The following is a 115,343-nucleotide window of genomic DNA, read 5'->3' as shown; positions in this document are numbered from 1 at the left end:
ACGGCGAGGCCGAGGCCTTCGCCGCCGTCAACTCCTCCAAGTACGGCCTCCAGGCGGGTGTGTTCACGCACGACCTCCAGGTCGCCTTCCGGGCGCATCGTGCGCTGGAGGTGGGCGGCGTGGTCATCGGTGACGTCCCCTCCTACCGCGCCGACCAGATGCCGTACGGCGGTGCCAAGCAGTCCGGTGTGGGCCGTGAGGGCGTGAAGTTCGCGATGGACGACTACACCTACGAGCGGGTGCTGGTCCTCACCGGGCTCGCCCTCTAGAGCCCCGCCAGGCGCCCTCTGGGCACCCTCTAGTAAATGGGAACCATTTTCATATAGGCTTCCCGAAAGGGCCCGGCGCCGATGCCTTCCGGTGCCGGGCCCTTTCTTCGCGTCGGCTTCGTCCGGACCCTCAACCGGAGAAGCCGACATGCGCGAGCCGCAGCGGGCCGCGCAGCCTGAGGCGGACGTCGTGGACACCCTCGGCGAGGATCCCGGCGGTGACCGTCGTGTAGTCGTACGGTCCCGGCGTCGGCGTCCCGGGCGTCAGGGACGCGAGCACCGGACCCCCGTCCAGTGACACATCGACCACACCCTCGCCCGCCACCGTCACGGACACCTCGCCGACGCCCTTTCCGAAGTCGCAGTCCCGGTAGACCAGTTCACCCGCCCTGCCCTCCACCGGGGTCACCGCGTCGCCCGCGGTCTTCGTGCGGTCGACGATCTCGATGCTGCTCTGCTCGTCGAAGTCGGACGCGTCGAGACCCCGGCTCAGGACGGGGCGCGGTGCGGACGCCTCGCCGTCGAGCGTCACCGTCGTACGCAGCCGCACATCCTCGCTGGAGGCGCCGGCCAGCAGTTCGTAGGGGCCCGGTTCACGGCGCCACCGGCCCTGGTGCACATCCCAGAAGCCGAAGGCGGACAAGGGGACTTCGAAGGAGAGCTCCCTGCGCTCGCCCGGCTCCAGGCGCACCCGGTCGAGTGCCGCCAGCTCGCGCCGCGGACGCGGGAGAGCCGGGTCCACGGCGCGGAGATAGAGCTGGGCGACCTCGTCCGCCGCCATGGCTCCGGTGTTCGTGACCGTGAAGGAGACGGACACCGCGGCGCCCTCCGCCTTCGCCGTCAGGTCCGCGTACGCGAACGACGCGTACGACAGGCCGTGGCCGAACGGGAACAGGGGCGTGCCCTCGAAGTACAGGTAGGTCTGGCGGCTGCCGATCACGTCGTAGTCGAGGAGGTCGGGCAGGTCGGCGTCGTCGGCGTACCAGGTCTGCGGGAGGCGGCCGGCGGGGGAGACGTCGCCGGCGAGGACCCTGGCCAGGGCGGTGCCGGCCGCCTGGCCGCCGTGCGCCGTCCACAGGACGGCCGGGAGGCGGGCGGAGTCGAACGCGTAGGGGTACGCCGACACCAGCGCCAGCACCGTGTGCGGGTTGGTGGCGCGCGCGGTGTGCAGCAGGCGCTCCTGGTGCCGGGGGAGGCGCAGGGTCGTACGGTCCTCGGTCTCACGGCCGTTGATGTGCGGATCGTTGCCCGCGACCACCAGGACCACGTCGGCCTCGGCGGCGGCCCTGCGCACCGCGTCCTCGCCGCGCTCGGTGATGATCACCTCGAAGATTTCCGGGTTCGCTTCGGCAACCCTGACGCCGTCGGCGGCGACACAGACGTGGCGACCCGTACCGAGGTGCTTCAGGAGGTGCCCGTTCTCGTGGGGTTCCAGGCGGAATGTTTCCTGGACGATCCAGCCTCCGGGCTGGTCGGCGGAGGCGCGCAGACAGCCGTCCTCGGCGACCGAGAGATAGCGGCCGTCGGGCGCGCGCAGCGTCAGCACGCCCTCGCCCCACTCCATGAGCGCGAACTCGGTACCGGTCGCATCGGTGGTCAGCGGGGGCAGATCGGTGCGGCCCGTGAGCGTGGCCGGGTCGAGAGCGCCCTCGGCGCCGCGCACCTGCTCCTCGGCGCCGTCGGCCGCCGGGGCGTGGAGAAACGTACCGGCAGCGGTCTTGAAGCGGACGCGGTCCACGCCCTCCGCGAACTCCACGCGCTCCGCGCCGAACCGCTCGTACAGGCCCTCCAGTGGTGTGGACCGGTGGATGAGCGTGCCGCTGTACCAGTCCAGCTTGCACTCGTCCGCGAGCAGGCCGACCACCGCGATCCGGGTGTCCTCGGCGAGCGGCAGCAGACCGCCGTCGTTCTTCAGCAGCACGACCGCCTGCTCGGCGACTTCCTGTGCGAGCGCGCGATGGGCCGGGGTGTCGAACTCTCCGGTGCCGGCGTGCGGGTCGTAGCGCGGGTCGAACTCGCCGAGGCGGAAACGCACCGAGAGCTGGCGGCGCACGGCCGTGTCGATGTCCGACTCGGTGAGCAGGCCCCGCTCCAGGGCCCCGCGCACCCGCGCGGTGATCTTCGAGCTGTCGGTGCCGTGGTCGGTGAAGCTGTCGACGCCGGCCAGCAGCGCCGCGGCCGTGGCCTCCTCGTGCGTGTCGAAGTAGTGCTCGGAGTCGACCAGGTTGGACGGCGCGCCCGCGTCCGAGCAGACGAGGAGATCCTCCTCGGTCCAGGTCCGCAGGTGCTCGCGCAGATATGGCGAGACATGGTTCGGACGGCCGTTGACCAGGTTGTACGCGGGCATGACGCCGGCCACCGCGCCCGCCTCGACCGTGTCGCGGAAGGCGCGCAGGTCGTACTCGTGCAGGACGCGCGGGCGGACGGAGGAGGACGTGGTGTCGCGGTTCGTCTCGTTGTTGTGCGCGAGCCAGTGCTTGAGGACCGGCGCCGTACGCCAGTACGTCGGGTGCTCGCCGCGCAGGCCGTGCGTGTAGGCGGTGGCGATGGCCGAGGTGAGCCGCGGATCCTCCGAGTAGCCCTCCTCGTTGCGGCCCCACAGCGGGTGGCGCAGGAGGTTGACGGTCGGGGACCAGACGTTGAGCCCCACGCGGTCGTCACGGGCGCGCATCGCGCGAATCTCCTTGGAGACGGCCTCGCCGACCCGTCGTACCAGGTCCGTGTTCCAGGTCGCGCCGAGACCGACCGCCTGCGGGAAGACCGTGGCCGGGCCCATCCAGGCCACGCCGTGCAGCGCCTCCTGGCCGGTGCGGAACGCGGGGATGTCCAGCCGCTCGACGGCGGGGACGAACTGGTGCAGGAATCCGATCTTCTCCTCGAGGGTGAGCCGCGACAGAAGGTCGTCGATGCGCTTCGCGAAGGGCAGGTGCGGATCGCGAAAAGGCGGCGTGTGCGGCGTGTGTGCGGTCACGTGGGATCCCCCTGCGATGGATCGACGGGATTGCTTTCGAAGCGCTTCGATGCTCATTCGACTCGGGGGCGAGTGTCAAGAGATCGACACCCTGACTTCAAGCGGCACATATGAAAGGAGGGCGCTCGCAAGCCTCGAAGGAATCTTGGAAGCGACCCTTGTGCGCCCCTGTGTGTTCACTTAACCTCACAGCAACATCGAAGCGCTTCGACTGCGCATTCCGTTTACTCGTCGAAGAAACGCTTCAGCTCAGGGCAGTTCCACTTACGACACCGCAGCCGACGGCCTCCGCCGGGTGTCCAGGTGCGCCACGAAGGGTTGACGCAATGACGCCGAACGCCGCCTTCGCCTCCTCCGGACCGAGCCGGAGAAGCTTCCTCGCCTCGACAGCGGTCGCCACCGCGGCAATGGCGGGAGGGATGCCACTGCTGTCCGCCTGCGGTGGTTCGGACAGCGGGAAGCGCGAAGGGGCCACATCGGGCAAGGCAGCCGACAAACTGATCCCGGCCTACGTCGCCAGCACGCTCGCCAAGCCGGACATCCCCTCGAAGAACGGTTCCGCGGCCGGCTACACCAGCAAGATCGACCTCGGGGCCCTCGTCGCCTCGGTCCCGAAAAAGCTCGGTACCGGCGCTCCCCTCAAGATCATGTCCCCGCTCTGGGGTACCCCGCCGAAGCCCGGGTGCGCGTACTACAAGGAACTCGACGCGGCGGCGGGCACCAAGATCACCTGGCAGAACCAGGACGGCAACACCTACGGGGAGAAGCTCGGTGCCGTCCTCGCCTCCAGCTCCATACCCGACATGGTGGTCGTGCCCAGCTGGGAGCTGGTCGGCAAGATATCGAGCGCGGTCACCGCGAAGTTCATGGACCTCGGCCCCTACCTGGCGGGCGACAAGGTCAAGAAGTACCCGAACCTGGCCGCGATCCCGTCCGACGCCTGGCGCATGTCCATCTTCGGCGGCGCGCTGCGCGGCATCCCGATGCCCGCCGCACCCGTGCCCAACATCGTGCCCTTCTACCGCAAGGACATCTTCGACAAGAAGGGCTACACCGTCCCCAAGTCGGCCGACGAGTTCCTCGGCTGGGCCAAGGAGGCCACCAGCGCCAAGGCCAAGGTGTGGGCCTGCGGCGACATGAGGTGGTCGGCGGCAGGCTTCTTCGGTGTCCGGCCTGCCGGGTCGCTCGGCTGGAACATCGGGGACGACGGCAAGCTGACGTACCGCATCGAGCATCCTGAGTACCTCGAACATCTGGAGTGGGTCCGCAAGCTGTTCGCCGCGGGTGTGGTACATCCCGACGACAAGGCAAACACGGGCGATCCCACCCAGCGGTTCACTTCCGGGCAGACCCTGGTCGGCAACAGCGACATGTCCGGCTGGTACGGCATGACCGCCGAACAGGCCCGGTCCAACCCTGACTTCGAGGTCGACGGCATGGACTACTTCGGCGCCGACGGCGGCAACCCGACGCTGTACGCCAACCCGCCCGCCAGCATCTGGTCCATGATCCGCAAGGGCGCCTCGAAGGAGACGGTCGAGAACGCGCTCGCCGCCGCCAACTTCGCGGCAGCGCCCTACGGCACCAAGGAGCGGATGTTCGTCGACTACGGCGTCGAGGGCACCCACTACACGGTCAAGAACGGCGTCCCGGTCAAGAACGACCGGGGTGTCCAGGAGGTGAACAACGCCTGGGTGATGCTGGCGGCCCCGGCTCCCTACCTGGCCCACCCCGACTTCCCCGAGATCGCCCGCAAGCAGGTCGAGTGGCAGCAGCGGCAGGGTGCCTTCGTCAAGAAGACGTCCACCTACGGCATGAACATCGTCGAACCGAGCCGCTACGCCACCCTTTCCAGCCAGTTCGAGCAACTGGAGATCGACTTCGTGCGCGGCAACAAGAAGCTGTCCGACGTCCAGCAGGCCATCTCCACCTGGAAGTCCTCCGGCGGTGACAAGCTGCGGGACTGGTACAAGAAGCTCCTCGAGAAGAACGGCAGTGGCAACTGATGTCCCTCACGGCCGGGAGCAGGCCGGACGGGACACGTCCCCCCGCGGCGGTCGAGGAACCGACGGCCGCGGTCACCGTGGCCACCGTGAAGGAGAGTGCGCCGCGCAGGGCCGCCAAGGCGGGCAAGATCCCCTTCCGGGTCCGGTGGCGCCGCGACCGCACGCTCATCCTGATGACGCTGCCCGTCATCGTCCTGCTCGTGATCTTCAACTACGTCCCACTGCTCGGCAACGTCGTCGCCTTCCAGGACTACGACCCGTACGCCGCCGACAACGGCATCACGGCGATCTTCCACAGCCCCTGGGTCGGCGTGGAGCAGTTCTCGCGGATGCTCGACGACCCGCTGTTCTGGAGCGCCACGAAGAACACCATCGTGCTCTTCGCGCTCCAACTGGTGCTGTTCTTCCCGATCCCCATCGCCCTCGCGCTGGTCATCAACAGCGTGATCCGGCCCCGGGTGCGGGCCGTGGCCCAGGCGATCATGTACCTGCCGCACTTCTTCTCCTGGGTCCTCGTGGTCACCGTCTTCCAGCAGATCCTCGGCGGCGCGGGCATCATCGCCCAGACCCTGGAGAAGCACGGGTGGAGCGGCTTCGACCTGATGACCAACGCGAGCCTGTTCAAGTACCTGGTCACCGCCCAGGCCGTGTGGAAGGACGCCGGCTGGGGGATCATCGTCTTCCTCGCCGCGCTGGCCGCCGTCAGCACCGATCTGTACGAGGCCGCCGCCATGGACGGCGCGGGCCGCTGGCGACGCATGTGGCATGTCACGCTGCCCGCGCTGCGCCCGGTGATCGCGTTGCTGCTGGTCCTGCGGGTGGGCGACGCGCTGAGCGTGGGATTCGAGCAGTTCCTGCTCCAGCGGTACGCGGTCGGTGCCGGGGCCAGCGAGGTCCTCGACACCTATGTGTGGAACATGGGTATCCAGAACGGCGACTTCAGCTACGCGGCCGCGGTCGGCCTCGTCAAGGGAGTCATCGGAGTCTGCCTCGTCCTGGGCGCGAACAAGGTCGCGCACCTGCTCGGCGAGCAGGGGGTGTACAAGAAATGAGCCTCAACACGACGCTCGTCCGCAGTCTGAAGGCTCCCGCCCGCCCGGTGTGGGAAGAGCAAGCCAGCAAGGTGGGACTGGCCGCCAAGAGCGGCTTCCTGGCCCTGTGCTGTCTCGGGGTGTTGGGGCCGCTGTGGATCGTGATCGTCACCAGCCTCTCCCCGAAACCGGTGATCGACCGGGTCGGCGGCCTGGTCGTGATCCCCGAGGGGATCACCTTCGTCAACTACACCGAACTGCTCAGCGGCGGCCAGGTCAGCCGGGCGATCATGGTCTCGGTCGGCGTCACGCTCTTCGGCACGCTGTTCTCGATGACGGTGTCGGTGCTCGCGGCCTACGGCCTGTCCAGGCCGGGCACTTTGGGCCACCGGTTGTTCCTGATGACCATGATGGCCACCATGTTCTTCGGGGCCGGCCTCATCCCGACGTACCTGCTGGTGCAGTCGCTGGGCCTCACCGACACCTATCTCTCCCTGATCCTGCCGAGCGCGGTCAGCGTCTTCAACATCCTGGTGCTGCGGGCCTTCTTCATGGGGATCTCCCCCGAACTCACCGAGTCCGCCCGTATCGACGGCGCCGGTGACCTGCGCATCCTGCTGACCATCATCATGCCGCTGTCACGGGCCGTGCTGGCCGTCATCTCCCTGTTCTACGCGGTCGGCTACTGGAGCGCCTGGTTCAACGCCTCCATCTACCTCAGCGACCAGCAGATGATGCCGTTGCAGAACGTGCTCATCCAGCTGGTCCAGAAGAACACCGAGGCCCCCACCGGTCTCCAGCAGGCGGTCCGCACCGGTCAACTCTCCGCGCTGGGGCTGCAGATGGCGGTCATGGTCCTCGCGCTGATCCCCGTCGCGGTCGCCTCCCCCTTCGTCCAGCGCCACTTCAAGAAGGGCATGCTCACCGGCGCCATCAAGGGCTGAGCCACACCTTTCGACTCCGCCGCGGCCGACCTGCCGCCATCAGCGGTCGGCCGCGGCGGTCCCAAACCTCCCGTTGCTCCCCACCGCACAGAACGAGGTCTGTCATGCCCGCGTTCACTCCGAGCCGACGTGCCGTTCTCGCCGGTACCGCGGCGACCGCCGCGCTCACCGCCGTTCCGCTTCTCCCCGGGCGGGCGCTGGCCGCGGCACCGGCCGCCACCGCGACGCCGGCGTACCGCTGGCGCAACGCCGTCATAGGCGGCACCGGTTTCGTCACCGGCGTCCTCTTCCACCCCTCGGTCCGCGGCCTCGCCTACGCCCGTACCGACATCGGCGGCGCCTACCGCTGGGACGACAAGGCCGCCCGCTGGACCCCGCTGACCGACCATCTCGGCGCGGACGACTGGAACCTCCTCGGCGTCGAGGCCATCGCCGTCGACCCCGCCCACCCCGACCGCGTCCACCTCGCCCTCGGCACCTACACCCAGTCCTGGGCCGGCAACGGGGCGATCCTGCGCTCCGAGGACCGCGGTGCCACCTGGACCCGCACCGACCTCGGCGTCAAGCTGGGCGCCAACGAGGACGGGCGGGGTACGGGTGAGCGGCTGCTCGTCGATCCGTGGGACAGCGACACCCTGTGGCTGGGCACCCGGCACGACGGGCTGCTCAAGTCGACCGACCGGGGGGCCACTTGGGCCGCTGCCGGCGGCTTCCCGGGCACCCCGAGCGCCTCCGGGCAGGGCGTCACCTTCCTTGTCGCCGCGGGGCGCACCCTCTACGCCGGCTGGGGCGACTCCGACGGCAGCACCGCCCACCTCTTCCGCACCACCGACGGCACCGTCTGGGAAGCCGTCCCCGGCGGGCCCACCGGCACGGCCGCCAAGGTGCCGATCCGCGCCGCGTACGACCCGTACACCCGCGAGCTCTACGTGACGTACACCGACGCGCCGGGACCGAACGGCCAGTCCGACGGCAGTGTGCACAAGCTGTGCACCACCAGCGGGAAGTGGACCGACGTGACCCCCGTGAGACCGGGCGGTACCACTTCCGACGGTTCCGCCGACACCTTCGGGTACGGCGGCGTCGCCGTCGACGCCCGCCGCCCCGGCACCGTCGTCGTCTCCACCAACAACCGGTGGGCCGAGATCGACACCCTCTACCGGACCACCGACGGCGGCCGCAGCTGGACGTCCCTCAAGGACTCCGCCGTCTTCGACGTGTCCGAGACCCCTTATCTCAAGTGGGGCGCCGACAAGCCCAAGTTCGGATGGTGGATCCAGGCGCTCGCCGTCGACCCGTACGACTCCCGGCACATCGTGTACGGTACCGGCGCCACCCTCTACGGCACCCGGGACCTGAGGAACTGGGCCCCGCAGATCCGCGGTCTGGAGGAGACGGCCGTGCGGCTGCTGATCTCGCCCCCGGCCGGCCAGGCGCACCTGATCAGCGGCTGCGGTGACATTGGCGTGCTGTACCACGAGCGGCTCACGGCGTCTCCCTCCCGCGGCATGGCGACCAACCCCGTGTTCGGGTCGGCGATGGGGCTCGCCCAGGCCGCGAACAAGCCGTCGTACGTCGTCCGTACCGGCTGGGGCGACCACGGCAACGGGGCCCGCTCGAACGACGGGGGGCAGACCTGGGTGCCTTTCGAGGCTCAGCCCGCCATCGCCAAGGACGGACCGGGGCCGATCGCCGTGAGTGCCGACGGCAGTGTGCTGCTGTGGGTCTTCGTGCACTCGGACGGCACCAAGTACCCCGCCCACCGCTCCACGGACCACGGCGCCACCTGGTCCGAGGTCGCCTCCTTCCCGAAGGGCGCCACGCCGGTCGCCGACCCGGCCGACCCGACGCTCTTCTACGCGTACGACACCGACACGGGAACGCTGTACGCCAGCACCGACAGTGGCCGGACCTTCACGGCCCGGGCGTTGGGACTGCCCTCCGGGGACAGCCAGTTCAAGCTGGTCGCCGCGCCGGGCAGGTCCGGCGATCTGTGGCTGAGTGCCAAGGGGCAGGGCCTGCACCGGTCCACCGACGGCGGCGCGAGCTTCTCGAAGACCGCCGGCGTCGACGCCTCGGAGTGCCTCGGTTTCGGCAGGGCCGCGAAGGGCGCCGACTACCCCGCCCTCTACCAGGTCGGCACGATCGAGGCCGTCACCGGCGTCCACCGCTCCGACGACGAGGCGAAGACGTGGGTGCGGATCAACGACGACCGGCACCAGTGGGGCTGGATCGGCACGGCCGTCATCGGTGACCCGCGCATCCACGGCCGCGTCTACCTCGCCACCAACGGGCGCGGGATCCAGTACGGGGAGCCCGTCTGATGCCGGCGCTCAGCGACGCCACCCGCGGCCGCATCCTCTTCGGCGGCGACTACAACCCCGAGCAGTGGCCCGAGGAGACCTGGACCGAGGACGTACGGCTCATGCGGGAGGCCGGCGTCAACTCCGTCACCCTCGGTGTCTTCTCCTGGGCGAAGCTCGAACCCCGGCCGGGGGAGCGGGAGTTCGGCTGGCTCGACCGGCTGATGGACCTCATGCACGCGGGCGGCATCGGTGTCGTGCTCGCCACCCCCACCTCCTCGCCGCCGCCCTGGCTCGGCCGGCTGCACCCCGAGACCCTGCCCCGCGACGAGGACGGCCGTATTGAATGGTGGGGCGGCCGCCAGCACTTCTCGCACTCCAGCGCCGCCTACCGCCGGTACGCGGCAGCCATCACCGAGGACCTCGCCGCCCGCTACGGCGGCCACCCCGCCCTCACCATGTGGCACATCAACAACGAGTACTGCACCTACGACTGGGGCGACGAGGCCGCCGCCCGCTTCCGCCGCTGGCTGCAGCAGAGGTACGGCACGCTCGACGCCCTCAACTCCGCCTGGGGCACGGCCTTCTGGAGCCAGGGCTACGGCGACTGGGCCGAGGTCCTGCCGCCCCGCCACGCCCACTACCTGAAGAACCCGGGCCAGGTCCTGGACTTCAAACGGTTCACCTCCGACATGCTCCTGGAGTGTTACATCGCCGAGCGCGACATCGTCCGCCGGCACACCCCCTCCCACATCCCGGTCACCACCAATTTCATGGCGCTGTGGGCCGGGCTGGACGCCTGGCGGTGGGCCGAGGAGGAGGACGTAGTCTCCGTCGACCTCTATCCCGATCCGCGCGATCCCTTCGGCGCGCAGCACGGCGCCCTCGTCCAGGACCTGACCCGCTCGCAGGCCCGCGGCCCCTGGATGCTGATGGAGCAGGCGGCGGGCCCGGTCAACTGGCGCGGCGTCAACCACCCCAAGCCGCGTGGTCTGGGCCGCCTCTGGTCCCTGCAGGCCGTGGCTCGGGGTGCCGACGCCATCTGCTACTTCCAGTGGCGCCAGTCCCGGCAGGGCGCGGAGAAGTTCCACTCCGGGATGGTCAGCCATGCGGGGCCGGAGGGCCGTACGTATCAGGAGGTCGGACAACTCGGCGCCGAACTCGCCCGGATCGGCGCGGAGGTGACGGGCAGTCACAGCAGGAACGACATCGCGATCCTGCACGACTGGCATTCCTGGTGGGCCGGAGCCCACGAGGGCCGGCTCTCGACGCGGGTCGACCACACGCAGATCCTCACCGCCTGGCACCGCGGCCTGTGGCAGGCCCACCTCACCACCGACTTCGCCCACCCGGAGCACGACCTCACCGCCTACAAGCTGGTCGTCGTCCCCCAGCTGTACGCCCTCACGGACGCGGCGGTCGACAACCTCCTCGCCTACGTCCGCGGCGGCGGCACCCTCGTCTGCGGATTCCTGACCGGTGTCACCGACGAGGACGACCGCGTGCGCCCCGGCGGCATGGACCCCCGACTGCGCGAGCTGTTCGGCATCCGCACCCTGCACGAGTGGTGGCCGCTGGACGCGGACGAGACCGCCGAGACCGACGAGTTCCACGGGACCCTCTGGTCGGAGGAGATCGAGGCCGCGGAGGACGCCTCGGTCGAGGCCAGGTACAAGGGCGGCGAGCTCGACGGCCTGCCCGCCGTGCTGCGCAGGGGCCGCGCCTGGTACGTCTCCACGCTTCCCGAGCCGCACGCACTGCGCGACCTGCTGGCCCGGATCGCGGCCGACGCGGGCGCCCGCCCCGTCCTCGACGGCCTGCCCGACCGGGTGGAGGCGGTGCGCCGCGGCGACCTGCTCTTCGTGCTCAACCACGGGCGGGAACCAGTGACCGTGCAGGTGCCGGGCACCCACCGCGACCTGCTCACCGGCGCGGCAGTGGAGGGCGAGGTCACCCTCGGCCGGTACGGCGTGATGGTGTTGCGCTCATGAACACACCCCTGAGCAAGCCGATGAACATCGTCCACGGAACCTGGGAGCCCGTCCCCGCCACCCGCTGGGAGGACGGCTTCCTGAGCGGCAACGGACACCACGGCGCACTTGTGTTCGGTGATCCGAACGACGAACAGGTCGTCGTCACCCACCACACCCTCGTCCGACCCAACGGCGCCGAGAACGCCCGTCCGCCCCGCCTCGCCGCCCGACTGCCGCTCCTCCAGGACAAGCTGCTCGCGGGCGAGCTGCACGCCGCCGAGACCTTCACCGACGGACGCGACCTCCAGTGGGTCCAGCCCTTCCACCCCGCCTTCCACGTACGACTGCGCAGACCGGCCGGCGAGGAGCCGCGCCGCTACCGCCGCTCGGTCGACTTCACCACCGGCGTGGTCACGTCGGTCTGCGAGGACTGGAGCAGCAGGGTCTTCGTCTCCCGCGCCGACGACGTGATCGTCCAGCACATCACGGCCACCGACCTCGACATCGCCCTGGACCACCGCCTCCCGGGGGCGCCCCCGGACCTCGCCGTCGGCGACGGCGCGGTCCTCACCCCCGAAGGGGCCCTGCTCACCCTGCGCGTCCGCTACCCCGGCAGCGACACGGCGTACACCGGGGTCACGCTCGTCGTGGTCACGGGCGGCCGTACGACGCTCACGCCTCCCGGCGCACACGTCGCGGACGCGGAGTCGGTCCTGCTGCTGACCAGGGTGCTGCACCACACCGGCGAGCTGGACACGACACCCCTCGCCCACGCCCTGCGCGAACTGCTGCCGCCCGGCGAGGACCCGTACACCCTCCTCCTGGACCGCCACACGAGCCTGCACCGCACGGCCTACGAACGCGTCCGTCTCGATCTGGACGCGGACCCGGCCGAGCGGGCCCTGCCCGGCTCGGAGCTGCTCGCCCGCCCCGACAGCCCCGCTCTCCTGGAGCGCCTCTTCGCCGCAGGGCGCTACCACCTGCTGTCCGCGAGCGGTCTGCTCCCGCCCCGCCTGGTCGGCCTGTGGACCGGCGAGTGGAACACCGCCTGGTCGGGGGCGTTCACCAACGACGCCAACCTCAACCTCCAGACCGCGTCCGCAGCGGCCGGCGCGCTCCCCGAAGTCACCGAAGCCCTCGCTTCTCTGATCCATCGTCAGCTGCCCGACTGGGCGGAGAACGCCCGCGCGGTCTTCGGCGCCCGTGGCGTCGTCGCCCCCGCCCACACCGACGGCGAGTCCGGGCTGTCGTACCACTTCAGCCGCGAATATCCCCTGCACCTGTGGACCGCGGGCGCCGACTGGCTGCTCAAGCCGCTCGTCGACCACGACGAGACGAACGGCACCCGGGACCCCCGTACCGCCCACGCCCTCGCCCAAGTCGCCCTGTTCTACGAGGACTTCCTCACCCGCACCGACAACGACGGCCGTCTGGTCGTCGTCCCGTCCTACTCGCCGGAGAACCGCCCCGGGAACGCCAGTTGGGGGGCGATCAACGCGGCCATGGACCTGTCCGCAGCCCGGCACGCGCTGCTGACGGCGGCCGACTACGACCCGGACACCCACCGGGCCGAGCGCCTGCGTGCCCTCGCCGACCGTCTCCCGCCCCACCGGATCAACGCCGACGGCGCCCTCGCCGAATGGGCCTGGCCCGGCCTCGACGACACCTACGACCACCGTCACCTCAGCCACCTGTACGGCGTCTGGCCGCTCGACGAGATCAACCCGTACGACACCCCCGACCTCGCGGCGGCCGCCCACCGCGCCCTCGAACTCCGCGGCGCCGAGAACGACTCCGCCCACGGCCATCTGCACCACGCCCTGGTCGCCGCCCGGCTGCGCGACGGCGAACGGGTCGCGCACGCCCTCGGCCAGGTCCTCGAGGGCGACTTCTTCCACGCCTCCCTGATGAGCGCGCACTACCCGGACCGCAACGTCTACAACGCCGACGCCGCGCACACCCTGCCCGCCGTGCTGATCGAGATGCTCGTGCAGTCGACCCCGAACCGCCTGGTCCTGCTGCCCGCGCTCCCGAAGGCGTACCCCAAGGGCCGGCTCCTCGGCATCCGCACCCGGTTCGGCGCGGAACTCGACCTCACCTGGAACCCGCAGGAAGCGACGGCGGTGCTGCGCCCCACCCGTACGCACCGCGTCGAACTCAGGACTTCTTCCGGCACACGGCCGCTCGACCTCGTCGCCGGAGAAGACCACGTCCTCGCGCTGGGGGCGTGGTAACCACCCCCGCAATTCCCCCCCACCCATGGAAGGGACACCATGGCAAAGAGCACTCTGCGCAAGGTCACCATGGCCGTACTGGCCCCGGCGATGGCCATCGGTGCCACCGTCGGCCTCGCGTCCGCCCCCGCCTCCGCCGCGGTCTGGAACTCCTGCGCCCAGTACGGCAGCACCAACCTGAACGGCTACACGCTCTACAACAACATCTGGGGTTCCGGCGCCGGCAGCCAGTGCATCTGGGCCAACTCCGGCACCAACTGGGGTGTCTGGGCCGACCACCCCAACACCGGCGGCATCAAGTCCTACCCCAACTCCACGAAGTGGATCAACAAGAGGATCGACTCGCTCTCCTCCCTCACCAGCAACTACAACGTCACCGTCCCGTCCTCCGGCGCGTACAACACGTCGTACGACATCTGGGACACCGACCACCAGTACGAGATCATGCTGTGGGTCAACTACGACGGACCCGTCGGCCCGATCGGCACGTACCAGGCCAACGTCACCGTCGGCGGCCACAACTGGAACGTCTACAAGGGCACCAACGGATCGAATCAGGTGTTCTCGTTCCTGCGGACCTCCGACTCCACCTCCGGCACCGTGGACATCAAGCCGGTCCTGAACTGGCTCGCCTACACCAAGGGCTGGATGTCCAGCAGCGAGACCATCGGCGACGTCCAGTTCGGCTACGAGATCACCAGCTCGTCCGGCGGTCTGAACTTCAACACGAACAACCTGACCGTAAGCAGCAGTTGACCTTCCCTTTGATCAGGAGGGTGCGTACGTCCGGTTGGATGTGCGTATGCGAACCACCACCCCCCTGCGCAGTCTCCTGACCGCCGTCACCGCGACCGCGGCCGTCGCCCTCACCGCGACGACCGCGGTCGCGGCTCCCGTCTCCCCGGCCCCCGGAGCGGCCGACATACGGACCACGGCTGCCGCCTTCGACCCGGAGGCCCTGCACCCCGTCGCCGAACTCGCCGCCGAACGGCTCGCCACCGCCGACCTGGTGGCAGCCGCGAAGTGGGGCACCGACAGCCCCATCGACGACCCGGCCCGCGAGCAGCAGGTCCTTGACGCCGTAGCCGCCCAGGCCCAGCAGCTGGGCGCCGACCCCGACGAGGTCCGCGTGATCTTCCGCGACCAGATCGAGGCGAACAAACTCGTCCAGCGCGCCCTGTTCCAGCGCTGGACCGACCACCCCGACCAGGCGCCCACCACCCGTCCCGACCTGAGCGTGATCCGCCAGGAGATCAACCGCATCAACACGGCCCTGGTCCAGTCCCTGGCCGACACCACCGCCGACCGCGACGCCTTCACCTGCCACCCGGAGCTGGCCCTCGCGGCCCTCCAGGTACACCACGAGGACCAGCTGGACGCCCTGCACACCCGGGCACTGTTCCGCGCCCTGCGCTCGATCTGCGGCTGACTGCATGCCGCCAGGAGCGCGGCCGGTTCCTCCCCTATGGGAACCGGCCGCACCTCCCTTTCCCGACGCGGCTACTCCGCTACGGGTAGCCGCGCCCCGTCCCGCAGGAACAGCGGGATCCGGTCCAGCGGGGCGTCGACGGTGACCGCCTCTCCGCCCTCGTAGGTCTCGCCGGTCCACGCGTCCGTCCACCGGGCACTCGCCGGCAGATACGTCATCCGGGTCGTCGCGCCCGCCTCCAGCACCGGTGCGACCAGCAGATCCGACCCGAACATGTAGGCGTCGGAGACCTGCCAGGCGAGCCTGTCCTCCGGAAACTCCAGGAACAGCGGCCGCATCACCGGCAGCCCCTCCTCGTGCGCCTCCCGCATCACGTCCAGGACATACGGCTTCAGCCGTTCCCGCAGCCGCAGGTACTTCTCCAGGATCGCCCCGGCCTCCTCGCCGTAGGACCACACCTCGTTCGGCCCGCCGGTCATCTCCGGCCCCAGCGGCATCCCCGGGTCACGGAACCCGTGCAGCCGCATCAGGGGAGACAGCGCCCCGAACTGGAACCACCGCACCATGACCTCGCGGTACGCCGGGTCCTCCGGGTCGCCGCCGTGGAAGCCGCCGATGTCGGTGTTCCACCAGGGGATGCCGGACAGGGCCGTGTTGAGACCGGCCGCGATCTGACGGCGCAGGGTCGGGAAGTCGGTGCCGATGTCGCCGGACCACAGGGCGGCGCCGTAGCGCTGACTGCCCGCCCAGGCCGAGCGGTTGAGGGTGATGACCTCCTCGCCCTCGGCGCGCAGGCCCTCGTAGAAGGTGCGGGAGTTCTCCGCGGGGTAGCTGTTGCCGACCTCCAGGCCGGGGCCCGCCCAGTAGCGCAGGTTCTCCTGGAAGCCCGGCTTGAGCTCGGGCTCGCAGGCGTCCAGCCAGAAGGCCGTGATGCCGTACGGCTCCAGGTAGTTCTCCTTCACCCGCGACCACACGAACTCACGGGCGTCCGGGTTCGTGGCGTCGTAGAAGGCGACCTGGACGGTGGAGGCGACCTGCTTGTCCGGCCAGTCGGCGTGCGCCATCGGGCCGTACTGGGTGCCGATGAAGTAGCCGCGCTGCTCCATCACGGGGTGGTTCTCGCTCAGCGGCGACACGGACGGCCACACGCTGACCACCAGCTTGATGCCGAGCTCCTCCAACTCGCGCACCATCGCCGCGGGATCCGGCCACTCGGCGGGGTCGAACTTCCACTCGCCCAGGTGCGTCCAGTGGAAGAAGTCGCACACGATGGCCGAGATGGGCAGCCCCCGGCGCTTGTACTCCCTCGCCACCGCGAGGAGTTCGTCCTGGGTGCGGTAGCGCAGCTTGCACTGCCAGAAGCCGGCCGCCCACTCCGGCAGCATCGGCGAACGGCCGGTGACCGCGCTGTAGCGGCGCTGGCCGTCCGCCGGGGTGCCCGCGGTGATCCAGTAGTCGATCTGCCGGGCCGAGTCGGCCACCCAGCGGGTGCCGTTGTGCGCCAGCTCCACGCGGCCGATCGCCGGGTTGTTCCACAGCAGGGTGTAGCCGCGGCTGGAGGAGAGCACCGGGATGCCGACCTCGGCGTTGCGCTGGACCAGGTCGAGGACCAGGCCCTTCTGGTCGAGGCGGCCGTGCTGGTGCTGCCCGAGGCCGTACAGCTTCTCGTCGTCGTAGGCGGCGAACCGCTGCTCCAGCCGGTGGTGGCCGTTCCCGACGGCTGTGTACAACCGTGACCCCGGCCACCAGAAGTGGGCGCGCTCCTCGGCCAGCACCTCCTGGCCGTCGTCGGTGCGCAGGAAGCGGATCAGGCCCTCGGCGCTCACCTCCACGGTGAGCGAGCCGACCGTCAACTGCCCTTCCCCCTCACCGATCTTGACGCTGCTCTCGGTGGCCGGCGCCTCGTCGAGCAGGGCGCCCGGCAGGCCCTCGAGGATCGGGCCACCGAGCCTGGCCCGTACCCGGACCGCGTCCGGACCCCACGGTTCGATGCGGAGGGTCTCCTGACGGCCGCTCCACTCCAGCGCGCCGTCCCGCTCCCGGAAGGTGCCGACGGTGGGTGACGACTGGGCGAGGCTGACCTGGGGCTGCGCCCCGGCCTGTGGCTGGTTTTCGGCAGACTGGTTCACGAAGGGTGCTCCCGAAAGACATGAGGGTGCCCGCAAAGGGCACGGAAGAGCGGGATCAGGAAGTACCGGAGGGTGCCGGACCCGTGCTCGCCCGGACCGTCAACTCCGGGGCGAGCAGCACGACTTCGTCCGTGCCCCGGCCGTCCAGCTTGGCGACCAGCCGCTCCACGGCGTGCCGCCCCATCTCCTGCGCGGGGATGGCGACGGACGTCAGCCGCACCGAGGCCTGTACGGCGACCTGGTCCGGGCAGACCGCGACCACCGACACGTCCTCGGGCACGGCACGGCCCTGCTGGCGCAGCAGCGCGAGCAACGGCTCGACCGCCGACTCGTTCTGCACGACGAAGCCGGTGGTGCCCGGCCGCTCGTCGAGAATGCGGGCGAGGGTGACGGCCATCGCGTCGTACCCGCCCTCGCACGGCCGGTGCAGCAGCCGTACGCCCAGCTCCTGGGCGCGCGAACGCAGTCCGTCGAGGGTGCGCTCGGCGAAGCCCGTGTGCCGCTCGTAGACGGCCGGGGCCTCCCCTATGACGGCGATGTCGCGGTGGCCGAGCATCGCCAGGTGCTCCACGCACAGCGCGCCGGTCGCCTTGAAGTCGAGGTCGACACAGGTCAGTCCGGAGGTGTCGGCGGGCAGGCCGATGAGGACCGAGGGCTGGTCGGTGCCGCGCAGCAACGGCAGCCGCTCGTCGTCGAGTTCGACGTCCATGAGGATCATCGCGTCGGCGAGCCCGCTGCCGGTGACCCGGCGCACCGCGTCGGGGCCCTCCTCGCCGGTCAGCAGCAGGACGTCGTACCCGTGGGTGCGGGCCGTGGTGGCGACCGCGATGGCGATCTCCATCATCACCGGTACGTACATGTCGGTGCGCAGTGGGACCATCAGCGCGATGATGTTCGACCTGCTGCTGGCCAGGGCCCGCGCACCCGCGTTCGGGTGGTAGCCGAGCTCGCGGATCGACTGCTCGACCCGCTGCCGGGTGGTCGTGGAGATGGACCGCTTGCCGCTGAGGACATAGCTCACCGTGCTCGCCGAGACTCCGGCATGCTGGGCGACCTCGGCGAGGGTGACCATCCAGCTCTCCAAGCGTGTGAAGCGCTTCGACAGTGCGCATTGCGAACAGGGGCGGGTGGGGGTGGTCCGACACTAGCTCTAGCGAGGGTGGGTGTCCATAGGGAGTCGAAGCGCTTCGACTGCTTTCTTCTCGGCTTTCTTCTCGAGCTGTCGTCCCATGGAAGAGGTCGTACCAGAAACATCCGCCGAACGGCTGCACAAAGGGTGGTGGCCTCGCCCCGAATCGGGTACATACGATCGGGTAGCACCCGTCGGTAACCAAATGGACCAAGATCCCGATTCGCGGCGAGGTGGCCCCCATGTCCGCAGCACCCGCACCCTCTTCCCGACGCCCCACCGTCACCGAACGCGAGGCCCGCCAGGTGGCGGAGGCGGCCCGTGAACAGGACTGGCGCAAGCCCAGCTTCGCCAAGGAACTCTTCCTCGGCCGCTTCCGCCTCGACCTCATCCACCCGCACCCCACCCCGTCCACCGAGGAGGCGCAGCGCGGCGAGCAGTTCCTCACCAAGCTGCGCGACTTCTGCGAGACGAAGGTCGACGGCGCGCTGATCGAACGGGAGGCCCGGATCCCCGACGAGGTGATCAACGGCCTCAAGGAACTCGGCGCCCTCGGCATGAAGATCGACACCAAGTACGGCGGCCTCGGCCTCACCCAGGTGTACTACAACAAGGCGCTCGCGCTGGCGGGCTCGGCCTCCCCGGCGATCGGCGTACTGCTGTCGGCGCATCAGTCGATCGGCGTACCGCAGCCGCTCAAGCTGTTCGGCACGCAGGAACAGAAGGAGCAGTTCCTGCCCCGCTGTGCGCGCACCGACATCAGCGCCTTCCTGCTCACCGAGCCGGACGTCGGCTCCGACCCGGCCCGCCTCGCGACCAGCGCGGTGCCGGACGGGGACGACTACATCCTCGACGGCGTGAAGCTGTGGACCACCAACGGCGTGGTCGCCGACCTGCTGGTCGTGATGGCCCGGGTGCCGAAGAGCGAGGGCCACAAGGGCGGCATCACCGCCTTCGTCGTCGAAACCAACTCGCCGGGCATCACCGTCGAGAACCGCAACGCCTTCATGGGTCTGCGCGGCATCGAGAACGGCGTCACCCGCTTCCACCAGGTCCGCGTCCCGGCGGCCAACCGGATCGGCCCGGAGGGCGCAGGGCTGAAGATCGCCCTCACCACCCTCAACACCGGCCGGCTCTCGCTCCCCGCGTCCTGCGTGGCCGCGGGCAAGTGGTGCCTGAAGATCGCCCGCGAGTGGTCGGCGGCCCGTGAGCAGTGGGGCAAGCCGATCGCCCACCACGAGGCCGTCGGGTCGAAGATCTCCTTCATCGCGGCGACCACCTTCGCCCTGGAGGCCGTACTCGACCTGTCCTCGCAGATGGCGGACGAGGACCGCAACGACATCCGCATCGAGGGCGCCCTGGCCAAGCTCTTCTCCTCGGAGATGGCCTGGCTCATCGCCGACGAGCTCGTCCAGATCCGCGGCGGCCGCGGCTTCGAGACGGCCGCCTCCCTCGCCGCCCGCGGCGAGAAGGCGGTCCCGGCCGAACAGGTCCTGCGCGATCTGCGCATCAACCGCATCTTCGAGGGCTCGACCGAGATCATGCACCTGCTGATCGCGCGCGAGGCCGTCGACGCCCACCTGACCGTGGCCGGCGACCTGATCGACCCGGAGAAATCCCTTCAGGACAAGGCGAAGGCGGGCGCCAACGCCGGAGTCTTCTACGCCAAGTGGCTCCCGAAACTGGTCGCGGGACCGGGACAACTCCCCGTCTCCTACGGCCAGTTCAAGCACGGTGTGGACCTCTCCCCGCACCTGCGCTACGTCGAACGGCACGCCCGCAAGCTGGCCCGCTCCACCTTCTACGCCATGTCCCGCTGGCAGGGAAGGATGGAGACCAAGCAGGGCTTCCTCGGCCGCATCGTCGACATCGGCGCCGAACTGTTCGCGATGAGCGCGGCCTGCGTACGGGCGGAGCTCCTGCGCAGCCAGGGCGACCACGGCCGCGAGGCCTACCAGCTCGCCGACGTCTTCTGCCGCCAGTCCCGCATCCGCGTCGAGGAACTCTTCGGCCGCCTGTGGACCAACACCGACGACCTCGACCGCAAGCTGGTCAAGGGCATCATGTCGGGCACCTACGAATGGCTGGAGGACGGCATCGTCGACCCGTCGGGCGAGGGACCGTGGATCGCCGCGGCGGACCCCGGAGCCTCGGCCAAGGAGAACGTGCACCGCCCCATCCGCTGACCGCACCAGCCCCTGAGGGGACCCCCCGGCGCGTGATCTTCACGGCGTTTCGCCGGGGGCTGTCCGGCCGACCCGAGCGGGGCCCGGCGCATGCCGAGGCCCGTGACGCCGGACTCAACCGCCGGGCGGCCCCAGGGGGATCCCCCTTCAACCCCCGCAGAGCCCGACAAGCCACCCGCCCGAGCGACGCACTGTCCACCCCGCGCCCCGGCTCGGCAACAATGGAGGGATGAGCGACAGTCCAGCCCCCCTCGCCGACCCGCATCTCGTCTACGACCCCGTGGCGGGAACCGGCCCGAAGGACGTGGTGATCCTCGGCTCCACCGGGTCGATCGGCACCCAGGCCATCGACCTCGTGCTGCGCAACCCCGACCGCTTCCGGGTCACCGGCCTGTCCGCCAACGGCGGGCGGATCGCCCTCCTCGCCGAGCAGGCGCACCGGCTGCGGGTGCGGACCGTCGCGGTGGCCCGCGAGGACGCCGCGGAGGCACTGCGCGAGGCGCTCACCGCGCAGTACGGCGCGGGGGAGCCGCTCCCGGAGATCCTCGCCGGGGCGGAGGCGGCCACCCAGCTCGCCGCGTCCGACTGCCACACCGTGCTCAACGGCATCACCGGCTCCATCGGCCTGGCCCCGACCCTCGCCGCCCTGGAGGCGGGCCGCACCCTCGCGCTCGCCAACAAGGAGTCGCTCATCGTCGGCGGCCCGCTGGTCAAGGCGCTCGCCAAGCCCGGGCAGATCATTCCGGTCGACTCCGAGCACGCGGCCCTGTTCCAGGCGCTGGCGGCGGGCACACGGGCCGACGTCCGGAAGCTGGTCGTGACCGCCTCCGGCGGGCCCTTCCGCGGCCGTACCAAGGCCGAGCTGGCGAACGTCACCGTCCAGGACGCCCTCGCCCACCCCACCTGGGCCATGGGCCCGGTGATCACGATCAACTCGGCGACCCTCGTCAACAAGGGCCTCGAGGTGATCGAGGCACACTTGCTGTACGACATTCCCTTCGACCGCATTGAGGTCGTCGTGCATCCCCAGTCGTATGTCCACTCGATGATTGAGTTCACGGACGGATCGACGATCGCCCAGGCGACTCCCCCCGACATGCGCGGGCCCATCGCCATCGGCCTCGGCTGGCCCGAGCGCGTCCCCGACGCGGCACCGGCCTTCGACTGGAGCACGGCGTCGACGTGGGAGTTCTTCCCGCTCGACAATGACGCGTTCCCGTCGGTGAACCTCGCCCGGCACGTGGGTGAGCTCGCGGGCACCGCCCCGGCGGTGTTCAATGCGGCCAACGAGGAGTGCGTGGAGGCGTTCCGCAGTGGCGCGCTGCCGTTCAACGGGATCATGGAGACCGTGACCAGGGTCGTCGAGGAGCACGGCACCCCGCCCACGGGAACCTCACTCACCGTGCCGGACGTCCTCGAAGCGGAGACCTGGGCACGGGCCCGGGCCCGGGAACTGACGGCGCAGACGACTTCTGCCGCGGAGGCGCGTGCATGACATCCCTGATGATGATCCTCGGCATAGTGATCTTCGTGGTCGGTCTGCTGGTCTCGATCGCGTGGCACGAGCTGGGGCATCTGTCCACCGCCAAGCTCTTCGGCATCCGCGTGCCGCAGTACATGGTGGGCTTCGGCCCCACCCTGTGGTCGCGGAAGAAGGGCGAGACGGAGTACGGCTTCAAGGCCGTCCCGCTCGGCGGCTACATCCGCATGATCGGCATGTTCCCGCCGGGCGACGACGGCCGGATCACCGCGCGCTCCACCTCGCCCTGGCGCGGCATGATCGAGGACGCCCGCTCGGCGGCCTTCGAGGAGCTGCGGCCCGGGGACGAGAACCGCCTCTTCTACACCCGCGCCCCCTGGAAGCGGGTCATCGTGATGTTCGCGGGCCCCTTCATGAACCTGATCCTGGCCGTGGCGCTGTTCCTCACGGTCCTGATGGGCTTCGGCATCACCCAGCAGACCACCACCGTCAGCTCCGTCTCGCAGTGCGTCATCGCCCAGAGCGAGAACCGCGACAAGTGCACGAAGTCCGACGCCGCCTCACCGGCCGCCGCCGCGGGCCTCAAGGCCGGCGACAAGATCGTGTCCTTCAACGGCGTGCGCACGGACGACTGGAACAAGCTCTCCGACCTCATCCGCGCCACCCCCGGCAAGGACGTGGCGATCGTCGTCGACCGCAAGGGCCAGGAGACGACCCTGCACGCGAAGATCGCCACCAACCAGGTCGCGAAGAAGGACTCCACCGGTCACGTCGTCCCGGGCAAGTACGTCACCGCCGGCTTCCTCGGCTTCAGCGCCGCCAACGGCGTCGTCCGCCAGGACTTCGGCGAGTCGGTGTCCTGGATGGGCGACCGGCTCGGCGAGGCCGTCAGCTCCATCGCGGACCTGCCCGGCAAGATCCCCGCCCTGTGGGACGCGGCCTTCGACGGCGCCCCCCGCCAGCCCGACTCCCCGATGGGCGTGGTCGGCGCGGCCCGGGTCGGCGGCGAGATCTTCACCATGGACATCCCGCCGACCCAGCAGCTGGCCACGGCCCTGATGCTGATCGCCGGCTTCAACCTCTCCCTGTTCCTCTTCAACATGCTCCCGCTGCTCCCGCTCGACGGCGGACACATCGCGGGCGCCCTGTGGGAGTCCCTGCGCCGCCACCTGGCGAGGGTGCTGCGGCGCCCGGACCCGGGCCCGTTCGACGTGGCGAAGCTGATGCCGGTGGCGTACGTGGTGGCGGGCGTCTTCGTCTGCTTCACCCTGCTGGTGCTGATCGCGGACGTGGTCAACCCCGTGAAAATCACCTAGGGAAAAGCAACTGGTCACGCGGAGTTCGTGGCGGCCCGGCACGCTCTGTGCCGGGCCGCCTTCCCATTAGCGGGTCTACCGGCGAGTGCGTCCCCCCGCCGGGTGTGTTCGAGGTGGGGGCGTGCTGGGGCCCGCGCCGGTGCCGTAATCTCGAAGCGAAGCCTGGAGCCCGATGATCCGGGACCGGACCTTGATCCACGACTTGGGGTTGCACAGCAGATGACTGCGATTTCTCTCGGCATGCCGTCCGTTCCGACCAGGGTTGCCGAGCGTCGGCAGAGCAGGCAGATCCAGGTCGGCTCCGTGGCGGTCGGCGGCGACGCGCCCGTGTCCGTGCAGTCGATGACCACCACCCGCACGTCCGACATCGGCGCGACCCTCCAGCAGATCGCCGAGCTCACCGCCTCCGGCTGCCAGATCGTGCGTGTCGCCTGCCCCACGCAGGACGACGCGGACGCGCTCGCCACCATCGCGAAGAAGTCGCAGATCCCGGTCATCGCCGACATCCACTTCCAGCCGAAGTACGTGTTCGCGGCCATCGAGGCGGGCTGCGCGGCCGTCCGCGTCAATCCGGGCAACATCAAGCAGTTCGACGACAAGGTCAAGGAGATCGCGCGGGCCGCCAAGGACCACGGCACCCCGATCCGCATCGGCGTCAACGCCGGCTCCCTCGACCGGCGCCTGCTCCAGAAGTACGGCAAGGCGACCCCCGAGGCCCTGGTCGAATCGGCCCTCTGGGAGGCGTCCCTCTTCGAGGAGCACGACTTCCGGGACATCAAGATCTCGGTCAAGCACAACGACCCGGTCGTCATGATCGAGGCGTACAAGCAGCTCGCCGCCCAGTGCGACTACCCCCTGCACCTGGGGGTGACGGAGGCCGGTCCCGCGTTCCAGGGCACGATCAAGTCGGCGGTCGCCTTCGGCGCGCTGCTCTCGCAGGGCATCGGCGACACGATCCGCGTCTCCCTCTCCGCGCCCCCCGTGGAGGAGGTCAAGGTCGGCAACCAGATCCTGGAGTCCCTGAACCTCAAGCAGCGCGGCCTGGAGATCGTCTCCTGCCCGTCCTGCGGCCGCGCCCAGGTCGACGTCTACAAGCTGGCCGAGGAGGTCACGGCGGGCCTGACCGGCATGGAGGTCCCCCTTCGCGTCGCCGTCATGGGCTGCGTCGTCAACGGCCCCGGCGAGGCCCGCGAGGCCGACCTCGGCGTCGCCTCCGGCAACGGCAAGGGCCAGATCTTCGTCAAGGGCGAGGTCATCAAGACGGTCCCCGAGTCCAAGATCGTGGAGACCCTCATCGAGGAGGCCATGAAGCTGGCCGAACAGATGGAGGCGGACGGCACCCCGTCCGGTGAGCCGTCGGTCTCGGTGGCGGGCTGAGGACACTTCGGCGCGGGGAAACTTCGGGCTGAGGAAACTTTCGGGCCGGGGATCTCGGGCTGAGGCAACTTTTCGAGCGCCGGTCGGGGCTGGGTCGTTCAGCCCGTCCGGCGTTCGAGGACGAGGCCGTTCAGGCCGATGAGCGGGGGCCCGGGGGCGGCAGCCCCCGGACGGCACACCAGCCAAGCGCCCACCGGGCAACGGCCAGTACGCCAACCGGGGGGCGGCACCGCCCAGCTTCCGCAGGTACAGTGCGGAGATCAGCAGAACCGCACGATGAGGCCCGCACGTGTTGACGCAGACCACCTCACGGGTGCTCGAACCGAGCGACCTGGACGCCGCGCTCGCCGTCCTCGACCGCGAGCCGGTCGCGAACGCCTTTGTGACCTCCCGGGTGCAGGTCGCGGGCCTCGACCCGTGGCGGCTCGGAGGCGAGATGTGGGGCTTCTACGAGGAGGGCATGCTGACCTCCCTCTGCTACGCGGGCGCCAACCTCGTCCCGATCTGCGCAGGCCCGCGCGCCGTACGCGCCTTCGCCGACCGCGCCCGCAGGGCCGGCCGCCGCTGCTCGTCGATAGTCGGCCCCGTCGAGGCCACCACCCAGCTGTGGCGCCTGCTCGAACCCAGCTGGGGCCCGGCCCGCGAGGTCCGCGCCCACCAGCCGCTCATGGTCACCGACCGGATGCCCGCCGGCATCGCCCCGGATCCCTACGTCCGCCGCATCCGCAAGGACGAGATGGAGACGATCATGCCGGCCTGCGTGGCGATGTTCACCGAGGAGGTCGGCGTCTCGCCCCTCGCGGGGGACGGCGGGCTGCTGTACCAGGCCCGCGTCGCCGAACTCGTCGGCTCCGGCCGCTCGTTCGCCCGCCTGGACGAGCACGGCAAGGTCGTCTTCAAGGCGGAGATCGGCGCGGCCACCCCCCAGGCCTGCCAGATCCAAGGGGTGTGGGTCGCCCCCGAGTACCGGGGGAGGGGGCTCGCAGCCCCGGGCATGGCCGCGGTCCTCGGCTACGCGCTGTCGGACGTGGCCCCGATCGTCAGCCTCTACGTCAACGACTTCAACACCCCCGCGCGAAGGGCGTACCAGCGGGTGGGGTTCCAGGAGGTCGGCGCTTTCATGAGCGTTCTCTTCTAGCCGCACTTCAAGCCGCACTTCCCGCCGCAGTTCACAGCACTGTTCTGAGCCTCGTACGAGACCTGTAGTCTCCCCGGCATGCTGCGCTTTCCCGGTCACGGACACCACCACCCCGAAGACGTCGTGATCGGCCCCCTCGACCTGTCCGCCCGGGTCGACGAGGCGCTCGCCGTGCAGGCCGTGGCCTTCGGACTCGGCTCCGACGAGGTCGCCGTACGACGGCAGATCGTCCTGCGGCACATGACGTACCCGGGAGCCCGCGCACTCGGCGCCACCGTCGAAGGCCGCCTCGTCGGCTTCGTCTACGGCATGCCGAACGACCGCACGCACTGGTGGTCCACCGTCGTCGAGCCGTACCTCCGCGCGCAGGGGCACGACGGCTGGCTCGACAACTCCTTCGTGATCACCGAGCTGCACGTCCACCCGCGCCACCAGAACCTCGGCATCGGCCGCTCCCTGATCACGACCATCACCGACGGTGCCACCGAGCCCCGCTCGATCCTGTCGGCGATCGACGTCGACAGCCCGGCCCGCGGCCTCTACCGCTCCCTCGGCTACCAGGACCTGGCCCGCCAGGTCCTCTTCCCGAGCGCCCCGAAGCCGTACGCCGTGATGGGCGCCCCCCTCCCCCTCCGGCGTCGTTAACGGATTTCCACCGGCGCAGCAGGCCCGGCTAACCTCCATGCCATCACCGTTTCCCGGCAGGAGTACGAGAACCATGGCGAACGCACCGGTCCAGCGCATGTCCCAGTTGATGGCGAAGACGCTGCGTGACGACCCGGCGGACGCCGAGGTCCTCAGCCACAAGCTCCTCGTCCGCGCCGGCTACGTGCGCCGCACCGCTGCCGGCATCTGGAGCTGGCTGCCCCTCGGCATGCGGGTCCTGCGCAACGTGGAGCGGGTCGTCCGTGAGGAGATGGACGCGATCGGCGCCCAGGAGGTGCTGCTCCCCGCCATCCTGCCGCGCGAGCCGTACGAGGCGACCGGCCGCTGGGACGAGTACGGCGCCGAGCTCTTCCGCCTCCAGGACCGCAAGGGCGGCGACTACCTCCTCGGCCCGACCCACGAGGAGATCTTCACCCTGCTGGTGAAGGACCAGGCGTCCTCCTACAAGGACCTGCCGGTCATCCTCTACCAGATCCAGAACAAGTACCGCGACGAGGCCCGCCCGCGGGCCGGCATCCTGCGCGGCCGTGAGTTCCTCATGAAGGACTCGTACTCCTTCGACACCGAGGACGAGGGCCTGGCCCAGTCCTACGCGCTGCACCGCCAGGCCTACCAGAAGATCTTCACGCGCCTCGGCCTCGACTACCGCATCTGCGCCGCCACCGCGGGCGCGATGGGCGGCTCCAAGTCGGAGGAGTTCCTCGCCCCCGCGGAGGCCGGCGAGGACACCTTCGCGGACTGTCCGAACTGCGACTTCGCGGCCAACACCGAGGCGATCACCTACGAGCTCAAGCCGGTGGACGCCGCAGGCGTGCCCGCGCTGGAGGAGATCCCCACCCCCGACACCCCGACCATCGAGACCCTCGCCGCCTTCCTGGAGGTCCCGGCCTCCGCCACCCTGAAGAACCTCCTCGTGAAGGTCGACGGCGAGATCGTCGCCGTCGGTGTCCCCGGCGACCGCGAGGTCGACATGGACAAGGTCGAGGCGCACTTCGCTCCGGGGATCGTCGAGATGGTCACCGAGGCGGACTTCGCGGGCCGCCCGGACCTGGTCCGCGGTTACGTCGGCCCGCAGGGGCGGGGCGAGAAGGTCAAGTACATCGCCGACCCGCGCGTGGCCCCCGGCACCTCCTGGATCACCGGCGCCAACAAGGCGGCCACGCACGCCAGGAACGTCGTGGCGGGCCGTGACTTCGAGGTCGACCAGTACGTCGACGTCGTGGTCGTCCAGGAGGGCGACCCGTGCCCCAAGTGCGGCACCGGCCTCAAGCTGGACCGCGCCATCGAGATCGGCCACATCTTCCAGCTCGGCCGCAAGTACGCGGACGCCCTGAAGCTCGACGTCCTCGGCCAGAACGGCAAGCCGGTCCGCGTCACCATGGGCTCCTACGGCATCGGCGTCTCCCGCGCGGTCGCGGCCATCGCCGAGCAGAACGCCGACGAGCAGGGCCTGTGCTGGCCCGCCGAGGTCGCCCCGGCCGATGTGCACGTCGTCGCCGCGGGCAAGGCCCTGCAGATCGAACTCGCCCTCGACGTCTCCGAGAAGCTGCGGGCGGCCGGTCTGCGCGTCCTGGTGGACGACCGGGCGGGCGTCTCCCCGGGCGTCAAGTTCACGGACGCCGAACTCATCGGCGTACCGAAGATCCTGGTCGCCGGCCGCCGCTCCGCCGAAGGCGTCCTGGAGCTGAAGGACCGCAGGACCGGCGAGCGCGAGGAGCTGACGGTGGACGAGGCGATCGCCCGCCTGAGCGCTTGAGAACGCTGAAGACGAAACTCCTCAGGAACGTCTCCGTCTCTGGAGCGTCCTGAGGAGCGCGGGGCTATTTCGCCAATTTCCGCACGACGCTGAGTCGTCCCCTCATCATTTCCGACCACATGGGCAATACATGTGGCAGACGGTGCACGGGTGAGGGGGAGAGGGATGACTCTGAGGGAAGACGCGCGTGAGCTCCAGGGCGAACTGGCCGTCCTGCGCCGGGCGTTGCACCGGGAGCCGGAGATAGGGCTGCACCTGCCGCGCACACAGGAGAAGGTGCTGGCCGCGCTGGACGGACTGCCGCTGGAGATCAGCACCGGCCGTTCGCTCTCCTCCGTCACGGCCGTGCTGCGCGGCGGCGGCGCGCCCGACGGCCCCGTCGTACTGCTGCGCGGCGACATGGACGCCCTGCCCGTGACCGAGCGCACCGGCGCGGAGTTCGCCTCCCGGATCGCGGGCGCCATGCACGCCTGCGGCCACGACCTGCACACCGCCGGTCTGGTCGGCGCCGCCCGGCTGCTCGCGGACCGGCGCGAGAGCCTCACCGGGGACGTGGTGTTCATGTTCCAGCCGGGGGAGGAGGGCTGGGACGGCGCCGGGCACATGGTCGAGGAGGGTGTGCTGGCGGCGGCGGGACGCCCGGTCGACGCCGCCTACGGACTGCACGTCAGCTCGTCGTCGTACCCCACCGGCGTCTTCGCCTCCCGCCCCGGCCCGCTGATGGCGGCCTCGGCGGGCCTGCATGTGCGCGTGGTCGGCGCCGGCGGCCACGGCTCCCGCCCGCACGACTCCCTGGACCCGATCCAGGCGGCCTGCGAGATGGTCACCGCGCTGCAGACCATGGTGACCCGGCGCTTCGACGTGTTCGACCCGGTCGTGGTCACCGTCGGCACCTTCCACGCCGGCACCCGGCGCAACATCATCCCCGACGACGCGGCCTTCGAGGCGACCGTCCGCACCTTCTCGCCGGCCGCCGCCGAACGCATCGCAGAGGTCTCCGTACGCCTCTGCCGGGACATCGCCACCGCCCACGGCCTCACCGCCGAGGTCGACTTCGTCCCCGAATACCCGGTCACGGTCAATGACGCCGGCGAACACGACTTCGTAGCCGACACCGTCCGCGAGGCCTTCGGGGAGGAGCGCTACGAGCAGCTCACCGACCCGATCACCGGCTCGGAGGACTTCTCCAGGGTCCTGGACCGGGTGCCGGGCGCCTTCGTCTTCCTGGGCGCCGACACCACCGGCGACCCGCAGACCGCCCCCACCAACCACTCGCCGCTCGCCGCCTTCGACGACGCGGTGCTGTCCGACGGGGCCGCCCTGCTCGCCGAACTCGCCGTCCGCCGACTCGACCGTCCCGCCGGGGAGACACAGCGCGCCCGTACCACCTGATCCGCGCGGTGCCCGCCCTCGGCCTGGTCCTCAGGGGCGAAGGGCGAGCGAACTGCCGTAAGGGGCGCGGGGCCGCATCGACCTGCGGCTCCGCCGCGACGGGGGAGCGACAAGCCCCCACGAACCCGCAGCCCCCAAACAACCTCAACTCCCCAGCGGAACCGCCCTAAAGCCACCCGGCGAACTCCAGCAACAGCTCCGCGTCCTTGGCCCGCCCGACCCGAAGCGCCCGCACCCCCGACTCCACAGCCCGGAACAGCGTCCACCCCCGCAACCGCTCCTGATCCACATCCAGCGACTCGGCAAGCCGCTTCACCCGCCGCCGGGTGGTCGCCGGCCCCGCCGGCGAGGCGATCAGATCCTCCACCCGGTCCCGCACCAGCCGAGCCAGGTCGAACGCACACTCACCCACCACCGGATCGGGCCCCACGGCCAGCCACGGCATCCGCTCGCCGGCGAGAACCTTGCTCTGCCGGAACGTCCCGTGCAGCAGCCGCTGCTCAGGCGGGTCCGCCAGCAGTTCCTCACGGGCGGCGAGCGCGTCGTCGACCAGCACGGCCACCCCGGCGAAGCCCGAGGCGGTCGCCCGCATGGCCTCCGCCTGCCGCGCGGTCCGCTCGGCCACGGTCTCGAAGACATGCGCGCCCTCGTCGGCAGGTGGCTCCACCCACAACCGCCGCAACGTCCCCGCCGCCTCCAGCAGCGCCTTCGCCTCCGGCAACGACCGCACCGACACATCCGGATGCAGCCGCTCCAGCAGCAACACACCCTCCGTCGTGAACGGTTCGACCAGCTGTACGGCGCCCACACCGCCCCAGTGCGCCAGCGCCGCCCGCTCGCTCTCCGGACGGGCCCGGGGCGGAGCCAGCTTCAGCACGGCGGGCGTCCCGTCGGGGCGCCGCACCAGCACGACCAGGCTGCTGCGCCCGCCGGGCACCTGCACCCGTTCCACGGTCAACTCGCGTAGCGCAACCGCCTGCCGGGCCGCCTCGGGCAGCTTCTCCAGCCAGTCGTCGCCGTCCGGTGCCGTCTCACCGAGCGCCCTGACCAGACGCTGCGGCGGTGCGAAAACCATGCGCGAGTCGTTCCCTTCCAGTACGCGTTACGCCGTGGGGGCCGGCGAGGCCGGGGCGGTGGCCGCCCGCTCGGCGAGCCCAGGGAAGGCTACGCTCTCACCGCTCCAGCGCACCGCCCGCACCGCCGCCTCCCGCAGCGCCCCGGCGGCCGCGCGCCGCCGCTCGCCCCCGGTTGCCCGCACCAGGTCGGAGTACACCCCGGCCACCCGGTCCTCCAGTTCGGCGGCGAGCCGCACGGCGGCGGCCGAGTCCGGCACCGGGAACGGCAGCGCGTACCCCGCCGCCGCGGCCACCGGCGTGCCGCCCAGGTCGCGTACCTCGCGGGTGAGCGCATCCCGCCGGGCCCGGTGCGCGTCGTAGGCCGCCCGGGCCTCCGCACGCCGTCCCGCGCGGATCCGCCCGCCGACCACCCCATAGCCGTACACGGCCGCATGCTCGGCGGCCAGCGCCGCCTGCAGGGCCTTCAGTTCCTTCTCCCGGCTCACCCGGCACCCTCCGTCAGCAGATACGCATGCGCCGCCCCGGCCGCCGCCACCGAGGCCAGCAGCCGCGCCAGCTCACCCGGCACGTCGAGCAGTGCCGCGATCCGTCGGTCGGCCAGAGCCCGCTCGGCGGCGGCAAGCCCGGCGAGGGCGTCCTTCTCGTTCGCGGGCACGGCGGCGGAAGGCGCAGCCGGATCCGGCGTCGCGGGGGCGGCCTTCGCCACCGTCCCCCCGAAAGCCTCCACATGCCGGCCGACCTCCGCCCGCAGCGCCCCCAACTGCTCCGCCACGGCGGGATGCGCGGCGATCACGGCGTCGTACCGCCCGAGCAGCCCCACACTGTCCCGCGCCGCACGCGCGCGTGCCTTCTCCGTGACCGACGGACTGCCGCCGGCACTCTGCTCGGACTCCCCGGCGGAGCACCCCACCAACAGGGCGGCCCCGGCGGCCGAAGCGAGCACGGATCTTCTACGCGGCCCCGAGAGGGCACGCAAGGGTGGGGGGTACGGCACGGCTGACGTCCTCGGGGGGCTCGTACGAACACACGGGCGGGAAGAGCGGCCCGCCGTGATCACGGTACCCGCGCCCGCCCCCCGGTGTTCATCGGCACCGCACGTCCGTACGTGTACGGCAACACACCCTGCGACCGGATACCCTTTGACCAGACACGCGACCCATCCCACAACAGCACACGCGGCCGAGGAGTCACCCGGATGAGCACCACCCAGAGCGAGAGGCTGCGAGAGCTCCTGGAACCGCTCGTCAGCTCCCAGGGCCTGGATCTGGAAGAGATCGCAGTGGACTCCGTCGGACGCAAGCGGGTGCTGCGCGTGGTCGTCGACTCCGACACCGGGGCCGATCTGGACCAGATCGCCGATGTGAGCCGCGCGCTCTCGGCGAAGCTGGACGAGACGGACGCGATGGGCGACGGCGAGTACACCCTCGAGGTCGGAACCCCGGGCGCGGAGCGCTCCCTCACCGAGCACCGGCACTACGTGCGCGCGGTCGACCGGCTGGTGAAGTTCCAGCTGACCGACAGCGGCGAACTGGTCGCCAGGATCCTGAAGGTCGACGACGAAGGCCTCGACCTCGAGGTGCCCGGGGTGAAGGGCCGCAGGCCCACGAGCCGCAGACTCGCCTTCTCGGACATCGACAAGGCGCGCGTGCAGGTCGAGTTCAACCGCAAGAACGAGAAGGAAGAGGAGGCGTAGCCGTGGACATCGACATGAGTGCCCTGCGGGGCTTGGTACGGGAGAAGGAGATCTCCTTCGACCTGCTGGTCGAGGCGATCGAGTCGGCCCTCCTCATCGCCTACCACCGAACCGAGGGAAGCCGCCGCCACGCGCGCGTGGAGCTCAACCGGGAGACCGGCCACGTGACGGTGTGGGCGAAGGAGGATCCCGAGGACCTCGAGGAGGGCCAGGAGCCCCGCGAGTTCGACGACACCCCGTCCGGCTTCGGCCGTATCGCCGCCACCACCGCCAAGCAGGTCATCCTGCAGCGCCTGCGCGATGCCGAGGACGACGCGACGCTCGGCGAGTACGCAGGCCGCGAGGGCGACATCGTCACCGGCGTGGTCCAGCAGGGCCGCGACCCGAAGAACGTGCTCGTGGACATCGGCAAGCTGGAGGCCATCCTGCCGGTGCAGGAGCAGGTGCCGGGCGAGACGTACCCGCACGGCATGCGGCTGCGGTCGTACGTCGTACGGGTGGCGAAGGGCGTCCGCGGCCCGTCCGTGACCCTCTCGCGCACCCACCCGAACCTGGTGAAGAAGCTCTTCGCCCTGGAGGTGCCGGAGATCGCCGACGGCTCCGTGGAGATCGCCGCGATCGCCCGTGAGGCCGGTCACCGCACCAAGATCGCCGTACGGTCCACCCGTTCGGGCCTGAACGCCAAGGGCGCCTGCATCGGCCCCATGGGCGGGCGGGTGCGCAACGTCATGGGCGAGCTGAACGGCGAGAAGATCGACATCGTCGACTGGTCGGACGACCCGGCGGAGATGGTCGCCAACGCGCTGTCGCCGGCGCGGGTCTCCAAGGTGGAGGTCGTGGACCTCGCCGCCCGCTCCGCGCGCGTGACGGTGCCGGACTACCAGCTGTCGCTGGCGATCGGCAAGGAAGGGCAGAACGCCCGCCTCGCGGCCCGGCTGACCGGCTGGCGGATCGACATCCGCCCGGACACCGAGCCGGCCGAGGACCAGCGCGCGGAGCAGCGCGGGGAATAGATCCAAGCCGCGGATGGCTTAGATCACGACAGTTGTATGCGCGGAACTGTTCGATTCTTGCCCCAAAGGGGTGAGGTCGCCACGGGGAGGTAGACTTAAGGGTGTCTGGCCGGACGCGCGCCCGCGCATGCCCTGAGCGCACCTGTGTGGGGTGCAGGCAGCGAGCGGCCAAGAAGGATCTGCTGCGCATCGTGGCGGTCGAGGGCGCATGCGTCCCCGATCATCGCGGTACGCTGCCCGGCCGGGGTGCTTATGTGCACCCCGCCCTGGTCTGTCTCGACCTGGCGGTACGCCGCCGGGCGTTCACGCGGGCGCTGCGCGCCCCGGGAGCGCTCGACACAAAGGCGTTGCGCCTCTATGTCGAGCAGGCAACACCGTAAGACGTGGTCGTACGGAACCTCCGTGCGGCCCTGGTACCCCGCGAGTTGGAAGTAGGTCGAGATTGCGATGAGCACTCGATGAGCACGCGATGAGTACGCCCATGAAGTAGCGACGGTCCGGACGCAACCCGGACCTAAAAGGAGCGAAGTGGCTAAGGTCCGGGTATACGAACTCGCCAAGGAGTTCGGGGTTGAGAGCAAGGTCGTCATGGCCAAGCTCCAGGAACTCGGTGAATTCGTCCGTTCGGCGTCTTCGACCATCGAAGCGCCCGTCGTCCGTAAACTGACGGACGCCCTCCAGCAGGGCAGCGGAGGCGGCAAGTCCGCCCCCGCACGCAAGGCTGCCCCGGCGAAGCCGGCAGCCCCCTCTCCGGCGCAGGCTGCCCGTCCGGCCGCCCCGCGCCCGCCGGCCCCCAAGCCGGCCGCCGCCGAGAAGCCCGCGGCTCCCGCCGCGCCGGCCGCTCCCGGCCCCCGTCCCACCCCGGGCCCGAAGCCCGCGCCGCGGCCCGCCCCGGCGTCCCCGGCTCCGACCACGCCCGAGTTCACGGCACCCCCGGCGGCTCCCGCCGCCCCGGCCGCCTCCCAGGGCCAGGGCTCCGGCCCGCGTCCGGGCGCCCCGCGTCCGGCAGGCCAGGCCCCGCGTCCGGGCGCCCGTCCCGGCGGCCCCGCTCAGGGCGGCCAGGGTCGCGGCGACCGCGGTGACCGTCCCGGCGCCCCGCGTCCGGGTGGCCAGGCGCCGCGTCCCGGTGCCCGTCCGGCCGGTCCCCGTCCGGGCAACAACCCCTTCACCTCCGGTGGCTCCACCGGCATGGCGCGCCCGCAGGCGCCCCGTCCGGGCGGTGCCCCGCGTCCCGGTGGCCCGGGTGCCCCGGGTGGTGCCCCGCGTCCGCAGGGTGCCGGCCAGGGCGGTCCGCGTCCCCAGGGTGCTGCGGGCGGTCCCCGTCCGCAGGCTCCGGGCGGCCCGCGTCCGACCCCGGGCGGCATGCCCCGTCCGCAGGGCGGTCCCCGTCCCGGCGGCGGTCCCGGCGGCCCGCGTCCGAACCCCGGCATGATGCCGCAGCGTCCGGCTGCCGGCCCGCGTCCCGGCGGCGGTGGCCCCGGCGGCCGCGGTCCCGGCGGCGGCGGTCGTCCCGGTGGCGGCGGCGGTCGTCCCGGCGGCGGTGGCGGCTTCGCCGGTCGTCCCGGTGGCGGTGGCGGCGGCTTCGCCGGTCGTCCGGCCGGTCCCGGTGGCGGTGGCGGCGGTTTCGCCGGTCGTCCGGGTGGTCCCGGCGGTGGCGGCGGTGGCCGTCCCGGCTTCGGCGGTCGTCCCGGTGGTCCGGGCGGTCGTGGTGGCACGCAGGGCGCCTTCGGTCGTCCCGGCGGTCCCGCGCGCCGCGGTCGCAAGTCGAAGCGGCAGAGGCGCCAGGAGTACGAGGCCATGCAGGCCCCGTCGGTCGGCGGCGTGATGCTGCCTCGCGGCAACGGCGAGACCATTCGCCTGTCGCGCGGTGCCTCCCTCACCGACTTCGCGGAGAAGATCAACGCCAACCCGGCGTCGCTCGTCGCGGTCATGATGAACCTGGGCGAGATGGTCACGGCCACGCAGTCCGTCTCCGACGAGACGCTGCAGCTCCTCGCGGGCGAGATGAACTACGAGGTTCAGATCGTCAGCCCCGAGGAGGAGGACCGCGAGCTGCTCGAGTCCTTCGACATCGAGTTCGGCGAGGACGAGGGCGGCGAAGAGGACCTGGTCGTCCGTCCGCCGGTCGTGACCGTCATGGGTCACGTCGACCACGGAAAGACCCGACTGCTCGACGCCATCCGCAAGACGAACGTCATCGCGGGCGAGGCCGGCGGCATCACCCAGCACATCGGTGCCTACCAGGTCGCGACCGAGGTCAACGACGAAGAGCGCAAGATCACCTTCATCGACACCCCGGGTCACGAGGCGTTCACCGCCATGCGTGCCCGTGGTGCGAAGTCGACCGACATCGCGATCCTGGTCGTCGCGGCCAACGACGGCGTCATGCCGCAGACGGTCGAGGCGCTCAACCACGCCAAGGCGGCCGACGTCCCGATCGTCGTCGCGGTCAACAAGATCGACGTCGAGGGCGCCGACCCGACCAAGGTGCGCGGTCAGCTCACCGAGTACGGGCTGGTGGCCGAGGAGTACGGCGGCGACACGATGTTCGTCGACATCTCCGCCAAGCAGGGTCTGCACATCGACTCCCTGCTGGAGGCCGTGGTCCTCACCGCGGACGCCTCGCTCGACCTGCGGGCCAACCCGAACCAGGACGCGCAGGGCATCTCCATCGAGTCCCGCCTCGACCGCGGCCGTGGTGCCGTGTCGACGGTCCTCGTCCAGCGAGGCACCCTGCGGGTCGGCGACACGATGGTCGTGGGCGACGCCTACGGCCGAGTCCGCGCCATGCTCGACGACAACGGCAACAACGTCGCCGAGGCCGGCCCGTCGACGCCGGTCCAGGTCCTGGGCCTGACCAACGTCCCGGGTGCGGGCGACAACTTCCTGGTGGTGGACGAGGACCGTACGGCCCGTCAGATCGCCGAGAAGCGCGCCGCCCGTGAGCGCAACGCCGCGTTCGCCAAGCGCACGCGCCGTGTCTCCCTCGAGGACCTGGACAAGGTGCTCAAGGCCGGCGAGGTCCAGCAGCTCAACCTCATCATCAAGGGTGACGCTTCTGGTTCCGTCGAGGCTCTCGAGTCCTCCCTGCTCCAGCTGGACGTCGGCGAAGAGGTCGACATCCGCGTCCTGCACCGCGGCGTCGGTGCGGTCACGGAGTCGGACATCGACCTGGCGATGGGCTCGGACGCCATCGTGATCGGCTTCAACGTCCGTGCGGCAGGCCGCGCGGCGCAGATGGCCGAGCGCGAGGGCGTGGACGTCCGCTACTACTCGGTCATCTACCAGGCGATCGAGGAGATCGAGGCGGCCCTCAAGGGCATGCTCAAGCCGGAGTTCGAGGAGGTCGAGCTCGGTACGGCGGAGATCCGCGAGGTCTTCAAGTCGTCCAAGCTGGGCAACATCGCGGGTGTTCTCATCCGCTCCGGCGAGGTCAAGCGCAACACCAAGGCGCGCCTCATCCGCGACGGCAAGGTGGTCGCGGAGAACCTCAACATCGAGGGTCTGCGTCGCTTCAAGGACGACGTCACCGAGATCCGCGAAGGGTTCGAGGGCGGTATCAACCTCGGCAACTTCAACGACATCAAGGTCGACGACGTCATCGCGACGTACGAGATGCGCGAGAAGCCGCGCGTCTGATCCAGCACGCGATCGGGGCCGATCGGCGGGGAAGTTCCTCCACGGAATTTCCGTCGATCGGCCCCGGCCGTTGCGTGTACGGTTCCCGTATCGGCGTCGAAGCGTGGCGCCCGTACCCCGAACCGGCGGGACATCCGGACACACATGTATGTGGGGACTCTGTCCTTCGACCTGCTCCTCGGCGACGTCCACTCGCTCAAGGAGAAACGCTCTCTCGTCCGTCCGATAGTGGCCGAGCTCCAGCGCAAGTACGCGGTGAGCGTGGCGGAGACGGGCAGTCAGAACCTCCATCGCAGGGCCGAGATCGGGCTCGCGATGGTTTCCGGGGACACGGGACACCTCTCCGACGTACTGGACCGCTGCGAGCGGCTGGTCGCCGGGCGGCCCGAGGTGGAACTGCTCTCGGTTCGACGCAGGCTCCACAGCGACGAAGACTGAAGCAAGAAGTAAGCACTTAAGGAGACGGACCAGTGGCCGACAACGCGCGTGCCAAGAGGCTGGCGGACCTCATCCGAGAGGTGGTGGCCCAGAAGCTGCAGCGCGGGATCAAGGACCCGCGGCTCGGCTCGCACGTCACCATCACGGACACCCGGGTCACCGGGGACCTGAGGGAGGCGACCGTCTTCTACACGGTGTACGGGGACGACGAGGAGCGGGCGGCCGCTGCCGCCGGTCTGGAGAGCGCCAAGGGCGTGCTCCGCTCCGCGGTCGGCGCGGCGGCGGGCGTGAAGTTCACTCCCACCCTGACCTTCGTCGCGGACGCCCTGCCGGACACCGCCCGGACCATCGAGGACCTCCTCGACAAGGCCCGCCAGTCCGACCAGAAGGTGCGCGAGGTCTCGGCCGGCGCCACCTACGCCGGCGAGGCGGACCCTTACAAGAAGCCGGGTGAAGACGAGGACGACACCGCCGAATGACCCAGAAGAACCGGACGCCCGACGGGCTTGTCATCGTGGACAAGCCGTCGGGCTTCACCTCGCACGACGTGGTCGCCAAGATGCGCGGCATCGCCCGCACCCGCCGCGTCGGGCACGCCGGCACCCTCGACCCCATGGCGACGGGCGTGCTCGTCCTCGGCATCGAGCGCGCCACCAAACTGCTCGGTCACCTCGCGCTGACCGAGAAGGAGTACCTGGGCACGATCCGCCTCGGGCAGACGACCCTGACCGACGACGCAGAGGGCGAGATCACGGGGTCGGCAGACGCCTCGAAGGTCACCCGCGAGGCCGTCGACGCCGGGATCGCCAAGCTCACCGGCGACATCATGCAGGTCCCGTCCAAGGTCAGCGCCATCAAGATCGACGGTGTGCGCTCCTACAAGCGGGCGCGGGAGGGCGAGGACTTCGAGATCCCCGCCCGGCCCGTCACCGTCTCGTCCTTCGCGGTGTACGACCTCCGGGACGCCGTCGCCGAGGACGGCACCCCGGTGCTGGACCTGGTGGTCTCCGTGGTCTGCTCCTCGGGCACCTACATCCGGGCCCTGGCCCGCGACCTGGGCGCCGACCTGGGCGTCGGCGGCCACCTCACCGCGCTGCGCCGTACCCGGGTGGGCCCGTACAAGCTGGACGCGGCGAAGACGCTCGACGAGCTCCAGAAGGAGCTGACGGTGATGCCGATCGCCGAAGCGGCTACGGCCGCGTTCGCGCGCTGGGACGTGGACGCCAAGCGGGCCCGGCTGCTCACCAACGGCGTACGGCTGGAGATGCCCGAGGTGTACGCGGGCGGCGGCCCGGTGGCCGTCTTCGACCCCGAGGGGCGCTTCCTCGCGCTCGTCGAGGAACAGAAGGGCAAGGCGAAGAGCCTGGCCGTCTTCGGCTGAACCCCCGTGAACACAGGCTCTGCCTGCCCGTGGAGCGGCGGTCACGGGGTTGTGCCCGCCGCTCCATGGTCCCCCCTCGGTTCCCCCACCCCTAGGGTGTATCCACCGACCCCCGTCTGTTCACCCGTCCGGGCAGGCGCTCGGAGTGAACCGAGGGAGCGGAAGGGGGCGCGTTCGCGAAGTGATCTGTCCCGCTGATCATCGCGGCCCTAACGTCGAACCGAGGGCACAGATGTACGGCGGGGAGGCTCGAACATGGCGGGACGGGGCCCGCGGACCGGGGGCGGACACCGGTCGGCGGAGGACACGCGCACCGGACACACCCCTGGCGGGGAACAGGTCGCCCGCGACGCCGCCCTGGTCCGCGTCCACGATCTCGCCGGCCGCCCCCGCGGCACCGGCTTCGTCGCCGACCACCACGGCACCGTCATCACCAGCCACGAGGCCGTCGACGGCCTGCCCAGGCTCGTCCTGCACACCGCCGACGACCGCACCTGCCTGGTGACCGCGGACGCGGTGACCCCGCTGCCCGGCCTGGACCTTGCCCTCGTACGCACCGAGGGCCTCGGCGTCGACCCGCTGCCGGTCACGGTCCGGGACCGGGTCGAGACCGGCAGATACGTCCGCCTCGCCGCCGGCTGCTGGCGCGAGGCGCGTGTGCTCGGCGCGACCTCCGTGACGTACGCGGCGACGGACCGCTTCCATCTCCTCGACGAGGCCCTGGAGTTGGCGATCGGCACGACAGGACGGGACGCCCTGCGGCTGGGCGGCGGAGCGGCCGGCGGGCCGGTCCTGGACGCCGAAACCGGCGCCGTGGTCGCCGTCCTGGGCACCGCACTGCAGTCCGGCAACCGCGACGTCGGCTTCGCGGTCCCGCTGCGACCGGCACCGGGCGGCCCGCTCGCCGACCTGCTCGCCCGGAACGCGGAGACAGTGCCGGCGTACGGGGCCGACCTCAACCTGGCCGGTGTACTGGAGCTGACGGCGACATCGGTGGGGCAGGACGGCCCTCCGGGGACGCTGGAGGGCCAGGTCGGCCGGAAGGACGTCGAGCCGGTCGAACGGGCCGAGACGGCAAGGGAGTTGGCCGCGTTCGCGCGGGGCCCGGCCACCGTCCTCGGTCTCGTCGGGCCACCGGGCAGCGGTCGTACGACGGAACTCGCGGCCCTCGCCGCCCGCCGCAACCGCGGCCCCGAACCGGCCCCCACGCTGTGGCTGCGCGGCGCCGACCTGAAGGAGGACGACACCTCGGTCGCGGACGCCGCCGCCCGGGCGCTGGCCCGCGCCGCCCGCATCGTCGCGGCGGCGAGGTCCACCTGCGCGGCAGCCCTGGGCGACACCGGCCCGAACCGCCTGGCCCAGGCCGCCCGCACGGCAGACCGCCCCCTGCTCCTCCTCCTGGACGGCCCCGAAGAAATGCCGCCCGCCCTGACCCACCGCCTGGGGGAGTGGACCGAGGGAACGGCGGAATGGCTGCGGGAGACGGGGACGCGGCTGATCGTGGCGTGCAGGGCGGAGTACTGGGAGGTCCTTTCGGCCGCCGCGGGCACGCTCTGTGGCGCCGGTCCGCATGTTCCAGCCCGTCCGGCGTTCGAGGACGAGGCCGATCAGGCCGAAAGCGGGGGTCCGGTGGCGGCAGCCCCCAGGTACGGGACGGGTGGGGGCGACCTCCCCTGCGTACGCCTGGGCGACCTCACGGAGGACGAGGCCCGCAGAGCCCGCGCGCGCTACCGCATCCCCGAGGGCACCCTCGAAGCCCCCGACGCCCGCCACCCCCTCACCCTCCGTCTCCTCTCAGAGGTCCACGCGGCCCTGCAGGACGCCCCCACCGCCCGCGTGGACCGCAACGACGTGCTCGCGGCCCACCTCGACCTGATGTGCCTGCGCATCGCCGTCAGGCTGGCCGCCGAGAACGGCCTGCGCGGCACCGCCGTACGCCGCCTCGCCGCAAAGGTCTCCGGCCAGGTCCACGAGGCCGCCCGCCGCAGCCTCGGCCCCGGGCACGGCGAGCTGGACCGGAAGACGTTCGAGGCGGTGTTCCCCTGGGGAGCGGCCCCCGCGAGGCTGGGCGGCGGCACCGGCTGGGCGTCCGCGGTCCTCACCGAGGGCCTGCTCGTCCCCGCCGGCAGCGGCTACCGCTTCGCCCACGAGGAACTCGCCGACTGGCTCCAGGGCATGCACCTCGACCTCGACGAGGCCCTGCGCACCCTCGTCCACCACAGCCGCACCCCCGACGGCGGCACCGGCGCCCTTCCCGTACCGCACCACCGCATCGGCCCCGTCGTAGAGGCCCTGCTGCTCCTCGCCCGCCAGGAGGGCGCCGCTCAACTCGCCGTAAGAATGGAGGAGTTGGCCAACGTCCTGGACGCGGACCCGCACTCCTGGTGGCCCGCCCGCCTCCTCACCGAAACCCTGCTGCGGGTACCGGACGCCACCCCGTACCTGGCGGTCCTGCGGCGGCTCGCCGACCGGCTCGTGACAGCACGCCGACAGAGCTGTCCGAACTCCCGGGAAACCAAGGACGATTCCCGTCCCGCCCCCACCGCCACGGGCCCCTTCGCTCCCGGCTTCTGGACCGCCCTGCCGCTTCCGCGGACCGAACGCCTCGATCTGCTGCGCCATCTGCTCCTCGCCGACGGTCCGCCGCAGGACACCGGCCCTCGCTTCCTGGACGCCGTCTCCCGGCTGCTCGCCGCCGACCCCACCGCCGTGCAACCCCTCCTCACCCACTGGTTCGACGACGAACGCCCGCTCCCCGCCACCCCGCACGCGACCGTCGCCAAGGCGGCGCAGGCACTGCTGCACACCCACCGGCACCTCGCTCTGGACGACCTGACCGAGGTGCTGGTCGAGAGTGCGCACCCGAGGGCGGACGAGTTGCTCGCCGTGCTGGCCGAGGACGAGCCGTCCACCATCTGCCGGGCCGTCGACCGGTGGGCGCACGACGAGCGGCCCGCGCGGCGGGTGGCGGCGGTGGCATACGGCCTGCGCGCCGCCCCCCACGTCCGTACCGACGCCGACCGCGAACTCCTCCGGTACGCCGCCCTCGCCCTCCTCGCCCGCCCCGCCGACTGCACGTTGCACGGCGGCGCGCTCGCGCTCCTCGTCCGCGATCCACGCACGCGTGCCCGCCATCTCCCGCAGGCGCTGCGGCAGTTCGCGGCCGGCGACCCGCACTTGCCGCCGAGCGCCCTGGTCGCCGCCCTGACCACGCACCCGGAACCGGTCCTCGACGCCTTCCGCGAGCGGCTGCGCGGACCGGACACCGGTCAGGCACTGCGCACGCTCGCCGACGTCACGACGCCCCCACTGGCCCGCAGGGTCGCCACGCTGGTGCGGGAGGCGGTGGAGCGGCGCCCGGAGACCGCCGTCGACGTGGCCGCGTACGTCGACCGGCGGCTCGACCAGGGACCGGAGGCACGCGCCGTGCTCTTCCCCCTGGTCACCGGTCTGCTCGACGGCGGCCCCGAGGAGGTACGGGCCGCGCTCGCCGCCGTACTCGCCGCTCCCGGCACCCCCGCCTCCCGCCTCCTGCGCCGCGAACTCCTCGACTTCCTCCTGACCCACGAACAGCACCCCGCCGTCCTGGACGCCCTGCTGCACGCCGCGGCCCCGCGCGAGGGCGACGACGTGCGCGAGCTCGTGCACCGCACCGGCCTGCTGCTCGTCCGCACCCCGGACGGCGCGACCCGTTTCGACCGCGCCCTGGTCGACCTCGGCCGGCAGGTCCCCGGCTTCGCCGCCCGCATGGCCGGCTGGCTCACCGAGGCCCCACAGGCCTGGTCGGCGGTGGTGGGCCCCGGCGCCCGCCGCATGATCGAAAACCTGGCGGGCGCCCGCGTGCCGGTCTGAGCACGGCCGCGCCCGTAAGGGGCGCACACGCAGCCGCATATCGGCACCACCCGCGGAGCGTGCGGCGTGCGTCGGGTCACAGCACCCATGCCGATGCGGGCCGTTCGCGCCCGGCATGGCACCCTTAGACCTGCGTAAGAGGTCGGTATACACGGACACGGGTTCGAGGAGCGGTCACAGTGCAGCGCTGGCGTGGCTTGGAGGACATCCCCGAGGACTGGGGGCGCAGCGTCGTCACCATCGGCTCCTACGACGGAGTCCACCGCGGTCACCAGCTGATCATCCGGCATGCCGTGGACCGCGCACGTGAACTGGGCATCCCGTCCGTCGTCGTCACCTTCGACCCGCACCCCAGCGAGGTCGTCCGCCCCGGCAGCCACCCGCCGCTGCTGGCCCCGCACCACCGCCGCGCCGAGCTGATGGCGGACCTCGGCGTGGACGCGGTGCTGATCCTCCCCTTCACCACCGAGTTCTCGAAGCTGTCGCCGGCCGACTTCGTCGTGAAGGTCCTGGTCGACAAGCTGCACGCCAAGGCGGTCGTCGAGGGCCCGAACTTCCGCTTCGGGCACAAGGCCGCGGGGAACGTCGAGTTCCTCGCCGAGCAGGGCAAGGTCTACGACTTCGAGGTCGAGGTCGTCGATCTGTATGTGCGCGGCGAGGCGGGCGGCGGCGAGCCGTTCTCGTCCACTCTCACCCGGCGCCTGGTCGCCGAGGGGGACGTCGAGGGCGCAGCCGAGATCCTGGGCCGCCCGCACCGCGTCGAGGGCGTCGTCGTCCGAGGCGCTCAGCGGGGCCGTGAGCTGGGCTTCCCGACCGCCAACGTCGAGACCCTGCCGCACACCGCGATCCCGGCCGACGGTGTCTACGCCGGCTGGCTGCACGTCCAGGGCGAGGCGATGCCGGCCGCGATCTCCGTCGGCACGAACCCGCAGTTCGACGGCACCGAGCGCACGGTGGAGGCGTACGCCATCGACCGCGTGGGCCTCGACCTGTACGGCCTGCACGTGGCCGTCGACTTCCTGGCCTACGTCCGCGGCCAGGCGAAGTTCGACTCCCTGGAGGCCCTGCTGGAGCAGATGGCCGAGGACGTGAAGCGGTGCCGCGAACTGGTGACGGCCGCCGAGTAGCCGTACCCGCAGCTGTTCCTACGACGCCGAAGGGCGGCCGGTGCTTGAGAGCACCGGCCGCCCTTCGGCGTATCCGTACCGCTACTGCTGCTGTGTCCAGCCGGGCGGGATGGCGCCCTGCTGCGGCGGCTGACCCTGCTGCGGGTCCTGGGGCGGCTGCTGCCAGCCCTGGCCCGGAGCCGGCTGCTGCGGGGGCTGCCCCCAGCCCTGCCCCGGCTGCGGGGCGCCGCCCTGGCCGTAGAGCTGCTGCTGGGGATCCTGCGGCGGGGGCGCGTACCCCTGCTGGGGCTGCTGCGGGTACTGCATGTTCGGGTTGCCGAAGCCCTGCTGGGTACGGGCGAAGTCCTCGGCGATGAGGGCCGCGAGATCGAAGTAGGCCTCGCGGGTCTTGGGCCGCATCATCTCGAGGTCCACCTCGGCGCCCGCCGCGAGATGCTCGTCGAAGGGGATCACGACGACCCCGCGGCAGCGGGTCTCGAAGTGCGCGACGATGTCCTCCACCTTGATCATCTTGCCCGTCTCGCGGACACCGGAGATCACGGTGACCGACCGCTGCACGAGATCGGCGAAGCCGTTCGCCGACAGCCAGTCGAGCGTGGTCGAGGCGCTGCTCGCACCGTCCACCGAGGGGGTGGAGATGATGATCAGCTGGTCCGCGAGGTCGAGGACTCCGCGCATCGCGCTGTAGAGCAGACCGGTACCCGAGTCGGTGAGGATGATCGGGTACTGCCGGCCCAGCACGTCGAGCGCACTGCGGTAGTCCTGGTCGTTGAAGGTGGTGGAGACCGCCGGGTCCACGTCGTTGGCGATGATCTCGAGGCCCGAGGGCGCCTGCGAGGTGAAGCGGCGGATGTCCATGTAGCTGTGCAGCTGCGGGATCGCCTGGACGAGGTCGCGGATGGTCGCGCCCGTCTCGCGCCGGACCCGTCGGCCGAGCGTGCCGGCGTCCGGGTTGGCGTCGATCGCCAGGATCTTGTCCTGGCGCTCGGTGGCGAGCGTGGCGCCGAGCGACATGGTCGTCGTGGTCTTGCCGACGCCGCCCTTGAGGCTGATCACCGCGATCCGGTAGCAGGACATCACCGGCGTACGGATCAGACCCAGCTTCCGCTCCCGCTCCGCGGCCTCCTTCTTGGCGCCGAGCTTGAAGCGCGAGGGGGCCTGGTTGTTCTTGCGGGCCTTCGGCTGGTTGCGCAGCAGCCGGTCGGAGGAGAGCTCCACGGCCGCGTTGTACCCGAGCGGGGTCCCCGGCGCGGCTTGCTGCTGCGGGGGCGCACCCGGTCCGGCCTGCGGGCCGGGCGGGGCGGTCCAGCCCTGGTTGCCGTACGCACCGGGTTGCTGCTGCAGGGGCGGCTGCGGCTGCGGCGCCTGCTGCGGGGGCTGCTGGGCCGGAGGCTGCTGCTGCGGTGCGGGCTGCTGCTGGGCGGGCTGCGGATAGCCGTAGCCCGGCTGCTGGGGCGGGTAGCCGTAACCGGCCTGCTCGGGCTGCGGCGGGTAGCCGTAACCGGCAGGCTGCGGCCGGCCCGGCTGCGGCGGTGCGGGCTGCTGCGGCGGGGCGGCCTGGGGCGGCTGCTGCTGCGGGTAGCCGTATCCGGCGGCCTGCGGCTGCGGCTGCCCCGGCTGGCCGGCCTGGCGTGGGTCGGCCGGGGCGGGCTGTCCGCCCTGCGCCGGGTAACCGGGCTGCGGCTGGGCCGGGCCGAAGGTGCCCTGCGGCGGCGCCTGGTGGGCCGGCTGCCCCGGCTGCGGCTGGGCAGGGGGCTGCTGCCCGGGCGCCTGGGGGTAGCCGTAACCGGCCGCGGCCTGCGGGTCCGGCTGCGGCACTGCCTGGCCGGGGTGTGCGGGTGCGAAGCCCTGCGGCAGCGGGGGAAGTCCCGGGGCGGCCTGGGGCGGGGTCGGGGCCTGCGCGGTGGGCTGCGGCTGCGGCTGCGGCTGGGCGACCGGCGGGGGAGCGGTGGGCCCTGCCTCCGCCTCGGCCTCCGGCTCTGCTTCCGCCGTCGCCGGCGCGGGGGAGTCCGCCTCGGGCGCCGACTCGTCGGCACCGGTCGCGGTCGTGGCGGGGGCGCCCGGCTCCGGCTCGTCGCCGTGCGGTGCCTCCGGCTCGTCGTCGTCGCCACCGCCGAACAGGCGCGCGGCCTCGGCGTCGGCGGCCGCGTGGTTGAGCTCGGGTTCCGGCTGCTCGGGGGCCGCCGCCGGGGCGGCGGCCTGGGCGTCCTCGTCGACCGGGTGCAGCACGGGGAAACCGGGCGCGGCGGCCGGGGGCGCGGGAGGCGCCGGCTGCTGTGGTGCGGCGGGCGGCTGCTGCGGGGCCGCGGCGAAACCGCCCGATGTGTCCTGGCCGGACTGCGGCGGTGCAGCGGCCTCCGGCTGCTGGGGTGCCGTCGGCGGCGCGGTCGGAGTCGGCTGCTGCGGGGGCGCGGCGAAACCGCCCGACGTGTCCTGGCCGGACTGGGGCGGAGCACCGGCTCCCGGCTGCTGCGGGTAGCCGTACCCGCCGGGCGTCGCCGCGGGGGCGGTGCCCGGCGCGGACTGCTGCGGCGGGAATCCGTAGCCACCCGTGCCCTGCGTCGGAGCGGGCTGCGCGGGCTGCGACGGGGGTGCGGGCTGCTGCGGTGCGGCCTGGGTGGGCGGCTGTGCCGGTGCGGGGGCGGGTGGCGCGGGACGCTGCGGTGTGACGCCCGGGGGCCCCGTGGGTGCTCCGATGGGCGGCCCGCTCGGGGGCGGCGGCGATTGCCGCCCGCCGTCCTGCTGGCCGCCGGACGAGGAGCCACCCTGCGTGCTTTGGGCGTACCAGGCGGGCGGCTCGTAGACGATCTCGAACTCACCGGTGAGATCCACCTCGTGATCGTCCCCGTCCGAGGAAGGGCTGCCGCCGTTGTACTCGGACCGATCCCTGTTCACTGCTTGCCTCCTGGTCAGCCACTGCTGCTGAGCTGGTCGTCGTCGCGGCCGGGCGGACCGAGTGGCGAGTCCCACGCGACTGCGATCGTCACCGCACCACCAGAAGCCTAATCACTCGCATGGCGGGACGGAAAAGCCCCCGTGGGTGCGAACTCAACAGCCTCACGGGTGCGGCCGGTTCGCGCCGTTCGCACCCTTCCCCCAATGACGACGACGCGTCAGTCCATCCGTCGGGCCACGCCGAGCAGGCCCGTCTCCGCATCGGTGGGTTCGGTCATCACGAACTTGTGGTGCTTGCGGGTGCACCACAGGGCCGCACCTTCGTGCAGCGCCGGCAGGTGTTGCAGATGCTCGTTCGGCACGCCCAGGGTGTCGCGGACGACCTCGATCTCCTGCGGTGAGATCCGCTGGATGCCGACCAGCTGCGCCTGAGCCAGCCAACGCGGCGCGTGCTCGCTGACGTACGGCAGAACCGTCACCACGGCCTGCCACGGCACGGAGGTCACCCGCCCGCGCGGCGGACGCACACCGCAGTCCCGGATCAGCACCACCGGACTCGACACCGACGGGCCCTGCGCGGGCACCCGGCCCACCGGATAGACCGTCACACACTGCTGGCCGCCGCCCGCCGCCTGCGCCAACTGCTGCCAGACCTGCGGACGTCCGGTCTCGACGCCCACGCGCGCGCCCGTCGCGGCGGCGCGCAGCGCCAGCACCTGGGCGAGCCACAGACCACCCACGAGGACGACGTCGAAGGCGGTCGGCCGGGACAGGCCCAGCACCGCAGGCTGCGCATCCGGGTCGGTGCCGATGAGCACACCGTCGTCACCGATGGGCATGCTGATCGCCGCGAGTTCGTCGGCGGTGACGACATGCCGGTTGCGGCGCGGCCCGCGCAGCCCGAACCCCGGGCTGACGATGCGCCGTTGCTGCTGCGGGGTCTCCGGCTGCCGGATGATCGGGATCATGCCGGTGTCGGTGGGCGAGGCCACGTGCGCCGGCGTCGAACGGGCGGGGGTGTGGCCCTGCTGTCCTGGAGGCATGGTCTGCGGGGGGTAGGACATCAGTAGGTACCTCCGAGCGGCAGAGTGGCGAGAGCACCGGGCACCTGCTCCCGGTCGAGACGGACCAGACCGGCCTTCGCGGCACCGGCGGCCCGTTCCAACTCCCGTCCCACCTGGCCGAGTTCACTGTCACCGCGGGCGGTGACCCGGATGTGCCCGGTGAGCGAGACACCCCTGTTGCCGGCCTTGCTCAGGGTCATGCTGAACGTCGTGGCGAGCACCGGCAGCGAGGTCAGCCGCGTGACCAGCTCGGGCAGCGCCACACCGCCGTTGCCCAACTGCGGCCAGCGGGAGACCCAGTACGTCGCGTGGTACCGGTCGTCGACCCGCCAGGACTTCACCGCCTCGACGGTACGGCGCTGGGGCGCCCGTCCCTCCTGGCCGTGCTGCGCGTTGGCGCGCGGGTTCAGGCAGCTGGACGTCGCCAGCGCCTGCACCAGCTCGTTCTCGTCGAGGATGGTCGCCTTGAAACCGGCGCCGGCCAGCCGGCTGGACAGCTGGTCCGCCACCCGCAGCAGCGCCTTCTGCGCCCCGGGGACACCGTCCCCGCGCGCCTGCACCGCCTCCGGGCACAGCTCCGGGTCCAGCTTGAGGGCGACCCAGGTCAGCCGCAGCGCGGGCGAACCGACCTGCGCCTGCAGGGGGCCGTACGAGCGCGCGGCGAGCGACTGCGCGGGCAGATGAGGCGCGGGCGCCGGCTGGGTGTGCTGCACGACCTGCGCGGAGGCGAGCCGGATGCCGTCGACCTCCAGGGCGTCCTGGACCAGCCGCAGCGGCAGCTGACGGTGGGCGGCGGCGGGCCGCAGCGGCTCGTCCGCCGGCTGCACGAAGAGGACGGCGGTCAGGAAGGTCCCGTCGCCGATCATGCCGATCGCCCGGTTGTCACGCGACACGAAGTTGTACGTCCGCAGGGCCGGGTCGCACTCCACGACCGGCGCCAGCATCGCGTCGGTCCCGGGCGGGACGGGCAGCTTCGCGTCGCGCCTGCGCTGCCGCATCGCGCGCGTCGTCTCGTACCACTCGGGCAGCGGACGGCGGCCACGGCGCAGCACCGCCAGCAGAAGCAGCAGCACCGCCACGGCGCCGGCCGGCGCCAGCAGCCAGGACGTGTCGGCGGCCCAGGCGGCCAGCATCACCGCGGCCGCGAGCTCCACCAGGATGAGCTGCTGCAACCGGACCGGGCCCAGACCCCCGGGGCGGGGCAGCGTGCGCGGCGACGCGGCGGCGGGGGCGGCAGGAGCGGCCGGGGTGCGACGTCTGTCGCCGGGCCCTCCCTGTTGCTGCTGTGCGCGGCGACCGCGCCGAGTGCTCGTAGCGCTGCTCATCCCCCGGGACATCCCTTTCGAGAACTATGTGGCCGCTCACCGGGCCATCACTGGTCCATGAACTGGGCCATGACTGGGCCCACAACATCCGTGTGGGCGGCTCACGGTACCCGCTGCGAAACACCAGGCGACACACGGGACACCGAAACCACAGGTGGCCAGCCTTTCACGGACCGGGCCCGCATGGTGAAGCGCTGTGGTGAAGCTCTGTGAAGATGCGGGGGCGGCCCAACACCTGGTGAACGGGCGTCCGGTGGCGCAGGGCATAGTAGGTGCCTGCGCGGCCGAGCAGGTGCCTGCGCGACCGAAGCTGCCTTGCGAACGCGATCCGGCGGCACAGGCACGATCGAGCGGTATCGGGCAGCACAGTCACGATCGAGCAGTACAAAACGAGAGAAACGGGGACCATGGCAAAGCGTCAGGACGAGCTCGCCGCCTACAACTTCGCTCGCAAGCGCACCGTCGCGGCGTTCCTGGCACCGTCGCCGGGCGGCTCGGAGGAAGGCGCACCGCGTCCCATGCGCACGGTGACGCCCAGCCTGGCGCTCGGCGTCGTCCTGGTGATCGGCTTCATCGCCTACGGCGTGATCAAGCCGGCCGCACCGGCGGGCTGGGACACGCCCGGCGAGTACATCATCGTCGACAGCGACTCCACGACCCGTTACGTCGTCATCAACGACAAGGCGTCGAACGGCAAGAAGGTCGCGACGCTGCACCCGGTCCTCAACTACGCCTCCGCCAAGCTCCTCCTCGACAAGGGCAAGGGCAGCGTCCTGGAGGTCTCCGGCAGCGAGATCGACAAGAGCGACCTCCCGCACGGCGCGACCATCGGCATCCCGTACGCCCCCGACCGCCTGCCCTCCAAGGAGGACGCGGAGAAGGCGAAGACGTGGGCGGTGTGCGAGCGCCCGGCGCCGGGAGGCTCGGCCGACTCCATCGACCGCGCCGTCTTCGTCCTCAATGCCGACGACGCCAAAACGCTGGACAATTCCGGCAAGGTCGATGCCAGTGAGGCGCTGTACGTCAAGGACAGCAAGACCGGTGCGCGCTATCTGATCGACCGGGCCGGGAATCGTTTCCTGCTCGGTGGACCGGAGCTCGACCAGACGACCATGGCGCAGCTGCTCTCGGCCGTCATCGGCCAGTCCGCCGAGCCGCAGCCGGTGAGCCAGGAGTGGCTCGCCACCTTCAACGACGGCGGGGCCATCACCTTCCCGACCGTCCCGGGCGCGGGCCGGACGACCACGGCCAAGGGCCTGCCCACCGGGGCGACCACGGTGGGCCAGGTACTGGAGTCGGAGGACGCGCAGGGCAAGCAGTACTACGTGGTCCTCCAGGACAAGGTCGCCTCCGTCACCCCGTTCGTCGCGGAGCTGCTCAAGCAGTCGCCCCAGGCCCGGGCGACCGGGACGACCAAGGTCCCCCAGAACGTCATCATCGCGGCCAACGGCGGCGCGCCGGAGAAGTTCTACGGGGACAAGGGCTGGCCCCAGGCCGTCCCGCACCAGGCCAACCCCGCGTCCACGACGACCGGCCAGGCCCGCACCACCTCGTGCAGCGTCTACGACGGCACCTTCGGCGCCGACAAGAAGCCGAAGCTGGCCGCCTGGGCCGGAACGGCGTACCCGAAGAAGGTCGTCTCCGGTTCGGTGAGCGCCTACGTCTCCTCCGGCTCGGGCCTTCTCTTCAAGGAGCTCACGGGTGTCGCGGGCGGCGGCGGTGCGCAGTACCTGCTGACGGACACGGGTCTGCGCTACTCGCTGCCGTCGAACAACGACAGTGCGGCGAAGGGCGACGGCGCCGGCTCGTCCGCCTCGACCGGGTCGTCGCAGAGCGCGAGCGAGACGGACAAGGCCCGTACGCGCCTGGGCTACGAGGACATCACCAACCCCGCGCTGGTTCCGCAGACTTGGGCGGAGTTCATCCCCAAGGGCCCGACGCTGGACACGGGCAGCGCGTCGCAGGAACAGAGCCAGTGAACGTAGAACCCCGGTGGGCGGGTCGGCGATTGACGCCGGTCGCCCGCCAACGGGCGGACAAGTCCGGGTACTTGGGCGTGCCGGGCTTGTTGATCACAAGATGATCGCCCAAGTGTGTGAGCCGTGTAACTGATTGGTCTTGCCTGTGGATGAGTGACAGGCTGACGATAGAGTGTTTGCAGCGCTCAACGGTGCGAAGTCTCCGGGCACCAAGTAGGTTTCCCGGATCAGACAACATGAACGACGACATGGGGGAAGGTCATCATGGCCGGCCAGTTCCGGGTAACAGAGGACGAACTCACCAAGCTCTCCGGTGACATCAGCACTGTCAACGGCCAGCTGCAGGGCGAGATCCGCCGTCTGAACGGTGTCATCGAGCAGATCGCCGGCGGCTGGAAGGGCCAGGCGGCCACGTCCTACCACCAGCTGCAGGAGCGCTGGAACCAGGATGCGAAGAAGATGAGCGACATCCTCAACGACATCAAGGAAGCCGTGGACTCCACGCGGAGCAACTACTCCGCGTCGGAAGAGCAGCAGAACTCCGAGATCAGCAAGATCATGTCGGACTTCGGCTGAGCCGTACCCGGCTCCGACCGATCCACTGGACCCATTGGGTCCACTGGCTCCACTGATCCTGATCGATCCCGTACGACTTCCTAACGACTCTTCCTGAAAGGGAATGACGATGTCGATCCTCGTCAATTACGCAACCATCACCAACGCCTCCACGGACGTGCGTACCACCGCCGGCCGCATCAAGCAGCAGCTCGACGACCTCGAGGCCGCGGTCAAGCGCGTCGCCGCCACCTGGGAAGGCGAGGCGCAGGAGGGTTACCAGCGCAAGCAGACCGAGTGGGACAAGACGGCCCAGGACCTGCACAACACCCTCCTGAAGATCTCCACGGCGCTGCAGAGCGCGGCGGAGAGCTACCAGGCCACGGAGAAGAGCAACGCCGCATCCTGGGGCTGAGCCAGCCGGTGACCCGAGGCGCATGATGAAGAGAATCGGCCCAGCCGACGCCACGGTGTCGGCTGGGCCGAGCTCTGCTTCGGGCTCGTACACAGCAAATTCAGCAAATCTTCACACTCGTCAATCTTCACACCCGTCATCAATCTCCACACTCGTCATCGGGACGTCCGGCATCGGTACGTCAGGAAGCCCTGGGGGCCTGAACATGAGGGGCCTGAACGTGGAGGGCCGCAGAGCCCGTTCGCGTAGCCGCAACGACCGCAGGAGTGGAACCCGCGCACTGCAGCGGGTTTTTGGCGTGCTTGCGGTGACCGGGTTGTGCGTGGTCTCGGCACCGCCGGCCTTCGCTTCCGACGGCCCTGAGCCCATGGGCCCCGCGTCCGGCGGCCATGCCTCCGGCGGTGCGAAGTTCGGCCTGGCGGCGAGCACGGAATGCGTCTTCGGCGGCGACGTCATCAAGTCCACGCCCTGGTCCCTCCAGCGGATCCTGCTGGACCAGATGTGGGGGCAGGCGACGGGCAAGGGCGTGACGGTCGCGGTGATCGACACGGGCGTGGACAGCTCGAACCCACAGCTCAGCGGAGCCATGGCCGGCGCCGGCAAGACCTACGTCGACGGCGCCGCGAACAAGGACATCGAGGGCCACGGCACCCGGGTGGCGGGCATCATCGCCGCCCGTCCGATCGACGGCACGGGCTTCGAGGGCATAGCGCCGCAGGCCAAGATCCTCTCCTTCCGCTACACGGGCGGAGAGAACAAGCAGGGCAACTCGAAGACCATGGCCCAGGCGATCCACGATGCGTCCGTCTCGGGCGCGAAGATCATCAACATCTCCTCGGACACCGCGGACAAGCAGGACAACCAGGGGCTGCGGGACAGCGTGGCGGCGGCCGTGAAGAGGGGCGCCCTGATCGTGGCGGCCGCCGGCAACGACGGAGCCGACGGCAAGTCCGCCAACACCTACCCCGCGTCGTACCCGGGCGTCCTGGCGGTGGCGGCCTCCGACCGCAACGACGAGCGCGCCTACTTCTCCCAGGCGGGAGACTTCGTCGACGTCGCGGCACCGGGCGTCGACATGGTCTCGACGGTCCCCAAGAAGGGCCAGTGCACCGCCGACGGTACGAGCTTCGCGGCCCCGTATGTCGCGGGCGTCGCGGCTCTGCTGAAGCAGAAGCACCCGGGCTGGACGGCGGCTCAGATCTCCACCCGGATCGAGCAAACGGCCCAGCGCCCGGACCGCGGCCCCAACCGCTACATCGGCTGGGGCGTGATCGACCCGGTGGCCGCGTTGTCGGACGACTCGAAGCCGGCGTCCTCTCCGACCCCTGACCCGGCAGTGAAGGCCGGGTCTGGCGGGGTCGTTCCCATGGCGGTGACCATGGGCGAGAGCGAGGCGGAACGGGAGCGCCGGACAGCCATTTATGTGGTGGGCGCGGGGCTTGCTGCGGTGCTGGTGGTTGCGGGGAGTGGGGTGGCTTTGCGGGATTGGCGGAGTCGGCGGGTAGGAAGAGTTGGGCGGGTTGGGCGCACTGGATAGGCGGACCTGCTGGCCGAATCGGCCGATGTGGGCGACGACTTGGGCACCGCGCGGTGCTGACAATTTGAGGTACAGGGGAGAGGACAACGGGGTATGAGCGACGGGATGCGGGTTGATCTGAGCGCGCTGGATGAGGTCATCCGTAGGCTCTGGAGGTTGCTGGACGACATGGAAAAGGCCGGCACCACGTCGAAGTACGAGACGGAAATCCCGTTCGACGCCTTCGGTCAGAGCTGCTACTTCGCAGAGGCCGCGGACCTGCACGGGGCTCACGGCGATATGAAGGCGAAGATCGAGAAAATCATCAAGCAGCTCCACGAGTTGATCGACGACTTCAGTACGAAGACCTCGCAGGTCCGGGACAAGTACAACGACAAGGAGCACGAGATCAAGACGAGCGTGGGGGGCGACTCGGGCGGCTCCACGAACAATCAGTTGGCGCAGTAGCCGTTCCGGAAAAGCACTGACGAGGGGAGTGGGCCATGGCCGATGCGGCAGGGGACTACAGGGACAGCCAGAAGTACGCGGAAAACCAAGAAAAGGAAAGGAAGGCAGAGCACCAGAAGGAACATGACCGCCTCATCGAGTCCGACAAGGTCGCACACGATGGGCAGGGTGGTCGTCCCACGGGGCTCAAGACGGACTTCATTTCCTACTCGATCAACGGCTTGCGCTCGATGATCCTGGATTCCCAACCTGGCAAGATTGCCGAGGCTGGGAGCCACTGGAAGAACGTCCACAACATCCTGTCCGGTGGCGATGGTGACGGCAAGACCGGCGGTGTGGATCAGGTTTCGGCGAAGGACAGCGTTGCGGGCATGCTGCAGAGTGCTGTCGACAATGTCCTGCAGCACTGGGAAGGCCAAGCGGCTGAAGCTTTTCGAAAGAAGGCCGCCGACATCGGAGTCCAGCTTCGGAATGGTGCTGCGCACGCCAACTTCACGGCCGAGCAGCTCTTCGCGGTCAGTAAGGATCTCGATGCTTCCAAGGCCAAAATGGAGGACATCAAGGAACCTTCGTTGGCCGAGCGCGCGAGCGACAAGCTGAACGACGATGGCCGGGATGACTCCCAGATGAAGAAAGACCTGGCTGCAGGCGTCAGGGCCGATACCGTCGCCAAGGCGGATGAGAAGAACTTGTCGCTCCAGATGGAGCGGAGGCTGCAGGCCGTGGCGGTTATGGAGGACTTGGCGGCCAATTACCAGGTCTATACGAAGAACCTCAACAGTGCTGGGGCAATTAACCACAGAGAGGGTGTCAACCCTCCGGAAAACAACGTGACGATGCCTCCTCCGGTCACAGTACCGAGTGGTTCGGCGGGGGGACCGAGCGCGGGACGTGGGGCTAACAAGCCGTGGAGCGCTGGTTCAACAACCAGCATCAAGCCGGCCCCTACGGTGCCGCGTGACCCGGGCATTACGGGAGGCGCGCAGCTTCCGACGGCCAGCTCACAGCTTCCGACGGCTAAGACAAATGTGGACAGCATCTCTCCTGGTCTCTCTGGGACTGGTTCCGGCACAGGCGTTGGCGAAGCTGGCGTCGGTGGTGGCGGTGGCCTCGGTATCGGTGGAGCACGGAGCGCAGGTCTCGGGGTGCCTGGCGGAGCTGCTGGCCTTGCGGAGGGGTCTGCTGGCGGACTCGGGGCCCTAGCTGGTCGCGGTGGTTTGTCTGGCGCGGCAGCGGGCCGCGGTGCCGGAGGCCGAGCCGGTATGGGCGGAATGGGCGGCGGGGGCCTCGGAGCAGGCGGCCGAGGCGGTGCCAGTGCTGGCGGTCGTGGACCCCTCGCGAGGGCCCGTGGCGGAGTAGTCGGTGCTGCCAAGGGTGTCGGTAAGGGCGCCGGTGGCGGTGCAGGCTTGCACGGCAGTCGGGGCGGAACGCAGGCCGGCGCAGCTGGCGGAGCGGGCGGCAAGGACCGCCGGTCCAAGAAGGAGAATGGCGAGGGCGACCGTCCCGACTACTTGGTCGAGGACGAAGAGACCTGGATCTCGGAAGAAGACCGCAACCGCAACGTACCGCGAACGATCGAGTAAGCACGTAAGCGGGTAGGACGAACTGTCGTCGTCTGCCCATATATGGAGGCTGGTACGGCCAGCCTTAGCCGAGTGAGGAGCAAGGAATTGGGTTTCAAGCGAGTCTGGTCCACGACAAGTGTCGTGACCTTGACGGGAGCCTTGCTCCTCACTTCAGCACCCATTGCCTCAGCGGATTACATCCGTGATAAGCAGTGGATGATAGACGTCATGAACTTCAAAAAGGTTTGGTCGGAGTCACAGGGGCAAGGGGTCACGGTTGCCGTCGTCGATACTGGCGTAGACGCAAGCCGTCCTGACCTGGCTGGCCGGGTGCTGGAGGGTAAAGACGTCACCGGGGGCAACAATGCTCACAATGACACCAGCGGTCACGGTACGGGTATGGCAAGCATCATCGCGGGGCAAGGGCACGGGGCGAACAATTCCTCCGGCGTGATTGGCCTGGCACCGAAGGCCAAGATTCTCCCAATCAAGGCTGCTCATTCCGACGATTTTAATGATGATAAATGGGCTGACGGCATCCGGTATGCGGTTGATCACGGTGCGGGTGTAATCAACCTCTCGTTCACCGATTCTCTCGCCACCCCTGGTTCTGAGGGTGCTAAAGCAATCGCGTATGCGGAGCAGCATAATGTTGTTGTTGTGGCTGGCACTGGAAACGACGGAATCGCTGAATTGTCCTATCCTGCGAAGCTCCCAGGAGTGGTAGCTGTAGGTGCAGTTGACGAGTCTCTGAACGTCTGGGATGGCTCCAATTATGGCAAGGGAGTGACTCTCACTGCTCCCGGTGTCAATATCATCGAGGCTGACCCCAGTCAGCCCAGTGGGTATTCAAAGGGAACCGGTACGTCTGATGCCACTGCTTATGTCTCGGCTACCGCTGCCCTCATTCGCGCCAAATACCCCAACCTCACGGCTGGCCAAGTCATCAACCGCCTGATCAAATCGGCTACCTTCCTCAAACATGACGTTAAGAAGACGCCTGACGAACAGTACGGCTACGGCATCATCCGCCCGTACATGGCGTTGACTATGAACATCCCCAAGGGCTCCAAGGAGGGCCCCCTCGCCCAGGCGCCGCCGTCCACGTCCACGGAGTCAAGCCCTGCCTCCGCGGGCAACGACAGCACGAATCAAGCCAAAGAGAAGAACAATTCCTCCTCGGGCAACATCCTTCTCATCGTCGGCATTGCAGCTGCCGCAGTCGTCATCGGCATCGTCTTCGCGGTAATCCGCAGCCGCCGTAACCGCGGCAGTGGCGGCCCCGGTTCCGGCCCCGGTGGTGGAACGCCCCCGCACGGCACGGGCTACCCGCCCCAGCCCCCGACGGGCTACCAGCAGTACCCCAACACCCCTCCCACCCCCACACCTCCAGGCCAGTCCCCGCAGCACCCCAACCCCTACGCTCAACAGCCCCCGCACCAGGGGCAGTAGGAGTCGGCTCACCGTCCAGTGGTGGCGGGGATGGTTGGCCATCACAGTCCTCCGCGGCATGCACAACGACGGCGCAGTGAGCCATCCCGAGAACAAGAATGGAATGGAACCTCTTCAATGGGCGCCATCGTCCTTCTCGTCGGCGTTATCGGTATCGGAGCCGTGATTGCCGCCGTCACCGTCTTCGCTATTTCCCATAGCCGTCGCAACTCGGGTAACGCAGGGCCCATGAGCGGAACTTACCCACAGAACATGGGCTACCCGCCTCAGCAAGGGATGTACCCAACCGCTCAACAGCCGTACCCCGCCCCACTCTCCAACCAAGAGCGTGGGTACGATGCTCCTCCAGCCCAGCCTCCGCAGCAGCCCAATCCGTATGCACAGTAGCCCCTATGAGGGCCGGATGGTTATCAGGGCTAGTAGGTTTTGACTTCCTTCGGGCGAGATGACGAACAAAGATCACGGTCGCACCGTCGACTTCGTCTCGCACCTGCCTGAATGGTGAATTCATGGCACATTGTCTGCTTTCGCGGCCGCGCTCTCGCATTGAACCATCACTCAAGGAGCCATTTTCATGGGGGACCACTTCAAAACGGATACAGATCAGCTGGGGCAGTTCCTCAAGACCCTTGAGGGCTGTATCAGTGATCTGGAAGAGGCTCGGACCGCTTTGGCCCACGTCCGTGCTGACCAGATCGGGACTCAGCGTCTCGACGAGGCGTGTGACGGTTTCCAAGAGCGCTGGAAGTACGGATCAGAGCAGACCAAGAAGATGGTCGAGGCCGTGAGTGGGGGCGTGAAGTCCAACAAGAAGGCCTACGAGGAAGTTGAAGAAGCTCTGGAAAAGGCCTTCAAAGACATAGAGGCAAAGGGAACCTCGGGGCGGAAGGGCGCAAAGTAATGGCGGCGAACCCGTACCCCCACCTCGGTTGGAATCCCGTGCCGGGCATCCCGAGTGAGGTCAACGCCCTGAGGCAGAAGGTGGCTTCGGCCGCCACCGCACTCCGCAGCTGTCACACGCAGCTCGACAAACTGATCGGTGAAAGCAGCTATTGGGAGGGCGATGCTGCGAAGGCGTTCCGGGATGCCATCGACGGTGAGTTGCCGACTTACATCAAGAATGCAGCCCGCTCTTTGGAGAAGGCTGCGGCCCAACTGGGGAAATGGGACTGCGATCTGACGTCCAACCGCGATTTGGCACAGAAGTACGACGCTGCCGCAGCCGAGAAGAAATCTGCGGTTGCGTCGGCCAAGGAACGTCACGCAGAGGCCGAGAAGCATCCGGACCTGAGGCTCGCCGGCCAACAGTTCCCCACGCAGGAGGAAGCTGACGCAGCGACTGCGCGGTTGCGGGCGGCTGAGCGCAGCCTCAACGAAGCGACCATCGTGTTGAACAAGGCCAATGGCGAGTACAACGACATCATCGCCAAGGCGGAGGTGCTGGAGCACACGCACACGGACAACGCAGAGACGGTCGCCAAGTCGCTCGACGATGCCACGGACAAGCTGGCACCGCAGGAACCTGGTTGGCTGAGCAAAGCCGTAGATGCCATTTGGGACGGCATCAAAGCCACTGGCGACTTTCTGCTGGAACACGCCGGAACCATCGGTGCAATCGCTGGACTACTGGCACTCTTCCCCACGCCGCTTACACCGCTGTTCGCCGGTATCGCGGTTGTGGCGAGTGCAGCGTCCATGTCCAAGAACCTGGCAGATCCGAAGTTCAGAAGCGATCTGTTCGGAGGAGGAAGCGGTATGGATACGTTCTCGGCCTGGGCCTCTCTTGCCGGTGACGCCGTGGGGATGATCCCCGGAGGAACAGCCCTAGCGGCAGCAGGACGAGAAGTGGCCGAAGGGGTCAGTATGGCAGGCAGGATGGGTGTGGCCGTGTCGCGCAGCGAAAAAGCGGGTGCTTTTGTCAAAGAGATTGTCCCTGCCTTCTCGAAGGAAGCCACGGAGGGAACCGCCGACGCGTGGCGTGCTGCACGGGAAGGTGCTGGCGGATCGGCCAAGTTGATGGGCTCCATCACGGCTGGCGGTCTGAATGTTGCGGCGAACTTGGTGTCCTCTGCCGAGAGTATGGGAATGGTTTCTGGGGGCGACGCGACGGACAATGCCGTTAACAGCACGACGGCTGCTGCCACGATGCGCGACATTGCAGAGCTAGTGGGATGGGCGTAGGAAACTGCATGAGCGTCTGAAGGGGTAGATTGCACAGTGAATTATGATTTCAGCGGGCTAGAAACTCAATCGAAGCCCCTCCTATGGTATGGGCTTCCACATGGGTATCTCAGGTTGGATCTCAACCCGCCCTTTGAAAGAGTTCTGGAACTTGTCAAGCAGGTGCTCAGCCTGCCGGATGAGCTGCGGGACCACACGGAACGCGTCGTGCGATTCTATACAGGCATTGTGGGCCTGCTGAACGCTCAGAATGTTCTGGGGTGTGCACTCGGACTCCATCCAGATGAAGCGGGTGGATTCGCGTCTTCTGTTCTCACAGTCTCGGTCTTCCCGACGACGGGAGGCAATGCCAAGCTCGTACTCGCCAGTTTGGCAGGTTCCGCTGCCGACCGACCGGACGAGGGGATGCGTCCACTGGACTTGCCGTGTGGAGCCGGATTCCTCGCGGAGAAGAGCCGCCGCGCACCTGCACCAGGCGCACCCCCTGAGGGCAGCGACACGGCTCCAGAAGGGACGGTGTGGCAGGGAACTGTTGCGGTGACCGGTCCTGGCGCACGCGACATCGTTGTGCTGCAGTTGGTGACATCCGCCGTGGATCTCGCTGATTCCTATCGAGATGTGCTGCTGGGCGTCGCGCACACTCTGTCGTTCACCGACCCATTGCTCGCGGAAGCCGCAGATAACAGCAAGAGGCCGGGATCTGGGGCGGCCGCTGCGATCGAGAGTGACTTCGGCTAGTTAGACACCGGTAAACGAACGGAGTAGAGATGGCAGAGAACCCTCCAGGAGTGGACGTTCCAGCATCCGTGGACGTCGAACAGGCCATGAAGAACAATTACATCATCCTGGCAAAACTTCTTGCTTCGCGGATGGCCCTTGTAGTGGTCCTGATCGTGGTGCCAATGGCGATGAACAGGGCGGGAGCCTCTGCCTCATTTTTCCTGACACTTCCTCTCATCGTAGCGATATTCGTATTTATCCTTTCGGTTTACCGCCTTTGGGCTGGAGTCCGCTTGATCCAATGCCGGAAGGTGCTGCGTCACTACCCTCTTCGGTTCTACACGCGCGTGGTCAAGAAGGGTTCGCATTGGACCGAGTACGGCAACGTGTTTGAGGTCAAGATATCGACGAGGGGTGACCATGGCGCTCCGTTGATGAAAGCCATCAATGCTGCCGGACGTCGCCGTTGGCCGGGAGGAACTGAAAACGGCGTATGGGTTGCAGGGGACCTTGTTTTCGGTGGAGTAATGGTCGTACCAGGCAGCAACGCGATGCTGTTCTTGAATCCTGCTGATTGGGACAAGCTGGCACCCCAACGGGAGCAGGCTGATGCCGAGCGTATTGCTCGAGCGGAGCAGGCAGGTATCCATAAGCGGAATTGGCGGAAGCCGATGCTGCTGCGGGGCTGACATTAAGGAATCGTGAAGATTGGCAATGAGTAAGTTTTCCGTGAGTGATCTCATGAGTTAGCCTCGGCGTCTGCGAACTGGTGACTGAGTATTTGCCGACCTGCTCGCGCGTGAGACGAGATCGCCCGTGCTGAGTGAAGCCAGCCGACGGGCTGCCTGGGGGTGAAAACCTCTGGGACTCCCGAGGTTGGCTCCTTTCGGCATGGGGACGAAGATCGTGGGGTTGTGGTGAAGCGAGTATTCGGCTGGGCGTGCGGTGTCGTCCTCGCCCTGGTGACCGCGTTCTGGTGCGTCAACGCGACCGCCGACCTCGCCCTGTCCGCAGGCGTCTACGGCATCCCAGGCACGTACAAGGTGGACGACTGCGTCAACACCAGCAACAGCCGTAGGCACTCCAACTACGACTGCTATGGGCACTTCACGCCGGACGGCGGCACTGCCGGCGACGCCGTCTACGTGCACCTCGAAGACACCGGGCATGACTACCCGGACGGCACGAAGTTCGACGCACGGCAGGGAGTGGAGCCAGACACGATTCAGCGGGTCGGGTTCTGGGGCGTCGTGGGCGAGCTGTGGCAGGTTTCGGTCTGCGTGGCCGTCCTAGGGTGCCTCGCGGGGCATGCGGTCAAGCCACGCGGAGCGTCTCGGCGCCGCGAATCCCATGCCCGGGAGCGCTCGCGGCGCCAGCGGGTGGCCGACTGGATGCTCTATGTCGTGATGGTCGCGATCCCCGGGGGCATCCTGAGCTGGATCGCCATGCTCGCGGAGCCGACCCCGTAGGAAGGCCGGCCCCGTTGATCGTCCGCCCGCGCCGCATGATTGACTCCCGCTGGCCTGGCCACGCGACTTACGCGGCAGCGACCTCGCACCATACGTATTTTCCTCGGTTGCCGTTTCTGGTCAGCGGCTGCCAGCCCCATACGTCGGCGCAGGCGCGGACCAGTGCGAGGCCGCGGCCTTGCTCCGCGTCGACCAAGTCGGCCAGGTTCGACGGGGGGTCGGGCGGCTCGGGGTCGGCGTCCCAGGCGCCGATGCGGAGCACGCCGTTGCGCCACCGTAGGCGCAGGGCGGCCGGTCCTTTGGTGTGGAGTACGGCGTTGGCGGTCAGCTCCGTCGCGAGGAGTTCGGCGGTGTCTACGTGACGGATGAGGCCGTGCATCGTGAGGATCAGGCGGACGGTGCGGCGGCAGATGGTGACGGCGCGTGGGTCGTTCGGGATGTATAGGGAGTACTCCCAGGGTTCGGTTTCGGGCATGAAGGAACTCCTGTCGAAGGAGGGGAGTTGGTGGTAGCTGGGGGCGGGCGTGCGGTGGCAGTGCCGCAGCCGTCATGGCAGGACGGAGCAGTGCGCTTCCGATGACCCCGGATTCCGCAGCGTGTGCGTCGCGTCACTGACGGTAGAGCCACAATTTGGGACCATGCAAGTCGTTGCCGTAATCTGACCCTCGAACGAGGCACTTCTCCTAGGGCAGTTGGGAGCGAGTAGGAAGCCATGGCGCGCAGAAGACAGCCGACCGCACGACAGGAGCGTCTTGGCGCTGAACTGCGAAAACTGCGCGAGGCGGCGGGACTCAAGGGACGCGAAGCCGCTGCGCTGCTGGGTACGGACTCGGCTCAGATGAGTCAGATCGAGTTCGGTACCGCAGGAGTCAGCGGGGAGCGCGTGCGAAGGCTTGCCTCTCACTACGCTTGCACGGACACGGAGTTGATCGCGGCACTGGTCGCGATGGCAACCGATCGGACGCGCGGTTGGTGGGAGAAGTATCAGGGCCTATTGCCCGTCTCGTTCCTGGACATCGCCGAGTTGGAGCACCACGCCACCTACCGGTTCGACCTCGAGTTCCTGCACGTCCCTGGCCTCTTTCAGACGGGGGACTACGCCCGTGGCATCTTCTCCTACCGTGTCCCTGAACTCCCGGAGGACGAGCTTGCGCTGCGGGTCGAACACCGCATGGAACGCAAGGTGATCATCACGGGTCCTACTCCGATCCCCTACGAGGCGGTGATCCACGAAGCGGCTCTGCGTATCCGAGTCGGGAACCGAGCCGCCTTGCAAACCCAGCTCACCCGCATCCTGGAACTTTCCGAAGCGGACCACGTCACCGTGAGGGTCATCCCTTTCGACCTCGACGACTTCGGCGGAGCCTGGAGCGGCATGGCGTACGCGGGTGGCGCCGTACCGAAACTGGACACGGCGCTGCGCGACACCGCTCACGGCACGGCTTTCATCGACTCTGAGGCCCAACTCGGCGCTTTTCGAACGCTCTTCCGTAAAGTGGAGGCTGTATCACTCGAACCAGCGCGTTCGCGTGACTTCATCCACAGGTTGGCGAAGGAAGTGTGAGGAGCAGTCGTGACCACCCCCGACAACTGGCGGAAGTCGTCCTACTCAGGCGGCGCCGACGGCAACAATTGTGTTGAGATAGCGCACCTCCACGGCCGGGTCGCGATACGCGACTCGAAAGCCCCGGCAAATGGCACGCTGTCCATCCCGGTCGGACTCTTCACGGCGTTCATCAGCAACCTCAAAGCCGACACCGGTCGTGGCATCGAAGCCCCGTAGCGTGTCATTGGCCAGGTCCCAGCGAGCTCGTCCGGGAGTCGGCTCCGCGCTCAGGTGATCCAACTCAGGAGGCCCACGGGAACGGCGACCACGAGGGCGTGAGCCACCCGGTGGGCCACCCTCTGGCGTATCCGTGTCACAAGTCGGCTGGGCGGGTCGGGAGTCGGACAGCCCTACAGGGCGGTTGCCCTCACTGATGTGGCCTACCGGGCCCGCTACTCGGTCTACGCAAGAGCAGCCGCACGTTCGTTCGCCCCTCGTTGTGGCGCCGCCACCGTGCCTCGTACGTCCGCGGCAGAGCTCAGCCGACCTGCTCGAAGACCATGCACCGCCAGCTGTCCGGCTGAGCGAACGCGTACCGGTCGCGGGCCCGGAGGTACTCCACGAGCTTGTCCGTGTACGGGCCGTAGTCCTGTGGCGAGGCGTGCTCCAGGTGTTCGGTGCGCAGTGCGAAGCGGTACAGAAATTCGACGAGGTCGGCGAGGGTTCGGTTCACGATCTCGGCCTGTGGTTCCTCCCCGAAGGACATGAGGATCACGTAGCCGCGCTCCATGTCGAGGCAGTACTGCATCGCAGGGTCGTCGGTGGGCCCGCCCAGCACGAGGATGCGGGTCTCCTCGTCGCCCGCGGCCACCGGCACGACGGTGAAGGGATCCGGCCCCTCGTCGGCGGTGTCGAGGGTGAACAGGGCGTCGACGAACACGGGCACACCGACGTGGCACAGCACCTCGGCGTCGGCCTCGGACAGCCCGCGTTCCTCGGCGACGGCACGGTCCAGCGTGACCACGCGGCCCGCGCCGAACAGTTCCGTCATTTCGTCATGGGGGGCCATGTGTCCTCCATTTCTCCTTCGCCGTACCATTGTGCTGGCGGTTTAGCCGGCGAGGCTGGCCTGTCGTAGCAGCTTCAACCAGACGTCGTACACCACCAAGTCGTCATCGACCAGCGCGAGTCGTGCGTACTCCGAGGTGGCCAGCCGCTCCAGGAAGAAGGTCTCCAGCGTGAGTGCGAGCTGCTCGAAGCGCTCCGCAGCCAAGCGATAGCCCAGCGCGTGGCCATCGACGACACGGGTGGCGTCCGCGCGATCGACGACGGTGCTTCGCGGGTGGTACCTGCTGAGCCGGTACGTCAGCACCGACTGGATCAGGTCGAATCGCCCCATCGGTCACGCTCAGTCGAGGCATTCAATCAGATCGTTATCTGAGCTCCACAGGGCGGGAACGCCTTGCGTCTGCGAAGGTCATAAGCTGTCGTGAGATTCGCGGGGGCGCCGAAAGGTGCGCGAGTGGCTGTAGTTGTGCCTCGCAGCAGCTTGGGGTGCGGGTCAGTTGAGGTGTGGGCTCTGCCACGAAAGGGCCGGACCACCCATCGTGCTCCCTCGCAGATTGACCTGTGAGAGGGAACCCATGTCTTACCCCACGCCGCCGGGAAGCGGCAATCCGTACGGGCAGCCGCCCCCGCAGAGTGGTTGGCAGCCGCAACCGGCCCCGCAACAGCCCCCGCAGAGTGGTTGGCAACCGCAACCGCAACCGCAACCGCAACCGCAACCGCCCCCGCAACAGCCCCCGCATTGGCAGGGGCAGGCCCCTGTGCCGCCCATGCCTGCGGCACCGCCAGGGGCGGCTCCGGGCGCCGTTCCGGTCCAACCGGGGCCCCCTCAGTACGGTCAGTACGGTGCCTACCACCCGCCCGGCAGCCCCATGCCCGCGGCGCCAATGCCCCCGTCGGCCCCTTCCGGTGGAGGCCGCACCGCCCGAAAGGTCTTCGGGAGCCTGATGGCGGTGTTCGGCCTGCTCGGCATGCTGGGCGGCGGGGCGCTGGCGGCGCACGCCTGGAGCAACCATCAGCTACAGGTGCCCAACGACGCCTACGGTCCGGTGTTGTGGCGCAATCAACCCACTGAGTCGCTCTTCCCGGCGACCGTCGGCAACCCGCCCGGCTACACGATCAAGGCGTCGGACAAGAAGGTTGCCGAGTGGAGCCGTATGGGCATCTCCGAGAACACTTCGTGTTCTGCGGGGCTCAGTGGAAAGACCAAGGCGACCGCCGAGAAGCTCGGGTGCCAGGCTGTACTGCGGGCTACGTACGTCGATCTCACCGGGGAGATGGTCGCCACCGTCGCGATCATCGTGCTGCCAGAGGGCGGAAACGGTTCCCAACAGATGCACGAGTTCTTCGACAAGCAGTCGTCCGAGGACGTTCCCGATGCTGCCGTCGTGCCGCTGAAGGTTCCGGGGACGCTCGCGGCGAAGTGGCAATCGAGCCGACGTAACGGCATGGGAGGCATTGGTGCCGGCGGGGGTATCCCGTACGCCATCGCTGTCACCACCGGCGCGGTCGACGGCCGTACCTCGTCCAACCTGCCCGGGGACTGGGGCGACTACGGGAACAACTCGGACCGCCAGCCCTGGATGGACGAGGCCCAGGCTCTCAGCCAGACGTTCAGCATGCACCTCGAGGATCTGAAGCGGTGAGCCCAGTGGTGAAGCTCAAGTCCATACGCGCTACTTGCACCGCGGTAGCCCTCGCGGGTGTGCTGTGCACGATCGCCGCAGCCCCTGCCCAGGCGGCCACGCCGGTCGGCTGGGAGGGAACCGCACTCGATCTGTCTGCAGCGCAGGCGCAGAGCCAGGGCGAGGGCGTAACAGTCGCGGTGCTCGACAGTGGTGTCGTGGCCGATCACGCGGCCCTCAGGGGACACGTGACCACCGGGCCCGACTACCGCCAGGACGGTCTGGAACCGGGTGACCCGGACTGGGGCAAGCACGGCACCGCCATGGCCTCGGACGTCCTCAAGGTGGCCCCAAGGGCCAAGATCCTCGCGGTGCGCGTCACCTCCGACAAGGACGACGAGAAAGCAGCCGGGGAGCGGCTGAAGGAGCTCGAAGGTCAGAACAAGAGCCCGATGGCCGAAGGTGTCCGGTACGCGGTCGACCACGGGGCCAATGTGATCTCGATGTCGTTCGGCAGCGACGACGGGTTCGCCAGCTTCAGCGACGAGGAAACCCAGGCAGTGGCCTACGCCCTGCGCGCGGGCGTCACGTTGCTCGCCTCGGCCGGCAACTCGGGCGACGAGCTCAACGACATCTCCTACCCGGCGGGTTACGCGGGTGTGATCGCGGTGGCCGCCACCAAGCCGGGCAACGGGCACGCCGAATTCTCCACCGTGCACACCTACAACGACGTGGCCGCGCCCGGCGTCGGCATCGTCAGCGCAAAAAGCACCGGCGGTTACGAGTCCGTTGACGGCACCTCACCGGCCTGCGCGCTGGCCGCCGGGGTCGTCGCGCTCATGTACGCGAAGAACCCGAAACTGACCCCTGCGCAGGTGAACGACGTCCTGATCGCCACCACCCATCGCCCCGCAGGCGGTGGCAGCGCTGTGCTCGGCTACGGCCCGATCAACGCCGCCGCCGCGGTGAAGGCTGCCGCCTCGCCTCCCAAGGACATGACAGGGGCGGTGGCTTACAAGGGCAAGGAGTACCTGGGGACCCCGGATGGCACTCCGAAGACCAAGGGCGCGCCGCTGGAGCGGAGTCTGTGGATGACGGGCCTGGTTGCTGCCGGAGTGGGGCTGGCGTTTCTGCTCGGTGGTGTACTCCTTGCACTGTCCGGTCGGCGGAAGGTCTCGGCGGGAGCGGTCGGCATGGTGCGGCCCCAGGGGTCCTTCACAGGCTGATGCTTCGGCGAATTGCAGAGAGTTCCTGTTGGATGGAAGCCGTATTGGCCTTCCGTTCAGCGGGAGCTTTCGCTTCCTGGACCGATGGGTCACGCGTCTCGAAGCCCTTGGCTTGGTGCCACCAGCCGCGCCGAACGCCATCAGGTTTGTCTGCAGCCGAACCCCAGCTCCAAGGCGGGCGGATACCTCCGGGCTGCGGATCGCGGTCGGCGTACTGGTTTACTTGGGCCGTATGAAGGAGCGCGGCATGGTCGCGCACGTGTGGAGCCGACGCCGAGGGACGGCTTGAGGCATGACCGTGAGCTGGTTGAGAAGTACGGCAGGGGAGGCATAGTGAGGGAGCCTGAATTGATGCCGCTCGCGCCAACCACACGGCTGCCTCAACCCGGCATCATGGGCCGTGCCCTCGGTGGGCTGTTCTTCGTTCTCGCCCTGGTGATCTTCGGGTTCGGCCTCTACAACGCAGCCAACGCGGCCGGTGTCGCCGGCACTCACGGCACGCTGGCTGTGGAGCGTTGCTGGGTCAAGCAAGGAAGCCGCAGCTCCAGTGACACCACGGTGTGCGGAGGCACCTTCCGGTCCGATGACGGCAAGATCATCGATGATCAGGCGAGCATTCGTGCGTCGGTGAAGCCGGGTAGCAAGGTTTCTGTGCAGCAAGCCGGCGACTGGTACGTGCGGGTCGGCTTTGGCGAGACGACCCGGTGGCTTGCGGCGTTCTTCCTCGGCTGGCTCGTAGCGGCGTTCGGTATGTCATTTGCCGCCACAGGTATGTTCCCCCGCAGCGGTATGCAGGTGGCCATGATCACCAGGTCGGTGTCAGGTACCCGGGTGGGCACGGTGCGAAAGTGGGTCGTCCGCGGAAGCCTCGCCGGTGCTGGCGTTTGTCTCCTGTTGACGCTGGTGGCCTGGCTCCTGAGCTGACAGCGGCTATACCGCGGGATTGTCGTAGCTCTTCCCGGGTTCAGGCAGGCTCTTCAGGGCGATGCCGAGCCTGCCGACCACCAATCCAGCACCGGTCGTCGACAGATCCACAGCTTGTTGAAGAGCACTGTAAGCCTCGGTGATACGCCCCCAAGTCTTGATCATTTCGGCGATTTCCAGAGCAGCAGCCGCATAGCCTACGACGGCACCGACACCCGTCTCGGCCAATAGGGTGCCCGCCGCGAGTTCGACCTCTGCAATGATTGCTTCATCCGCTAGCTGCTCAAGCAAGCCTTTGATGAGGTCTGCGCCTCTGGCCACAGCGAGTGCGACGTCCTTGTAGTAGCCCTGAAGCTCCTTCAAGTCTCCATCTAGGGCGCCGATTTTCTTCGCCAACTCTTCAAAGTAGACATAAGCGGCATCGGCTGCATTTCCGTCCCAAGTTGCATCCAGTTCCCTGTTGCCGGACTGCAGGTTCGTGGCTACGTCCTTGGCGAGCTTTCCCGTGTTGGCCCACATCTCGCCACATTTGACGTATGACGCCCAGTCGCCGGTGAACCAAGAGATGGCCTCTTCCAAAGGGTTGAAGCCAAACACGAACTCGATCGTCCCCAGTACCCACTCGCTCGGGCTGAGGAAATCACTCACTGTGCTGACGGAATCACCGATAATTCCCTTGGAGAACTCTTCGGGTTCGCTGGGTGCTTTAAGACTGTCGACGGGCTCGACAGTGTCTGCAAAGCTCATGAGAGTGAGTCTCCGGGTGGCTCAGCGCTTGCTCGGCGGGTAGGTGGCGTCCAGCTTGGATGCCTGGTCCTGGTCAGTCGTCCGGTAGTACTCCGCGGACTTCGACAGCTCCTTTGCGCTGGCAGCCAGGAGACTGCGGACTCGGGCGACTACATCTTTGACCTCATCCATCGCCTGTGGGTGCGTGCGAAGCGCCCACAGGATCAGTCCCTGCCCGGTGACGGGACCCATGTCGCCGTACTTGTTGATGTACTCCTGCGCCTGATGCATGTCATCAGCCGCACGTGCCACCTGGCGGCTGTACCCATCAAGGTCTTCCGGGTTAACCCTGAACGTCATCTCTCACCCCCGTCGTCGCACGTCCGCTCCGTAACCGTCGGCTACTCTATCGCCACCTAGAAACCCCTCGCGAGGAGCAAGCGCATGGCTGAACACGGGGTCGGAGACGAGGAATTCCTAGACATCGCCAAGGATCCTGCTCGGGCCCGGGCTTTGCGCAAGTCGCTGCAGAGGCTGGCCGACAGCAAAGACGAGACTGTGCGGGAGATGGCTCGCGACGTGCTTGCCGGTCGGGTCGGGCTGCGCCAGGCGATGCGAACGGGGGCCTACCGGGAGGCGCTGCATGAGAGCGCCCAGCTTGGGATGCGTGCGTACGAACAGATGAGCGCTGAAGAGCGCAGCGCCGCAGAAGCCGAAGGCCGGCGGCAACTGGACGAGTACCAGGAAGAGATCGACCGGGAGCGAGCTGAGCAGCAGGCGGAGCGCGGGAGGAGCAAGAGAGACGGGTCAGCGTCGCACCAGGCGCGTGGTTGGCAGCTGTAAGCGAGACACCGGGGAGGCTGTCGTAGAAGCCGCTTGCCGTGCCGAGCACTTGGGGAGCGATCAGGGGGTCCTTCGACCGCCACGAGAGGGCGGTAGCCCGGGCGGTCTCGGCCCTCATTTCGGCTACAGCTGGGGAGGCGGAACCGAGGGCGTCATTGTGGCGCTGGGCCTCGGTGGCTCATGGCTTGCCGATATCGACCGCCCACACTCCCGTACCGTTGTAGGCCTCGGGCGTGGCGGTCAGCACCTGCCCCTCGACGGCGCCGGCGATCGCGGCGTGGACGGCGTGGCCGTAGGGCCATTCCAGACCGGCTGCCAACACCTGTTCGACCGTTGCCGTGCCGGCGAAGTCGAGCGGTAAGAATTCGAGACCGGGCAGCGCTCCGACATGTGCTGCTGCGCCAGGGAGCTCAAGACTCGCGGCCACCAGGCACAGCGCTGGAATCTGGGCGCGCTGGTCGGGCTCATCGACCTCGACTACAGCCAGGCCGGACAACAACCGATGGCCACGACACAGGGCCACTACTGCTGTGTGGTCCAGAATGATCACCGACGCTCCCCCACTTGCCGGGACGCGATCGCGGCACGCCATTCCTGGGCCTGTCGTACGTCAGCCTCGCTGAAGTCCTCGCGCAGGTTCGCCCGAACGTACGCGATGCCTCGCGCTGTACGCTCTGCGCGCTCCGCCTCCGTCGGGGTTGCGGCGACCACACGTTCGACGTAGGCGCGTGTGCTCAAGCCGCGCTCCTCGGCGAGGGTGCGCAGGCGGTCTCTTATCGACTCGCTGATCTTGATTGTGGTGTCAGCCATACCCTCAGAATACAAATGAATACCCAGACGTGCGAAGACGGCAAGCCGGTAGGCGTGCAGGCGCCCTCCAGCTCGGTTGAGGAGGCGCCGAAGGAGTAATCCCCGGGCCACGCAGCAGGCGGCCCGTCGGGCAGTTGCCCCCCGGGCCGAGTCTTCTCGTGGGGGAGTCCCAGGACCTACGCCGCCTCCATGAGATGCGCCGGGCGGCTGACGACCAGATGTACCACCCAACTCCTTAGAACCAGGCCCAGTTCGAGGAGCGGAGCGCACGGCAGTAGACCGAGCTGGATCGTGAGCGCGCGGATCGGACGTGCCGGTGCACGGGTGTGCGGAAGTGGTGGTCGGCCGAAGCCCTCACCGGCCATGCCCTAGGGTGCAACGCTGCACGTCCTCTGGCGTGACTCCACTTCCAGCCTCTCACCATCACGGGGATCTCTTATGCGTTTGGCGACCGTACTCGTCCTGCTCGGCGTTCTGTTCGGGTCCGCACCTGCCCCAGCTCAGGCGGCGCCGGTGCATGGCTCCGTCGCGTACGCCTCGCTGTCGTCGACGCGGAGCAGTGTCGGCATCGGCAAGGGTGGCGGTGGCCGGGGCAAGAGCCATGGCGGCTACCGGAGGTCGAGCGGTGGTTACTCCTACCGCGGCAACCACGGGAGTTCGTATTCGGGAAAGGGGAAGATGCCTCTGTGGCAGGCGTTCCTCGTCCTGTTCCTCTTCGGCGGCCTCATTGTCTGGGGCGTCGTGAAGCTGGTGCGCAAGTTCCGGAATCGCGTGAGCGTCTGACTGCTAGTCGGGGCTTCTTCCCGCGACGACGTGAGGTCCAACGACAAGTGGCCACGGGCAGCAACAAGACCGCTGGTGAGCACGGTGGTGTTCGATGACGGTTGGCCAGTTCGCTCAGAGGCAGTTGGACTGCGGCCCCGACTTCGTCGCGAGCGTGGAGCCGCCGCCCTTCACGGGTCGAATGTTGCCGACTGCGGCTCTCCGCAGCGGCTCGGGCAGGAGCTGAGGAACCTTGGGGCCGTTGCCGCAGGTACGTCATGTCCGAACGTCGTCGGGCCTCTGCGTCGGCCTCGGCTCGTGGGTCGTCTTCGTGGCCAGCCGGTCTGCGGCACCCCGGTAGGCCGCCCACGCAAGGAACAGGATCTCGACGCCCGCGGTGATGCCCGCGGTCCGGAAATTCCCTGAACCTGTCGAAGGAGTGCCCAGCAGCACTGGGATCTCCCCCCGGGGATCCACGGTGACGGTGACGGCCTGGCCGGCTTTCAGGCCGTCCCCGGACACCGTGCCCGGCAACGGCTGTCCCGACAAATCGGCCAGCTGCGCGGCGTGAGAAGGGGGATCGGCACCCTGGTCGACCCAGTACACGTCGGTCACCGTCGCCCGCTCCTCTCGGCCCCGGGCGTGCAGCGCCCGCTGGTCCAGGCCCGAGTAGGTCTGGTACGTCACGACCACAGCAGCGATGGGCACCAAGATCATCGCCAGGACGACCAAGCCCTTGGACCAGCCCTCAAACTCCTCCATGTGCGGCACCATCAGTGCGAGGAGAAGGAACGACAGGAGATAGAGCACGGGATACACGAGCAGCGCCAGCCAGATGTTCTGCGTGACGTGCAGCAGGATGCCACTGCCACCCTCAAGGCCCAGGGACACGAATGTGGAGCCCACCAGGAACAACGCGGTCAGGCCCAGCACGCGCCCCCGCCTCAGTATTCGCCCGGCGACCACACCCCCACCACCGAAATGTTCCGCGTCGACCTGCCACCGAGAAGCACGATCGACTCCCCTTCGCACCCCTCGTTCAACGTCACCTGAACAGTGCGCCATCGACCTCGGTGGCATCAAGTGGATTCGACTCAGGGGCCCATGGCACAGGCGCCCCGCATGGGCCAACCATCATCGCGAGTGGCCAACTGTCACCTCAACACTGTCGAGCCTTGCTCCGGGCGACCGCGACCCTCGAGATCGACACCACTGCGCCTATCGGACGCGTCGTTCCACAGATGGAAGCACTCACAGAGCACTGCCCCGCGGTCGATGCTCCCGAGCGGCCAAGGCCCAGCCCCACAGCTCCACGGTGGTCCTCAGCGACTGGGGAATTCCAGGTGCGCCACGAACGGCGCGGGAGAGAGCCATGGCGAACATGGGGCTGAGCTGCGACGGCCGATTGGGATCGAGGCGTGAAGACCTTGAGGGGATTTAGTCGACAAGTCAGTTGATGTGGGGTCTAGTTGGAGTCGTTGACCGGAGCTTTGCTTGGATGATCAAGCACGTTTGCACGCAGTCAATAATCACGGGGTTTTCATGCACACGCCTGTCCTGTCCGTCCGACGCGCAGCCACCGCGTTCGCCTGCGCCGCGGCGATGGTGTCGCTCGCGGCCTGCAACGGCGGCGGCGCCGATGCCGTGGGGTCCGGTGGCTCCACGCCGTCCAAGACCGCAGAGGCCGCTCCTGCCGCCGAGCCGAACGGCGTCGAGAAGCTCTCCGCCAAGGAGATCTACGACAAGGGCCACAAGGCCAACGCCGGTGCCGGCTCCTTCCGGGAGCGGATGACGCGCGGGGACACCAAGACCGATCTGCTGCTCTCCGCCACGGAATGCGTCGGCACCGTCAAGATGTCGAAGGGCACCTTCCAGATCATCCGCAAGGGCAACGACGTCTGGGCCAAGCCGGATTCGGCGATCGTCAAGGAGTTCAACTCCGAACTCGGCGCCAACACGCTCTCTGCCGACAAGTGGCTTCACGGGACGCCGAGCCACCCGCTGATGAAGGGGTTCGCCAGCTGGTGCCACCAGGAGCAGTTCGCCGAGCCTGACACGCTCGACGCCGGCAGCAAGGTGACCAAGGGGAAGGTCACCGCGGTGGACGGGCAGCAGGCGGTGCCGGTCATCATGACGGCGAAGGGGCAGTCGGTCACGTGGTACGTGGCGTCCACGGGCAAGCCGTACTACTTCAAGCAGGACAGCAGCCGTGAGGACATGCCGGACATGGTGTACTCCGACTTCGGCAAGGCGGTGGGCGCGCAGGCGCCCTCCGGCTCGGTCGTAGAGGCACCGAAGGAGTAGTCCCGGTTCCCGTTTCGCAGTCGACGGTCCGGCGGGCAACTAGCTCGTCGGACCGAGCTGCTCAGGGCCCCCTCGTCGAGGCTCAGGGTCCGCAGGTGCCCGACTCGGCCGCGCACTGCCAGTCCGAGAAGCCGTCCTCAGGGTGGCGTACGGCGTGGTCGAACTCGAGGAAGCCACGGACGACGACGAAGGTCAGCACGACGGCGGCGATCCCCACCAGCACCAGTGCGATCCGCAGCACGGACCTCATCGTCCGGCGACGGCCTGGATCCGGCTCGGCCGCCCGGTCCCGGCGGGCGGCGCTGTTGGGTGCATGCTGCCCGGTCATGCGCAGGACGTCATCTCGTCGGAAGTGCCGCGGACGTTGAAGTCCTGCGCCAGGCCCACCGTGTTGAGATGGGCGATGTCCGCCTGCTCCATCTCCTGGCCGCCGCCCCCGACGTCGGAACGGTGCTCGCTCGGGATGCCCCAGTCGTAACGCTTCTGGACCTCGACGCGGTACGTGACCTCGCCGTCGTGGACGTATCCGGTGACCCGGTACTGGAAGTGGTTGAGCGCGTAGTACCAGTCCGAACTGCTGTGGCCGTCCTTCGGGTTGGGCGCGGTGCTCTGCCACTCGGTGGTGAAGGGGCCGTCCGGGCGGCCGTGGACGTCGGTGCGCAGGGTCTTGTCGACGTCCTTCTGGAAGGCGGGGACCTGGTCCATCAGGGTCTTCGGGTCGACCTCGACGTCCGTGCCGCTGGCGTCCAGGTAGTGCTGGATCAGGCCGGCTGCGTTGGGGTAGTCGTAGTACGGGCTGGCGAAGGCCGCGCCGACGTTGTTGAGCTTGTTGCGGATCTCGTGGTCCCTGGGGTCCGGTTCCGCGATGTTGAACCTGCGGTTCTCGCTCTCGAAGTTGTGGATCGTGCCGAAGGCGATTCTCAGCCGCCGGGCCAGCCACTCGTCGTCCTCGGTCGCCTGGTCGAGGATCTTGTCGAGCCGCTTCTGCAGGTCGTCGGCGATGTGCTGGTGCTCCTGGTAGTTCTTGTGCACGTCCGGGTCGTCGGGGTCGTCGACGACGCACATCTCGATCTGGCCGTCGGCGCTGATCGTCATGCCGTTCTCCAGCGCCTGCCGCTGGATGTCCTGGGCCTTGAGCTGGTGCTCCCGCAGGCCCTTGGTCCCGCCGGTGCCCTTGGCGCCGTCGGCCTCCGTGTCGACGTAGTCGCGAAGCGCCCTGACCTCCTTGTCCAGGGCGTCGATGTCCGTCTGGACGAGGTCGCAGTACGCCTGTGCCCGCTCGCCCGCCCTGCCCTGCCAGTGGTCCTGGTGCAGCTGCCTGACCACGCCGTCGTGGAATTCGGTACGGGCGTCCTTGATCTTGCGGTGGATGGCGTTCCAGCTGTCGCTGAACGTCTCCAGCGCGTTCACGTCGAGCTCCATGAGCTGGTGGAAGGTGACCACGATGCTGCTTCCTCCGGCTCAGCGGGACGGGATGGGGTGCGGCCCGGCGAACTGCGAGGCGGTCGCGACCTCGTTGCGGTCGTACGCGTCCGCGCTGTCGCGGAAGTTCTGCGCGGCCGTGTCCAGCCGGCCCGTGACGAGGGTGAGCAGGAGCTCCCAGCGGCTCTGCATCTCGTCGATGCTGTCGACGAACGACCAGCCGTGCGCGCCCTTCGCCAGGTCGCGGAAGGAGTCCTCGGCCGGCCCGCTCGTCTTGCGGAGTATCTCGGAGGTGGTGTCGCAGTCGTCGGCCCTGCCCCGCAGGAACGACGAGCTGACGCCTACGTCCGGGTCGCCGCCCCAGACCGGCGGCGCGGGCGAGGGAGGCGTGGGGGGAGGGCCCGGCGAGGGTGAGGGCGTCGGCTCGGGCTGCGCGGCAGTTCTCATGGTTGGCGCGGCTGTGGTGGCCGGTGCAGCGGTGGTGGTTGGTGCTGCGGTGGTCGCTGGTGCCGAGACCTGGGCATACGCCAGCCTCGGATCGACTGCTTGGCTCATCGCCGTCTCCTTCAGAGCCGGTGCCCGGCTCTCTCCCCGTACAGAAGGAACGTTCTTGATCAGCGTAGGGCAGCCGCCACTTGATGTGCCACCGTCATCCCCCTCCGCCCACCTCTGCCGGGCCCTCCGTCACGTGAAGAACACCACCAACAGGCTGACCACGAGGCCGAGTACACCCACTCCGGCCGTCACCAGCGTGGTGCGGAACAGGCCCTGGCTCTCCCTCTCGCCGTAGGGGAAGCCGGTGACGGCGCAGAAGAGGCCGACGGCCAGGGCGATCAGGGCGCCGAACCACCATGCGCAGCCGAGGGCGATGGCGTGGGCCCAGCCCTGGTCCCGCATGTAGGAGACGTCACTGATCCTGCGGGCCTCGATGACGTGGCCGCGCTGGTACAGAGCGTCGCTCTTGAGCTCGGCGTTGAGGTCCTTGACCTTGCCGTCGTCGGAGGTGAAGGTGCCGTAGCACCACCGGCTCTTGGTCTTCTTCCGCGAACTCGAACTGCTCGACGAGCTCCGGTACTTGTAGTCGACGGTGCAGTTCTGGACCGTGAGTTTGCCCGGTGTGGACGTGGCGTACTTGTAGGGGCCGAGGTAGGAGCCGAGGGCCAGGAGGACGAGGCCTGCCAGGATCAGGCCTGCGCCGATGAGGCGGCCGCGGCCCGCCCGATCTCCCGTTGCGGCGGCGTTCGTCGCGGCGTTCCCGTGTACTTGTGTCATTGGGGGTTCCGGTTCCTCAGGAGGGATGCGGGCGTTACAGGGCGAATGCGCAGACGAGTGCCGCCACGACACCCAGGCCGAATACGCCGCCCAGGACGGGGCCGGTGACCCTTGCGGCCGGCAGGCGCTGCCAGGAGTCCGAGAGGGCGGGGCCGTTGCGGGCCCCGAAACCGGTGAGGAGGCAGAAGACGCCGAATGCCAGCAGGGAGAGGCAGAACGCGAGAATTCCGGCGTCCTTTCCGGGCGCCCGGTCCTCGGGCAATTCGAAAGTGTCGTCCGCTTGCACGACGGGGATTTTTGCGCCGGTTTCAAAGCGTGATGACGTGTTCACCGTCACGTCTTGGTAGCCGGCGCCGCCCTGTTGCGCGGTCCAGTTTCCGGTGCAGCTGAACTCGAGTTGAGTCGTACGCCTGTGCGTGCCGTAGTGGGTCTTCGTGTGTGTCTCGCATGAAGAAACGGTGAGGGTTCCTTCGGTGCCTTCGCCGGCGAGTTCACTGCGCAGTTCCGGGACCGTCACAACGGCGATGACCGTGGCCACGAGGAGCAGCCCCAGGCCTACGAGTCTTCCCACCCAAAGGCTTCCTGTGCTGCCGTAACGCGGCTGTGTTGTCACCACTGTTGGTCGTCCCCCTGGGAAGCTGTTGGGTCTCTTGGCCGGTGGATCGGCGGGTTGGCGGGGTGTGCGCGAGGAGTCTAAGGTATCCGTCTGTCGTCCTATATGAACGCGCCAAGTGAACTACGGGGGAGAGCGATGGCGTTCGAAGCCTTTGATGTGGACACGGGAGTACTCCGCAAGCAGGGAGGAAACTACGCCGAACTCGGCGTCGAATTCGGGAAGGCCTCCAAGCGGCTCCAGGACGCTCTCGAAGGTCTTGGAGAGCCCTGGGCGGACGCGGATTTCGGGGAGATCTTCGGGCAGGTCTACACGCCGGTTCGTGACGGAATCTTCACATCGATGGACAGCCTGGGGAAGCGGCTGGAGAGCATCGGGCACAAGTTGCAGGACATGGCGCGCAACTACGACGAATCGGAATCGTCGAACTATGTGCTGATGGACGGGATCTCGGGCCAACTCTAATTAAATTCGGGGATATTGGCATGTCGCTCACACTGCCCAGCGAGCTTGTCTGGGTGCTCGATCTCCTCGGCTACAGCTGGCCCGAGGCCGATGAACAGGCACTGCACGATGTCGCCGAGGCCTGGCGGGCCTTCGGCAAGGATCTCGAGACGATCCAGACGGAGGGCGATGGATTCGCCCGCACCATCCTGGCGAGCAACGCGGGTACGGCTGTCGACGAGTTCACCAAGGGCTGGGGCGCCTACACCGGCACGAACGGCCAGGACAGCTACATCCCGGACGCGAGGACCGCGTGCGAGGTGATCGCCCTCGCCTTCGACGCCGCCGCGATCGCCGTCCTCACGGCGAAGCTGGCCGTGATCGCGCAACTCATCGCCCTGGCCGTGGAGATCATCGCGGCCCAGGCGGCGGCCCCCTTCACCTTCGGACTGTCCGAGGTCGGCGCGCTGGGTGCGACGCAGGCCGCTCGGGTGATCGTCCGGGAGCTGCTCAACAAGCTCAGGACGGAGGTCATGCAGGCGATCACCAAGGCCATGGAACACGCCACCATGGACGCCCTGAAGAAGATCGCCAAGGAGCAGCTCGAGAAGATCACCAAGGAGAAGGTCAAGCAGTTCGCCAAGGACAAGATCAAGGAAGAGGCGAAGCAGTTCGTCCAGGAGAAGGTGGTGGACGCGGCCAAGGAGAAGGCCAAGGAAGCCGCCGTCGGAATGGCGCAGAACATCGCCCAGCAGAGCGTCGAGGCCCACTTCGACGAGCGGTCCGGCATCGACCTCGGGGAGACGACGGACGTCGCCAAGAAGGCGGGCAGCGACTATCTGGACGGCCTGAAGAACGAGGTCAAGGGGGGCGAGGGGTCGACCCTCGCCGGATACGCCGACGTGCAGGGGCACGTGGACGGTGCCGTCGACGCCGCGACGGAGAAGGTGACCGGGGCGGTCGGGGATCGCGTGCAGCACGGTGTCGACGCGGTGTCCGGACACGGTGGCAACGGCGGGGAGTCGGCCGACGGGGCTGCGGACAGCTCCTCCGGGACGGGCTCGGGTTCCGGTTCGGGCTCGGGCTCGGGTTCCGGATCCTCCCAGAGCACGCAGGCGTCCTCCAACAGGACCGCGGCCTCCGCGTCCACGGCGCGCTCCGGCTCCTCGCACGGCTCGGGGGGCGCACAGGACTGGGCCCGAAGCGAGTTCGGCTGACGCCCTCGCTGCCGTGCCGCCCCGGTAGGAAACGACAAGACACGACAGGAAGGACGGCCGCACCCATGACCGCGGACCGGGAGATCCAGGACGAGGAACTCATGGGGATCGCCCAGGACCCCGAACAGGCCCTGCGACTGCGCCGCTCCCTGCGCACCATCGCCGGCACGAACTCGCTCGACCCGGCCCTGCGCGAGATGGCAAGTGAGGTGCTGAGCGGCCGCGTCGACGTCAAGGACGCCTTCCAGGACCCCCGTTACACCGAGGCCGTCTACCAGCGACTCCACGAGATGCGCCGGGCGGCCGAGGACCAGACGTATGCCGAACGCCAGCAGTCCAAGAGCCGGTTCGCGGACTGGGACGCGCGGCAACAGGCCGAACTGGACCGCGAGCGGGCGGAGCGGGATGCGCCCGTGCACGGTTCCGTCGAGGGGAAGCGGTCGGCTCGGCGCTGAGCACTTCAGCGCTGAGCGGACGCCCGGTCGCGCTCAGCGTCAGCGGCTTCCCCGAGCAGTCCTGCCCGCCGGAGGGATCCGGTTCGTACACCCGGTACGGGGCGGCGAGTTGAACCAGCAGTAGTACGGGGATGAGGCAGCGCTCGCCGTGGCGGTGCGACCCTGCCACACCGCTCGGGGCCGCTGCCCCGCCTCGGTGTGGAAGCTGAGGCATCCGACGAGCGTTGCCGCACTCCGCCAGATGCGAGTCTGCTGTTGCTCCCGGCTGTCGTCGCCCATGTCGTTCATCAGCATGAGCGGCAGGCCGTGCGATCACTGGAGCCGCAGCGCCGGAGGGCGGCCGGACTTCAGCGCGAGGAGCCGTGCGTACGCTCCCGGTGCCCCTTGCGGTCGGGAACGCCCATGTAGCCGGCCTCGCGCTCGGTCTCGCCGAGCCACAGCTGCGGGACCTGCTGCTGGATCGCCGCGACCAGCGGCACCCGGGAACTCGCGGGGACGGGGAGGCGGTAACGCAGCCGCGGGAGGGTGGGGTGCAAGGGTTCCTCGTCGCGGACCAAGGGCCACAGGACCGGGTCGTCACGGTCGATGGGAGCGTTCGGGCACAGCTCGATGGAGTACACCTTCACCCCGCCTCTGCCCATCTTGCTCCAGTGCAGGCCGACTCCGGCGAGGCTCTGCCAGGGGATCACGTTCTGTGCCCGGCCGTTGCTCACCCACAGGCCCAGGTGGTCGACGCTCACGCTCGAGCGCCGGGCCGACCAGCTCGTGACCAGGCCGGCCACACCGATGAAGCCCAGGAACAGCCCCATGACGATCCCCCCGATTCCCTTGGGGTTCGGCGCCCCGTCCCCGAGGCCGACGGTCATCGCTGTGCCGCCGAACAGAACGAGGGCACTGATCGCCGTGAGCACGAGGCCCAGGGGAATCATCCGCCGTGAGGAGCGTCGGCCGGTGGGCACGACGGTGGCGGTGGGGGAAGGGGAGGGGGAGAGCTCGCCGGGAAACGACATGGGGTGGAGTTTAGGGAAGGTCTCCGGGCCTCCCGCCGGCGGGCACTGATCGCCGTAGCGAGGGCGAGTCGTGATGACAGCCCTGCCTTCCGCTGAGGCAGGGCGGTACGGCGGCCGTCAAGTCACGCCTGGCGGCGCTGGTTGCCGATGAGGTAGGCGATGCCCCAGGCGGCGGCTGCGGCGAGTACGAGGCCGAGCGGGGAGAACCAGTCGACTCCGCCGGTGGATTCGTTGTTCCACCAGGCCTTGGCCGGGAGGAAGGGGGTGTACTCCAGCATGTTTTTGATCGCCATGAGCGACTGTTCCTTGGCGATGATGAGCGGGAGGCCGTTGGCATAGCCGAAGAAGGCGCCGAACGCGGCGATGACGGCTCCGCCGATCCGGGCACCGTTGCTGTCGCGACCCACCTTGCCCACCAAGGCGCCGACGATCGCGCCATTGAGGAGTGCGTGGCCCAGGTAGAGGGTGTTGGCCACAGTGGTGCTCGTAATGTCCTTGTACGTGGCGAGGATGAGGCCGCTGTAGAGCAGCGACACGATGAAGGAGACCAACAACCCGAGGAACACCGCGCCTACGGCATTGCCGCTCGCGTTGGGACGCTGTCCGAAGGGGGGCGCCTGGAACGGAGGGGTCGGCTGCATCGGGTACATCGGCTGCACCGGCGGCTGCCCCTGGGGGACCGGCTGCGGTCCGGCGTACATCGGAGGCTGCCCGGGAACGGGCGGCGGGCCGGCCTGCATGGGGGGCTGCGCAGGGGTGGAGGGGGGCCCGAACCCTGGCTGTTGCTGCGGTGCGGGCTGGGTGTAGGGGTTGGGGTGGTTCGGCGGTGAATACGGCGGCTGCGGTGGCTGCGGAGGCGGTTGGAACGGCGGCTGGCTCATGATTCCCCGTGGAGTCAATGGAGGTGACTGGTAGGAGCAGCAAATTATCAGTGAGATCAGGAGGGGGTCGTGGGAGCCGGAGCGGGCTGCGTGAAGGTTGCTGAGGGGCAGTACCGCTGGAAGCAAGACCTGCCGTTTGCGCGCAGGCAGCGTTCGCCAGGCCTCGATGCGCTCCCAATCCTGATCAAGGGGCTCGAGCAAGGGGACAGCCCTTCAGTCGTTCTCTGCTCGCGAAGGGCTGCGTAACCCCGCTTCTCTGACCCCCCTCGATGAGGTTCGCGGATGTCGACCCGAAGGCACCAGGCGATTGATGGGGTGGGGGTCGGACAGGCAAGGCGACTTGAACCGGGATGCGGGTACGTCGGATTGTCGAAGGTGGCGTGATGTACCTCTACTCGGTACCCCACATGTCCAAGTCTCCGTCGAAGACGTGCTCCCAGTGATCGGCTTCTTCGACCACCGGGTCGATCTCCTCTGCCCACTGCCGGAGGCTGTGGCGTGCGCCCCTTCGTTCTTCCGGTGTACTGAAGTCGCTGATCAGAAACTCGTGGTACAGGCGGAGAAGGATGCAGAACTGCCGCAGGCTCGTCGCGACAGTGACGGAGGAATAGCTGGTGCTGTAGTCCTGGACGACAGCACCTGTGTCTGCATCGAGAAGTACGTTGCCTCCGGTCCACTCTCCCAGATAGTAGAAGGAGCCTTCGCTCTCGGGCGGCTCCATGTCGGCGGGCCACGGGACTTGAACCAGCCCTGTCTTGTCCAGGTCCACCGTGCGGACAAAGGGAAGTTGTTCCGACAGTGCGGGTAGGCCGACGGTGGCCAGGAAGTGCCGACTGTCCGCATGCCGCAGGCCGGGCGGCAAGTCATTGTCGGGACGGCGGCGGCAGGTGCCCTCCCCGAACGTGGCTTCCAGCCAAGGTCGTTCAGGGCCGTCTGCGGCCCGCGCTTGTGGGGGACAGTTCCACACGCCGGCCTTCGTGATGGGACCTGCAAAGGGGGCCGGAAGCGCTACCAGGTGTGGCTGTCGTCTGGGCTCGGCGTTCACATCCACGGCGAACGGGCCGGACGGGCCGGTGATCAGCCATTGTGATTCTGACAATTCCTTGGACAGGAAGGGGCGGAAGGCGTCTTGGCGTCCATCGAAGATGTGCCGAACGGGCGGACCGGTCTCCAGGAGCGGCCACGAATGGCTCTCGGCCAGCAGGGAAAGCACCTCCTGCGCGTCAAACGTCTCACCTGGCGATGCCTCGGACAGACCCGCCGCTGTTCCGGTGAATCGGCCGAAGACCCCGAACGGGCGGCAATTGGCCCATACCGTCCGCAGTGGGAGCGTGTCTCCCGCCGCAGCGGCTATCGACCGAGTCAGCCTTTCGTCGCCTCGACTGAGCGCGCAATGATGCAACCAGGACACCCACTCTTCGTGGGGCGCGGCAGCGAGCCCCAGTTGTTCCAGATAGTGAATGTCGATGGCGACGCTGTTCTGCGGAACGCCCTGGGGCCAGGCGGCGGTCATGCCTCGCAACAGCCCTGTGGCATCGAGGTTTGCCAGTACGTGCCCGTGGTTCAGCACGTCTTCGAAGCGGCCGGCGTGGGCGCGGCATGGACGCCCACCGTTTGTGCTGCATAGCGGCCAAGGGCGCTGGTCGTCCTGTTGGACCGTGCGTCGTGCGTCTCCAGTTGGCGCAATAGCGATGAGAGCAATGACCCCTGGTCCACCGGATGGAGCCGCCTGATGCGGTAGCGATCGGACTCCGCCCGAAATCCGACTTCTCTTTCCGTCTCCGAGACTTCGTAAGTGATGAGGAGGTCCGCAAGGGCCTCCGGAAGCTCGCCCAGTTCGCCGGGCGACGCCTGGATATCGAGGCAACGGCACAATTCCGCCCACAGTGACAGCGAGATGGTGCTCAGTTCCGCTGCGGCGAGTGCTTGCAGTGAGGGATAACGTTCAACCAGTCGTGCCACCTCGGTGAATCGAGCATCGTCACCGTTCTCGCGGCCGATCGGAGACGTGAGGACGATGTCATTTCGCGCCGGAGCGAGCACCCATGGCCTGTCAGCGGATCGTTCCACCACAAACTGCAGAGTCGGGCGCGAGAACTGCTTCAGAGTTCGGATCACCTGCTGAGTGATCCTGCTCGGCTCGTTCGAGGTGACGAATCGGTCTGCCCATTGGACGTTCGCAAGGAGACCAACTCCACCGCTTCTGATACTCAGGGCGCCTGAGATGAGTGATGCTGGAGATTCGGCGGCATCAAATTCCCTCAGCAGAAACTGTGCGACATCGTCTGCCGTCAGGCCCCGGCAGTCCACAAAGACGGCGTCAGGCATTCGGGTCGAGCCAGCCCCCGACCCGCTCAATCGCCTGCTCGGGTGTCAGCTCCACCTGGTCCTCGATCTCTGGTTCCGAGTACGGCGTCCTGGCGGTCCGAGCAGTTTGCCCGGCCGGTTCCTGTTCTGCCGCCACATGGTTCGAACCGGGTGAGCAACAGTGCAGCCGCGAACCCGGTCAGATGGGCAAGGCGCCCTTGAAACGGGAGTTGGGCACGTCGGGGTGGGTGGTCGCGAGCCAGCCGTGGCCGTGCGTGGTCGACTCGGGCATTGGGCCTGGTGTGACCGAGAGCGCATCTGCGACCACATCTGAGTCCGTAACACCCTCGGCGTATTTCTCCACGAAGTAGGGGGCCATAAAGGGATCGTCCTCCCCTTCCATGTACTCGATCTCGAAGGGCAGGGGATCTCCAACCCACTCCGGCTCTCCGTACGTACTGTGACCGCGTACCACGTGGCCATCGCGGGCGATCCACCAGAGATTGGCATTGTGGTAGGTGTCGATGGCGTAGAAGTGGGCTTCTCCGGACTGCTCGCTGACTTTTTCAGCGAGGCGGGCGCCGCCGAGTTCGTCCAGGAACGTATTGCCGAACAAGAGGCGCCAGCCGTTGAACTCGGGAGTGATGAAGACGCGGTACGGGGTTACGCGATGCCCCTCCGCGGTTTCGAACTCAATGTGATCCTTGGCGAAAGTCGCTGCGGCAACGCCCATGACAGTGGTGACTGCCCTGAGGTCGTGCAGTCCGAGTGCCGATACAGCGGCGTCGAGTTGATCCGCCGGGAAGGCCAACCAGCGGCCGGCCTCCGACGGGACCCTCACCGGGCGCTCGTCCGTGAGCTTGATCCGCACGAGACGCTCCACCGCACTGCGATCGCCCTGGTCCAGGTACTCACCGCCACCCAGGTCGACCAAGATTTTCAGCGCATTGCTGCGCAGACGCCCCGGGCCCTGTAGCCGGATCTTCCGCAGGTGTGGCAATACCTGGTCGCCCAGCCCCTGCAGGACGGACTCGGCGCCCCATTTCAGCCGGGACGGCCCGTCCTCACCGACATACGGCAGCAGACTGTCGACTGCCTGTACGCCGAGGGCGACCAGGCGGCGCTCCGCGGCCTTCCGCACGCTGTGATCATCGTCGGCGAGGTTCCGTACAAGAGCGTCCACGGCATCTGACATGGCGCACAGCCTAGTTGTGAGGGGCGCTCCTGGTTGGTGCCCCATGTGTCCAGGTCGCCGAAGACATGCGACTCCTGCCTTGCGCGAGCGCTTCACGCCGGTTCAGCCGGTCTCCCAAAAGCCCCGTACTCCACACCGGATGGGAGCCGCCTTCGTCGTCGATGGGACCATGACTTCCTCTCTGCGGCTGTGTCCGTGTGAACTCTCTGCACTCAGACCCATTCGTCGCCGTACGTGGCGAGGTCCCAGGTGCTGTCCTCGAAGTCGTACCCCTCGAGAATGTTCGCCCAGACCTCGCGCTGGGCGGCGTCGGGATCAATCTGCCTGCACCATGCCGCGAGGCTGATCCGTGCGTCCTTGTGGTCGGGGGCGTCGGGATGGTGCGTTCTGCGGAACTCGTCGAAGAGCCGGACCATGGCGAAGAACTGAAGGAGGCTGCTGCCCGCCAGCGGCTCGGCCATGCCGCCTGTCGTGTCCCTGAGGAGTTGGCCGGTGACGCCGTCCAGCAACAGCCTTGAGTACATCCACGCACCCAGCTCGTAGAACGGTCCGTTGCTGGGCGCCTCGCGCTGCGCGCGGAGGTGGCGAGGGATGTCTCTCCCACGGCCGGGCCAGGGACTTTCGTGCAAGGGCCGGTCGCCGCGCGGAGTGATGGAGAGGTGCAGGAAGTCGCGGATCTCGGGCAAGCCGATTTCAGTGAGGAAGAGACGGGTCTCTCCGTCACTGATCCCCTGGGGTAGTTGATCTGTACCGAGCCGATGGCAGGAACCGAGGCCAAAAGTCTCTTCCAGCCATTCCCTTGGCTCATCTCCACGCAGAGCGGCGGCCGCGCGATCGGGGAGAGGCCAAGGGCCGGCCTGACAGTGGGCCGCTACCAAGGGCTTGCTCGGAAAGGGCGGTTGGGGGATGTGAGCCGCCTCGTGCACGGTCACCGCGAAGAGCCCCTCCTTGCCTGCCAGAACCCAGGTGTCGTTGACACGAATACCCTGGGTGACAGCGGACGGACAGCGAGGTGGCAGGGAAGGCACGGGTGAGTCGGCTTCCCAGCCGTTGTCGCCGTGACGCGCGAAATCGACGGGCAGACCCTCGGGTCGATTGCCGGCACTGATCCAGTTCCAGTCACCCTCGGCGAGGGGACGGGGCACCGTGAGGGGTGCCGAGGTCTGTGCGCCAGTGGTGGGGTCCCACTCCTGCCGCAGGTATCGGTATTTGGGGGATGCATTCTTACCAGTGGTGGTGTCCCGCGCGGTGATCAGACGCAAAGCGGGCCCGTTCCCCACGGTCCCGAATTCGTCGACCCTTCCTGCGCCATGTGACTGCAGCCCGAAGACGCCCAGCGGTCGCCACCTCGACCAGACCGTTCGCCAAGGGAGTTCCACTCCACTACTCAGCAGTTGATCCGCCAGCTCCGTGCGCCCGGCGCAGAGTGCCGCATGATGCAGCCAGGCCACCCACTCTCCGTGCGACGACGTGACGATGCCTTGGACCTCCAGATAGTGGAGGAGCGCGGCGGTGCTCCCGTACGGGACACCGTCGGGGTGGGCAACGGCAAGCGCCTCGTACAGTCCAGCCGGTGAAACTTGAGCGAGCAGTCGGCCGTTCTCCAGCACACGGGGCAGAGCACCGGCAAGAGCGGCGTGCATGGGCAGAGCCCGGCCGGCATAACGAGCTACAGGGCCGCCCTGCGCCCAGACGCCCTCAGGCGAAACACTGACGGCAGTCAGCAGTCCCTCGACCACCCTCGCCTGAATGGCTGTTTCGGAGGGCCGAGCCCGCCGCCATGCGTGCGCGAGCGCGTCCGAGACAAACCCCACTTCCGGGGCGTCCGAATCCTCCTCGACCATCGAGAGAATGTCCGGTCGGCGGCGAGCGAGGGCGAGTAGTTCCTCAGGGCTGGCAGGCGCGTCAGCGGAAGCGCACAGCAGCTGCCACACCGTCACGGGTACGATCCGGAGTTCCGCAGCCGCCAACGCCTTCAGCCACGGCTCGACAGGAAGGCCTTCACTTTCGGGTTGGATCGTCGACTGGTCGGCCAGAGCGATTTCGTACTCGTGATTCACGGCCACCGGGATCAGCTCGGGATCGTGCTCAGCCATCACCCAGACATCGCGGGTGCCGAACCGCCTGAAGCCGGGAGCCAGCACTCTCGCGATACGTGCAGGCTCGGAGGAGGTCAACAGGTCTCCGGCGTACTGCACATTGGTGAGGAAGATCACCAGGTCACCAGGCGCAGGGTACGTCCGGCACGCCTCGCGCATGCTCAAGGCCACTGCGTCTGCGCTCAAACCCCGGCAGTCGATCCACACTGATTCGGGAATCCGGTTCCGCACTTGAGCGAGGAAGTCTGTCTTGCCGACGGCTGCGGCGCCGGTGATGGAGAAGACCTGCCGTTTGCGCGCAGGCAGCGTTCGCCAGGCCTCGATACGTTCCCAATTCTGATCGAGAAAATCGGGCAAGAGGGAACCCTTTCAGTGAACGGTGAAGGTGACGGTGAAGACAACGTATCAAGTGCACTGCTGTCCGCGCCATCACGTCTTCGAGCGAAGGCATGGCGCCTTTAACTGTTCACACCGCCGGCCTTGGCGTTTCCGTCCCAGATTCCTTTCAGGCGATTTACATAGTTGTTGAAGTCGCCCGTGAACTTTTTCCTTGCCTCTTCCTTCGCCTCTTCCGGTGTGGCTGTGGTGCCGTCGTCTTTCGACAGGTCCGCATCAGGATCTATCTGCCCCCTGCGGAATCCGACACCGTAATGGATCCGTAGGCTGTTCTTTTTCTCCCCCTCCTGGAGTTGACTCTCATCCTTCGGTTCCTCGATATCGTCAGAAATGTAGCCCGAGCAGTCATTTCCCGAGGCGTGACCGCAGGGTTCACGCTCTGTGTAGAGACTGACTGGTTCGAAAGGAGCTTCGCCAGCGGCTTCACGCTTCGCGTTGACGGACCTTATCCACTCCATTGCATGCGGTTCGGAGTGAACGCCGCCGCCCCAGGGGGTGCTCATCGGGAGAGAGCTGTCCACGACGTATCGAATCTCGTTGTTGTTCTCATGATCACGTACTTCGATCACTGCAAAATTCTTGCGTGACCAGTCTCCCTTGTGATCGCCGAGCGACTGGAGTTCATGCTCGACCGCTTGCGCTATCTCGCTGTCGGTCAGGCCCTCCCCTTCCGAGATGCGCTGGTGGATTGCTTCAGCGAGGGCTGCCCTACCAGGGATCGCTTTTCCGGCGTGGTAGTGAACGCCGGCGGACTTGATACCGGCTTTGTCCATCAGCTGGCCGATCACCTTGCGGGCTGCGTTCGACCGATCAATCTTCTCCGGGTCGGTCGTGTGTGGAGTGAAGTTGGACGGTGAATTCGGGTTGTCTGCATGAGGATCCAACGAAACCCCGACCGCACTTGTGGCGTGGAACCGTAGGTCCATGCGGGCCAAGGCCGCGACGACCGCGCCCTGTTGCCCTTCTGTGAGGTCTGAAAATCCGGTGAGCGCGTCAATCAGCGTGCTCTTACGGATGCCGCCCTGTTCGTCGGCAAGTTGGTTCCCCAACAGCGAGCTCAGCTCGCCGTTGTTGCTCCACTCACGAATGCGATCGTAGACAGGGGCCAGATCGGCCTGAGTTACGGCGTTGGTTTCTCGGAGAGTGGCTTGGGACGGCTCGGGCAGCATGCCGTAGTGAGTGTGACTTCGGTCTTGCACCGCGTCATAAGGAGCGCTGCCCTGAGGTCGCTCCGGCGCGGAATCATGATTCTCGCCGGGATTCGTACCTACTGGGGCTTCGGGTGCCCGGGGGTGTGGAGTGTCAGGAGTGAATGGCGTTCTACGGCCGGGAGGCGTCTCAACTGCGGGTCGGGGTCGGCCATCAGGGCGCTCGGTGGTCTCAGGCTTCTTCTGCGTGGAGGTGTCACGTTGCGGGGCCGATGGATGCCGGTCGGCTCCCTGGGGTGTCGTGCTCTGCTGGTGCACACGTGGGGTACCGGGGACCGGGGCTGTGCCGGTCTGCTGAGAGGTGTCCCGGTCGTTCGGTGTGTCCGTCTCCGTCCGGGTGACATTCGTGGCCCTGTCCGGCGCACCGTTGTCGGGCGTGGTGTGCGTGGGCGGCGGCTCCGGAGAGGAGTCGGGTCGAGTCGGGTTCTCAGTCGTCGTGGTCGGCTGCCCGGAGTCCTTGTCGGGGGTGTGACCCTGCTCGCCGGGACGCGCCGCCCCGGTCGGGCGTGACTGCTGGTCCGCGCTGCTGGGTGTCTCGGACGAGGGCGAATGGTCCCGCTCCGAGGGGGATCCGGGGGAATGCCGACTTTCCGGGGTGCCCGGGATGTCGTGGGAGGGCTCCTGACCATCAACCACGCCGTCCCGTTCGGACAGGCCGGTGCCCTCGCTCTGGGGACGGCCGTTCTCGCTTTCGGGCTCGCCGGTCGTCGGGTCCGCCGAGATGTCCGGGTCCGCCGTCGACGGTTTGGTGGGGTCCGCGTGGTCCGATGCATCTGGCGCCGCCTGGTCCGCCGGCTTGGGGGAGTTGGTTCCCTCGTCGGTGTCGTCGCCCTGCTTCGGTGTGTCGCCCGGGACGTCGTTCTGGGGGTTCTGGTCGTTCTCCGGTTGCCCGTTGTTCTCGGAGTTCTCCGGCTGGGACGCGTCGTTGTTCTCGTTCTGCGACGCGTCGTCGCCGTTCTCGGAGTCCTGTGTGTGGGGCTGGGAGGTGTCTATCGGGTGGCCGTCGGCGTCCAGCGGTATGTGCCAGACGTGGGTGGCCTGGTCGATGTGGAGAGGGGCGTGGCTGACATCTCCACTCTGGGTGTCGACCCAGACGATGTTGCCGTTGTGGTTGACGACGTTGAAGGCGTGGCCGCCTCCCCCGAGCCAGTCGACCTGGACGATCGCCGCCGAGCCCGGGCCGGCCTGCTGGAGGGTGTCGGCGATGTTGTTGGCCGTGTTGGGGTCGCCGCCGGGCCCGGCGTAGGTGTGGGCGGCACCCGCCCAGCGGATCTGGTTGTCGTTCGCGTTGTGCTCGGGGGACCAGAGGTTCGGCTTGCCGTGTTCGTCGAGGTCGAGGGTGCGCGGCGCCGAGACCTGCGGGTTGCCGTACCAGGTCTCCAGGAACGACCGGGAGCAGTCGGCGCAGTTGTTGCTGCGTCCCGGGACGTTGACGCCGCCGTCGTTCTGGAGCTGGGACCAGTTGCCCTCGAAGGGGTCGGGGTGGCGCTGAGGGGTGCCGTCCTCGTTGCGGGGGACGGCGTTGTCCAGGGCCTGCTGGTCGGCGGGGTCGGGTTCGGTCAGGCCGCCCGGGTAGTGGTCCAGGTCTGCGCGGATGTCCTGCAGGCTGTCCTGCTGGGGGTGTTGCTGGTGGTTGGGGTTTCCGGGCGTGGCCTGGGGCGAGCCCGGCGCGTGGGGCGTGGCGGGTCCTGACGCGTGGGACGGTGACGCCGAGCCGCTCGGCACGCGGATGGGCGTGTGGATCGGGACCGGCGTCACCTGATTCTGCTGATGTTGCTGCGGGTTGTTCGGCCCGGTGTTCTGCGACGGCGTGTTGGGCTGCGCGGCCGGCTGCTGCGGGGCGTTGGGGTTGTTCGGGGTGTTCGGCGTGCCACCCGCGGGCTGGGACGGCCTGTTGGGAGTCGTGCCGGTGCCGGTGTTCGCCCCCGGCTGGTTCTGGGTGCCGGACGTACCGGGTGTGCCCTGAGTGGCGGGGTTGTTCGTCGAGGAGTTGCTCGTACGGCCGCTTGGCGTCGACGAGTTCGAGGTGCCGTCGCTCGGTGCCGAGGCGCGGTCCGAGCCGGAACCGGTCGACGTGGACGGCGTTGACGTGGACGGCGTCGATGTGGTGCTCGTGGACGGCGACGTCGTCCTCGGGGTCGACGACGGGTTCTGGTTCGAGGTGCCGGTGTCCGAGTTCCGGCTCGGGATGTCGGTACGAGTGCTGCCGGTCGGGTCCGTGGTGTTGCGGGGGGTGGTGCCGTCGCCGGGCCTCGTGCCGGGGGTGTTGCGAGGCGTGGTGCCGTCACCCGGCCTGGTACCAGGGGTGTCGCGGGACGTCGTGCCGTCGCCCGGCGTGCTCCTCGGCGGCGTACCGTCGCCCGGCGTGGTGTTCCCGGGCGTGCGCTGGGTCGGTATGCGCCCGTCCGGCGTGCCAGGCGTTCGCCCGTCCGCCGTACCGGGAACGCGCCCGTCCCCCGTACCCGAAACACGAAGCCCCGCCCCACCGGCAACGCGACCGTCCCCCGTCGCTGACGCCGATGCCGACGCGGTCGTAGTGCTCCGCGGCGTAGAAGACGATGTAGGACTCGGCGTGGAGGCCGGCCCCGACCCCGTGGGGGACGCAGTGGCCGAAGTGTTTCTCGCAGCACCGGAGTTGGGCGTAGGGCTGCTCGGGCTCGCCCCGGACGACGTGGTGCTGCCGGACGTACCTCCGCTGTGATGCGAGCCGCCGCCCGTCCCACCCGCCGTGGAGGGCGTCACAGGCGATGTCGGCATGCCGGAGCCGCCGTCCACGCGGACCCCGCCCCCACCGCTGGAGGACGGATCACCGGTCGTCGGAGTGGGTGTGGGCGCCGCGTTGGTATGGGTCGGGGCGCTCGCGGCCAGGCTGTCGATGTTGGTGCTGATCCCGCCGTGGCCGCCCGTCGACGGGGACGGAGCCGCACTCCCGGGCGACGCGGAGGCCGATACGGAATGCACGGTCGGCGACGAGAGGCCGGAGACCGGCGAGCCGCCGCCGGAGTGGGACGGACCGGAGCCGCTCGGACCGTCGGACGCGCCCCCTGAGTCCGAGCCACCCGACGACGCTCCACTCGGTGAGGGATCGTCGAAGTCGGACAGGGTCGGACCCGAGTGGGAGAGCGTCGGCCTCGATGCCCCGGAGTCGGACCCCGCCCCCGAATCGGAGCCGGATCCGGAGTCCGACCCCGAGTCGGAACCCGGTCCTGCTGCGAGATCCGGGGCGCCTACGCCGTTGCCGCCGGTGTCGGCGGATATCCCGCCGCCGATGTTCACTCCGGTGTCGCTGCCCGCCCGCGTCGACGTCGAGGAGTCCGACCCCGACGCGTCGGAGCCGTTGGAGTGAGAGCCGGAGCTGGAATCGGAACTGGACGAAGAAGAGTCGGAGGACGAGTTCGACCCCCCGTCCCCGTCCGAGGAGTTGGAGTTCCCGTCTCCGTCACCATCTCCGTCCCCCTCGGACGAGTTGGACCCCTCGTCCCCGTGCCCGCCCTCAGAACCTCCGCCATGCCCGTCGATCCGGCTGTCGATCGCATGGTGGGCCCGGTGCCCGGCCTTCTCGCCCAGGCTGTCGCGGACGCCCTCGGCGAGGGTCTGCGGGGTCTGCTTGATGGCGTCCCAGGCGCTGTCCGCGCCGGCCTTCACGGTCGCACCGAGGTCGTAGCCCTCCTGGGCGCCGAAGCCGACGTTCACCGTCTGGCGGATCAGGTCGGTGATGATCGCCTCGATCATCGAGATCGCGGGCTCCTTCATCGCCTCGACGATCGCGTTGAGCAGCGCCTCCTTCAGCTCGTCGAGGAGGCGGCGCACGATCAGCCGGGTGACCTGGGTCGCTCCCAGCGCGCCGACTTCGGAGAGGCCGAAGGTGAAGGGTGCGGCGGCCTGGGCGGCCGCGATCTCGATGGCCAGGGCGATCAGCTGGGCGATCACCGCCCACTTCGCGAGCTCGACGATGTAGGCGCAGGCCTCCATCACGTTCGCAATGAGGTAGGCGGCCTCGGCGGCGTTGGTGAGGTAGCCGTCGCCCTGTCCGCCGTCGAACTTCTTGTAGGTCTTGGCGAACGCGTCGATCGACTCGCCGGCGTTGTGCGCGACCACCTGGCCGGCGCTGAGGTTCGCAGTGGTGTGCAGTTCGGTGACGTCGTCGCCGAACTTCCGCCACAGCTTGGCCGAGTCCTTGAGCTTGTCCTCGTCCGCCGTCGGCCAGTTGTAGCCGAGCATCTCGAGAACCCACTCGAGCTCGTCCGGCAGCATCATCGACACAGCAGAAAGCACCCCCGTCAGACGACACGGCCGTACAACTCCCTCATCGGTCAAGGGAAGTCATGCAGGAGTACAGCCGTTCGCAAAGTTTACGGACTCACTCTCCCGCAACTTCAGGGTGTTGCTGTCACAAAACCGTTGCAGGTCCCACGTCGGAGCCCGCTGGTCGAGGCGTTGCCGACTGGAGGAACAGAGTTCGTACGCTACGGGGGATACTTCAGGGGTCCGGGAGACGAGGGCAGCGAGGAGAAGCGACATGACCGGCCGACCGGAGAACTCACCGAACCCGCAGGACGCTTCGACGGACCGCGGTGTGCTGGACGAGGCGCTCGAACCGGGGCAGATCCGTTCGCTGAACTCGGCTCTGCGCAAGCTGACCGAGACCGAAGGCGTCAGCAGTGAACTGCGGGACGCGGCGAAGAAGTTGCTCTCCGGCCGCCTCCCCCTGCGTGCCGCTTTGGACGACCCCGGGGTGGCGCACGCCCTGGGCGGTGGCATGGCCTCCTTGCGCGGCCAGTGGGAGTCGCTGTCCGACGAGGAGCGCGACCGGATCAGGCATGGCGAGCCGCTGACGGACGCAGGTCCCTCTTCGGAGTCGTCCGAGCCGAAGCGTGCCCTGGGTGAGGCGTCCCGCTCGGCGAAGCGCAGCCAGGGCCGGCACAGCGGCGGGTTCTCTCTGTACTGATCAGCGGTCGCCGGTCACCGGCGTTGCCTGCGGTACAGCGCGATGGCCGCCTCGGTCGGGTAGTTGGGGACGGTGACCGTCTCGCCGGTCTCCTTCGAGACGACGATCTTGCTGCCGCCGGGCGGGGCGGGCTGTGGCCGGCCGGCCGCGTCGGTCACCGGTGGGAACACCGCGTACACCAGGTAGCCGATGTCGAACTCCTCGACGCGCAGTTCGGCGGGAGTGCCGTCCGGCAGTCTGGGCTCCGCGTAGCGGTCGCGGACGATCTGGACGGCCTGCTCGGGGGTGGTCGGCGGGGCCGGGTTCTCGGAGGTCACGGGTTGTCTCCTCGTTTCGCTCGGTGGGGAATGTCAGAGGGCCGACCGGAACCGGTCAGAACAACCCGTGCCACATCTGCTCGACGATCAGCGACCACCAGGTCTCCGCGTTGGACAGCGCGGATGCGTCGACGGCCACCAACTGCTCCTGCAATGCCGCCACTTCCGTGCCGGCCCCGACCGGGTCAAGTCCCTGCATCCGCCGCCGTACGGTGGCGAGCAGTGCCAGGGAGCGCGCGAAGGCGGCCGCCGATACGTTGACGTAGCGGCACTCGGCGGTGACCGGGTCCACGGCCCACAGCGCGCCGAGGCCGTCCGGCTGTGTCGTGCCGGGCAGGCACTGCACGGCGATCACCGCGAGGCCGTCGAAGCCGATCCGCGCCAGGTGCGCCAGAACGCCGATCCTCTCCTCGCCGGCCGGGCTCTGCCGCTCGCGCAGATTCGTGGCGACGTCCGTGAACAGGCCGCCGCGCGGAGGACTGTCGGGCTGGTCGGCGGTGAAGAAGAGGGGAAGGTCGGCGGGGAGCCCTGCCCGGGTGAGGGTGGCCTTGGCGCTCTCCGGCAGCGGGCTTTCGGCGATGTCGTCGGCGGCGTAGTGGCGTACGCAGTCCTCGCCGAACACCTCGACGAGATGCCGGCCGAGGGTCACGTCCTGCATCGGCTCGGCGGGCGTCACCTGGGTCGGCACCGGCAGCCGGTGCGGGCGCGGCGGTGGCTGCTGACCCGCGACCTGGTGCACCATCTCGACCTGCGCGATCAGCGCCGCGACGCCCTCAGCACGCTCCTCGGGACGGGCCCCGTAGGTCTGCGAGCAGGAGAGCTGGGCACGGGGGAAGGAGCCGAGCAGCTCGGACGTGTAGCCGCCGGGGAGCAGGCTCGGACGCAGGTCGGTGTGGACGGCGACGACACTGTCGACGGGGACGTTCAACCGCCGCAGCTCGGCCCACGCCTGGTACTCGGCGGGCGGAAGGCCCGGGCCGGAGTTCTTGAAGAGGGTGGTCTCCTCGCCGTTCGCCGGGTCGACATAGGTGAAGACGGCGGTGTTGCCCGGGCCGGTGACCGGACGGGCACCGGCGGGCGAGGCCGTGCCCTGTGCTGCCGCCTGCTCCTGGCTGCTCAAGGGGAGGCTCCTTCGAATGGCGGGATGGCTGATCGAACGTGTGGGAACGGTGTGTCGCTACGAGGCTATCGCCGGGCCCGCCGGACGGATGCGCAGGGCCTTCGCCCCACGCTCGGTCGCGACGACGAGGATGCCGTCGGGGGACAGGTCGGCAGCGGTGAAGGGCGTGTCGGAGATCAGCGCGGCCACGACCTCCTGGCTCGCCCGGTCCCAGACGCGCAGGTAGTCGGCGCCGCGGCTCAGGCCCAGCGGGGCGGCGGCCCGCTCCTCCTCGGAGGGGCGCAGGATCTGCCCGGGGTCGAGGTCGCCGACCTCGTCCGGTCGTACGAGGTCGTGGACGAGCACCGCGGGGGAGTCCGCCTCCCCGAGGGGGTGCGCGCCGGGCGTGCCGGCAGGTACGGCGAGGACGGCGACGGGGGTGGCTGCCCCGTCGGGCCGGGGCAGACTGCCGACCGTCATGGCGCTGACCCCGGAAACGGGCAGGCTCCACAGGGTCTGCCAGGGCAGGTCGAGGCCGAGCCGGCCGTGGATGGCATCGGCGTACTCGGGCAGGCCGTCCTCGACGAACGCCGTCTCCAGCAGTGCGGCGCGCAGTACGGCGGGTGCCTGGGTGCGCGTCAGCAGCGGAGCCGTACGCAGGTAGGTGCGGGCCGGTGCCCCGAGCTCCCCGGCCGGTACGGCCTCGATGGCGGCGCGCAGAGACACCGGGTCGGCATGGACGAACAACCCGGGATCGGTGAGGAGTTGGGGCAGCAGGCCCGCCTCCAGGGTGTGGCCCGCGATGTGGTCGCGCACATAGGGGTCGGCCCTGCTCCAGTCCTGGTCCGGCACGGCCTCCAGCAGCGCCATCGCGATCTGAGTCTGGGCCGCGCGGACGCTGGGCAGGCCGGCGCGGATCTCGTCACCGACGGCCGGGTGCAGCAGCCGCAGCAGCGTACGCCCGCCGCCCCCTTCCTGATCTTCGTCCTGTTCCGCTTCCTGTTCTCCGGGTTGCACGAACGGTCCGGCGAGCAGCATCCCGTCCGCGAAGGCCCGGCTCATGTCCCGCCCGGCGACCGCGCTCGCCAGCCGCGCCCACAGGTGGACCGGGATGCCTTCGGCCTCGGCCAGGGCGAGCGGAGCGAGCATCAGCCGTAGCGTCCGCGGGTCTGCGCCGAGCCGCCGCGCGTGCAGGTCGAGGGCCTCGCCGACGGAGGTCGGCAGGTGCCTCTCGTCGGCCGGGTCGAAGCCCTCGGGGGCCATCAGGACGCAGTGGACGGCGAGTTGGACCACCAGCGGACTGGTCCCGGCCCGGCGGCCGATGGCCGCGCCCAGGGCGAAGCGGGCGGCGGGATCGACGGTGAACGGCAGCTCCGGTGCCCCGAACGCCGGGTTCAGCGCCGCCTGGGCGTGCAGCACCAGGCCCTCCGGGTCGGCCCACTGCGGCTCGTCGAGATCGATGACCTGCACGGTGCCGGGCGGCAGCCCGCCCGCCAGCTCGGCGGCCAGCGGGCGCGGCACCTCGGCCAGCAGCCTGACGGTCCCGGTGGCGGCCAGGGGGGCGAGCACCTCCCGTACGAGCCGTGCGGGCTCGCCCGCGGCGCGTACCGGACCGGCCCGGTCCACGTCGGGTACGACGACGGTCACCGGCTCCTTGAGCGCGGCGAGCTCGGCGTACACGTCCTCGGTGCTGGTGGCCTTCAGCTCGTAGTGGTCGGCGAGCAGCCACAGCACCTGGGCCGCGGTCAGCCCCGCAGGGGCCGGGACCGCCGGGGCGGGCAGCTCCGGCGGCACCGTCGACGGATCCATCTCCGCCAGCGGCAGCCGCCCCCGGAACTCCGGGTCGCACAGCATCAGGAACCCGGTGACCAGCCGCGAACACCCGCTGCCGGAGCTGCCGGTGAGCACGACCACGCGCGGTGCGCCGGGCGCGGCCGCGCGCCATGCGGCGAGCGCACGCAGCGCGGCGGTCCGGCCGCCTATGTGGGGGTGTGGTGCGTAGTCCTCGGTCGAGCCGGTCATGGGTCCCCGTCCTCCGCCGTCGCGGACGCCTTCGCGTACGACGCCGATCTTAGGCGCCGGGCGGAGTGGTGACCGAGACGGAACCCCCGTACTACTCGGCCCGGTCCGCCGGAACCCCGCCGTTGTGCGGCGCCGGCTCCAGGTCGAACTCCCCGTCCCGCGCCCCGAGTACGAACGCCCGCCACTCCGCCTCGGTGTACCGCAGCACGGTGTCGGGGTCGAGGGAGGAACGCATGGCCACCGCGCCCTCGGGCAGGTACGCGATCTCGACGCGCTCCTCGTGCTCCTCGGTGCCGGGGGCGCTGTGCCACTCGACCCCCGAGATGTCGAGCGCGTACAGCTCGTCCCTCTCCCGCTCCTTGCGCGCCTTGATCTGCTCTTGCGTCTCCGCCATGGTGCGGGGCCTCTTCCTGACATGTGAACGAAGTACGTGTCTCACCCTACTTACGGGCACCACGCATCCACCGCGAGATCAGGTGTTCTGCACCTTGGTGAACGTGCCCTGTGCTACACCCGGCGGGAGCTTCACCTGGCCGTCGTACTCCGCGGTCGTCGACTTCCACATGTCCAGCTGGTCGGCCTCGTTCTGCTCGTGCGCCACGCCCATCTTGGTGAAGGCGATCCCCATCCCCGCCAGCCGCTCCGCCAGGCTGCCCATCGACTGGTACATGCCGTCGCGCAGGCCCGTGTAGGCGACGCCGAACTTCTCGCCGATGTCGTCGTCACCCCAGGGCGGGGTGCCGGTGCCCTCCAGCGCGGTCAGTCCGTCCTGCAGGGCCTTGACGGCCTTCGAGAAGTCCTGGCCGACCGTGTACATGTTGAAGCCCTCGGTCTTGAGGACCTTGGGATCGGAGTCCATGAAGTCAGACGACACAACTGCCCCCCGTGGCTTGTCTTTTCCCGTCTTCTCTCTTGCAACGCCACCATAGCGGCCCCCACTGACACAAGGGGGGCGGCACCCGCGTGGGTACCGCCCCCTGTGCCGCAGCTTTCGCCGCTCAGAACCGGGCCGGCAGCCAGCCCGTCTGAATCAGCTGTCCACCGCGTCGCCGCGTGTGGAAGTACCCACGGCCGGGCGGCAGTTGGGACGCCGTGATGTTGCCGAGCAGCGCACCCTCCGCCCGGTCGCCGGAGAGCACCAGGCCCTGGGCGCCGAGCTCGCGCATCCGCTGCATCACGGGCTCGTACAGCGACCGGCTGGCACCGCCCGAGGAGCGCGCGATGATGATGCGCAGACCGATGTCACGGGCGAACGGCAGATACTCGAGCAGCGGGGCCAGCGGGTTCACGCCGGTCGCGACCAGGTCGTAGTCGTCGACGATGACGAACGCGTCCGGGCTGCTGTACCAGCTGCGGTTGCGCAGCTGCTCGGGCGTCACGTCCGGGCCCGGCATACGGCGGTGCATCGAGCCGGCCAGGCCCTCCAGCGTCTCCGTGAGGGCGGGCGCCGAGGCGCAGTACCGCGACAGGTGCGAGTCGGGCACACCCTCCAGGTGCGCACGCCGGTAGTCACCCATGACGATCTTCGCCTGGTCCGGCGTGTAGCGCTCGGTGATCTGCTTGACGAGCAGCCGCAGGATCGCGGACTTACCGGACTCGCTCTCACCGAACACGATGAACAGCGGATCGGACTCGAAGTCGACGAAGACCGGCGACAGCGACGACTCGTCGATACCGATGGCGACACCCCGGTCCGGGTGCTCGAACCCCTTGGGCAGCCGGTCCGAGGGCAGCAGCGTGGGCAGCAGCCGTACGGCCGGAGCGTGGTTGCCCTGCCAGTTGTCGTTGATGCCGCGGATGAGGATCGACGTCGCCTCGGACAGGTCCTCGGTCGCCGAGGAGCCGTCGACCCGCGGCAGCGCGGTCATGAAGTGCAGCTTGTCCTGCGTCAGACCGCGGCCCGGCACCGCGGCCGGGACGTTCTGCGCGACCTTGCGGTCGACCTCGGACTCCGTCGGGTCACCGAGCCTGAGCTCGATGCGGTTCTGCAGCATGTCCTTGAGCGCGGGCCGCACCTCGGTGTAGCGGCTCGCGGTCAGGATGACATGCACACCGAAGCCGAGACCGCGCGTCGCGATCTCCGTGACGGTGGACTCCAGCAGCTCGTAGTCCTGCTTGAAGGTGGCCCAGCCGTCGATGACCAGGAAGACGTCGCCCCAGATCTGGTCGGGCAGATGGCCCGCGGCCCGGCGCTGCCGGTAGGTCTGGATGGAGTCGACGTTGTTCGTGCGGAAGTACTCCTCGCGCGAGTTGAGGATCCCCTCGACCTCGCTGACGGTACGGCGCACCTTCTCGGCGTCGAGACGGTTCGCGACCCCGCCGACGTGCGCCAGCTCCTCCATCGAGATCAGGCTGCCACCGCCGAAGTCCAGGCAGTAGAACTGCACTTCGGCCGGGGTGTGGGTGAGGGCGAACGAGGAGATCAGCGAACGCAGCAGCGTCGACTTGCCGGACTGCGGACCGCCCACGAACAGACCGTGGCCCGCACCGCCGGAGAAGTCCCGGTACAGCACGTCGCGCCGCTGCTCGAAGGGCTTGTCCACCAGGCCGACCGGCACATTGAGCCGGCCCAGCGCCGTGTAGTCGGGCGCGGTCAGGCCGCGCTCGGGGTGGACGGCGAGCTGGGGGAGGAGCTGCTCCAGCGAGGGCGCCTCCTCCAGCGGGGGCAGCCACACCTGGTGGGCGGGCGGTCCCTGGTTGACCATCCGGCCGACCAGGACGTCCAGGACGGTGTCGGCGAGCGCGTCGTCCACCCGGTTGTCGGGCTCCGGCTCCTCGACCACCGGCTGCGGGGGCAGCGCCACGTGCTCCGCCGTGAACAGCGCGGGCCGCAGCTGCGTCGAGCGGTGCACCCGGGAGGGCCCCTCGCCGTGGTACGGCCCCGACACGTACGCCGCCTTGAAGCGGACCATGGTGTCGGTGTCGTAGCGCAGATAACCGGAACCGGGGATCGACGGCAGGTGGTAGGCGTCCGGGACACCGATCGCCGTACGCGACTCGGCGGCGGAGAAGGTCCGCAGACCGATCCGGTACGAGAGATAGGTGTCCAGGCCGCGCAGCTTGCCCTCCTCCAGGCGCTGCGAGGCCAGGAGCAGGTGGATGCCCAGCGAACGGCCGATACGGCCGATCTGGATGAACATGTCGATGAAGTCGGGCTTGGCGGTGAGGAGTTCGGAGAACTCGTCCAGCACGATCACCAGCGACGCCATCGGTTCGAGGGCGGCGCCGGCGGCCCGGGCCTTCTCGTAGTCGTGCAGGTTGGCGTAGTTGCCCGCCGAGCGCAGCAGCTCCTGGCGGCGCTGCGTCTCACCCATGATCGAGTCACGCATGCGGTCGACGAGGGTGAGGTCGTCGGCGAGGTTGGTGATGACGGCCGCGGTGTGCGGCATGTCCGCCATGCCCGCGAAGGTCGCGCCGCCCTTGAAGTCCGCGAGGATGAAGTTCAGTGTCTCCGAGGAGTGCGTCACCGCGAGACCGAGCACGAGCGTACGCAGCACCTCGGACTTGCCGGAACCGGTCGCGCCGACGCACAGGCCGTGCGGGCCCATGCCCTCCTGCGAGGCCTCCTTGAGGTCCAGCATGACCGGCTCGCCGTTCTCGCCGACACCGATCGGCACCCGCAGCCGCTCGTGCAGTGTGCGCGGCCGCCAGGTGCGGGAGACGTCGACGGTGCCCGCGTCGCCGATGCCCATCAGGTCGGTGAAGTCCAGGTTGGAGAGCAGGGGTTCGCCCTCCTCCGCGGAACCGACCCGGAAGGGCGCCAGCTGCCGGGCCAGGGACTCGGCCTGCTCCGGGCTCAGCACATCGGGCTTGCCGGTGTACGCCGACTCGTGGCCGACGAACAGCTGCATCCGCTCCGGCTTCACATACGCCGTCAGACCGGCGCGCAGCTCCTCCTCCAGCTCGCCCGGGGCGATCTCCAGGAAGGTGACGCCCTGGAGCCCTTCGGAACTGGCGAGTTCGGAGTCCGGCGGCACGGTGCCGCCGTCGAGGACCACGATCAGATGCGGCTGGTCGTAGACGGGGGTCGCCTCACGGTTCCAGCGGGGCCGGTCGTCCAACTGGCTCGCCAGCGCCTCCTCCAGCTCCCCGAGGTCGTCGAAGAGCAGCCGGGCCGAGCCCGCTCCGTCCTTGGCCTTCGGGTGCTGGCTGTGCGGCAGCCACTTGATCCAGTCCCAGTCCGCCGCCGCGGACGGGTGCGCCACCACGGCGACCATCAGGTCTTCCGGCGAGTGCAGCGTCGCCAACTGGGAAATGGCCGCACGGGCGTTGCCGTAGACCGTGTCCGTGGCCCCGCAGATCGTCACGTGGTAGAAGGCGCGCAGCGAGATCGAGACCGGCAGGTCGTGCAGGCTGCCGTGGGCGTCGAGGAAGGCCTTCATGGCCGCCGCGGTCAGCGGCTCCAGCTCCTCCTTGGGCGCCGTGTCCGGGGCCACCAGCGGCGTGTTCAGCTGCTGGACACCGCGGCCGATCCGCACCGAGGCGAAGTCCGCGTCCGTCGGGCGCCGCTCCCACAGCCGCTTGCCGTCGGCCGCCACCGCCCACAGCTGCTCCGGGTCCGGGTGCTGGAAGAGCTGGCTGCGCCGCTGCAGTTCGGCCGTCTTGTGCACGTCCTTGCGGACCTGCTCCAGATAGCGGAAGTAGTCACGGCGGTCCTGCGCCATTCCCGCGCCGCCGCCCTGCCGGGACTTGGCGAACTGCGCGATGGCCATGGCCAGCGTCGAGGCGAGCATCAGCCCGCCGACCACTCTCATATAAGGGGGGAGGTTGGGCATGAAGAAGAAGCCGACGGAACCCAGCATGCCCATCATGGGCAGCAGGTTCATCAGCATGCTCTCGTCGCCCTCACGAGGGATCTCGGGGGGCGTCTCCAGTTTGACCTCGCCGTCCGGCACCACCGGGGGTGGTATCCGCGGTGGCCGTTTGATGATGACGACGCTCACCGATGCACTCATCCTTCGTGATTGAAACGTTGTGGCATCGACGCCCCCGTGTACCGCGACGTGTTCCCGTTCGCGTAGGCGTCGTTCGCGTTGGCGTCGATCCTACTGATGCCCCTGGACCGCAGGAGAGCCAGGAGGATGGAGATGCGGAGGGGGTACGGGGAGAATTGAGGGAGGCAGCCCCAACACCCCGTGGGGCAAGGGATAGGGTGGCGCTTCGCGTCGTACGAACTGCATGAAGCAGCCTTGTCCAACAGGGGGAACACCAGGTGAGCACGGGGACTTCGACAGGTTTCTGCCGAATCACCATCGCAGCGCCGGACAGCCGAGTCGATGTCGCGCTGCCGGAGGACCTGCCGATCCAGGACCTTTTTCCTGAGATCATCAGGCTCTCGGGCCTGGTCCAGTCGGACACCAGTCTTGCCGGTTATCACCTGGTGACCCGTGAGGGTCAGGTGCTCGACGCGAGCCGATCGTTGCTGGAGCACCGGGTCAGGGACGGCGAGGTGCTGCTGCTGCGGACCTTCGCCGACTCCCTGCCGCCGGCCGTCCACGACGACGTCGTGGATGCCATCGCCGCCGCGGTCAAGCAGGACATCCGCAGCTGGAACGACAACCTGATGCGGGTGGCCGGTCTCGTCGCCGGTTCGCTGCTGCTGGTCATGCTCGGCTTCGTCTTCTGGTTCGCGGACCCGATCCGGCACGACATGCACGGACTGCAGGGCATCCTCGCGGGCGTGACCGCCCTCGCCCTGACGGCACTCGCCGGTGTACGGGCCCGGGTCTACGACGACCGGGGCTCCGCCGTCGCGCTCGGCATCTCGGCGCTGCCGCACGCGCTCATCGCGGGCTCCGGCGTCCTCGCGCAGGGCGCGCACGAAGGCCCCGGAAGGCTCCAGTTCCTCGTCGGCTGCGTCGCCGTACTGCTGTTCTCCGTCGTGCTGATCATGCTGCTGCCGCAGGGCGACGCCCCGTTCGTGGCCGCCGCCCTGGCCTCCGCGATCGGCACGCTCGCCGTGTTCTGCGGGGTGCTGACCGACGCGGCGCCGCGGGAGATCGCCGCGGGCACCTCGGTGGTCGCCCTGGCGGTCGTCGGCTTCCTGCCCGGCTGGTCCGCCCGGTTCGCCAAGCTGCCGATCGGCTTCCGCAACCCCGAGGACCTCGCCCGGGCCCGCCGTGAGGGCCGCGAGGGCGACCTCGAGGCCGTCGACGTCCAGCGCATCGTCGCCCAGACCAGCCGTGGCCACGAACTGCTGCTCGGCCTGGTCGGCGGCTGCGCCGCCGTCATCGTCGGCGCGGGCGGCGCGGTGCTCGGCTTCAGCGACAGCGGCTGGGCCCAGCTGCTGGCCCTGTGCACCGGCCTCGCCGCGATGCTGCGGGCGCGTCTGTTCCGCTACACCGCCCAGGTCACCTGCCTGTTCGTGGCCGGTGTCATCACGCTCGGTCTGCTGGTCCTCGGCCTTGCGATCTCGCCGCCCGCCGACATCGTCATCCAGCTGCTCCAGAACAACCACGGCCCGGTCAACGTACGGACCCTGTGGCTCGGCGCCTCGGTCGCGGCCGGCGTGCTGCTCCTGATCGCGATCGCCCTGATCGTGCCGCAGAAGGGCCTCTCCCCGTTCTGGGGCCGCATGCTCGACCTCGCGGACTCGCTGGTCCTGCTCTCCCTGGTCCCCGTCTGCCTGGCGGTCCTCGACGTCTACGGCAAGGTCCGCGGCGGCATCGGGAACTGAGACCCGCCCGGCGACAGACCCGAACGCCCCACACCCTGCACGCAGGGCGTGGGGCGTCGGCGTGAGCACGGCAACGGAATCCGCACCTCCGGTCACGGCAAGACCCCACAGGAAAGGGACCCACGCGTGAGCTTCGGCCCGCCCCCTCCCATGTACGCGCAGCCCGCCCCGCCCGCGCAGCCCCCACGGCAAAAGCGCCGCCCGAAGTGGCCCCTGGCGCTGATCGCACTCGTCCTGGCCGGGGCACTCGGCGCCGGCGGCTGGCTCCTGTGGGGCGCCGGCGACGGCACGAAGACCTCGAACGGGGCAGCCACCCCCCAAGGACCGCTGGACATCCGGGAGACCGTGGAGAAGAAACCCGCGAGCCCCACCGGAAAGATGGCCTTCCGTTTCTCCGTGGACGACCTCAGCCCGGGTGAGCACTACCAGATGCCCGGCATGTGGGCCACGGACAAGATCCTCGCCAAGGGCATCAACAAGACCGTCATCGGGCTGCGCATAGGCACCGACGCCGCCCCCGGCGACGAGAGGTGGAAGCTCCCCCTCGACGGCCCGATCTGCGGCTACACCCGCCACGTGACCAACGACCACCGCACCGCCGTGCTGTTCCGCGCCAACGACCGCGGCAACGCCTTCTGCAACCACGTGGCCTTCTTCGACCTCGACGACGGCCGTGAGATCTGGGACGCCGACTTCCCCGTCTCCGAACTGGGCGACGGCCACGGCATGGCCACGGGCGGCGACTCCCAGGACACCCCGAGCGTGACCCTGGTGCACGGCACGGTCGTCGTCACCTGGGGCGGCGGCACGGACGCGTACCGCATGAAGGACGGCACGCGCGCGTGGGAGACGATTTCCGCCGGCCCCTGCCAGGACATGGGCGCAGCCGGCGGAGGCGCCCTGCTGGTGCGCCAGCAGTGCTGGAACGACAAGGCCCCCGCCGACTCCACGGACGCCACCACCTACAAGGCGCGCAAGGTGGACCCGGCAACCGGCAAGGTCCTGTGGACGTACTCCGCCGCGAAGGGCATCCGCGACCTGAACATCCCCTCCGCCGAGCCGCCCGTCCTCGCCGTCCAGGCCGGCGGGATCGGCATCTCCGAGATGATCCCCCTCGACACCTCGGGCAAGCCCCGCGCCGTGATCCGCCTCCAGAACGGCACCTACGTCGGCGAGTGCTCGTACGACGACTTCCTGAACACCGAGGACTGCCCGACCATCGCCGTCGGCGACGGCCAGGTCTTCCTGCGCAGCAAGGACTCGGGCGAGCTGATCAACTCCAACTGGATCATCGGCTTCGACCTGGCGACCGGAAAGACCACCAAGAAGTTCGACTCCGGCCCCGGCTCCCTGCTGTACCCGGTACGGATGAGCGGCGGCAGACTCCTCGCCGTACGCGTGACCGACCAGCACGTCATGCCGTCGGGACTGGTCAGCCTGGATCCGCACAAGGGCACGGAGAACCCGTACCTCTACTTCGACCTCCCCCAGGAGGCCGATCTGATGACGATGACGGACTACAACGACATCGTCGTCCAGGACGGCCGCATCTTCTTCGGCGTCAAGAAGGTCGACGGACCCGCCAAGGGACAGCCCAGGTGGGTGTATCTCGTCCTGGGCATCGAGAGCATGGCCGTGAAGTAGCGGCCCCACCGGCTGGTACCCTGTGTGACGGCCGTTTGTGTACGCACCCCCGGAGCCCCCGCAGGTTCACCTGCGGGACCTGGAGGCCGCGCCCAGCGGATCCCCGCCTCCCGAGTAACGGAAGCTCCCCCGAGACAAAGACCGGGGGCACTCGGTGGCATCCATGAAGACTACGAGGAGTACGAGTGTCGCTCGACGCCGCAGTGAAGAAGCAGATCATCTCCGAGTTCGGTACCAAGGACGGTGACACCGGCTCCCCCGAGGTCCAGGTCGCTCTGCTGTCCCGTCGGATCTCCGACCTGACCGAGCACCTCAAGACCCACAAGCACGACCACCACTCCCGTCGTGGTCTGCTGATCCTGGTCGGTCAGCGCCGTCGCCTGCTGCAGTACCTCGCCAAGAAGGACATCCAGCGCTTCCGTGCGCTGGTCGACCGCCTCGGCATCCGCCGTGGTGCGGCGGGCGCCAAGTAAGACGCCGTGCAGGGGGAGCGGTTCCCGAAGGGTCGGGACCGCTCCCTTTGCCGTACGTACGGCAAAGGTCCGTACGTGCGGAAACATGCGGAGTGTCACTGCCCCTTTGTAGTGTGGTAGCACAACGCAATACGTACGACACAGCGAGAAGCGCACCTCGCCGCCGCCGGTCCTCGGTAGTGGCCCCCGGGGGAAGTGAGCCCCGGGTGCTTCGATCGAAGACCGGCCCGCACCAGTGGAGCGCTTCTCCGTGACGGTCCTCCTGCCACACGGGCAGACAAGGACAAAAGACGAAAAGTATCGGAGAAAACGCTAGTGGAGAACGAGACCCACTACGCCGAAGCCGTCATCGACAACGGTTCCTTCGGCACCCGCACCATCCGCTTCGAGACGGGCCGCCTGGCCAAGCAGGCCGCCGGCTCCGCCGTGGCGTACCTGGACGACGACACCATGGTGCTGTCGGCCACCACCGCCTCCAAGAACCCCAAGGACCAGCTCGACTTCTTCCCGCTGACGGTGGACGTCGAGGAGCGGATGTACGCCGCCGGCAAGATCCCCGGCAGCTTCTTCCGCCGTGAGGGCCGCCCCTCCGAGGACGCGATCCTCACCTGCCGCCTCATCGACCGCCCGCTGCGCCCGTCCTTCAAGAAGGGCCTGCGCAACGAGATCCAGGTCGTCGCCACGATCATGGCGCTCAACCCCGACCACCTGTACGACGTCGTGGCGATCAACGCCGCGTCCGCGTCCACGCAGCTGGCCGGCCTGCCCTTCTCCGGCCCGATCGGCGGCGTCCGCGTCGCACTGATCAACAACCAGTGGGTGGCCTTCCCGACGCACTCCGAGCTCGAGGACGCCGTCTTCGACATGGTCGTCGCGGGCCGCGTCCTGGAGGACGGCGACGTCGCGATCATGATGGTCGAGGCCGAGGCCACCGAGAAGACCATCCAGCTGGTCAAGGGCGGCGCCGAGGCGCCGACCGAGGAGGTCGTCGCCGCCGGTCTGGACGCCGCGAAGCCCTTCATCAAGGTGCTCTGCAAGGCCCAGGCCGACCTCGCCGCGAAGGCCGCCAAGCCGACCGCCGAGTTCCCGATCTTCCTGGACTACCAGGACGACGTCCTCGAGGCCCTCACCGGCGCCGTCAAGCCGGAACTCGCGCAGGCGCTCACCATCGCCGGCAAGCAGGAGCGCGAGGCCGAGCTGGACCGCGTCAAGGCGCTCGCCGCCGAGAAGCTCCTGCCGGAGTTCGAGGGCCGCGAGAAGGAGATCTCCGCCGCGTACCGCTCGCTGACCAAGACCCTGGTCCGCGAGCGCGTCATCAAGGAGAAGAAGCGCATCGACGGCCGCGGTGTCACCGACATCCGCACGCTGGCCGCCGAGGTCGAGGCCATCCCGCGGGTGCACGGCTCGGCGCTGTTCGAGCGTGGCGAGACCCAGATCCTGGGCGTCACCACCCTCAACATGCTCCGCATGGAGCAGCAGCTGGACACCCTCTCCCCGGTGACCCGCAAGCGCTACATGCACAACTACAACTTCCCGCCGTACTCCACCGGCGAGACCGGCCGCGTCGGCTCCCCGAAGCGCCGCGAGATCGGCCACGGCGCCCTCGCCGAGCGCGCCCTCGTGCCGGTCCTGCCGACGCGCGAGGAGTTCCCCTACGCGATCCGTCAGGTGTCCGAGGCCCTCGGCTCCAACGGCTCGACGTCCATGGGCTCGGTCTGCGCCTCCACCATGTCGCTGCTGAACGCCGGTGTGCCGCTGAAGGCCCCCGTCGCCGGTATCGCCATGGGCCTCATCTCCCAGGAGATCGAGGGCGAGACGCACTACGTCACCCTCACCGACATCCTCGGTGCGGAGGACGCCTTCGGTGACATGGACTTCAAGGTCGCCGGCACCAAGGAGTTCGTGACCGCGCTCCAGCTGGACACCAAGCTGGACGGCATCCCGGCCTCCGTCCTGGCCGCCGCGCTCAAGCAGGCTCGTGACGCCCGCCTCCACATCCTCGACGTGATGATGGAAGCGATCGACACGCCGGACGAGATGTCCCCGAACGCCCCGCGGATCATCACGGTCAAGATCCCCGTGGACAAGATCGGTGAGGTCATCGGCCCCAAGGGCAAGATGATCAACCAGATCCAGGAGGACACCGGCGCCGAGATCACGATCGAGGACGACGGCACCATCTACATCGGTGCCGCCGACGGCCCGGCCGCCGAGGCCGCCCGCGCCACGATCAACGGCATCGCCAACCCGACCATGCCGGAGGTCGGCGAGCGCTACCTGGGCACCGTCGTGAAGACGACGACCTTCGGTGCGTTCGTGTCGCTGCTCCCGGGCAAGGACGGTCTGCTGCACATCTCGCAGATCCGCAAGCTGGCCGGCGGCAAGCGCGTGGAGAACGTCGAGGACGTCGTCGGCGTGGGCCAGAAGGTCCAGGTCGAGATCGCCGAGATCGACTCCCGCGGCAAGCTCTCCCTGATCCCGGTCATCGAGGGCGAAGAAGGCGACGAGAAGAAGGACGACGGCGACAAGTGACGCCCCGTGGCTTCGAGGCGACGGCCCGCACCTCCTCGGAGGCGCGGGCCGTCGCCCGTACCCAAACCCTCATCAAGGGCGAGAACGGCATCGGCACGGTCCGCAAGACCACCCTCCCGGGCGGCCTGCGCATCGTCACCGAGACCCTGCCCTCGGTCCGCTCCGCGACCTTCGGCATCTGGGCGCACGTCGGCTCCCGCGACGAGACCCCGGCCCTGAACGGCGCCACGCACTATCTGGAGCACCTGCTCTTCAAGGGCACCTCCCGCCGTAGTGCGATGGACATCTCCTCCGCCATCGACGCGGTCGGCGGCGAGATGAACGCGTTCACGGCGAAGGAGTACACGTGCTACTACGCGCGCGTGCTCGACAGCGACCTGCCCCTCGCCATCGACGTCGTCTGCGACATGCTCACGGGCTCCCTGATACGGGAGGAGGACGTCAACGTCGAACGCGGCGCGATCCTCGAAGAGATCGCGATGACCGAGGACGACCCGGGCGACTGCGTGCACGACCTCTTCGCGCACACGATGTTCGGCGACAACCCCCTCGGCCGCCCCGTCCTCGGCACGGTCGACACGGTCAACGCCCTCACCGCGGACCGCATCCGCCGCTTCTACAAGAAGCACTACGACCCGACCCACCTCGTCGTGGCGGCCGCAGGCAACATCGACCACAACAAGGTCGTACGACAGGTCCGCGCGGCCTTCGAGAAGGCGGGCGCCTTCAAGAACGACGCGGCGGCCCCGATCGCCCCGCGCGACGGCAGCCGCACCATCCGCACCGCGGGCCGCGTGGAACTGCTCGGCCGCAAGACCGAACAGGCACACGTCGTCCTCGGCATGCCGGGCCTCGCCCGCACCGACGAGCGCCGCTGGGCCCTCGGCGTGCTGAACACGGCCCTCGGCGGCGGCATGTCGTCCCGCCTCTTCCAGGAGGTCCGCGAGAAGCGCGGCCTGGCCTACAGCGTGTACTCGTACACCTCGGGCTTCGCCGACTGCGGCCTGTTCGGCGTGTACGCCGGCTGCCGGCCCTCGCAGGTCCACGACGTGCTGAAGATCTGCCGCGACGAACTCGACCACGTCGCCGAGCACGGCCTGTCCGACGACGAGATCGGCCGCGCCATCGGCCAGCTCCGCGGTTCGACGGTCCTGGGTCTCGAGGACACGGGCGCGCTGATGAACCGTATCGGCAAGAGCGAGCTGTGCTGGGGCGAGCAGATGTCCGTCGACGACATGCTGGCCCGGATAGCCTCGGTCACCCCGGACGACGTCCGCTCGGTCGCGCGCGACATCCTGGGACAGCGGCCTTCGCTGTCGGTCATCGGCCCGCTGAAGGACAAGCAGGCGTCCCGCCTGAACGAAGCGGTCGCGTAAGTCCTCTCCTGAAGGAAGCAAGAAGATGAGCAAGCTGCGCGTGGCGGTCCTCGGTGCCAAGGGCCGCATCGGCTCGGAGGCGGTACGCGCCGTCGAGGCGGCCGAGGACATGGAGCTGGTGGCCGCCCTCGGTCGGGGCGACAAGCTGGAGACGTTGGCGGAGACCGGCGCCCAGGTCGCCGTCGAACTGACCACGCCCGCCTCGGTGATGGACAACCTCGAGTACTGCGTGAGCCACGGCATCCACGCGGTCGTCGGTACGACGGGCTGGACCGACGAGCGCCTCGCGCAGCTGGGCGGCTGGCTGGCCGCCTCCCCGGAGACGGGCGTGCTGATCGCGCCGAACTTCTCCATCGGCGCCGTGCTGACGATGAAGTTCGCGCAGATCGCCGCGCCCTACTTCGAGTCCGTCGAGGTCATCGAGCTGCACCACCCGAAGAAGGTCGACGCCCCCTCCGGGACCGCCACGCGCACGGCCCAGCTCATCGCCGAGGCGCGGCGCGCGGCAGGCACGGCCCCGGCGCCGGACGCCACGGAGACGGCACTGGACGGCGCCCGCGGCGCGAGTGTCGACGGGGTCCCCGTCCACGCCGTCCGCCTGCGCGGTCTGCTCGCCCACCAGGAGGTCCTGCTCGGCGGCGAGGGCGAGACGCTGACCGTCCGGCACGACTCGCTCCACCACAGCAGCTTCATGCCGGGCATCCTGCTCGGCGCCCGCCGCGTGGTGACCACCCCGGGCCTGACCTTCGGCCTGGAACACTTCCTGGACCTGGGCTGACACCGCCATGCGAGCCAAGCTGTCCTACGCCATAACGGCCGCCGTCCTGGTCTTCTACTTCGTCCTGGTCGGCAGCCGCGGCGTCATGCTCATCCAGTCCGGCACGGTCCTCACCGTCACCTTCGGCGTGGCGGTGCTGATCCTGCCGGTGATCGGCCTGTGGTTCCTGTGGAAGAACACCCAGTTCGTTCGCAAGGCCAACGCCCTCGCCGCCGAACTCGACGCCGAGGGCGGCCTGCCCGTCGACGAGCTGAAGCGCACACCCGGCGGCCGTATCGACCGCGACTCGGCCGACGAGGTCTTCGCCAAGCGCAAGGCCGAGACGGAAGCGGCCCCCGACGACTGGCGCAGCTGGTTCCGCCTCGCCGTCGCCTACCACGACGCCCGCGACACCCCCCGCGCCCGCAAGGCCATGCAACGCGCCATCGCCCTGCACGACGGCAGGCCCGTCGAGGCGTAGCTGCGGGCGGTCAGCCGTGCCGTTCGGTCAGCCGCGGCTGTTCTCCGCGGCCCACGCCTCGATCGTGTCCGCGGCCCGGTCGAACGACCCGGGCCGCGCCACGAAGTCCGCGTTGTGCGTGGTCAGCAGCACCGGCGCGTCCTGCGCCGGACGGTCACTGCGTACGAGGATCAGCGCCTGCCCCTGCACCGTGCGCGGCAGCCCGAACCAGCGCACCGGCTGCTGCACCGTCCGCAGCGCGGCCACCCGCTCCCACGGCGTCGTACGCGTCCCGAAGAAGCCCACCTGGCGCAGCCCGCGCGCACTCACCCAGACACCCACGCGCAGCAGCCGGAGAGAACCCGCGATGACGGCCAGCGCGATACCGAGGACCACGCCGGCCTCGGAGGCCGAAGCGGTGAACGCGATGATGACCGCGGCGAACAGTACGAACGAGGCGAGCAGCAGCCAGAGCGCCGCCACGCCCACACGCCATGGCCCGGGACGGTAGGGACGCCGCCAGCGGTCACGGTCGTCGAACGGCAGCGCGTCGTCCGCTGGCTCATAGGCACGGTCGGCCGTCAGGAAGGGCAGGGGCACGGCTGGTCCTCACTCAATCCATGCATGGGCTGTGCCCGGTGAGGTTATCCGTCTGTGTTCCCGCCCACCACTCGTGGGGTCCGGATGGAGTCAGTGCCCCTGAGAGGCCTGTGACTGCTGAGCCGGCGTGGAAGCGGGGCTGGACAGCGCGGGCATGCCGAGAACCAGCGAGCCCACCAGCCCGGCGACGATGGTGAGCCCGAGCAGCCAGCGCCCGGCTATCTGACCGGCGGACGCCCTCTCACGGGGCGGGGGAGCGACATTGCTGCGGAACCTGTCGGCTTCGGCGACGAAGGCGAACGGGACGGGTTCACGCCGACGGAACATGATGGGAGCTTCTCCTCTCGGGATCGAACGAGTGACTGTCACCTACACAGACGGTCGAGTGCCCCAAAGGGTGCCCGGTTTCGCCGAATTCACAGAAATTCGCCGGCGTATGTCGCGACCCGGCACCGAACGCCCCGTTGTCAGAGCCGGGCCGTAGAGTGGGCGCCGCCCGAGAGAAGTGATGGAAGGGACCCTCCGAGTCGTGACCGACACCCCCGCCGACGACCTCAAGCCCAGCTTCCGCAGCGACGTCACCGTCGAGCTGGTCAAGCACACCGCGTCCGACGCCGACGTGCTCTTCGCCGCCCGCGTCTCGACCATCGGCGAGCAGTCCCTGGACGAGCTGGGCAAGGACCCCGAGCGCTCCAAGGGCCTGATCAACTATCTGATGCGCGACCGGCACGGCAGCCCGTTCGAGCACAACTCGATGACCTTCTTCATCAGTGCTCCGATCTTCGTCTTCCGCGAGTTCATGCGGCACCGCGTCGGCTGGTCGTACAACGAGGAATCGGGCCGGTACCGCCAGCTCCAGCCCGCCTTCTACGTGCCCGACGAGTCCCGCAAGCTGGTCCAGGAGGGCCGCCCCGGAAAGTACGTCTTCGTGGAGGGCACCCAGGCCCAGCAGGAGCTGGTCGGCCGTGTCATGGAGGACTCGTACCGCCAGGCGTACGAGGCGTACCAGGAGATGCTCGCCGCCGGCGTCGCCCGCGAGGTCGCCCGCGCGGTCCTCCCGGTCGGTCTGTTCTCCTCCATGTACGCCACCTGCAACGCCCGCTCGCTGATGCACTTCCTCGGCCTGCGCACCCAGCACGAGCTGGCGAAGGTCCCGTCCTTCCCGCAGCGGGAGATCGAGATGGTCGGAGAGAAGATGGAGGCCGAGTGGGCCAAGCTCATGCCGCTCACCTACGCCGCCTTCAACGCGAACGGCCGCGTGGCGCCGTAGCGCACCGCGTCCCCAGGCCGAGCACAGGTGTACGGTCAGCCTCGCGAGGTGTCCGTATTGCGGCATTTGGAGAAGTTCATCTAGCCTGATCAAACGGACCCGGTACTGCTTGAACCCCCGAGCAGGCAGTACCGGGCTCCGCATTTGTCCGGACTTATCCCGCACCCCAAGGGCAGACCACGCATTGAGCACCGAGTAGCGTGTTACCCATGGCTCCGACCTCGACTCCGCAGACCCCCTTCGGGCGGGTCCTCACCGCCATGGTCACGCCCTTCACGGCGGACGGCGCACTCGACCTCGACGGCGCGCAGCGGCTCGCCGCCCACCTGGTGGACGCAGGCAACGACGGCCTGATCATCAACGGCACCACCGGCGAGTCCCCCACCACCAGTGACGCGGAGAAATCGGAGCTCGTACGAGCGGTGCTGGAGGCGGTCGGCGACCGCGCCCACGTCATCGCGGGCGTCGGCACCAACGACACCCACCACAGCATCGAGCTGGCCCGGGCAGCCGAGAAGGTGGGCGCACACGGCCTCCTGATCGTGACGCCGTACTACAACAAGCCCCCGCAGGAGGGCCTGTACCGGCACTTCACGTCCGTCGCCGACGCCGCCGAGCTGCCGGTCATGCTCTACGACATCCCCGGCCGCAGCGGTGTCCCGATCAACACCGAGACACTGGTCCGGCTCGCGGAGCACCCGCGCATCGTCGCCAACAAGGACGCCAAGGGCGACCTCGGCCGCGCGAGCTGGGCCATCGCGCGCTCCGGGCTCGCCTGGTACTCCGGCGACGACATGCTGAACCTGCCGCTGCTCTCCGTGGGCGCGGTCGGCTTCGTGTCGGTCGTGGGCCACGTGGTCACTCCGGACCTGCGCGCCCTGGTCGAGGCATTCGTCTCCGGGGACGTCCAGAAGGCCACCGAGATCCACCAGAAGCTGCTCCCGGTCTACACGGGCATGTTCCGCACCCAGGGCGTCATGACGACGAAGGCCGCCCTCGCCCTCCAGGGCCTGCCCGCGGGCCCGCTGCGCGCACCCATGGTGGAGTGCACGCCCGAAGAGATCGCACAGCTCAAGATCGATCTTGCTGCGGGCGGGGTACAGCTCTAACACCAGACTTGGCACCACCACAGGCTTCACAACTGAATAGCGGGCCACCGGTGCCCGCACCCCACAACGACAACTGCTCATGCACGAACGTCACGCGCGCCACGTGCCCACCGGTACGTGGCGCGTGTGGTGAGGAGAGTCTTTTGAGTCATCCGCATCCTGAACTCGGCCCGCCCCCGCCGCTCCCCGAAGGTGGCCTGCGGGTCACCCCGCTCGGCGGTCTCGGCGAGATCGGCCGAAACATGACGGTCTTCGAGTACGGCGGCCGTCTTCTGATCGTCGACTGCGGCGTGCTCTTCCCCGAGGAGGAGCAGCCCGGGATCGACCTGATCCTGCCGGACTTCTCGTCCGTACGGGACCGCCTCGACGACATCGAAGGCATCGTGCTCACGCACGGCCACGAGGACCACATCGGCGGCGTCCCCTACCTCCTGCGCGAGAAGCCGGACATCCCGCTGATCGGCTCCAAGCTGACCCTCGCCCTCATCGAGGCGAAGCTCCAGGAGCACCGTATCCGCCCGTACACCCTCGAGGTGGCGGAGGGGAACCGCGAACGTGTCGGCCCCTTCGACTGCGAGTTCGTCGCGGTCAACCACTCCATCCCGGACGCCCTCGCCGTGGCCATCCGCACGCCCGCGGGCATGGCGGTCCACACCGGCGACTTCAAGATGGACCAGCTTCCGCTGGACGGCCGCCTCACGGACCTCCACGCTTTCGCACGGCTGAGCGAGGAGGGTATCGATCTCCTCCTCGCGGATTCGACGAACGCGGAGGTCCCCGGCTTCGTCCCGCCCGAGCGCGACATCTCCAACGTCCTGCGCCAGGTCTTCGCGAGCGCCCGCAAGCGGATCATCGTGGCCAGCTTCGCCAGCCACGTCCACCGCATCCAGCAGATCCTGGACGCGGCCCACGAGTACGGCCGCCGGGTCGCCTTCGTAGGCCGCTCCATGGTCCGCAACATGGGCATCGCCCGGGACTTGGGCTACCTGAAGGTCCCGCCGGGCCTGGTCGTCGATGTGAAGACACTCGACGACCTCCCCGACAGCGAGGTCGTGCTGGTCTGCACCGGCTCGCAGGGCGAGCCCATGGCGGCCCTGTCCCGCATGGCCAACCGCGACCACCAGATCCGCATCGTCGACGGCGACACGGTGATCCTGGCGTCGTCGCTGATCCCCGGCAACGAGAACGCGGTCTACCGCGTGATCAACGGCCTGACCCGCTGGGGCGCGAACGTGGTCCACAAGGGCAACGCGAAGGTCCATGTCTCGGGCCACGCTTCCGCCGGCGAGCTCCTGTACTTCTACAACATCTGCCGCCCGAAGAACCTGATGCCGGTCCATGGCGAATGGCGCCACCTGCGCGCCAATGCCGAGCTGGGCGCCATGACCGGTGTCCCGCACGACCGCATCGTCATCGCCGAGGACGGCGTGGTCGTCGACCTCGTCGAGGGCAAGGCCAAGATCGCGGGCAAGGTCCAGGCCGGTTACGTCTACGTCGACGGGCTCTCGGTCGGCGACGTGGGTGAGCCGGCGCTGAAGGACCGCAAGATCCTCGGCGACGAGGGCATCATCTCGGTCTTCCTCGTGGTGGACTCGTCCACCGGCAAGATCACGGGCGGCCCGCACATCCAGGCCCGCGGCTCGGGCATCGAGGACACGGCCTTCGCCGACGTGATCCCGAAGATCACCGAGGTGCTCGAACGCTCGGCACAGGACGGGGTGGTGGAGCCGCACCAGCTGCAGCAGCTCATCCGCCGCACCCTCGGCAAGTGGGTCTCCGACACGTATCGGCGCAGGCCAATGATCCTCCCGGTCGTGGTGGAGGTCTGACGGGGGTACGACCCCTCGTACGTGTGAACCCGGAGCGGGGCGCCTCGATTTGCATCGGGGCGCCCCGCTCCAGTACGTTTACGGCTCCGCCAGAACGGGAACCCGGCCGCCTCGCGCGCCGGAACCAGTCCCCGATCGGGGCGGGAAATCCGACTCAGAATCTCTGATAAAGTCGGAGCCGCCGGAAAGGGAAACGCGAAAGCGGGAACCTGGAAAGCACCGAGGAAATCGGACCGGGAAACGGTCTGATAGAGTCGGAAACGCAAGACCGAAGGGAAACTGCCCGGAGGAAAGCCCGAGAGGGTGAGTACAAAGGAAGCGTCCGTTCC

100 protein-coding genes and 2 pseudogenes (1 of these 102 running past the window's edge) are annotated in these 115,343 nt (G+C 68.9%); 64 read left to right on the top strand and 38 right to left on the bottom strand.

Translation table 11 applies throughout. The annotated features are described in order from the left end of the window. Positions 1–269 carry the end of an aldehyde dehydrogenase family protein gene (locus ABT254_RS36790; protein WP_351480283.1) on the top strand. The gene continues 1,177 nt to the left of window position 1, outside the view, so the window shows 269 of its 1,446 coding nt (coding positions 1,178–1,446); the start codon falls outside the window, past its left edge; its stop codon occupies positions 267–269. A gap of 130 nt (positions 270–399) precedes the next feature. On the opposite strand, the gene ABT254_RS36785 is transcribed toward ABT254_RS36790, so the two are convergent. Then, positions 400–3,240 carry a glycoside hydrolase family 3 C-terminal domain-containing protein gene (locus ABT254_RS36785; RefSeq protein WP_351480281.1) on the bottom strand — a complete coding sequence of 947 codons (2,841 nt, stop codon included), beginning with the start codon at positions 3,238–3,240 and terminating at the stop codon, positions 400–402. Between the two features lie 326 nt (positions 3,241–3,566). Between ABT254_RS36785 and ABT254_RS36780 the strand changes: the two genes are divergently transcribed. From ABT254_RS36780 to ABT254_RS36745, 8 genes are all read left to right on the top strand, one after another. Then, a complete protein-coding gene (locus tag ABT254_RS36780; RefSeq protein ID WP_351480278.1) occupies positions 3,567–5,246 on the top strand; it encodes an extracellular solute-binding protein in 1,680 nt (559 codons plus the stop codon). After that, the gene (locus tag ABT254_RS36775; RefSeq protein WP_351480275.1) at positions 5,246–6,298 is read left to right on the top strand and encodes an ABC transporter permease; all 1,053 of its coding nucleotides are present in this window, start codon (positions 5,246–5,248) and stop codon (positions 6,296–6,298) included. Before ABT254_RS36780 ends, ABT254_RS36775 begins: the two co-directional genes overlap by 1 nt. Then, positions 6,295–7,221, top strand: a complete 927-nt coding sequence (locus ABT254_RS36770) for a carbohydrate ABC transporter permease (RefSeq protein WP_351480272.1) — start codon at positions 6,295–6,297, stop codon at positions 7,219–7,221. The genes ABT254_RS36775 and ABT254_RS36770 overlap by 4 nt, the downstream gene beginning before the upstream one ends. 104 nt (positions 7,222–7,325) lie before the next feature. Next, positions 7,326–9,545, top strand: a complete 2,220-nt coding sequence (locus ABT254_RS36765) for a WD40/YVTN/BNR-like repeat-containing protein (RefSeq protein WP_351480269.1) — start codon at positions 7,326–7,328, stop codon at positions 9,543–9,545. Then, positions 9,545–11,515, top strand: a complete 1,971-nt coding sequence (locus ABT254_RS36760; RefSeq protein WP_351480266.1) for a beta-galactosidase — start codon at positions 9,545–9,547, stop codon at positions 11,513–11,515. The genes ABT254_RS36765 and ABT254_RS36760 overlap by 1 nt, the downstream gene beginning before the upstream one ends. Positions 11,516–11,535: 20 nt before the next feature. Then, positions 11,536–13,731: a glycosyl hydrolase family 95 catalytic domain-containing protein gene (locus tag ABT254_RS36755; RefSeq protein ID WP_351480393.1), complete on the top strand. Its 2,196-nt coding sequence runs from the start codon at positions 11,536–11,538 to the stop codon at positions 13,729–13,731. Between the two features lie 39 nt (positions 13,732–13,770). Further along, complete coding sequence (locus ABT254_RS36750; protein WP_351480264.1) at positions 13,771–14,487, top strand: glycoside hydrolase family 12 protein; 717 nt, start codon at positions 13,771–13,773, stop codon at positions 14,485–14,487. Between the two features lie 46 nt (positions 14,488–14,533). Then, complete coding sequence (locus ABT254_RS36745) at positions 14,534–15,160, top strand: chorismate mutase (RefSeq protein WP_351480261.1); 627 nt, start codon at positions 14,534–14,536, stop codon at positions 15,158–15,160. Between the two features lie 71 nt (positions 15,161–15,231). On the opposite strand, the gene ABT254_RS36740 is transcribed toward ABT254_RS36745, so the two are convergent. Continuing rightward, positions 15,232–17,289 carry a glycoside hydrolase family 31 protein gene (locus tag ABT254_RS36740; protein WP_351480259.1) on the bottom strand — a complete coding sequence of 686 codons (2,058 nt, stop codon included), beginning with the start codon at positions 17,287–17,289 and terminating at the stop codon, positions 15,232–15,234. Between the two features lie 55 nt (positions 17,290–17,344). Then, entirely contained in the window at positions 17,345–18,361 is a 1,017-nt protein-coding gene (locus ABT254_RS36735; RefSeq protein WP_351480256.1) for a LacI family DNA-binding transcriptional regulator, read from the bottom strand. Between the two features lie 299 nt (positions 18,362–18,660). Here ABT254_RS36735 and ABT254_RS36730 point away from each other — a divergent pair, with 299 nt between their 5' ends. From ABT254_RS36730 to ABT254_RS36695, 8 genes are all read left to right on the top strand, one after another. After that, positions 18,661–20,604: an acyl-CoA dehydrogenase family protein gene (locus ABT254_RS36730; RefSeq protein ID WP_351480254.1), complete on the top strand. Its 1,944-nt coding sequence runs from the start codon at positions 18,661–18,663 to the stop codon at positions 20,602–20,604. Positions 20,605–20,833: 229 nt separating this feature from the next. After that, positions 20,834–22,099, top strand: coding sequence for a 1-deoxy-D-xylulose-5-phosphate reductoisomerase (gene dxr / locus ABT254_RS36725; RefSeq protein WP_351480251.1), 1,266 nt, complete (start codon positions 20,834–20,836; stop codon positions 22,097–22,099). Next, positions 22,096–23,400 carry a M50 family metallopeptidase gene (locus ABT254_RS36720; RefSeq protein ID WP_502972111.1) on the top strand — a complete coding sequence of 435 codons (1,305 nt, stop codon included), beginning with the start codon at positions 22,096–22,098 and terminating at the stop codon, positions 23,398–23,400. Before dxr ends, ABT254_RS36720 begins: the two co-directional genes overlap by 4 nt. Before the next feature lie 219 nt (positions 23,401–23,619). Next, positions 23,620–24,777 (top strand): flavodoxin-dependent (E)-4-hydroxy-3-methylbut-2-enyl-diphosphate synthase, encoded by a 1,158-nt coding sequence (gene ispG / locus ABT254_RS36715; RefSeq protein WP_115905551.1) that lies wholly within the window; start codon positions 23,620–23,622, stop codon positions 24,775–24,777. Between the two features lie 289 nt (positions 24,778–25,066). Continuing rightward, on the top strand, positions 25,067–25,915 hold the full coding sequence (locus tag ABT254_RS36710; RefSeq protein WP_351480247.1) for a GNAT family N-acetyltransferase: 849 nt from the start codon (positions 25,067–25,069) through the stop codon (positions 25,913–25,915). 78 nt (positions 25,916–25,993) lie between these two features. Further along, the gene (locus ABT254_RS36705) at positions 25,994–26,560 is read left to right on the top strand and encodes a GNAT family N-acetyltransferase (RefSeq protein ID WP_351480244.1); all 567 of its coding nucleotides are present in this window, start codon (positions 25,994–25,996) and stop codon (positions 26,558–26,560) included. Between the two features lie 73 nt (positions 26,561–26,633). Beyond that, on the top strand, positions 26,634–28,337 hold the full coding sequence (locus ABT254_RS36700; protein ID WP_351480241.1) for a proline--tRNA ligase: 1,704 nt from the start codon (positions 26,634–26,636) through the stop codon (positions 28,335–28,337). 165 nt (positions 28,338–28,502) lie between these two features. After that, entirely contained in the window at positions 28,503–29,729 is a 1,227-nt protein-coding gene (locus ABT254_RS36695) for a M20 metallopeptidase family protein (protein WP_351480238.1), read from the top strand. 166 nt (positions 29,730–29,895) lie between these two features. Here the strand turns inward: ABT254_RS36695 and ABT254_RS36690 are convergent, their stop codons facing one another. From ABT254_RS36690 to ABT254_RS36680, 3 genes are read right to left on the bottom strand one after another with little or no spacing between them, the layout of a single operon-like run. After that, positions 29,896–30,804: an aminoglycoside phosphotransferase family protein gene (locus tag ABT254_RS36690; RefSeq protein ID WP_351480235.1), complete on the bottom strand. Its 909-nt coding sequence runs from the start codon at positions 30,802–30,804 to the stop codon at positions 29,896–29,898. Positions 30,805–30,831: 27 nt separating this feature from the next. Then, the gene (locus ABT254_RS36685) at positions 30,832–31,290 is read right to left on the bottom strand and encodes a ferritin-like domain-containing protein (protein WP_351480232.1); all 459 of its coding nucleotides are present in this window, start codon (positions 31,288–31,290) and stop codon (positions 30,832–30,834) included. Further along, positions 31,287–31,799, bottom strand: coding sequence for a hypothetical protein (locus ABT254_RS36680; protein ID WP_351480229.1), 513 nt, complete (start codon positions 31,797–31,799; stop codon positions 31,287–31,289). The genes ABT254_RS36685 and ABT254_RS36680 overlap by 4 nt, the downstream gene beginning before the upstream one ends. A 201-nt stretch (positions 31,800–32,000) precedes the next feature. Here ABT254_RS36680 and rimP point away from each other — a divergent pair, with 201 nt between their 5' ends. The 9 genes from rimP (at position 32,001) to ABT254_RS36635 (ending at position 43,948) form a co-directional block, all read left to right on the top strand. Beyond that, a complete protein-coding gene (gene rimP / locus ABT254_RS36675; protein ID WP_351480226.1) occupies positions 32,001–32,498 on the top strand; it encodes a ribosome maturation factor RimP in 498 nt (165 codons plus the stop codon). Positions 32,499–32,500: 2 nt separating this feature from the next. After that, a complete protein-coding gene (gene nusA, locus ABT254_RS36670) occupies positions 32,501–33,511 on the top strand; it encodes a transcription termination factor NusA (RefSeq protein WP_351480224.1) in 1,011 nt (336 codons plus the stop codon). A gap of 101 nt (positions 33,512–33,612) precedes the next feature. Beyond that, positions 33,613–33,891: a YlxR family protein gene (locus ABT254_RS36665; RefSeq protein WP_344404752.1), complete on the top strand. Its 279-nt coding sequence runs from the start codon at positions 33,613–33,615 to the stop codon at positions 33,889–33,891. 148 nt (positions 33,892–34,039) lie between these two features. Continuing rightward, on the top strand, positions 34,040–37,150 hold the full coding sequence (gene infB, locus ABT254_RS36660) for a translation initiation factor IF-2 (RefSeq protein WP_351480221.1): 3,111 nt from the start codon (positions 34,040–34,042) through the stop codon (positions 37,148–37,150). Positions 37,151–37,294: 144 nt separating this feature from the next. Further along, positions 37,295–37,588, top strand: coding sequence for a DUF503 domain-containing protein (locus tag ABT254_RS36655; protein WP_242775834.1), 294 nt, complete (start codon positions 37,295–37,297; stop codon positions 37,586–37,588). 32 nt (positions 37,589–37,620) lie between these two features. After that, positions 37,621–38,067, top strand: a complete 447-nt coding sequence (gene rbfA, locus ABT254_RS36650) for a 30S ribosome-binding factor RbfA (RefSeq protein WP_351480218.1) — start codon at positions 37,621–37,623, stop codon at positions 38,065–38,067. After that, positions 38,064–38,969: a tRNA pseudouridine(55) synthase TruB gene (gene truB / locus ABT254_RS36645; RefSeq protein ID WP_351480216.1), complete on the top strand. Its 906-nt coding sequence runs from the start codon at positions 38,064–38,066 to the stop codon at positions 38,967–38,969. Before rbfA ends, truB begins: the two co-directional genes overlap by 4 nt. 255 nt (positions 38,970–39,224) lie before the next feature. Then, positions 39,225–42,821 (top strand): trypsin-like peptidase domain-containing protein, encoded by a 3,597-nt coding sequence (locus tag ABT254_RS36640; RefSeq protein WP_351480214.1) that lies wholly within the window; start codon positions 39,225–39,227, stop codon positions 42,819–42,821. 179 nt (positions 42,822–43,000) lie between these two features. Then, on the top strand, positions 43,001–43,948 hold the full coding sequence (locus tag ABT254_RS36635) for a bifunctional riboflavin kinase/FAD synthetase (protein WP_351480211.1): 948 nt from the start codon (positions 43,001–43,003) through the stop codon (positions 43,946–43,948). Between the two features lie 81 nt (positions 43,949–44,029). Here the strand turns inward: ABT254_RS36635 and ABT254_RS36630 are convergent, their stop codons facing one another. From ABT254_RS36630 to eccE, 3 genes are all read right to left on the bottom strand, one after another. Further along, positions 44,030–46,843, bottom strand: a complete 2,814-nt coding sequence (locus ABT254_RS36630) for an SCO5717 family growth-regulating ATPase (RefSeq protein WP_351480210.1) — start codon at positions 46,841–46,843, stop codon at positions 44,030–44,032. Between the two features lie 218 nt (positions 46,844–47,061). After that, positions 47,062–47,907: a hypothetical protein gene (locus tag ABT254_RS36625; RefSeq protein WP_351480208.1), complete on the bottom strand. Its 846-nt coding sequence runs from the start codon at positions 47,905–47,907 to the stop codon at positions 47,062–47,064. Further along, positions 47,907–49,232 (bottom strand): type VII secretion protein EccE, encoded by a 1,326-nt coding sequence (gene eccE, locus ABT254_RS36620; RefSeq protein ID WP_351480206.1) that lies wholly within the window; start codon positions 49,230–49,232, stop codon positions 47,907–47,909. Before eccE ends, ABT254_RS36625 begins: the two co-directional genes overlap by 1 nt. 407 nt (positions 49,233–49,639) lie before the next feature. Between eccE and eccB the strand changes: the two genes are divergently transcribed. The 12 genes from eccB (at position 49,640) to ABT254_RS36560 (ending at position 61,552) form a co-directional block, all read left to right on the top strand. Then, on the top strand, positions 49,640–51,211 hold the full coding sequence (gene eccB / locus ABT254_RS36615) for a type VII secretion protein EccB (RefSeq protein WP_351480203.1): 1,572 nt from the start codon (positions 49,640–49,642) through the stop codon (positions 51,209–51,211). Positions 51,212–51,475: 264 nt separating this feature from the next. Then, complete coding sequence (locus ABT254_RS36610) at positions 51,476–51,787, top strand: WXG100 family type VII secretion target (protein WP_115905532.1); 312 nt, start codon at positions 51,476–51,478, stop codon at positions 51,785–51,787. 103 nt (positions 51,788–51,890) lie between these two features. Continuing rightward, on the top strand, positions 51,891–52,181 hold the full coding sequence (locus tag ABT254_RS36605; RefSeq protein WP_351480200.1) for a WXG100 family type VII secretion target: 291 nt from the start codon (positions 51,891–51,893) through the stop codon (positions 52,179–52,181). 367 nt (positions 52,182–52,548) lie between these two features. Further along, positions 52,549–53,718: a type VII secretion-associated serine protease mycosin gene (gene mycP / locus ABT254_RS36600; RefSeq protein ID WP_351480197.1), complete on the top strand. Its 1,170-nt coding sequence runs from the start codon at positions 52,549–52,551 to the stop codon at positions 53,716–53,718. Positions 53,719–53,874: 156 nt separating this feature from the next. After that, positions 53,875–54,165, top strand: coding sequence for a hypothetical protein (locus ABT254_RS36595; protein ID WP_351480194.1), 291 nt, complete (start codon positions 53,875–53,877; stop codon positions 54,163–54,165). A gap of 35 nt (positions 54,166–54,200) precedes the next feature. After that, on the top strand, positions 54,201–55,748 hold the full coding sequence (locus ABT254_RS36590; RefSeq protein WP_351480191.1) for a hypothetical protein: 1,548 nt from the start codon (positions 54,201–54,203) through the stop codon (positions 55,746–55,748). Between the two features lie 72 nt (positions 55,749–55,820). Further along, positions 55,821–57,182, top strand: coding sequence for a type VII secretion-associated serine protease mycosin (gene mycP, locus ABT254_RS36585; RefSeq protein WP_351480188.1), 1,362 nt, complete (start codon positions 55,821–55,823; stop codon positions 57,180–57,182). 574 nt (positions 57,183–57,756) lie between these two features. Beyond that, positions 57,757–58,083: a DUF6317 family protein gene (locus tag ABT254_RS36580; RefSeq protein WP_351480185.1), complete on the top strand. Its 327-nt coding sequence runs from the start codon at positions 57,757–57,759 to the stop codon at positions 58,081–58,083. Next, complete coding sequence (locus ABT254_RS36575) at positions 58,083–59,363, top strand: putative T7SS-secreted protein (RefSeq protein ID WP_351480182.1); 1,281 nt, start codon at positions 58,083–58,085, stop codon at positions 59,361–59,363. Before ABT254_RS36580 ends, ABT254_RS36575 begins: the two co-directional genes overlap by 1 nt. A gap of 114 nt (positions 59,364–59,477) precedes the next feature. Further along, on the top strand, positions 59,478–60,101 hold the full coding sequence (locus ABT254_RS36570; protein WP_351480179.1) for a hypothetical protein: 624 nt from the start codon (positions 59,478–59,480) through the stop codon (positions 60,099–60,101). Positions 60,102–60,130: 29 nt separating this feature from the next. Then, positions 60,131–60,772, top strand: coding sequence for a hypothetical protein (locus ABT254_RS36565; RefSeq protein ID WP_351480176.1), 642 nt, complete (start codon positions 60,131–60,133; stop codon positions 60,770–60,772). A gap of 225 nt (positions 60,773–60,997) precedes the next feature. Beyond that, positions 60,998–61,552: a hypothetical protein gene (locus ABT254_RS36560; protein ID WP_351480173.1), complete on the top strand. Its 555-nt coding sequence runs from the start codon at positions 60,998–61,000 to the stop codon at positions 61,550–61,552. A gap of 67 nt (positions 61,553–61,619) precedes the next feature. Here ABT254_RS36560 and ABT254_RS36555 read toward each other — a convergent pair whose 3' ends face one another. Next, on the bottom strand, positions 61,620–62,027 hold the full coding sequence (locus ABT254_RS36555; RefSeq protein ID WP_351480170.1) for an ATP-binding protein: 408 nt from the start codon (positions 62,025–62,027) through the stop codon (positions 61,620–61,622). Positions 62,028–62,264: 237 nt separating this feature from the next. Between ABT254_RS36555 and ABT254_RS36550 the strand changes: the two genes are divergently transcribed. Both ABT254_RS36550 and ABT254_RS36545 read left to right on the top strand, forming a co-directional pair. After that, positions 62,265–63,116, top strand: a complete 852-nt coding sequence (locus tag ABT254_RS36550; protein WP_351480167.1) for a helix-turn-helix domain-containing protein — start codon at positions 62,265–62,267, stop codon at positions 63,114–63,116. Positions 63,117–63,125: 9 nt separating this feature from the next. Beyond that, complete coding sequence (locus ABT254_RS36545; RefSeq protein WP_351480164.1) at positions 63,126–63,335, top strand: DUF397 domain-containing protein; 210 nt, start codon at positions 63,126–63,128, stop codon at positions 63,333–63,335. 301 nt (positions 63,336–63,636) lie between these two features. Here the strand turns inward: ABT254_RS36545 and ABT254_RS36540 are convergent, their stop codons facing one another. After that, complete coding sequence (locus ABT254_RS36540; RefSeq protein ID WP_351480161.1) at positions 63,637–64,167, bottom strand: SUKH-4 family immunity protein; 531 nt, start codon at positions 64,165–64,167, stop codon at positions 63,637–63,639. Between the two features lie 42 nt (positions 64,168–64,209). Continuing rightward, entirely contained in the window at positions 64,210–64,497 is a 288-nt protein-coding gene (locus ABT254_RS36535) for a hypothetical protein (protein ID WP_351480158.1), read from the bottom strand. A gap of 613 nt (positions 64,498–65,110) precedes the next feature. Between ABT254_RS36535 and ABT254_RS36530 the strand changes: the two genes are divergently transcribed. The 3 genes from ABT254_RS36530 to ABT254_RS36520 all read left to right on the top strand — a co-directional run bounded on the left by ABT254_RS36530 (position 65,111) and on the right by ABT254_RS36520 (position 67,938). After that, complete coding sequence (locus tag ABT254_RS36530) at positions 65,111–65,809, top strand: hypothetical protein (protein WP_351480155.1); 699 nt, start codon at positions 65,111–65,113, stop codon at positions 65,807–65,809. Continuing rightward, entirely contained in the window at positions 65,806–67,014 is a 1,209-nt protein-coding gene (locus ABT254_RS36525; RefSeq protein ID WP_351480152.1) for a S8 family peptidase, read from the top strand. Before ABT254_RS36530 ends, ABT254_RS36525 begins: the two co-directional genes overlap by 4 nt. A 351-nt stretch (positions 67,015–67,365) precedes the next feature. Then, positions 67,366–67,938, top strand: a complete 573-nt coding sequence (locus ABT254_RS36520) for a hypothetical protein (protein WP_351480150.1) — start codon at positions 67,366–67,368, stop codon at positions 67,936–67,938. Between the two features lie 6 nt (positions 67,939–67,944). On the opposite strand, the gene ABT254_RS36515 is transcribed toward ABT254_RS36520, so the two are convergent. Further along, complete coding sequence (locus ABT254_RS36515; RefSeq protein WP_351480147.1) at positions 67,945–68,685, bottom strand: hypothetical protein; 741 nt, start codon at positions 68,683–68,685, stop codon at positions 67,945–67,947. 21 nt (positions 68,686–68,706) lie between these two features. Then, on the bottom strand, positions 68,707–69,024 hold the full coding sequence (locus ABT254_RS36510; RefSeq protein WP_351480144.1) for a WXG100 family type VII secretion target: 318 nt from the start codon (positions 69,022–69,024) through the stop codon (positions 68,707–68,709). A gap of 84 nt (positions 69,025–69,108) precedes the next feature. Between ABT254_RS36510 and ABT254_RS36505 the strand changes: the two genes are divergently transcribed. Beyond that, complete coding sequence (locus ABT254_RS36505; protein WP_351480141.1) at positions 69,109–69,507, top strand: hypothetical protein; 399 nt, start codon at positions 69,109–69,111, stop codon at positions 69,505–69,507. Between the two features lie 178 nt (positions 69,508–69,685). Here ABT254_RS36505 and ABT254_RS36500 read toward each other — a convergent pair whose 3' ends face one another. Together ABT254_RS36500 and ABT254_RS36495 are read right to left on the bottom strand one after the other, a co-directional pair. Continuing rightward, complete coding sequence (locus ABT254_RS36500) at positions 69,686–70,057, bottom strand: PIN domain-containing protein (protein WP_351480138.1); 372 nt, start codon at positions 70,055–70,057, stop codon at positions 69,686–69,688. Then, entirely contained in the window at positions 70,054–70,317 is a 264-nt protein-coding gene (locus tag ABT254_RS36495) for a hypothetical protein (RefSeq protein WP_351480136.1), read from the bottom strand. The genes ABT254_RS36500 and ABT254_RS36495 overlap by 4 nt, the downstream gene beginning before the upstream one ends. A gap of 438 nt (positions 70,318–70,755) precedes the next feature. On the opposite strand from ABT254_RS36495, the gene ABT254_RS36490 reads away from it, so the two are divergent. Continuing rightward, positions 70,756–71,100 (top strand): hypothetical protein, encoded by a 345-nt coding sequence (locus ABT254_RS36490; RefSeq protein ID WP_351480133.1) that lies wholly within the window; start codon positions 70,756–70,758, stop codon positions 71,098–71,100. A 255-nt stretch (positions 71,101–71,355) separates the two neighbouring features. Here the strand turns inward: ABT254_RS36490 and ABT254_RS36485 are convergent, their stop codons facing one another. Next, on the bottom strand, positions 71,356–72,012 hold the full coding sequence (locus tag ABT254_RS36485; protein WP_351480130.1) for a hypothetical protein: 657 nt from the start codon (positions 72,010–72,012) through the stop codon (positions 71,356–71,358). Positions 72,013–72,621: 609 nt separating this feature from the next. Between ABT254_RS36485 and ABT254_RS36480 the strand changes: the two genes are divergently transcribed. Then, on the top strand, positions 72,622–73,383 hold the full coding sequence (locus tag ABT254_RS36480) for a hypothetical protein (protein ID WP_351480127.1): 762 nt from the start codon (positions 72,622–72,624) through the stop codon (positions 73,381–73,383). 82 nt (positions 73,384–73,465) lie between these two features. Here the strand turns inward: ABT254_RS36480 and ABT254_RS36475 are convergent, their stop codons facing one another. The 5 genes from ABT254_RS36475 to ABT254_RS36455 form a co-directional block, all read right to left on the bottom strand. After that, positions 73,466–73,711 carry a hypothetical protein gene (locus ABT254_RS36475; protein ID WP_351480124.1) on the bottom strand — a complete coding sequence of 82 codons (246 nt, stop codon included), beginning with the start codon at positions 73,709–73,711 and terminating at the stop codon, positions 73,466–73,468. Further along, positions 73,708–74,826 carry a hypothetical protein gene (locus ABT254_RS36470; protein WP_351480121.1) on the bottom strand — a complete coding sequence of 373 codons (1,119 nt, stop codon included), beginning with the start codon at positions 74,824–74,826 and terminating at the stop codon, positions 73,708–73,710. The genes ABT254_RS36475 and ABT254_RS36470 overlap by 4 nt, the downstream gene beginning before the upstream one ends. A gap of 18 nt (positions 74,827–74,844) precedes the next feature. Then, on the bottom strand, positions 74,845–75,252 hold the full coding sequence (locus ABT254_RS36465) for a hypothetical protein (protein WP_351480118.1): 408 nt from the start codon (positions 75,250–75,252) through the stop codon (positions 74,845–74,847). Positions 75,253–75,489: 237 nt separating this feature from the next. Continuing rightward, positions 75,490–76,077: a hypothetical protein gene (locus ABT254_RS36460; protein ID WP_351480115.1), complete on the bottom strand. Its 588-nt coding sequence runs from the start codon at positions 76,075–76,077 to the stop codon at positions 75,490–75,492. Positions 76,078–76,111: 34 nt separating this feature from the next. Next, positions 76,112–76,615: a hypothetical protein gene (locus tag ABT254_RS36455; RefSeq protein ID WP_351480113.1), complete on the bottom strand. Its 504-nt coding sequence runs from the start codon at positions 76,613–76,615 to the stop codon at positions 76,112–76,114. A gap of 213 nt (positions 76,616–76,828) precedes the next feature. Here ABT254_RS36455 and ABT254_RS36450 point away from each other — a divergent pair, with 213 nt between their 5' ends. The 3 genes from ABT254_RS36450 (at position 76,829) to ABT254_RS36440 (ending at position 78,806) form a co-directional block, all read left to right on the top strand. Next, on the top strand, positions 76,829–77,155 hold the full coding sequence (locus ABT254_RS36450; RefSeq protein ID WP_351480110.1) for a hypothetical protein: 327 nt from the start codon (positions 76,829–76,831) through the stop codon (positions 77,153–77,155). 20 nt (positions 77,156–77,175) lie between these two features. Further along, positions 77,176–78,351 carry a WXG100-like domain-containing protein gene (locus tag ABT254_RS36445; RefSeq protein WP_351480107.1) on the top strand — a complete coding sequence of 392 codons (1,176 nt, stop codon included), beginning with the start codon at positions 77,176–77,178 and terminating at the stop codon, positions 78,349–78,351. Between the two features lie 65 nt (positions 78,352–78,416). Continuing rightward, positions 78,417–78,806, top strand: a complete 390-nt coding sequence (locus ABT254_RS36440; RefSeq protein WP_351480104.1) for a hypothetical protein — start codon at positions 78,417–78,419, stop codon at positions 78,804–78,806. Positions 78,807–79,153: 347 nt separating this feature from the next. On the opposite strand, the gene ABT254_RS36435 is transcribed toward ABT254_RS36440, so the two are convergent. The 7 genes and pseudogenes from ABT254_RS36435 to ABT254_RS36405 all read right to left on the bottom strand — a co-directional run. After that, positions 79,154–79,816, bottom strand: coding sequence for a hypothetical protein (locus ABT254_RS36435; RefSeq protein ID WP_351480101.1), 663 nt, complete (start codon positions 79,814–79,816; stop codon positions 79,154–79,156). A 122-nt stretch (positions 79,817–79,938) separates the two neighbouring features. Beyond that, positions 79,939–80,457, bottom strand: a complete 519-nt coding sequence (locus tag ABT254_RS36430) for a hypothetical protein (protein WP_351480098.1) — start codon at positions 80,455–80,457, stop codon at positions 79,939–79,941. Positions 80,458–81,088: 631 nt separating this feature from the next. Continuing rightward, positions 81,089–82,210: an SUKH-4 family immunity protein gene (locus ABT254_RS36425; protein ID WP_351480095.1), complete on the bottom strand. Its 1,122-nt coding sequence runs from the start codon at positions 82,208–82,210 to the stop codon at positions 81,089–81,091. 50 nt (positions 82,211–82,260) lie between these two features. Continuing rightward, positions 82,261–83,025 carry a hypothetical protein gene (locus tag ABT254_RS36420; protein ID WP_351480092.1) on the bottom strand — a complete coding sequence of 255 codons (765 nt, stop codon included), beginning with the start codon at positions 83,023–83,025 and terminating at the stop codon, positions 82,261–82,263. A gap of 178 nt (positions 83,026–83,203) precedes the next feature. Beyond that, positions 83,204–84,199 (bottom strand): HEAT repeat domain-containing protein, encoded by a 996-nt coding sequence (locus tag ABT254_RS36415; RefSeq protein WP_351480090.1) that lies wholly within the window; start codon positions 84,197–84,199, stop codon positions 83,204–83,206. A 212-nt stretch (positions 84,200–84,411) separates the two neighbouring features. Continuing rightward, positions 84,412–86,655 carry an SUKH-4 family immunity protein gene (locus tag ABT254_RS36410; RefSeq protein ID WP_351480087.1) on the bottom strand — a complete coding sequence of 748 codons (2,244 nt, stop codon included), beginning with the start codon at positions 86,653–86,655 and terminating at the stop codon, positions 84,412–84,414. Positions 86,656–86,756: 101 nt separating this feature from the next. Next, positions 86,757–89,303, bottom strand: a pseudogene (locus ABT254_RS36405) (toxin glutamine deamidase domain-containing protein); the annotation flags it as partial. Between the two features lie 382 nt (positions 89,304–89,685). Between ABT254_RS36405 and ABT254_RS36400 the strand changes: the two are divergent. From ABT254_RS36400 to ABT254_RS36385, 4 genes are all read left to right on the top strand, one after another. Beyond that, positions 89,686–89,868: a hypothetical protein gene (locus tag ABT254_RS36400; protein WP_351480081.1), complete on the top strand. Its 183-nt coding sequence runs from the start codon at positions 89,686–89,688 to the stop codon at positions 89,866–89,868. Then, a complete protein-coding gene (locus ABT254_RS36395; protein ID WP_351480079.1) occupies positions 89,869–90,603 on the top strand; it encodes a hypothetical protein in 735 nt (244 codons plus the stop codon). Between the two features lie 54 nt (positions 90,604–90,657). Further along, positions 90,658–91,248, top strand: coding sequence for a hypothetical protein (locus ABT254_RS36390; protein WP_351480076.1), 591 nt, complete (start codon positions 90,658–90,660; stop codon positions 91,246–91,248). Positions 91,249–91,617: 369 nt separating this feature from the next. Then, the gene (locus ABT254_RS36385; RefSeq protein WP_351480073.1) at positions 91,618–91,860 is read left to right on the top strand and encodes a hypothetical protein; all 243 of its coding nucleotides are present in this window, start codon (positions 91,618–91,620) and stop codon (positions 91,858–91,860) included. Here ABT254_RS36385 and ABT254_RS46610 read toward each other — a convergent pair. Beyond that, positions 91,776–92,123, bottom strand: a pseudogene (locus ABT254_RS46610) (WXG100-like domain-containing protein); the annotation flags it as partial. The gene ABT254_RS36385 and the pseudogene ABT254_RS46610 sit on opposite strands and share 85 nt — an antisense overlap. A 298-nt stretch (positions 92,124–92,421) precedes the next feature. Here ABT254_RS46610 and ABT254_RS36380 point away from each other — a divergent pair. After that, the gene (locus ABT254_RS36380; RefSeq protein WP_351480071.1) at positions 92,422–92,850 is read left to right on the top strand and encodes a hypothetical protein; all 429 of its coding nucleotides are present in this window, start codon (positions 92,422–92,424) and stop codon (positions 92,848–92,850) included. A gap of 14 nt (positions 92,851–92,864) precedes the next feature. Here the strand turns inward: ABT254_RS36380 and ABT254_RS36375 are convergent, their stop codons facing one another. The 6 genes from ABT254_RS36375 to eccCa form a co-directional block, all read right to left on the bottom strand. Next, positions 92,865–93,167, bottom strand: a complete 303-nt coding sequence (locus ABT254_RS36375; protein WP_351480068.1) for an SUKH-4 family immunity protein — start codon at positions 93,165–93,167, stop codon at positions 92,865–92,867. A 55-nt stretch (positions 93,168–93,222) separates the two neighbouring features. After that, positions 93,223–94,287, bottom strand: coding sequence for an SUKH-4 family immunity protein (locus tag ABT254_RS36370; protein ID WP_351480065.1), 1,065 nt, complete (start codon positions 94,285–94,287; stop codon positions 93,223–93,225). Between the two features lie 57 nt (positions 94,288–94,344). Next, positions 94,345–96,288: an ATP-binding protein gene (locus ABT254_RS36365; RefSeq protein WP_351480062.1), complete on the bottom strand. Its 1,944-nt coding sequence runs from the start codon at positions 96,286–96,288 to the stop codon at positions 94,345–94,347. 91 nt (positions 96,289–96,379) lie between these two features. Continuing rightward, positions 96,380–96,682, bottom strand: a complete 303-nt coding sequence (locus ABT254_RS36360) for a DUF397 domain-containing protein (protein WP_351480059.1) — start codon at positions 96,680–96,682, stop codon at positions 96,380–96,382. A 78-nt stretch (positions 96,683–96,760) separates the two neighbouring features. After that, entirely contained in the window at positions 96,761–97,147 is a 387-nt protein-coding gene (locus ABT254_RS36355; RefSeq protein ID WP_351480056.1) for a hypothetical protein, read from the bottom strand. A gap of 139 nt (positions 97,148–97,286) precedes the next feature. After that, a complete protein-coding gene (eccCa, locus tag ABT254_RS36350) occupies positions 97,287–101,231 on the bottom strand; it encodes a type VII secretion protein EccCa (protein ID WP_351480053.1) in 3,945 nt (1,314 codons plus the stop codon). A gap of 269 nt (positions 101,232–101,500) precedes the next feature. Here eccCa and eccD point away from each other — a divergent pair, with 269 nt between their 5' ends. The 7 genes from eccD to ABT254_RS36315 all read left to right on the top strand — a co-directional run bounded on the left by eccD (position 101,501) and on the right by ABT254_RS36315 (position 110,227). Beyond that, on the top strand, positions 101,501–102,964 hold the full coding sequence (eccD, locus tag ABT254_RS36345; RefSeq protein WP_351480050.1) for a type VII secretion integral membrane protein EccD: 1,464 nt from the start codon (positions 101,501–101,503) through the stop codon (positions 102,962–102,964). A gap of 126 nt (positions 102,965–103,090) precedes the next feature. Next, entirely contained in the window at positions 103,091–104,608 is a 1,518-nt protein-coding gene (locus ABT254_RS36340; protein WP_351480047.1) for an outer membrane protein assembly factor BamB family protein, read from the top strand. A 185-nt stretch (positions 104,609–104,793) separates the two neighbouring features. Beyond that, positions 104,794–105,081 (top strand): 30S ribosomal protein S15, encoded by a 288-nt coding sequence (gene rpsO / locus ABT254_RS36335; protein WP_351323622.1) that lies wholly within the window; start codon positions 104,794–104,796, stop codon positions 105,079–105,081. A 315-nt stretch (positions 105,082–105,396) separates the two neighbouring features. Beyond that, positions 105,397–107,613, top strand: coding sequence for a polyribonucleotide nucleotidyltransferase (locus tag ABT254_RS36330; protein ID WP_351480044.1), 2,217 nt, complete (start codon positions 105,397–105,399; stop codon positions 107,611–107,613). Further along, positions 107,610–108,989, top strand: coding sequence for a M16 family metallopeptidase (locus tag ABT254_RS36325; RefSeq protein WP_351480041.1), 1,380 nt, complete (start codon positions 107,610–107,612; stop codon positions 108,987–108,989). The genes ABT254_RS36330 and ABT254_RS36325 overlap by 4 nt, the downstream gene beginning before the upstream one ends. A 25-nt stretch (positions 108,990–109,014) precedes the next feature. Further along, positions 109,015–109,767, top strand: coding sequence for a 4-hydroxy-tetrahydrodipicolinate reductase (gene dapB / locus ABT254_RS36320; protein WP_351480038.1), 753 nt, complete (start codon positions 109,015–109,017; stop codon positions 109,765–109,767). A 7-nt stretch (positions 109,768–109,774) separates the two neighbouring features. Beyond that, positions 109,775–110,227 (top strand): tetratricopeptide repeat protein, encoded by a 453-nt coding sequence (locus ABT254_RS36315; protein WP_351480035.1) that lies wholly within the window; start codon positions 109,775–109,777, stop codon positions 110,225–110,227. A 27-nt stretch (positions 110,228–110,254) separates the two neighbouring features. Here ABT254_RS36315 and ABT254_RS36310 read toward each other — a convergent pair whose 3' ends face one another. Next, a complete protein-coding gene (locus ABT254_RS36310) occupies positions 110,255–110,806 on the bottom strand; it encodes an SCO5741 family PH domain-containing membrane protein (protein WP_351480032.1) in 552 nt (183 codons plus the stop codon). A 90-nt stretch (positions 110,807–110,896) separates the two neighbouring features. Continuing rightward, positions 110,897–111,133: a hypothetical protein gene (locus tag ABT254_RS36305; RefSeq protein ID WP_351480029.1), complete on the bottom strand. Its 237-nt coding sequence runs from the start codon at positions 111,131–111,133 to the stop codon at positions 110,897–110,899. Positions 111,134–111,335: 202 nt separating this feature from the next. On the opposite strand from ABT254_RS36305, the gene thyX reads away from it, so the two are divergent. The 3 genes from thyX to ABT254_RS36290 all read left to right on the top strand — a co-directional run bounded on the left by thyX (position 111,336) and on the right by ABT254_RS36290 (position 115,014). Beyond that, the gene (gene thyX, locus ABT254_RS36300; RefSeq protein WP_351480026.1) at positions 111,336–112,076 is read left to right on the top strand and encodes an FAD-dependent thymidylate synthase; all 741 of its coding nucleotides are present in this window, start codon (positions 111,336–111,338) and stop codon (positions 112,074–112,076) included. Between the two features lie 209 nt (positions 112,077–112,285). Continuing rightward, on the top strand, positions 112,286–113,185 hold the full coding sequence (gene dapA / locus ABT254_RS36295) for a 4-hydroxy-tetrahydrodipicolinate synthase (protein WP_351480023.1): 900 nt from the start codon (positions 112,286–112,288) through the stop codon (positions 113,183–113,185). A gap of 143 nt (positions 113,186–113,328) precedes the next feature. Continuing rightward, on the top strand, positions 113,329–115,014 hold the full coding sequence (locus ABT254_RS36290; RefSeq protein WP_351480020.1) for a ribonuclease J: 1,686 nt from the start codon (positions 113,329–113,331) through the stop codon (positions 115,012–115,014). The last annotated feature ends 329 nt before the right edge of the window (positions 115,015–115,343 follow it).

It is taken from the genome of Streptomyces sp. NPDC001137, from assembly GCF_040298885.1.
Taxonomy (GTDB): domain Bacteria; phylum Actinomycetota; class Actinomycetes; order Streptomycetales; family Streptomycetaceae; genus Streptomyces.
This window is presented reverse-complemented; position numbering and strand designations above follow the sequence as displayed.

What these genes read in the sequence shown, in the direction of transcription:
- ABT254_RS36565 (WP_351480176.1), top strand. Translation starts at nt 60,131, where the DNA reads ATGGCAGAGAACCCTCCAGGAGTGGACGTTCCAGCATCCGTGGACGTC.
- ABT254_RS36750 (WP_351480264.1), top strand. Translation starts at nt 13,771, where the DNA reads ATGGCAAAGAGCACTCTGCGCAAGGTCACCATGGCCGTACTGGCCCCG.
- ABT254_RS36580 (WP_351480185.1), top strand. Translation starts at nt 57,757, where the DNA reads ATGGGGGACCACTTCAAAACGGATACAGATCAGCTGGGGCAGTTCCTC.
- ABT254_RS36420 (WP_351480092.1), bottom strand. Translation starts at nt 83,025, where the DNA reads ATGCCTGACGCCGTCTTTGTGGACTGCCGGGGCCTGACGGCAGACGAT.
- ABT254_RS36435 (WP_351480101.1), bottom strand. Translation starts at nt 79,816, where the DNA reads ATGTCGTTTCCCGGCGAGCTCTCCCCCTCCCCTTCCCCCACCGCCACC.
- ABT254_RS36460 (WP_351480115.1), bottom strand. Translation starts at nt 76,077, where the DNA reads ATGACACAAGTACACGGGAACGCCGCGACGAACGCCGCCGCAACGGGA.
- ABT254_RS36770 (WP_351480272.1), top strand. Translation starts at nt 6,295, where the DNA reads ATGAGCCTCAACACGACGCTCGTCCGCAGTCTGAAGGCTCCCGCCCGC.
- ABT254_RS36305 (WP_351480029.1), bottom strand. Translation starts at nt 111,133, where the DNA reads ATGTTCCGTCGGCGTGAACCCGTCCCGTTCGCCTTCGTCGCCGAAGCC.
- dapA (WP_351480023.1), top strand. Translation starts at nt 112,286, where the DNA reads ATGGCTCCGACCTCGACTCCGCAGACCCCCTTCGGGCGGGTCCTCACC.
- ABT254_RS36385 (WP_351480073.1), top strand. Translation starts at nt 91,618, where the DNA reads ATGATCGCCTCGATCATCGAGATCGCGGGCTCCTTCATCGCCTCGACG.
- ABT254_RS36695 (WP_351480238.1), top strand. Translation starts at nt 28,503, where the DNA reads ATGACTCTGAGGGAAGACGCGCGTGAGCTCCAGGGCGAACTGGCCGTC.
- ABT254_RS36390 (WP_351480076.1), top strand. Translation starts at nt 90,658, where the DNA reads ATGCCGGAGCCGCCGTCCACGCGGACCCCGCCCCCACCGCTGGAGGAC.
- ABT254_RS36535 (WP_351480158.1), bottom strand. Translation starts at nt 64,497, where the DNA reads ATGGGGCGATTCGACCTGATCCAGTCGGTGCTGACGTACCGGCTCAGC.
- ABT254_RS36775 (WP_351480275.1), top strand. Translation starts at nt 5,246, where the DNA reads ATGTCCCTCACGGCCGGGAGCAGGCCGGACGGGACACGTCCCCCCGCG.
- ABT254_RS36720 (WP_502972111.1), top strand. Translation starts at nt 22,096, where the DNA reads ATGACATCCCTGATGATGATCCTCGGCATAGTGATCTTCGTGGTCGGT.
- ABT254_RS36360 (WP_351480059.1), bottom strand. Translation starts at nt 96,682, where the DNA reads ATGGCGGAGACGCAAGAGCAGATCAAGGCGCGCAAGGAGCGGGAGAGG.
- ABT254_RS36315 (WP_351480035.1), top strand. Translation starts at nt 109,775, where the DNA reads ATGCGAGCCAAGCTGTCCTACGCCATAACGGCCGCCGTCCTGGTCTTC.
- ABT254_RS36605 (WP_351480200.1), top strand. Translation starts at nt 51,891, where the DNA reads ATGACGATGTCGATCCTCGTCAATTACGCAACCATCACCAACGCCTCC.
- ABT254_RS36690 (WP_351480235.1), bottom strand. Translation starts at nt 30,804, where the DNA reads ATGGTTTTCGCACCGCCGCAGCGTCTGGTCAGGGCGCTCGGTGAGACG.
- ABT254_RS36365 (WP_351480062.1), bottom strand. Translation starts at nt 96,288, where the DNA reads ATGACCGGCTCGACCGAGGACTACGCACCACACCCCCACATAGGCGGC.
- ABT254_RS36445 (WP_351480107.1), top strand. Translation starts at nt 77,176, where the DNA reads ATGTCGCTCACACTGCCCAGCGAGCTTGTCTGGGTGCTCGATCTCCTC.
- ABT254_RS36515 (WP_351480147.1), bottom strand. Translation starts at nt 68,685, where the DNA reads ATGAGCTTTGCAGACACTGTCGAGCCCGTCGACAGTCTTAAAGCACCC.
- ABT254_RS36655 (WP_242775834.1), top strand. Translation starts at nt 37,295, where the DNA reads ATGTATGTGGGGACTCTGTCCTTCGACCTGCTCCTCGGCGACGTCCAC.
- ABT254_RS36610 (WP_115905532.1), top strand. Translation starts at nt 51,476, where the DNA reads ATGGCCGGCCAGTTCCGGGTAACAGAGGACGAACTCACCAAGCTCTCC.
- ABT254_RS36700 (WP_351480241.1), top strand. Translation starts at nt 26,634, where the DNA reads ATGGCGAACGCACCGGTCCAGCGCATGTCCCAGTTGATGGCGAAGACG.
- ABT254_RS36520 (WP_351480150.1), top strand. Translation starts at nt 67,366, where the DNA reads ATGCCGCTCGCGCCAACCACACGGCTGCCTCAACCCGGCATCATGGGC.
- rimP (WP_351480226.1), top strand. Translation starts at nt 32,001, where the DNA reads ATGAGCACCACCCAGAGCGAGAGGCTGCGAGAGCTCCTGGAACCGCTC.
- mycP (WP_351480197.1), top strand. Translation starts at nt 52,549, where the DNA reads ATGGGCCCCGCGTCCGGCGGCCATGCCTCCGGCGGTGCGAAGTTCGGC.
- ABT254_RS36495 (WP_351480136.1), bottom strand. Translation starts at nt 70,317, where the DNA reads ATGGCTGACACCACAATCAAGATCAGCGAGTCGATAAGAGACCGCCTG.
- truB (WP_351480216.1), top strand. Translation starts at nt 38,064, where the DNA reads ATGACCCAGAAGAACCGGACGCCCGACGGGCTTGTCATCGTGGACAAG.
- ABT254_RS36540 (WP_351480161.1), bottom strand. Translation starts at nt 64,167, where the DNA reads ATGGCCCCCCATGACGAAATGACGGAACTGTTCGGCGCGGGCCGCGTG.
- ispG (WP_115905551.1), top strand. Translation starts at nt 23,620, where the DNA reads ATGACTGCGATTTCTCTCGGCATGCCGTCCGTTCCGACCAGGGTTGCC.
- ABT254_RS36590 (WP_351480191.1), top strand. Translation starts at nt 54,201, where the DNA reads ATGGCCGATGCGGCAGGGGACTACAGGGACAGCCAGAAGTACGCGGAA.
- ABT254_RS36705 (WP_351480244.1), top strand. Translation starts at nt 25,994, where the DNA reads ATGCTGCGCTTTCCCGGTCACGGACACCACCACCCCGAAGACGTCGTG.
- ABT254_RS36480 (WP_351480127.1), top strand. Translation starts at nt 72,622, where the DNA reads ATGCACACGCCTGTCCTGTCCGTCCGACGCGCAGCCACCGCGTTCGCC.
- dapB (WP_351480038.1), top strand. Translation starts at nt 109,015, where the DNA reads ATGAGCAAGCTGCGCGTGGCGGTCCTCGGTGCCAAGGGCCGCATCGGC.
- dxr (WP_351480251.1), top strand. Translation starts at nt 20,834, where the DNA reads ATGAGCGACAGTCCAGCCCCCCTCGCCGACCCGCATCTCGTCTACGAC.
- ABT254_RS36625 (WP_351480208.1), bottom strand. Translation starts at nt 47,907, where the DNA reads ATGTCCTACCCCCCGCAGACCATGCCTCCAGGACAGCAGGGCCACACC.
- ABT254_RS36575 (WP_351480182.1), top strand. Translation starts at nt 58,083, where the DNA reads ATGGCGGCGAACCCGTACCCCCACCTCGGTTGGAATCCCGTGCCGGGC.
- ABT254_RS36555 (WP_351480170.1), bottom strand. Translation starts at nt 62,027, where the DNA reads ATGCCCGAAACCGAACCCTGGGAGTACTCCCTATACATCCCGAACGAC.
- ABT254_RS36430 (WP_351480098.1), bottom strand. Translation starts at nt 80,457, where the DNA reads ATGCAGCCGACCCCTCCGTTCCAGGCGCCCCCCTTCGGACAGCGTCCC.
- ABT254_RS36425 (WP_351480095.1), bottom strand. Translation starts at nt 82,210, where the DNA reads ATGACCGCCGCCTGGCCCCAGGGCGTTCCGCAGAACAGCGTCGCCATC.
- ABT254_RS36490 (WP_351480133.1), top strand. Translation starts at nt 70,756, where the DNA reads ATGCGTTTGGCGACCGTACTCGTCCTGCTCGGCGTTCTGTTCGGGTCC.
- ABT254_RS36530 (WP_351480155.1), top strand. Translation starts at nt 65,111, where the DNA reads ATGGCGGTGTTCGGCCTGCTCGGCATGCTGGGCGGCGGGGCGCTGGCG.
- ABT254_RS36640 (WP_351480214.1), top strand. Translation starts at nt 39,225, where the DNA reads ATGGCGGGACGGGGCCCGCGGACCGGGGGCGGACACCGGTCGGCGGAG.
- ABT254_RS36475 (WP_351480124.1), bottom strand. Translation starts at nt 73,711, where the DNA reads ATGACCGGGCAGCATGCACCCAACAGCGCCGCCCGCCGGGACCGGGCG.
- eccE (WP_351480206.1), bottom strand. Translation starts at nt 49,232, where the DNA reads ATGAGCAGCGCTACGAGCACTCGGCGCGGTCGCCGCGCACAGCAGCAA.
- ABT254_RS36355 (WP_351480056.1), bottom strand. Translation starts at nt 97,147, where the DNA reads ATGGACTCCGATCCCAAGGTCCTCAAGACCGAGGGCTTCAACATGTAC.
- ABT254_RS36415 (WP_351480090.1), bottom strand. Translation starts at nt 84,199, where the DNA reads ATGTCAGATGCCGTGGACGCTCTTGTACGGAACCTCGCCGACGATGAT.
- ABT254_RS36440 (WP_351480104.1), top strand. Translation starts at nt 78,417, where the DNA reads ATGACCGCGGACCGGGAGATCCAGGACGAGGAACTCATGGGGATCGCC.
- ABT254_RS36760 (WP_351480266.1), top strand. Translation starts at nt 9,545, where the DNA reads ATGCCGGCGCTCAGCGACGCCACCCGCGGCCGCATCCTCTTCGGCGGC.
- ABT254_RS36505 (WP_351480141.1), top strand. Translation starts at nt 69,109, where the DNA reads ATGGCTGAACACGGGGTCGGAGACGAGGAATTCCTAGACATCGCCAAG.
- ABT254_RS36765 (WP_351480269.1), top strand. Translation starts at nt 7,326, where the DNA reads ATGCCCGCGTTCACTCCGAGCCGACGTGCCGTTCTCGCCGGTACCGCG.
- ABT254_RS36780 (WP_351480278.1), top strand. Translation starts at nt 3,567, where the DNA reads ATGACGCCGAACGCCGCCTTCGCCTCCTCCGGACCGAGCCGGAGAAGC.
- eccB (WP_351480203.1), top strand. Translation starts at nt 49,640, where the DNA reads ATGGCAAAGCGTCAGGACGAGCTCGCCGCCTACAACTTCGCTCGCAAG.
- ABT254_RS36745 (WP_351480261.1), top strand. Translation starts at nt 14,534, where the DNA reads ATGCGAACCACCACCCCCCTGCGCAGTCTCCTGACCGCCGTCACCGCG.
- ABT254_RS36380 (WP_351480071.1), top strand. Translation starts at nt 92,422, where the DNA reads ATGACCGGCCGACCGGAGAACTCACCGAACCCGCAGGACGCTTCGACG.
- ABT254_RS36755 (WP_351480393.1), top strand. Translation starts at nt 11,536, where the DNA reads ATGAACATCGTCCACGGAACCTGGGAGCCCGTCCCCGCCACCCGCTGG.
- ABT254_RS36735 (WP_351480256.1), bottom strand. Translation starts at nt 18,361, where the DNA reads ATGGTCACCCTCGCCGAGGTCGCCCAGCATGCCGGAGTCTCGGCGAGC.
- ABT254_RS36510 (WP_351480144.1), bottom strand. Translation starts at nt 69,024, where the DNA reads ATGACGTTCAGGGTTAACCCGGAAGACCTTGATGGGTACAGCCGCCAG.
- ABT254_RS36465 (WP_351480118.1), bottom strand. Translation starts at nt 75,252, where the DNA reads ATGAGAACTGCCGCGCAGCCCGAGCCGACGCCCTCACCCTCGCCGGGC.
- ABT254_RS36550 (WP_351480167.1), top strand. Translation starts at nt 62,265, where the DNA reads ATGGCGCGCAGAAGACAGCCGACCGCACGACAGGAGCGTCTTGGCGCT.
- ABT254_RS36730 (WP_351480254.1), top strand. Translation starts at nt 18,661, where the DNA reads ATGTCCGCAGCACCCGCACCCTCTTCCCGACGCCCCACCGTCACCGAA.
- ABT254_RS36450 (WP_351480110.1), top strand. Translation starts at nt 76,829, where the DNA reads ATGGCGTTCGAAGCCTTTGATGTGGACACGGGAGTACTCCGCAAGCAG.